An 86,784-nucleotide genomic window follows, 5' to 3' on the forward strand; every position below is an offset into this window, starting at 1 on the left:
ACTTTACGGGGTCACTTCAGTGTCGACTGGCTTTTCATTATAGGCTTCGCTAATTACTCATTAGGATATTATGAGCTTGGCGCTACTCGTTTATCTTTCAACTGATCAATAACATAGTCAGGAGCTACTTTACCTAGCTCACCTAAGCAATCATCGGTCTTTTCATTTCCGTAGCGCACATAGATATCGCATACCGCGTATAGCTGCTCTGGAGAACCAGAGATCAAATATGCTTTCTCGAACGATTTAGTCGACTTGTCGATATCCAACTCTTCTTGTAATACCCCATTTAGGTACCAGTAGTAGCTGTTATCTTTCGCTAGCTTCGCAGCCACTTCAATCTCTTTGGCTGCCGCAGTTTTGTCTTCAAGGCGAACCAGAGTCAACGATTTCGAATAATGCAGAGCGGCGTTGTTTGGCACGCTCTCCAAACCACGATCTAATACTTCGACTGCTTGCTTATCTTTGTTCTGAGCTCGAAAATTATCTGCGTAGCTCAACCAAACTTGCGCTTCTTTTGGATGCGTACTGATCAGCTCTAGATAAACCGTTTCCGCCTTATCCCAGTCATTGTGCCAACGAAGCACATCAGCAAACAGTAATTGGTACTTTTCAGATTCTTGCGTTTCCAAGAAGCTAATAAGCTCTATGACTGGTGGTTCAATTTGTGCTTTCTGCTCGTCATCCAATGCATTGAAGTCACGGACTAGGTTTGACGTTGCCGTATGGCGAACCATGGTATCGCTGTCTTTTAGCAAGGGGGAAACTAACGCCCAGCGATGTTCAAGTTGGTAAGGTTCAGAACCGATAACCGCCGCTTCACGAACTTCAGGGTTTTGATCTTTTAAGCCTCTTGCCACCGCCACCAGCGCATTTTGGCTTGGATATGAAGCAAGCTCTTGCAGTGCACCAGTACGATTTTCAACAGATTGATTCTGATCTTGTGCCATGTAAGACAACTGTTGAATGCGGGTTTGAGTGTCCGTCATTTCAAGCACTTGATTGATATTTTGTGCTGGCGCGTCAACCGTTTGTTGAACGCTATTCGCAGCCATCGCAGACGTTGAAATTAATGCGGACGTTGAAATCAATAAAGCAACAGCTGTCGCTAAACTCTTCTTCATCATAGTATTACCTTAAACTGGAGAACTTAGCCTGTCCTTAGACTCGTATCTGATTAAATTTTTCTTGGACCTGTTGATCCAAAGAACGAGTTAAAACTTGGTCTCGAACGTAGCTTGTTGCGCCTGTTTTGCTCGATGCGCCATCAATACTGAGTCGCTGAATTTACCATGAGCAACCGGATGCCCCATCGCGCGAGCGATGTACGCCATCGACTTATCGACATGAGAAAAGAACTTATGCCAACCAGCACATAAGTAGTTCAAACCCGGTTCACCTACACGAGTTTTGATAAAGCGGTTCTTAGGGCACTCACCATGACAAGCGAACTTGTAATCACACTGCTGACATTGACTGGTCAGTATACGGGATTTAGCAAAACCAAACTTTTGCTGTGGTGCGCTGTACGCCAAATCATCAAGTTTCTCGTGATGAATATTACCAATCTTGTATTCAGGGTAAACATAATGGTCGCATGAAAATACGTCGCCATTTGGCTCCATTGCCAAGCCCTTTCCGCATATCTCATTCAAGGTACACAGTGGGTTCGGACGCCCAATCCACGTTTCTAAACTTGCTTCGAAATATTGAACGAACACTTTTCCGATATCGTGTTTCGCCCACTCATCAAACACAGCAATCAGGAAGTTACCCCACGCCAGATCTGACACACACCATGATTCCATGATTGAATCTTTATGACCCGGGATCAGGCGCTTGTCACCCTGCTTCAATTGCTCGCTCACTTGAGAGGTTTGCGGTGCAACCGTTCTAAAGGTTTTTTGCTCAACGATAGGGATAAACTGCATTTGTGGCGACTTCACCACATCACGTAAGAATCGGTACACTTCTAGTGCATTTTGACTGGTCAGGTTGTTCACGCAGGTTAACGTCGCGAATTTCACTTGGTGCTTGTGCAACAGCTCCACAGCCGCCATCACTTGTTTGAATGTGCCACGGCCAGCTCTGTTAACACGATAGGCATTGTGCAGCATTTCGGGACCATCAATACTCAAACCGATCAGGAAGTTGTTCTTCACAAGAAACTCCGCCCAATCATCATTCAGCAAGGTACCATTGGTTTGTAAATCGTTTGAAATCAATACACCTTCAGGTTGGTACTTTTTCTGTAGCTCAACCACGCGTTCAAAATACGCCAAACCTAGCATTGTCGGTTCACCGCCCTGCCATGAGAAGATAATTTCTGGCGTGTTTTGACCTTCGATGTATTGTCGGATGTAGGTTTCTAACGTCTCATCATCCATTCTTGGAGAACTGCCTTTCTTGTACTCCAACAAATCTTGCTTACTTAGGTAGTAACAATATTTACAGTCAATGTTGCATGCTGCGCCAATCGGCTTAGCCATGACATGCAAGCGCTTAGACGCTTTACCGTTATATTGTGGACCTTGAGTAATATGCATGATTTACCTACCTATTTTAGTATTCTGGACCCATCATAATTCCTATTCGAACAGGTGACATGTTATACCCTTTATAACCAATAGGAATGACCTTAAACGTTAGAATTAGACCCTATTTCGAACATCTGAGGCACGTGATGAAATTTCTTAATTACAAACAGTTAGCAACAATTAGCAGCGTCACCATGACTATCCTTCTGAGTGGCTGTGCAAGCGTGCCTACACACCCCATCGCCCAACAAATTGACCAAGAGATGGTGTTGGTTGAAGGCGGCACATTCACCATGGGGTCGAACGGTCCAGAAGCGACCAAAGCAGAGCGTCCTGCACGTAATGTAACTGTAGATAGTTTCTATATTGCGAAGTTCGAGGTGACTCAAGAATTGTTCGAATCGGTGATGGGTTCATCTCTCAGTTATTTCCAAAACCCACAAGTTCCGGTCAATAACCTTAGTTGGCAGCAAGCAAACTATTTTGTTGAGCAGTTGAATGAATTAACGGGTGAAGAATACCGTCTGCCTACTGAAGCTGAATGGGAATTTGCAGCCAAAGGTGGCAATAAAAGTAAAGGCTATACTTACAGTGGTTCCAATAACTTAGATGATGTTGCGTGGTACTCAGCAAATTCTAAAAATAGCGCACATCCAGTCGGGCTAAAGAAACCAAATGAACTAGGCTTATATGACATGACAGGAAACGTGGGCGAGTTTGTTATCGATGCCTTCGATGACACCTTCTACCGATTCGGTCCAACAGACAACCCTAACAACGCAAAACACAGCGACGTCGGTTTATCACACAAATCGGTTCGCGGTGGCAGCTTTGCTTATGACGAAAATGAATCTGAAAGTTACCGTCGTGACTTCGCAAGCCAATCGATCACTATGTCAGATATGGGGCTGCGTTTAGTTAAGGATGTGAACTAGCTAACGAAGCGAACTAACTAAAGATGCCGAAGGTTATGGTTCACTAATCGTCACCAACAATACTAAAAATACGATTCGCAATGCACACACGTTACAAATCTGGCCAAACGTTGGAAACCTGACCAAACATTAGAACTCAGCGGCAACAGTGAATAAGGAAACTCTATGCAATACACCAAGCTTTCAGGACTAACCCTCGCGTTACTCTGGGCTCTCCCAGCTTCAGCTGAGGAAAAGCCAAATCTAGTCCTTCAAATCACGGTAGATGGCCTGCGCGCAGATCTAATCGAACGATATAAGCACAACTTCGGTGAAGGCGGTTTCCGGTACTTAATGGATGATGGTACCTACTACACCAACGCAAACTACCAACATGGCAACACGGAAACGATCGTGGGCCATGTGTCTCTTGCAACAGGTGCTCCACCGAGCGTACACGGCATGGTAGGTAACGTTTGGTATGACCGTAGCGAAGAACGTTTGGTGTATAACGTAGAAGACGGTAACTACCAAATGCTGACCTCTGGTGCAGGTGTCGATAAAGCAACAGAGATCGACCCAACGCAGAAGACAGCACAAGGCGATGGCCGCTCCCCAGAGCCAATACTCTCCACCACGTTTGGTGACGAACTGACGATTTCCAATAGTGGCAAATCAAAAGTATTCGGTGTATCAGTGAAAGACCGCGGCGCAATCTCATTGGCAGGACACAGTGGTAAAGCCTTCTGGTTCTCCAAAGCACAATCGGAGTTTGTCACCAGTAACTATTACTATGACGAGTATCCAGATTGGCTATCACGCTGGAACGAGAAAGCGATTGCTGCTCAGTATTCCAAACAGAAATGGGAGCTCTCATTACCGCGTGATAAATACACGTTGCAAGAACACGATACCGAACACAAAGTGAAACTCGGTGACTTCCAACGCACCTTCCCTCATCCTTATGGCCCGGCAAGTTACAAGTACTACAGCACAACGCTAACCGTCAGCCCTGCTGGTGACGAAATCACGGAAAACTTCGCTAGCACCTTGTTGATGCAAGAGAAGCTTGGCCAAGGCGACGTGACCGATTATCTGTCAGTGAGTTTCTCATCAAATGACTACGTGGTGCACCTTTACGGCCCTGAAAGCCTAGAAACAGAAGACAACCTTATCCGACTTGATAAGACTCTCGCTAAGCTTTTCAAAACCGTGGATAACCAAGTCGGGCTAGAAAACACATTGATTGTGCTGTCTGCCGACCACGGCGTTCCTGAATCTTCACCTGCGGCAAATGCGCTTGGTTTCAATCAAGCTCAATACTTCAATAAAGACACACTACTCTCGAGTGGTGTTGAGAAACGATTGAAGGATGAATTTGGTTTAACCAAAGACGCGATTCGCTTGTACGCACAACCTTACATCTATCTGAATCATGATCTGATCGCTGAGAAGAAGCTTGATCTGGCTAAGGTCCAAGAAGCTATTGCGGATGAAATTGCAAAAGTGAAAGGTGTTGCGTTTGCTGTATCAAGTAGTGACATTGCGGCTAACCGAGTACCGGATACGCATGTGATGCAGCTAATTAAAAACAACTACCACCCTGCTCGTTCTGGCGACGTGTACGTAGTATTTGCACCGCGCAGCTACATTAACGACATGGAAGGCCTCCAAATTGCCTCTACACATGGTTCTCCGTGGAAATACGACACTCATGTGCCTGTGATCTTTGCAGGCTACGACGTTGAAGCTAAGAAGGTATCGCGACCAGTGACGCCATATGACATTGCGCCAACGCTTTCGAACAAACTGGGTATCACCCAACCAAGCGGGTCAATCGGAGAAGTGCTGCAAGAGATCACTGAGTAGACTCAATCTCTAAGGTTTCGTGAGCTAGATTTCGAATCCAGCACCCACTCAATAAAAGAGCCGTTTATCTGTTTCTGACTCACTAGGTCGAACCTCTTTTTTAGCCCAACTTTCTGCTCTTAAACCTTATCGACTGTATCCGCCCCATGAACCCACGGGACGATATTGTTAATACGTGAGCGCCGCAATCACACTGTTAGCGCTAAGGAACCTTTGAAACCGTCATCAAAGCTCACTCATAATAAGCTATTATTTACAGTAGATTTCGGTTAATTTTCCAAAGGCCATTATGAAAAACAAACTGAGTTTAGCAATTCAAGCATACTGCAACTGGATTGATTCAAACATTATTGAAATTGCTTATGTCGGTTCCATTCTAGTTGTGATTCTAACGCTCATCATCAATCTTATTTAGGCTTCCATTTCCTAAATATTAGTTTCCTTTACTCATTACCGAGCTTTTCTAAAAGCCTCAGAGTTAAATCAATCACCTCATGGATTTGGAGTTTTACGCCTTCAAATAGCTGCATGATCGGATCTATTTTTGAGGTTGCAGCTTCAACAATGACTGATTTACCTCAACGATAAACTGATAACCTCTCATTCAATGAATCCTATCTTTTTAACCATTGCCTTGTTCGTTTGTAGGGGCCCGTCCTCTATACACGACTATTGGTTACGCTTGAATTAGGATACTATTGAATTAGAATGCCCCTCAAACATATATCGCCTTGTTGATTGAGAAACAAACAGAATGAAACAAACAAATCATATCGAACAATGCCAGCAAGAAATTTTGAGCTTTTCTGACCGATTACATCAATCTGGTTGTGCGCCTTACTCGGTAGCTCAATACACTCAAGCTTATGCAAAACGCCAGAACATTGAAGTCTCTATTGATGTGACCCCGACAAAAGTCATCACTATTTTTGAGCAACCCACGCAAAAAGTCGTGATGGAAAACAAAAAACCACCCTCGGTTAACTTACGTGATTTAGTCGCAACGCTTAAAGGGTTTTCGACTCATTCCCATTACGAAGGTTCAGAAACCTACTCGAATCGTACCTTGTGCTTTGCCAATTTATTGCTTCCGCCATGTTATTTAATGTTAGTTGGCAGTACTTATCTGGCGGTCGGTTTATCCATTATTCTGGGCGCTATAGCCTGGCTAGCACAAATTTTCCTGACTGGGCCAAGAAGCATTCTTGTCGAGTTCTTTGTCGCCTTAGTAGCCAGTTTTTTAACCGGTATGATAGCGGCACAGGTTCCCGGCTTACCAACATTGGCACTGTGCATTTCTTCCATTGTCCTTTTTATTCCTGGGTTAACCGTCACCAACGGCTTAGCCAGTCTTGCTCTCAATGACTTTCGGTCAGGTATCGAACTGCTTGCACAAAGCGCACTCATAGTAATGAAAATATTCATCGGCATTGTTATGGGGTTAGGCTTAGCCAACATAATCAATCAACCATTATCGGTACCGGTATTTATTGATGAAATCCCATTCGTTCTTCATGTCACCGCACTGATCGGGATTTCTGTCGCTATTGGCCTTATTTTCAACGCAAGTATGACAGAAATTCTCTTAGGCCTTCCTGTCGCGGCAATTGGCATGTGGGGGCCACATTGGTTTACTTCCGATTGGGTTGTAGGTACATGGGTAAGCACAATACTCATTACGCTTTACGGGTTGGGGATGGGGAAATTGCGTCACGTTCCACCACTCATATACATTATTCAAGGGATCATCATTCTTGTCCCCGGTAGTCGAATCATTGTCGGAGCAAGTGAGTCCTTCTTTGCGACCTCCATTTTACCCATTCCGAATATTGGTCTGTCCGCCTTGCTGATGTTTGGCGCGATTATGGCGGGACAAATCATGGTTTATTCTATATTTAGTCGTCATTTTGATTCCATCATTGAGCACTAACCATCGAGCTAACAATCGCTGATCAACACGCCCCAATAACCCACGATTGAGTCTTTATCTGCTTTTTGACGTTAACCGATTCTGAGAAGGTACTGATGAACAGAGTCTCGAAAATCGATAAGACTATTGTGTTTCAGATGGCGAGGGGAATGAGCAATATGGATTTGGAAAAACCGAATAGAATCGAAAGTAGCCAATAATTCAATAAGATAAGGATGCTTAGGATGAGTCAATGCAAAGTAGGCAGAGGTAAGCTAGGTATAGGCAAGCGCTAGGTTGATAGGCTTGCCATCTACTCCATTTCCGTTCTAACTACGCCACCAGTGCGTTCAGTTTTTTACGCATACTCTCTTTATCAAGGCCACCTTTAGGTCCAATGAAGACTAACCGTGACGAACGAGATTCATCATCTTCCCATGCATCTCCAACCGTCACATTGGCTCGCTGGCCCGTGCACTGAAATACACAGCGATGATCAGGACGATCGGTTAAATTTAAAATACCTTTCATGCGATAAGCATCAATTGAAAACTGTTGCAGTAGAGGATACAAACTTTGTAGATTAAGTGGTTGATCAGTTTCAAAGCTGAATGTTTCGAAATCATGGTTCACGTGATGACAGTGCTCATCATGACAATCATGGTGCTGGCATTCCCTTTGATCACCCGCTATTTTGTTAGTGACAAAGCGCGTACTTTCAGGGGCATCAAATAAGATAGGTAAATCCACTTCGCCGAATGAAATATCAATCAATTTAGCAAACGGAGCTTGTACTCGGCACCATGCTTTGACTTGCTCTAGTTTATCAGCATCGACTAGGTCAACTTTATTAACCAGAACAATGTCAGCCACTTGAATTTGCTGCTTCGACAACGTCTCCATTGGGCCTTCTAGCCCTAAAATGTTTTCCGCATCGATCGTCGTCACGATTGCATTTAAAGGTGCGTGTGCTTGCAGTTCCGGATCTTCAAATTGAAGTGCCACTTCTTTGGGTTCTGCGATACCTGAAGTTTCAACAATAATATGGTCTGGGCGTTCCTCTAATGCGAGTAAACGCATTACCGAAACGACTAGTCCTTCTGCAAGGTTACAACAGATACAGCCATTCTCTAGGCTGATCATATTTTCACTTTCAGATTTAACTAACTCCGCATCAACATTGATTGATCCAAAATCATTGACGATCACAGCCATGCGCATTCCATTTGCATTGGTTAATATATGGTTTAGTAGGGTCGTTTTCCCTGCTCCTAAAAATCCGGCTAAAATTGTTACTGGAATAGGCTTCTTGCTCATAGCATGCTCTCTTTCGATTTTCGTTGTCTATATTTACTCGGTAAGCAATAAAAAAGGTTGAGCTAATGCCCAACCTTTTAAGTCAGGATAACTTAGCCAGTAACTTTGTTGCGAACCGCTTCACCTGGGTTTGAATCTAACAACATTTCACCAGCTTCAATGATAGGTGTCCCGTTTACAAGTACGTATTTCATGCCTGTAGAAAGGGCATTTGGTTTATCAAATGTTGCAACGGCTTTTACTTCATCAAGTTTGAAAATAGCTAAATCAGCATCTTTACCTACTTGAATACGACCTTTATTTGCCATTTGTGGAACAGCATCCTCAAGAATACGACATGCGTTTAAGCTAGTTCTTTCCATCGCTTCTACTAGTGTTACCGCTTTGTATTCCTCGACATATTTTTCAATAAAACGAGAGAAACAGGCAAGTGAGCGAGGGTGAGCTATTGCGTTGCTTGGAAGTGGCCATACATCACCTTCAATTAATACGCCTTTATCATCCATCCAAGGCATTGCATCTGAAGCGATAGCTGCACCTGGGAATAATACTGAACGGTCCATTTTAGCGCGATCTTCTTTGTTCTCATCGGGTTTTAAGAAGTGCATGACAACCACGGTACCGGGCGCTGATGCTTGTAGTTCAGTGACTTTTTCTTGGTTTAGTGCTTTACCATTCGCTTCCATGTAGCTAGCGCTTGGTACACCCCAACGTTGTAACCAATCGTCACCACGGAAAACTTCTGCGCCAATAACGGAAGAGCCAGCACCATAAGGATAAGCTTCAGTAGTAACGGCTAAACCTTGATCAATGGCGGATTGAACTAAATCGGCACAATCTTCGATATCTTGTACTGACGTGCTGTTGAGGTGACAAATGTGCATGTGTGCACCCGTTGTCGCCGACAGACTAATGAGTTCTTGGTATGCTTCAAAGCTTGATTGTGGCTCTGCGCTGTTTAGGTAACGAACGTGAGTGTAGGTTGGTACTTCATAGCGTTTTGCTAGTTTAGCAAGATCATAGTACTCTTTGTGGCCATAACCTGGTGCGTAACCCGCGTTAATACCAATGCCTAAGCCCCCCTCTTTAAGACCTTGCTCAACCGAGCCCAGAATTTGTTTTAATTCATCTGGGGTTGCTAGGGTATTTTGCCAATTGTTTTTAGAAAAAGCTTTCTGGAACCAAACAATCGTACCATCAGGAGCAGGCATCGTAGGTTCTTTTGCTTGAATACGAGCGTAAGTCCATGCTACAGAAGCGCCGTAATTAATCGGGCGACCTTCAGCAGCAGTAATATCGTAGTACGTTCCGATTGGGAATAGACCAGATTCCATCTCAAGAGCGGTGGTTACGCCATCGAATGCTTGAGCACGGGCAGCAGGAAGTTGTTGTCCGTGAGCGTGCATATCGATAAAGCCAGGTGCAACCACGAGACCTTCAGCATCGATGATTGTTTTGCCTTGCAGCTTTTTGTCTGAGATTGCAGCAATACGCTTACCTTTAATACCGACGTGACGAATTGCGTCGAGTCCAGTTTCAGGATCAACAACACGGCCATTTTCGATAACGATATCAAATGGCCCTTTCTCGTTAGGCATCAATTTGATGTTTTGGCCAACCAGTTTTTCAGGGGCTGCATGTAAAACAGAGGCAAAAGGCAGTGCCGCAGCCCCAACCGCTAACTTAGTCAAAGTCGAACGTTTATCTGTATCGACACCATCAAGTAATACTTGCGTAGCGTCCAATTCATTTGGGTCGTAATTTTTCATATTGATACCTGTTATGTTTGTTGTAAAAGAATATTAGTTCATGATTGCTATGAAAACTATGCTGCATGTAGAAAAATCAATCGATTGACTAACACCCACCTTTCCATCATTAGAATCCACTGCCAACCGTTATATAAAACGCGCTGTCAACGTCACTAAAAGCGAGGTCTACCCCCATGTGTAACCCATATCGGCAAGCTATCTGATAGCGAAATCCAGCACCATACGCATCGACACTTTCATCGTCTGACAGACTGCCCTCTACTGTCGCTTTACCCAGGCCATAAAACGCAGAAACGGTCCAACGATTATCAATCGCATTATCGTATTCCGCGACAACACCCAGCCCAGAGGTCACCGAGCTTTCGCCCATAAAATATTGAATAACGCCATTGATAGCGTTATTCACATCTTCATTACTGGTCTCAAACTCTACCGAGCTCTGGCCAATAATATGTTTCACACCCAGCATCAATGGTGTGTTTGCCACTCGAAACTGGAGCTGCTGAAGCGCAGCGACTCCCGAGTTTTTTGTGCCGAATTGAATCGTTTTGTTGTACGACGCACCTATACTGAACTCTTTGAAAATATCGAGGTTCGCCTTTCCAGCGCCAACGCCACCCGTATATCGAATGGTATCTTTTAGCCACGACGGTATCACCGTTAATATCGGTATCAGAACCTGCGCCATATTCAAAGTCCCCACCATGAATAAAGACATACACGGGTAATGACTCTGAACCATTGATCTCCGAAGGACGCCAAATATTAAGATTCAAGCAATCTTCAGATTGCTCTTGCTGGGTTATTTTAAGCTGTGGGCACACGGCGCCAAATTGTGTCGCATCTATAGCGCTATCAGCATTGTGTTCTAATTGACGGAGTGACTGTGCTGAAAACGTTGTTGATCGGCGTAAGTGATTCCTTTAAACGCTTCAATGGATACGCGTTGCTCGTCACCTGCTAAGGTATTGATCACAACAGACTCTCTATTTGCGAAAAGAGTCGCGTCCCCGATGGATACTGAAACCTGCTCTGTTGGTAATGTCTGAAGCGGTTCTGGCTTAATAGGACGTGAGCTGGTTTCATCACTACCCCACGCAGAAAGAGCAACAGTGATAGCGATAACCATGAGTGAGCGATGCGTTAAATTCATGGTTGTACCCATAAATGTGTTCGGCCATCTGACCTGATATTGGTATCATCAAACCTGAGAATCCCTATGCTCAGCCATGCTCATTTCTGGAGTATTTGAAGTATTTTTTCTTTATGGTGCGATATTAATTCACTCTTTAAATTTGAATAAATCGCTTATGCAGGACGTGATCCTACATATATTCACTACCGTGAGTGGATGTCGCTTTTTATTTATCACAAAGACTTCTTGTTGTACCTTCTTTGGCTGACTATCTAGGGTTGATAAAATTTCAACGGGTTCTTGAAACAGCTCTATAGGGGGTTGCTGTGACTCTCCTTCTGAAGCTTCAAACTCATCAAAGAACCCAAATATGTTATTAGAGTCCGATGGCATAGTTAGCACCAAACGTAAGTTTCGAGGCCAAAGCCAATATTGTTGAGGTCTGTTTTGACTTGACCCGAAGAGGTCCAAGGTAGAAGTGCGTCGATATCAGGCTCTGCTTTCGCGAGCTCTTTCATGCACTTGACCATGTAGTCTTAGAGGATAAGACCGTTGGCTTTTGCAGTCTCGACGATACTGTAAAGCATCGCGCTCGCCTCAGCACCGTTTGGCGTGTTGGAGTATAGCCAATTTTTCCTGCCAATAACCAGCGGTTTAATTGCGCGTTCAGCGCGATTATTATCGATAGATAAGTGACCATCGTCGATATAACGAATGAGTTTAGGCCATTGCCCGAGCTAGTACTTTATTGCTTTGCCTAGTGGGCTAGAGCCTATCACCTTCTGGGTTGTCATCCATTGGTAAAGCTCATCCAGTATCGGCTTGGCATACGCTTAACGCTCTGCTTTTCGCTCTTGGGCAGGCGCACCTTTTAAGCGTGATTCTATCCCGTAGAGCTTTTGGGGTTTAGCCAGCACTTTATCAGCCTTGCCCGATTTACCTTCCCCTTGAAGCTTCTTCGCGTCCATGAACTTGCGTTAAGCACCCCACATTAGTGACGTGATGCAGACCATGATAAGCCGTGTAGCCATCGGTTTGTAGATAACCGTTGTAGTCACCTAAAAAGTCCACGGGGCACACCCTCGCGCGACTGTTTTGATAGTCGTACAAGGCGATTTTTTCACATTCGGCAGTGCCGCTTCGGGCGAGTCAGCGCCTGAGCAGTAAAGCCACATATAACACTGCTTCTCTTCTTTGAGCACATTGAGCGGCGTTTCATCCGCCTGAACCACCACTTGTTGAAGTAGGTGCTCTTTCAAGGCGGCATACAGCGGGGCGAACTTCTCACTGACTTGGATGACCCACCTGGCCATGGTGGTACGTGATAGCTCGATACCCGACTGGGTAAACAGCGATCATCAATCAATGCATTGGGTGCTAACTCTTGTCCTCCACCCGCTAAGCGACCATTACAAAAAGCACCAACAAGGATCTCGCCGGTAAAGCTGCCTTTGTCTATGGGCAACGTGCCACTGTAGGGCTTAAAGCCAAGTGCTTTCACCACACCTGTTAGTGTATACGCACCGCCACCGAGAAAATCTTTAAGCTCGACTGGCGTTTCAGCTGTGACTTCAGCACCAACACCCGCCGCAGCGACATTCATAAAATAGCGGTCATTCGCACGCGCGCTATCCACCGCAAACGCCTTGCCTTCCAGCGCTAGTTCAAAAGCACCCGAAATATCGTTAGGTATTCCCGTTGCGGTCTTTCACTGGCACGGAACAGGTTGAGCGCGTTAACGGCTTCATTCACCGTTCCATCGCCACCGACAACAATCAGACGCTTAACACCATCGCATATTGCCTCGCTTACCAAACGAAACATGTCCGACGATTCCCAAGTCACTCTAACTTGCAGGTCAATATCATTGTCCCTCGCCGCAAAGGTGGCTTGCCTTAATTCCGGGATATTGGCTTTCTTTCCGTTTAAAATCACGCGAATGCTGTCCATGGCTATGTCCTTGTATAGGCTAACTTGATAACTCTTTTGCTGCCGCTTTGATCTTAGCTCGTAACCACTTATGGCTTGGTTCATTAGTACGGCTTGGATGCCAAATCATACACATATCGAGGTCTTCCAACTCGAAGGGCAATGGCAGTGTTTTTACCGCGTACTTTTCAGCAAAACAATGCACTGATGAAATAGGCATTACTCCGATGTACTCAGAGCCTTCGATAACAGGAAGCATCTCTACAACGCCCGCTGCGCGATACACGATTCTACGTTTCTCAAGGTCACTATAGTGCTCAGAGCTTAATAAGCTTTTGCGCGCATGCCACCTAGAGACCACCACATGCTCGAGTGCTAAGAACTGTTCCATATCGATGGTATCGCCAACCGTAGGATGATCACTACTACACACCACCACCAGCTCTTCTGTAGAAATCACCTCGTGCTTAAGCATGGTTCTTCCTTTAGGCGTCATATCAACAATCACGTCGTGTCTTTGCAGCCTTAAATCAGACTCATAGTCTTCGGTAAACAGAGGATGAACCTCTAACGCGATACCTGGTGCGACTTGGCTGATTAACCGCATGACTTTTGGCATCATTTCGTAGCTCGCCGCCGAGACGCAGGCAATGGAAAACACGCGGCCTGAGGTTTTAGGATCGAAGTCTCTTGATGCGGATAAGGTAGAAGTAAAGTTTTTAAGTGCAGCGGCCATTGCAGGATAGATATCAATAGCGAATGTGGTTGGCTCTACGCCTGATGTGGTGCGATGAAACAGTGGCTCATCATAGATATCTCTCAACCTTGCAAGTGCTTTACTCACTGCTGGTTGGCTTATATCCATGCGATTAGCAGCTCTAGATAAGTTCTGCTCTTCATAAATAGCGACAAATATAGGAATTAGATTTAGTTCGGTACTTTTCATACAGTTCCATATTAAAGAAACAGGTTCTCCATAGTAGAGAACCTGTCGATTATGTTCGATGCGAATGACTAAAGTTTGCTACTTAGTTCTATCTTTTAAGTCTGGCAAGGCTTTAGGGATTTTCAAGCGAGCAGCAATTGAACGAGAATTGCTTGAGTTTGATGTGTCACTGGGCAAGTTACGTAACCCTTTCCATAAACGAGTGAATACGTTTTTATCTTCACATCCTTGTTGAAGGGCTTCGCTATCTTCTAGCCAACGCTTTTGTCCATTTGATTTACCATGTTGCGCTTTATCCAGTTGCACTTTATTCAGTTCTAACTGAGAGGTTTGGTTTCGCAATTGACGGTAGATAAAGGTTCTTAATGCAGCCCAATTACCTTGCTTAACTAAACGACGTAGTACCAGCCAACTCGGTGTTGGGCGGTTTGCGTAGTAACGCTTAACCGAAACAATCAACGCAATGCAGACTAACAACACCAAACCAACACTAATAAACACCGACATGTAGGCCTTGATGAAAGATTGGACTGTGTGTTTGGCTTCAAACACTTCGCCTTTTATCACCACGTTTTCAAGGCGTTGATTTTTGCTGTCCCACCACTGAAATGAAAACTCTGGCAGCGTAAACTCACCACCCTGCTGAATCACATATACAGTCTGTTCAACTCGGCTTGAGCGATAATCACCACGTTCTTGAGTGTCATCCAAACGGTTGGGCTGTGGGTAAGCTTGGAACTGCTTAGTGGACTTATTGGTTAGCACATCTGGCAGCAACACAGAAAAGCTGTCTTTTGCCTTAATCGTGATAGTTCGAGTAATAGCATCGCCAACTTTTAGCTCTTCACTTGAGCGTTGCCATTGCTGCTCTATATCTACTTCTGTCGCAGAAAACCAAGGCGTTTCATTATCGAGTAAACCTGAAGGCAACGAAGCTTCAAACTTAATCGGCTGCGTGTAAAGCGTACCGCCCACGTTTGAACCATCAGGAGCAGAAACTTGGATACGAACCGGTACGGTTGGAATAACAAACTCACCGGAAGTCATCGGATAAAGCGTCACTTCCCAACGCTGACGTGACCATGTAGTACCACCGACTCTTTCTGTGTAGTTCATCGCGAGTTGGTTACGCTGCTTAGCGATAACGTTAGGGATTTCGATACTGCCGATTCGAGTGCCGCCCGTTAACCAGCGCGGTGTCGCCACCTCAATGTTCAGAATGACCTGCTCATTTACGCTGACTTTGCCCGGCGTTATTTTGTCGCCTGACTTGGGTTTCTCGCCAATCCAAGCGATAAGCTCAACGTCACCACTTTTTTGCAGATCGAAGATATCGGCAGCAGAAGCAACAGCAGGAAAAAACCAACTCAACATAAGAGTCATCGACAACAACCATGTGCGGGCTGTGAATCGCGCTCGCTTTGATTGAATCGCTTCAAGAGCTAAATCATATCGACTCATTGCGTTTGCTCCTGTTTTGACGCTTGTTCGATGGAAGGCGCAGGATCTCTTAACTGAATTTGGAATTTGGATTTCAAGAAGAACTTAGGATCGGCTTCTACTCGCTTTAACCACTTGTCGGCAAGCTCTTGGCTGCCCAAAATCTCATTCGCGTTAAGTGTTTCCTTAAGCATCAATTCCGCTACCGTTTCTTCTTCAGCGCCATCACCCGTTCGCGGCTGATCGTCTTCGAGTTCTAAAGATTCTTCAGGGCCATCTGTGGTTCCAGACTGGCTTTCACTGGTTCGGTTTACCTCTTCGACAATTCCACTAAGCACAGCAAGATTGTTCTCCACATCCGTTCTTAGTTCTGGTGACAGATCCTCTTTCTCACTTAATGATTTCAAGAGGTCTCGTGCGGCAAGGTATTCACGCTGCCTAGCTAACGCACTCGCTGCATTGTACAAACCAAGGTCAGTTTTGGTTTGCAAAAACGCACTGTGAGCGAGCTTAAAATCACGAGCATAGTAATAAGCCGCGCCCTTTCGCATTGGGTCAGTAAAATATTTGGCAGCTTGAAGGTACTCTTTCTGATTCAACAGGCGTTGACCTTGCTGATCGGGCGTTAACCATAAGTCCCACCACCATTGAGCTGTTTTGTCCCAAGTAGTAACCGACTCCACCACAACTGGTTTCTCAGCGGTTAAGTTGACTGTTTTCGCCAAAGTGTCTGGTGAATACATGCTGCTTGTGATCATCAAACCAACGACACACCACTGCACCAACCACCCTTTTCTGAACCATAGCAACATAATGAAAGCCATTGGAATAAGCAGTCCATAGCCCATGTCTTTCCAAGGCATTGAAGATTCGCCGTTGAGCTGCATGTTTCTTTCAACCGCTCTGTTCAGTTGTTGGATATCCGAATCATCAACGGTCACTTCAATCACTCGTCCACCCGTCTTACTCGCTAAGTTACGCAGTGAATCTAGGTCGACAGGGTTATCGCTCACCACATTACTGTTTCCTGCGGCGAGAATGAGCAACTGATAAGGATTGTCGTTAAAGAAACTCTCGTACGCCCTAATGGTGCTTGGGTTTACACCATCTGATACCAACAGTACAGAAGAGCCTAACTCACCAGACAGTTGCTGATTAATCAGTGGCAGTGCTTCCTCTGCTGACTTACCTGAAACAGGCATGATATCGGGTGTGATAGCCGCTAGAAACGGTTCAAACACCTTGCTGTCTTGCGTGACGGGCATCGCCACATGTGCGCTGCCTGCATAAACCACTAAGCCCGTATTACCGCCTTTGCGAGCTGCCAATAAGTCTCTAATTTTCTGCTTAGATCGTTCCAAGCGACTTGGAGGCAAATCTTTAGCAAGCATAGATTCACTACTATCAAGCACAACCAACATCGACGCTTTGTCTTCACCAAAAGGCGAAGCCTCACGCTGCCATGTTGGGCCAGAACAGATAATGATGGCGATAGTCACAATCACCACCAATAGCTTCAACGGCAGTTGCTTGCGCCAGCCTGTTTCGCCAATCGTCAATGCATCACGTAAGTGTGTAGGTAAAATGTCTTTCCACGTTGGTTTGGTCTCTTCTCTCCAACGAACCCATAACAGGAAGAACATCGGAATAAAGGCCAACAACCACAAAGGTCGGATAAAATGAAACTGGGTAAAGAACTGTTGTATCGTGAGAGAATCAGGCATCACTCTCTCCTTTCAAATTCTTAGCCGAAGAAGCGAGCAGCGATCTTCGGCGTATCGTTGCTAAGCTGAATGCGGTCAAATACATCACTACAACAATCGCCATCAAATAGTGGTGCAGCCCCTGTTTAGGGCGATAAGTGGTACTTTCATATAACTGAGGTTCAAGCTCACCAATCTGAGCATAGGCTTTGGTCAGTTCGTCGCGGTTAAGTGCTTCAAAGGCTTCGCCACCTGACTCTTGAGCGACACGCTTGATGGTTTCCATATCCAGAGCAACCTCTCCAACGGTTTGCGGATCGCCCATCGCAATAACGTGAATTCGAACGCCTTTCGCCTTCGCAACTTTGGCGGCATCAATCGGTTCAACAAAACTTCCTGTATCATTACCGTCTGTTAATACGATCACGACTTTCTCTTTTTCGTTGGTGTCGACGTTTGAATCTTGAACGGCAGCACTTTGCTTTTCACTTTGTTCAAACACCTTGATCGCCAAGCCAATTGCATCGCCCAAGTGCGTACTTTGCCCTGCCATCGCGACATCAGTTTGATTAAGCAGTTCAAGCCATACATCTTGGTCCGCGGTAAATGGCGTTTGTACAAACGCTGCATCACCAAACAAGATCAAACCGAGTCGGTCACCTTTTCTGGTTTTCGCAAAATCAGCCAGCACCTCTTTGGTCGCATCTAAACGAGAGATTTTATCGCCTTGTTTAGAAGTGAAATCTTGCTCCGCCATTGAGCCAGACAAATCGACCACCACCATCACATCACGACCCAATTGTTCGCGAACCTGTGGCTCACCAAGAATGGTTGGTTTCGCTAACGCACACACGACCAATACCCAAGTAATAATGAGCGTGGTTCGTTGCCACCAGCTTGGAGTTAAATGGCTTGCACCTTCTGACGGTGCTTCCCCAATCGCTTCTACCAATTCTCGAAAAAATGGCACCTTAATCGCCATTTGCTTAGTTCGATAAGCTGGCACCGCAAAGTAGACCAACAACGGTAAAGGCAGCGCAATAAACCACAGCGGATGCGCAAATTCAAAACTGGCAGATAAAACATCAAACATTGTCTTGCCCCTCAACCGTTACCTGTACATTCGGCTTGTGAAGTTTTAGCCACATCATCGCGGTTTGAATTACCTCTAAACGCTGTTCAAAGCTCAAACGCACATTAGGGTCAATTAGGCTTTGCATCCATAATTCCGAAACTTCATCGGCAAAGAACGCATTGCTGTTTTCACTCGTGTTGGCGCTAACAGGCAGATAAGCGTTCAAACGGTTCACATAAGCTTGGCCAAACAACTTGGCATTACTGCTGTCTAGGTAACGAAGCACCACTTTGAGGACTTTAAAGGTTCGTTCGGTTGAGTTCTTGTCTCTTGCATCCAGTACCATGAGTTCTTGAAGCGCTTCTTTGCGATAACGGTTATTCCACCACCTTAACGCCAAGCGATAAGCCAGATAGATAGCGACCAATAACAGAATAACGCCAAGGATCTTCCAGCCGATCGTTTGAGGAGCCCAGCTCACACTGTCAGGAATCGCTACATCGTGCAGTTCGCGGAGGATATAGGTACTTGGGGGAGTATGTTCAACAGCCATTTAGCGCCCTCCCACTAGCTTCTGCAGCTGTGATATGTGATTGCCCGACGTGTCTAATTCTATATAAGGGAGGTTTTTCATCGCCATCAATTTAGCAAGGGACTGTTTCTGAAGTGCCGCTTTCTGAGCAAGACTTTCACTCGCGAGGTTTACCTTAGATTGGCTATCCAGATTAAGTTGAAAACGACCATCACCCACCACCCAGTTTGCGCTTGCAAGATCTTGAGGCAATGACTGTTCTAATGGGTCGGTGACCATAATGGCCAAGATATCGTTGTGTTGCTGTAACTGCTTTAGTCGATCGAGATGTTGTTCTCGGCAGTCTCGCCAGTCACTAATGAATATCAAGGTTGATTGCTTGAGTCTCATTCGTTTGATCAGTTCAATCCACTGGCTAAAACCAACATTATCGCCATCACTTACATTGACGCCTAAGCTTTGATTGGCTTTGGTAAGATGTTTTAGCTGAGCCAGTAAATCAGACTGTGAACGCTGCGCTTTGGTATGAAACAGTTTTTGGTGTGAGGCTAAAACGAAGCCGACACGGTCACCATCTTTTAGCACTCGCCACCCACACAGTGCCGCCACTTCGGCAGCCACAACGGATTTCATGGTGTTTTGAGAAGCAAAAAACATCGAACTGCGCTGATCGACACAGATCATCACATTACGGTCTTTCTCTTCGGTGTAACTGCGAACATGCGGCTTCCCCGTTCGCATGGTGACTTTCCAATCGAGATTACGGATATCATCACCCAATTGGTAATGACGTAATTCTTCGAAGTTCAAACCACGACCACGGAACAAAGAGTTATGTCTGCCCGAAAGTACACTGCCCGCTTTTAAATGAGGTAACAGTGAAAATGACTCAGCTTGAGCCTGAATTCGCACTAACCTTGAATAGTCACAGTACAGTCGAGGATCAAGGCCTTGTGGTTTGGGAGCTTGTGTTGGCTTCGCCATAACGCCCCCTAGTTATCCGATCTCAACATTATCAAGCAGTTCTTCAACCACTCTTTGATGGTCAACACCATCGGCCAATGCATCGTAAGACAATGAGAATCGGTGACCTAATACGGTTGGCAACATGGCACGCACATCGTCTAACGTGACGTGGTCACGCCCTTGCAGCCACGCATAAGCGCGAGCACATTTATCCAATGAAATAGATGCACGAGGGCTTGAACCAATTTCAATCCATTTCGATAAGTCTGATTCTGGATAACGCTCAGGTTTACGAGTCGCCATTACCAAAGCCACAATGTAGTTCTCTACTAAATCGGAAACGGCAATGTCTGGAAGTTGGCGGCGCGCTTCAAGCACTAATTCAGGTTCAATATGCTGTGGAGTGACTAATTCCGAACTCGTCTCGCTACCGAGTTCCTCACTGCGCACAAGTCGAATGATGTCGCGTTCAGCTTCATCTTCTGGATAGTCGACCGTGACTTTCATAATGAAACGGTCCATCTGTGCTTCAGGCAGTGGATACGTACCTTCTTGCTCGACTGGGTTTTGCGTAGCGAGCACCATGAATAGATCAGGTAGGATGTGAGTTTGACCACCCACCGTAATCGTCCCTTCCGCCATCGCTTCAAGCAGAGCAGCCTGTACTTTTGCAGGCGCACGGTTCACTTCATCGGCTAATACAATGCTGTTGAAAATAGGACCCGGTTGGAAATGCAACTGAGGCTTTCCATCAAGCTCTTGATACACCTCCGTGCCCGTCACATCAGATGGCAGCAGGTCTGGCGTAAATTGAATTCGACCAAAACTGGTGTTCAGTAGATTCGCCAGCGATTTTACTGAGCGAGTTTTCGCTGTACCGGGAAGTCCCTCTAAAAGCACATGGCCATTAGTCAATAACCCTATCACCAGAGCCCGAACGACGTGGCTCTGACCGATAACACTTTTCTCTGTTTGTTCAATCAGTTGGTTTATTGCTTGTTGCGCATGGTTCATAGGTCTTCCCTTAATTCAATCTGGCTGCGTACATCCTACTCACAAGCTCCATAACTATTAGTTATACACATGATAAACAGTTATAAACGCGATAATTGGTTACAAGCGGAATAAGCAGCAAGCTCGATAGCCAAGCTCACCTCATCGCTTTATTTAAACCTAGCTTTCAATTGGTTAATGGCTTCCGGCGGTGCCACTTTGCTCAATGATGAAATACATTGCTCAAACGCCTTTGGTACGCCCGGTATATGACTGTTTCGCGCCAACACTTCACACTGGGCATACAGGTGCTGTGGGTTGCGGCTAAATTGGTAAGCCTTATGCAGTGATTGACTTGCCGCAAGCACATCCGATTTTTCCAAAGCCAATCCGTACACATACCAATATTGAGGGTCGGTTTGCGCAGTTTCAGCGGCTTGTTTAAGGTAGTCCGTTGCTTGTTCGTAATCTTTCACGCGAAGCAGAGATAACCCTGTGCTGTATGGCAAAACACTCGATTTAGGCTGAGCTTCAATACCTTGCTTCAAGGTCGACAACGCTTTTGCCTCGTTACCTTGCGCTCGATACAAATCCGCTAAATTGGCGTAGCTGTTTTCGAAATAAGGCTCAATCTCGATAGCGCCTAGATAAAACTCAATCGCTTTGTCGTGCTGGCCTAAATCTCGGTAAACGTTGCCTAGGTTAGTACGTCCAAATCCTCTGTCGGCATTAAATTGCTGTATTTCAATGTACTCTTCTAATGCAGGCTTGATTTGGTCTTTCTGCAGAGGGTTCATTTCTCCCCAATAACGCACTAATGCGCCTGCGGTTTCTGAACGAATCGACAATACAGGGTCTTTCAGTAGCGGCTCTAGAATTTGCCAACGGTCAGTGAATGGGAAACCAGACGAGCCTTGTACCACACCCAAACGGATCATTTCATCATCATGTTTCACCGCTCTTGCCAGCGAAATAAGCGTATTCTTACCCGTATTACCGCCCAAACGTTCTAAGCTCGATGCACGAATGATATTGCTTAAGCTAGAGTCCTGAGCCGAGTATGCCAACGCATCCTCTGCACCTCTGTGCCCTATCGAGTCAGCATAAAAGGCAACGGCAAAGTGCTGCTGATTACGATACTTAGAATCTGGGAACCACTCACCGATTTGCTTATCTGCCCACTGGTCGGTTTGATCTTCATGACAGCTAGTACACACGTTCGGCGTCTTGATGTGTTGGCTAATATCAGGGCGTGGGATATGCCAACTGTGGTCACGTCTTGGGTCGACCTCCATGTAAGTCGTCTCTGGCATGTGACAAGTCGTACATTGTGAAGCTTCAGTATTCGCTTCGTGGAATGTGTGCTTCTCAGGCGTGTATTCTGATGCAATGTGACATTGGCTACACACGGCTTCTTCCGCAATTTTTAGTTCAGCAGTATGGGGATCGTGGCAGTTAGTACATGTGACGCCTTTTTCCGCCATCACGGATTGAAGGAAAGATCCGTAAACATAATCTTCATCGTAGATTTGACCATCGTTGTGGTAAAGCTCTGGGGTAATCAAGCTCAAGCGATACTTATCAAAGAAAGACCCGTTAACGTGATCACCCGTTTCATTTAACTGAGTACGACGGCTGTGGCATTGAGCACAGGTTTGAACTTGATTCGTATGGATGATGTCTTTTGGTTGCAGGGTTGAATTACCCTCTTGATAGATCCACTCTTTGACCGACTTCGACAAGTCGCGGTCAAAACCATAATGCGCCGAGACTGGAGCATCCTTTCCACCGTTAGCTTTTGCTGACTGCTCTTTGGTTAATTGAGCTTTTGCTAGCTGGGCCTGCTCAACGTGCTCGCTTGCAGGGCCATGACAGGCTTCACAACCGACATTAATCTCAGACCAAGTAGTGTTATAGGTATTACTCGCGCTGTCGTAGTTCTTTTCTAGGTTCGTTGAATGGCAATCAGCACACATGAAGTTCCAGTTTTGACCGCTATTGGTCCAGTAGAATTCATCAGTGTTGGTGGTATCCGGGTAGAGGTTAAACCAGCGTTGACCGCCTTCGCCCTCAGTGCGAGAGTCCCAAGCGAAAGGAATCAACTGTACACGGCCGTCTTCAAATTCAACCATGTATTGTTGTAGTGGTTCAAAGGCAAAGGTATAGCTGATTTTGTAATCTTTAAAGTGGCCGTATTGCCCTTCAATATTGACCCAGAACTCTTCGCCCTTGCGGAAAAATCGGTTGGGTTTTCCGTCATGAGTGACCGTTTGATCGTTGAAATCACCTAATACAGATTCGTCTGTAGCGTGCTTCATCGCCATATCATGATGAGAGCCCTCCCACGCTTCGACTTCTGCACTATGACAATCAACACACGCTTCCGAACCGACATACGTGGCTTTAGAGCCGATAGGTAAAGCATCAGAGCTAACGTGCGAAGCTACAAAGTTGGCCTTTGAAATATCAGAGTTGATATTAGGGTCTTGCTCGTTGGCATAGGCGTTCAGACTGAACAGCGACAACATCAGTGAAGACAAGATTGCGGATAATACTGCGACTCGCTGGTGTTTCAATCCGTTTACCAGTGAGCACAACCATGCAGACATAACATTCCTTGTTTTTATACATCCTTATGCTTAATAAGGTAGACGCAAAAACAATGAATTTACAATTATTTAGTGGCAATGAGCTCGATAGTTGTGACTCATATTCACGACCGGGATTTACTCATCGGTATGCGCATAAAAAAAGAGCTCCTAAGAGCTCTTCAATCTGTTCAGTTTCACTCAAACAATCACTTACTTGTTATGGTTCTCTTGAAGTTTTTCCATAACCTGATCCAAGCTAAAGCTTGCTGCTTTTTGGCGTGGTGGGTATTCAGCAAATGTTTCTAAGAATTTGCCCACATACGCTTGAGCAGGAACGAACATATAAGCGTGGTCTAACAACCAGTCGTAATATGTGTTCGAGGTAATATCTGCGTTTTCGTATGGGTCCATACGAAGGTTAAACAGCTTAGGAAGGCGTAACGTCACGAACGGTTCAGCCCAGATTTGCATGGTACCCGTTGCTCGTTGCTCCATGAACACCGCTTTCCATTGGTTATAACGAAGTGCTGCTAAATCACCATCATCGGTAAAGTAGAAGATCTCCGAACGACGACCTTTTTCTTCTTCACCCGTTAGATAAGGAAGAAAGTTATAACCATCTAGGTGAAGCTTAAACGTTTTATCACCTGCAGTATGGCCTTTCAGCAGTTTCTCTTTGATTTGATCATCACCTGCGGCTGCTACGAAGGTTGGCATCCAGTCCATGTGATGCATAATTTCGTTAGAGACACTGCCCGGTTCAATCTTACCAGGCCAACGAACCATTGCTGGTACACGGTATGCGCCTTCCCAGTTGGTGTTTTTCTCACCACGGAACGGGGTTGTGCCCGCATCAGGCCAAGAGTTCATGTGTGGACCATTATCCGTTGAGTAGAAAACAATCGTATTGTCTTTAATACCCAATTCGTCAACTTGTTTCAGTAACTGACCAACGTGGCGATCGTGCTCAACCATACCGTCGGCGTAATTGCTGATGCCGGTTACACCTTTGCTGTCTGGTTGCACATGCGTTCTAAAGTGCATGCGCGTTGCGTTCCACCAAACGAAGAATGGCTTGTCGGCTTTCACTGCGCGATCCATAAAATCAAGCGCGGCATCGAGCGTTTCTTCGTCAACGGTTTCCATACGCTTACGTGTTAATGGGCCCGTATCTTCAATCTTGCCGTCAGCAAATGATTTGATAACACCACGCGGGCCAAACTTCTTACGAAACTCTGGGTCGGTTGGGTAATCTTCATTTTCTGGTTCTTCTTCAGCATTTAGGTGATAAAGGTTGCCAAAAAATTCGTCAAACCCGTGCGCTGTTGGAAGAAATTCATCTTTATCGCCAAGGTGGTTTTTACCAAATTGACCTGTCATGTAACCCATAGGTTTAAGCAATTCAGCAATGGTTGCATCTTCTGCTTGAAGGCCAATATCTGCACCTGGCAAGCCTACTTTACTTAAGCCTGTTCTCAGTACACTTTGACCTGTAATGAACGTAGAGCGACCTGCGGTACAAGATTGCTCTGCGTAGTAATCGGTAAACATCATGCCTTCTTTGGCGATGCTATCAATATTCGGGGTTTTGTAACCCATGAGACCGAAGGTGTATGCACTCACATTGGATTGACCAATATCGTCCCCCCAAATGACCAATATATTTGGCTTTTCTGCCGCAAAAGTGGCGCTAGACGCGGCCATCATTGCTGTACCCAAAATCGCTAATCGACGTTTAGCGCCATATTTCGCTGTCATAGAAACCTCTTCGTAAGTTATTTGCATCCTGCCCTACAACGTATAGTCCATTTTTTGAACGATCGCGAGATTCGCTAAACTATTAATCTATTTGTCATTTTTATTGAGATATGGACACCGGAATCATCGATAAGGTTAACGCCAACAAACATGATAAGGATCACACATACAAACTAAGGACTTATTCATTCAACCCACTAAAAATGATATTGATCAATGGGTTAACTGAGCATCATAACGATTGGTTATAAGCACTATAAAAGGACGAAGCGGAATTTTGGGAATAACATTTGTTCATCGATGTGTTGCTCTAACGCATTAATCTTTAAAGTGAATCGGAGTCCTTATGGGTACTAAAATTAATAAACTAGCATTAGGTGTTGGCTTATTAGCAGCTTCTTCAGCGGCAACGGCAGCAGAAAAACCAAACATTCTTGCTATCTGGGGTGATGACATTGGTGTATTCAACATCAGTGCATACAACAACGGTATGATGGGTTACGAAACACCTAACATCGACCGTATAGCTAACGAAGGCGCACTATTTACTGACCACTACGGTCAACAATCGTGTACTGCTGGTCGTGCTGCATTCCTAACGGGTCAAGAACCTTTCCGTACAGGTCTATTAACTATCGGTATGCCAGGCTCTGATCACGGTATCCCAGATTGGGCTCCAACTATCGCAGACCTTCTTAAAGAACAGGGCTACATGACTGCTCAGTTCGGTAAGAACCACATGGGTGACCAAGATAAACACCTTCCAACGAACCACGGTTTTGACCAGTTCTTCGGTAACCTATACCACCTGAATGCAGAAGAAGAGCCAGAAACATACTACTACCCTAAAGATCCTGAGTTCCGTAAGAACTTTGGGCCTCGTGGTGTAATCAAATCAACTTCTGACGGTAAGATTGAAGATACTGGTCCTATGACGCGTAAACGTATGGAGCACGCGGATGAAGAGTTCCTAGAAGAATCTCTAGCCTTCATGGAAAAAGCAGTGAAAGCGGACAAACCATTCTTCATTTGGCACAACACAACACGTATGCACGTGTGGACTCGTCTACAAGAAAAATACCAAGGCGCATCGGGTATCAGCATTTACGCTGACGGCATGTTAGAGCACGATGACCAAGTAGGTATCCTACTAGACAAGCTTGATGAGCTTAAGATCGCAGACAACACCATCGTCATCTACTCTACTGATAACGGTGCAGAAACCGTATCTTGGCCTGATGGCGGTGCGACTTACTTCCACGGTGAGAAAGGTACAACTTACGAAGGCGGTATGCGTGTTCCTCAGCTAGTTCGCTGGCCTGGTACAATCAAGCCGGGAACTAAGATCAACGATATCATGAGTCACCAAGACTGGATTCCGACTCTACTAGCAGCAGCTGGTGATGATAAAGTGGTTGAGAAGCTGGCTTCTGATAAAGGTGCGACTTACAACGGTAAAAACTGGCGTGTACACCTAGATGGTTACAACTTCCTGCCTTACTTCCAAGGTAAAGAAGAGAAAGGCCCTCGTGATAGCATGCTTTACTTCTCTGCTAACGCTGAGTTAAACGCGGTACGTTGGAATGACTTCAAGATTTCGTTCGCTGTAATGGACGGTAACATCACAGATGCAGTACGTTTCCAACCAAACTGGCCTCAAGTCGTTCACCTACGTGCAGACCCATTCGAAAAAGCACCACACGAGTCTGGCATGTACCTGCGTTGGATGGCTGACAACATGTGGCTATTCGTTCCAGTAGGAAATCAGGTTCAAGAGTTTATGACGACGCTACCAGATTACCCTATGCAGAATAGCCAAGTACTGAACCCAGGTAACTTCAACCAGAATGCATACATGCTTCAAGGTAAACTTAAGCAACTAGAAGCGGCAGCAGCGCAAGCTAAATAAGCCTATCTAGGCGATGCAAACTGTATAGATGTGTATTTAACTAAGATTTATAGTAAGTACATAATCGAGTACGAAAGCCGTGATAACTCACTTGAGTTACCACGGCTTTCTTCGTTTAACGCCATTCGGCTTGATTTCATTTGAAAGAGCTTCATTCAATTCTGACTAGACCTCCCTATCAATCCCCGCTAGATAACCGCCTAAGCGATTTAATTTCCTACCACTTGTCTTGCAACATCACATATGCGCAACTAGCTTTATAAATAACACCTATCATTGGAAAGTAAAATGAAGGTGATATCAGAAGGATTCTGAGTTGCCATAATTGTCAAACTAGATGGACTAATGTTATGAAAACGCCATATTTAGCAGGAATAAGCATCATTGTCATTGTCGTTTCAGTCGCTTTGCTAGTTTATGACGCGGCCTCTTCAAAAATGCACACCTCGTTCGAACACAAAAAAAATCACGCCCATGAAAGCAATCATGATGACTCTCACTCTTCAGGGCACTCCGCCCATTCCGAAGAAAAGCACGCACATAAAACCGTCGCTTCAAGCCAACCCATATCTCCGATTCCAAACTCTCCCGAGATAAATCATGAGCTGGCCAAAATTGGTTGGGTGCTATTTAAAGACCCGAACCTTTCTTCTAACCGCAGTGTGAGCTGTGAAAGTTGTCATAGCCTGCAAACCAACGGCGCAGAGGTAATTCCAGTTTCGATTGGCGTAAACGGCGCAGGGATGAGAAATTCACTCACCGTTTTTAACGCAGTCTTTAACTATCGGTTCTTCTGGGATGGTCGAGTAAACAACCTCGGCGATCAAATTGATGGCCCAGTGCACAACGTCGATGAAATGGATTCAAACTGGCAACATATTACGGATTATGTGTCTCAATCGAAAGCTTACATCGACTTATTCCAAGAACAATCAACGCCCATTGACGAAGCTTCAATTAAGGCTGCTCTTATTGAATTTATGCAGGGTTTGACCACACCCAATGCCCCTTTCGACCTGTATTTACAAGGTGACAGCGCAGCACTTTCTGAAACCGCCAAACGAGGTTGGGAAACTTTTCAAGAAGAAGGCTGTATTCGTTGCCACCAAGGTACCAACATTGGTGGAGGCATGGTGATGCGATTTGGTTACTTTGGGTTATCGAAAACAGGAGCCGAGCGAAGTGAAGACCAAGGTCGTTTTATGTTTACCGCTAAACCACAAGATAAGGATTTATTTCGTGTTGCGAGCTTAAGAAACGTGGCGATCACTGCACCCTATTTTCATGACGGGCAAACAGCCACACTCGAAGAAGCGATCAAAATAATGGGGGAAAGCCAACTCGGTAAAACGTTTGAAAAACAGACCATAAACGATATTAAAGTCTTCCTCGAATCCCTAACCGGTAACCGTCCTCAAATGTTAATGGAGTTTGAAAATGAATAAGATCAGACTCATATTTCTACTGTTTGTATCGCTTTTCATCGGCTTAATTAGCTTTATTATGCTGACCTACTCCGAGCATGAAAAGGTCACCGAATATGGAGTGCCTATTCGGCAGTTAGGCCATGAAGTATTAGAAATGCGTGATCATATCACCAATGCAGCGCTTGCGGGTATTTCCAACCCTTATCAAATGTCTGCAGATTTGGTTGCTTTAGAAAGAGAGTTGCAACTACTCAGAGAAAGTTATCAAAGCGAGAATATTCACTCTACGTTCTTTAAACACTTACCGACAGCGCAATTATTGGATCGCTTTTACGATGCTTCAATGTCGAACTTAGATACGCTAGACAACCTAGTAGGACTTAGTGTGGCTCGTCAGTTTATTTTGCAATCTTTGACTCTACAACTCACAGAGAGCAACTCAACTGATGCTGAGATAAACAACGCAAATATCGACATTCAAAGCGCGCTTCTTGCGAGTGTGTTGGTTGGGGGAATCGAAATTAACCATTCAGGTGTTAACTCCGAGCTGGCGAACCTTTATAAAACGTTTGCCGAACTCAACCAACAACAAAGTCAGCTGTTATCTCAAGTACTTTCAGCACACAGCATGGAGTATATTGAACATATTGAGCATGAGTTTACCGATCTGCAAGACCAACTTAGAAGTATCATCGTTAAGCTTATTATCGTTTTGGCGTTGCTGACTTTAGCGTTCTCATTCACCATGTTTATTTTTCGAGTCTTCGAACTCAAAAGAAACAACCTCTCCTATCAAGAAGCCGCAGACAAAGCAGAAAAAGCCAGCGAAGCAAAATCTCTCTTTCTCGCTACCATGAGCCACGAGTTACGCACCCCAATGAATGGCGTATTAGGCATCGCTCAGATAATCAAGGAGGATTCACACAGCGAGAATACTCGTAAACACGCCCAAATCATCATTGACTCTGGTCAGCATCTCGTCACCATATTGAATGACATTCTTGATTTTTCTAAGGTGGAGCAAGGCAAGATGGAGTTGGAATACAGCCCGTTCTCTGTCACCGACGTCGTGACACACCTTGATAAAACATTGACACCTCTTGCAGAAGACAAAGGCCTCGCTTTTATCATTAAAGATAACATTCCTACCAATATTCAGTTGATTGGTGACTCTGCACGTACACGTCAGATCTTATTTAACTTAGCAGGCAACGCAGTCAAGTTTACTGAGTCAGGAAAGGTTGAAGTGGAATTCTTGATTGCACCGACTACCCCACCAAGCGTGAATATTTTAGTGACGGATACGGGTATTGGTATAGCAGAAGACAAGATCGACCATATATTTACCGCCTTTGAACAAGCTGAGCTTTCAACAACCCGTAAGTTTGGTGGCACAGGGTTAGGGCTTTCCATTGTTCAGCAGTTAGTCGAACTGATGGGCGGAACAATTAAGGTTTCCAGCCAGCTTGGTTTGGGCACTCAATTTAAGATCTCTTTGCCGTTAGAAATGCATGAGCTTGAAGAACAAGTCATCGACCAAACGCCAACCAAAACCAATGAGACTCTCGATGACTTCTCAGTATTGTTAGTCGAAGATAACAAGATCAACGCAATGGTGATTAGGAAGTTCTGTGAGTCGATAAACTTAACGGTTGAGAATGCCTACGACGGTTTACAGGCCTTAGATAAGTTGGCGTCAAACCAATATGACCTGATCATAATGGACAACCATATGCCCAACATGAGCGGTATTGAAGCGATTCAAAAAATCCGTGGCGAACTCAAGCTGACTACGGTTGTTTTTGCATGTACCGCCGATGTATTCAAAGAGGCCCACGATGAATTCATCGAATCAGGCGCAGACTTTGTACTCACCAAACCGTTACAGAAAAACAGCTTACAAAACGCCATCAACGAGTTTCACCAACAGTTTGAGGTCAACCGCCATCACTCCGTTAACACACACAATCTTCCAAACAAGGAAAAAAGTAACATCACGATGTTAACGCGTCACCCTAAGAACAAATTGCCACTCACAGAGGAAGAACTGTCGCGTAGCCAATTTTTAACTAACGATGAGCTTAAAACAGACGAGAAACTCAAATGCTTAACTTCTCTCGTTGATGAGCTAGAAAACGAAATCGATGAGTTGATAGAGCTATTTTCGGATGCCAAGCAAGATGATCTATCCAGAACATTAAAGGCGGTTAAAGCGATTGCATCAAGGTATGAAATGAGTGAAGTATTCGAGCTCGCAACCGAAGCTGAGAAGGTAACGGAGAAGCACATCATGCCCGAGGCTGAATTACTTCAGCAACTCATCAATCGCTTGATAGTCAACAGCCATCAAGCAACACGATTAATACACAAACTCCATCAGCAACGACAAACGGGGTAAAAGAAGGTGTCATATGATATGGAATGTAAATTTACCTAGCACTGGCCACATTTATTCTTAGCACTCGGTGCCACAATCATTTTTGTGGTCGACTGTCATGTTCCTTTGGGCATTGCCATGGCCGTGCCCTAAATAACGATAGTCTTGCTCGCAGCCACAACGAAAGATCCACTATCAGCCGTGATGTGGGCTATTGGCTGCACCTTACTTACCTTATTGGGTTACTACTTATCTGGTAGCGGCAGCGAAACCTGGTTTGTAGCCTTCAACCGAATCATTACCATCTATGCCATTTGGGTGGCGGCAATTATTCCTATTTATATCTCTTTACCTTCTCCTCAAGCCTCACTGGACGTCGATGATGACGTGACAGAGGAAAGTTCAAGATCACGCCCTCACTCGCACAGAAACCATACAATCGACACGTTCAAAAACTAGGCTTTGGTTAAGTTTCGGTGAATTTTTCCAAATCGAGACAAGGCAACTTGAAATACTTCTTTATGCATGCGAGTGTAGAACTACTCACCTAAATAACTGTATGACTATGAAAACATTACAATCCATTGCGCTGCTTTCGACAATTATCGCAGCGCCACAAGTGTTAGCTGACGTAACAATTGAAGTTCCTTCTAGCGCAGATGCTTTAGTCGAAGTCTTAGCTGTTAATGAGGCTAAACCTGATCTCGACGGTGGTTTCTTCTCTTCGAGCAAAACGATCACCGTTCCAGATGGCGTAAACCAAATCGTTTTCAAATATCAACTGGCTTTCAGCCAAGGTAACGACCGAGAGTTTGTCGATAGCGATACCATTATTGCTACTTTTGATGCGACAGACACAGCATTGACGTTTGACATGCCTAAGTTCCGTAACACCAACGAAGCGAAAAAAGGCCTTCAAAACTTAGATTGGAAACTGGTTGATAAAAACCAAAATGCAATCAGTGTTAAGCAAGACAAACTTATCAAAGATGGCATGCAGATTGGTCGTAAGTACCCACAAGAAGCGAAGGAGTACAACCAGAAAGGCGGCATCGCTGCACTTACAGTAGGTGCTAGCGCGGGCGTAGCAGCTGCTGTCGCACAACCGGTAACGCTTCCAGCAAAGATTGACGGAAATGCAGCAAATACAGCTGAAGAGATGCTCTATTTCTGGTACGAAAAAGCGGATGCTGAAACCAAGCAGAAATTCAAAGACTACGTGAACAAGTAGCTCAATGAGCTTAATTTAAAAATGAAAGAAGCTGGCAAACTGCCAGCTTCTTTTTTGTCTTCATCTAGATGATTTAGGCTTATAGAGATTAAGCAGACTCAGTCGATAACACTTTACCATCCACTTTAGTTGGCCATCCTAGCGCTTTATACTCAGCTGCTAGTAAATGGGCACAGCGGCTAGAAATTCTGGTCAAAATCAGCTTTAGCTAAGTAACCTTGAACAAGCTCTCGATATTGCTGCTTCAATGGCGCTTCAATAAAGCTCGCGTCTATCGCATTCAAACTAAACAGCGCTAACTCCTGATGCGTCATCTCATGAGCTTTGCTCACCGCATTAAAGTTATCCGACATGTAACCACCAAAATAAGCAGGGTCATCCGAGTTAATCGTTACAGCCACACCCTTTCTGAGCAGTTCGACAATGTTGTGGTCTTCCATCACATCGAATACACGCAATTTAATATTCGACAGTGGGCACACCGTCAGTGGCATTTTGGTTTCAATCAGCTCTTCGATTAGAGCTTCGTCTGTCATGCACTGGACACCATGATCCACTCGACTCACGCTGAGCATTTCAATCGCATCGACAATGTTTTGAGCCGGCCCTTCTTCTCCTGCATGCGCCACCGTCAAGAAGCCCGCTTGTTTTGCTTGTTGGAATACACGCTTGAACTTCTCTGGTGGGTGTCCTAATTCAGAAGAGTCCAGTCCAACCCCGACGATCTTATCTTGATGCTTCAATACCTCTGCGAGCGTTTGAATGGCGCTCTCTTCAGATAAATGGCGCAGAAAACATGCGATGATTTGAGAGGTAATGCCCAACTCTTTATGACCCTGTTCAAGCGCACGATGAATGCCGTTAATAGCGGTGTCGAATGCAATGCTACGATCGGTATGTGTCTGAGGATCAAAGAAAATCTCAGTATGGATAACATTGTCGGCTTTACAGCGTTCTAGATAAGCCCATGTTAAGTCGTAGAAATCCTGTTCTGTGCGCAGTGCATCAGCACCTTGATAATAGATATCCAGAAATGACTGTAAATCATCAAATTCGTATGCGCGTCTTAGTTGCTCTGGGGATGAATAAGGCAGCTCAATGCCATTGCGTTGAGCAAGCTGGAAAAGTAACTCAGGTTCGAGCGAACCTTCAATGTGTAAATGCAACTCTACTTTTGGGAGCCCTTGAATAAATGCGTTCATATTTCACCTACTATGGATTTTAGGTGTGCACTTACTCTGAATAATAGACAGGAGGTTTTCTTGAACGCCATTACAAAGAGTAAGAACACAATTGTGATCTAAACCCTTCGTAATCAGCACTTTGCGGGAGCTGGTAGAGACCCCCAAACCATATCATTGGGGTTATACGAAGCAAACGGTTGCTACTATACAGAGTTTAATGGGAATTTCACTAATCAATTGCTCATTAACCGATTTCTAAAGCAGGAACCTGTTTGGTTCGATCTCAACGGTAATCTGGTCGTATTCTCGACATCAGCAACATATCGATGTACTTACCCGCTTTGAACGTACTGAGTCTTTTTGTGCCTTCTAACTGAAAGCCTACACGTTCATACAAAGCAATAGCGGCGTGGTTATCGGCATGAACCTCTAACTCAAGACGCACGAGATTAAGCCAGTTATCCGCCTGATTGATCGCTTCTTGCATTAACGCCTTACCGACCCCTTTACCATGCATATCTGGGTGAATAGCAATACCAAGACCAGCGCAGTGCCTGTCTCTTAACTTGGTGGTCATGAATAAAGTAATGTGACCCACTACTTTGCCGGAGACTTCCGCAACCAGAGTGAAATGGTCTGAATGACCAAACAGTCGCTCCACTTGTTCAGAACTAAGATAAGGCTTTTGTGAGGTGTTTTCTGAAACTGAAGGGCGGCGATAAATATCGAAAACATCTTGGCTATCCGTTGCTTCTAAATGTCTAATTTGTATTTCCAAAGCGCTTCCTTATCCTATTATTTCTATCCATAAGCTAATTTTCATATTACGGATAGCAACGGGAACCTACAACCTTTAAAGGTGTAAGTGCCCGAAATAATTAAACAAATAGTAAGACTGAACTTAAACTTCTGCTTTGATGAGTATTTTTAAAATAGTGTGAATATCAGAATTTATAATCCACACCCACACTCGCTAATACTTGCTCGGAGTTATAGAAATCGATATTAGAATCTATGCTTCTTAAACCCAGTAAAGTAATGAACGCCCAATCTTTATAGCCCATCAAACCACCAAACTCATAAGCTAAGAATGCACCGAATTCATTCTCTTCACGTACTTGCCCGTAAATTGGATTCGACTCATCATATTCACGATCACTTGCATCTAGGGTGACAACAAAACCATGACGACCGATTCTCTTCGCGTAGTTTAATTCAATACCATAACTATCGAAGCTGAGTGCTCCTCCTTCTGCGTCTGAGTGGAAATACACCATTGAAGGAACAAATAGACCTGCGTGGTTTGGTAAGATAAAGCGGTATCCTGCTTTGGCGTACACATAGGTTCTTTCCCTATCCAGCAGCACAGTATCTTCCGGAGATAAGCCTTGGCTACCAGATAGCTCTTCATCAACATCTGATTGCCCAAATGCGAGATCCGTTCGAAAACCAGTTCCACCGATATTAGTGAGCTGCAGTCGTCCTACATTACCTTTCACATCCGTTTCATTTCGATTAACGCCAACAGCATACGGATCCGTCCAAGCCTTACCCGAGATAAGCGTAGGAATAACAGAAAAATCCAATATGGTGCCACCAGAAAGTTGATATCGATAACCGATCTCAAACGCAATGGTACCTGTTGCAATATCCTCTCGTGTCGTACCCGCATACACTTGGTGAGTCAGCGATTCGCCAAAAGTATATTGAACAGTACCCAAAAAGCCGAGTAGCCCTTGGTTTTCACTCTCCCCTTCCTGGGTGTTGGTGGCTTGATTCGAATCTTGTTCAGTACTCAAATTACTACTGTCAGAGTAGAAACCGGCCAATACACTGAAGTTACCGCTGAAGCCTTCACTTGGAGCAAGGCCGCTGTATGCAGGCATTGAAGCCAATGCAGAAAAGACTACTGGTAAAACAAACCTCATATTCACATCCATTACTTGAATAATCACCAAATAACTATAAGCATCAAATAACTATAAGCATCAAAATGGAATTATAACAAGCATTTAACAATATAAGTTTATTCGCTTGACGCTGTCGATATCGCTAACCATTCACTCAAAGACACAACAAATTGATCTATCACGATTGGGCTTTCGTAATACCTCTCGAAAATAACGGACAAAACTCAAAGGAAGACAATATGTTTAATAAATTAATCAAAACCATGTCAGTGCTAGTTGCGACGCTTCTTTTTACGGCTTTTGCTCACGCTGATCACCACGGAATGAAGAAAGACATCGTTGACGTGGCGGCTGAAAACGGCTCTTTCAACACCTTGTTAGCAGCGGTAAAAGCGGCAGGCTTAGTTGAAACATTGAAAGGTGACGGTCCCTTCACAGTGTTTGCGCCAACGGATGAAGCGTTCGCTGCGCTACCAGAAGGAACGGTTGATATGCTGTTGAAGCCAGAAAACAAAGACAAGCTGATTGCAGTACTGACCTATCATGTGGTGCCAGGGAAAATAATGGCGTCTGAAGTGATGAAACTCGATAGTGCCGTAACAGTGCAAGGCGAAGCGGTAATGGTAGGAATTGATCACGGCAACGTGATGGTCAACAAAGCGCAGGTCGTGATGGCAGATGTTGAAGCAAGTAATGGTGTTATCCATGTGATTGATGCTGTATTACTGCCTAAATAATAAAGATGAACACAAATCAAAGGTTCTTAGAGGGTGTGACAGGCTCACACCCTTTTGACGTTTAAATACCAAGTTAAGATCGGTATCAAACTAGCCGAACCTGCCTTTATATAAGCAAGAACCCGGATTACATAAACAAGCGCCCGAATATCAGAAAGGCCGCCATCGATACCACCTTCGTGAAGACCACTACCCAGATGCAGTCACCAATACTAGAGTGCGTCGCTTTCCCGAGTAGGAACACAAACAGAATCAACCCTAACACCCAACCTACTGTTGGAATCAATGACACCAGAGCAACGATAACAGCAATAGTAAGAAGGGATTTAAAATCTGCGACCACGAAAGACATTTTAGAGGCGATGTACATACAACATGCGGTGATTAATGCGTCCATCACAAACGCTAAAGCTTCAATACCCACTTTACTTCCTTCACTGATATTAGTTGAAGTGAATATTATCTCTAAAGAGATGATTTTTCTTGAATAAGAGAACAAAAAGCAGGTGAAAACTGTGTCAAAAATGAGATTACCGTTCGTCTGAAGGCATAGGTTTATTTGTTCGAGTCTTCTAAGCCTTTGACCAGTGCTTCAGACCGAGTCTGATTTGCTTTTTGATAGGCATCAAAGCCATCTTCGCGTTTACCTCCGAACAAACAAAGAAACGAGTTGATGACAAATGAAAAGAATGAGATGACGACAACAAAGAGAGGAAATAGCCCCGACACCCCAGCATCTAAGGCAAGAACGCCAACAGCGAAGGACAACATCGACACCAATGTATATAGTTTAGATCTACTCACATGACTCATGAACAACACTCCTTGTATTCATTCAATGTTTAGATTAGACAAATTATCTTGCACACAATTTGAACTCATCGACAATATCAATAGATCAGGAAAAGTTATCCTTAAAAAGGTTTTTTAATTTTTCAAACTCGGTTTCTGTATCCCTACGAACACTAGCCCGCCTATTCAACTGACTTTTCTATCTTCAACTACCTTTTCCATCACGTAATTGGTCAGCTTTACACCACGCATTTCGACTTCCTGTTCATTCACCACCTTAAAACCAAGATGCTCATAGAAAGGCCTTGCGGTAATACTTACTTCAGAGAAATATCTCGATATACCACGAACTCGACCCACAGTGAAAACATGTTCCATCAACGCTTTCCCTACCCCCTTCCCTTGATATTCGTGGTGACAGAAAAAGTGATCAATCAAGCCACTTGGTTGCAGGTCAGTATAGCCAACTACGCAACCATCGAGTTCAGCCACAAAGGGTTGTAACCCATTCATACGCTTTTGCCATAACGCAAAGTCAAAGCTACTGGGTGCCCAAGCTTCGACTTGCTGTTGAGAATAATCTCGAACATTCACGTTACGTACCGTATGAAAGAAGATCTCCCACAGTGCTTTGTCATCATTCGCTTGATAGTTTCGAATTCTAATCACAACATACTCCTTTTTGTCTTAAGTCCTTTCTGAGGTGAAAATAAACAGCTGAATCAGCAAGCTTTATAACCTAACAGCCTCAGCTTTAGAGCAAGATATCAACGATAAAACACAGCGAGCCAGATCGTCACCGCATCTTTATCCGTCCTCAGCACCTTGTGTTTTTCACCTGCGGAAATATTGAGATAATCCCCTTTAGACAAGGTAACAATGCGACCATCTTCAAACTCAATCACCCCTTGCCCATCGATCACCATTACCCATTCATTCTCATCTTGATCATACCAACCCTCGTCTGGTGAACTGTGACCATATGAGAGTATTCTCTCGATTCGAATGTTGTCGTTGGCAATCAGGTCATTGAATATTTCATTGGGTATTGATGAAGGAACATCATTGTAAATGTTTGGCATCAAGCTCTCCTAGCTAGCATTGAATTGATTAACAACTTGGGCCTTAGCTGTACTGTAAACCTAAGCAGCGGCACTCTTTTTGAAGTAAAAACGGTAATAGCCCACCAAGTTACTGCAGATAAACAGCGCCTCCATAACAACCGCTGTTGGCGAACCAACTAAATAATTGTGAACCAACCAAAAGCTGGTTCCGATGATCATCAATTCTCTTAATCGACGGTCATCCTTATTGAAGGCTGCAAAGGTCTGAAATACGGAGGCAAAGCAACTCAATATGCTGGTCAGCCCTGAGTAAGTCACTGCGGTTGCGACCACCGACATCGAAGAAAACAAATATTTAAACTTAGACGAGGTAGAAAATACGCTCGTCAAATAGCGAATCGTGGCAATCGTCATTAAGCTCGCCGCTGTCCATTGTTCAAGAAGGATAAAGTGACTCGAAATAAGAACGCCAGCAAAGAACAGACAAGTGACGATTTTCTTCCTTTCCTTGAATTGGAATGACAGAAGATCAAAACAAATGGCTATCGCGACTAATACTTGGGAAAGATAAAAGGCAGACACGGTGATTCCTTCAATAATAACATTCCGCCCTAGCCGCTTCTTTCACGGTGAATAATCGAATAAAACATACTAGGCGGTTACAACAAAACAGAGCAAACAGCGCTCTAAAGCTTCTATAAAAATCTAAAGCTTCAACACACCACTAATCACAGTGGTCGCAGAGCCGATTAACTTTATTCGCCCATTAGCCAATAATTCAGTCGACATATAGCCACCACGACGAGACGCCTGATAAGCACTGAAACTGCTTTTGTTGAGCTTTTCTGCCCAGTGTTGCGTCAATGCGCAATGTGCCGAGCCAGTCACAGGATCTTCATTAACCCCAACCCAAGGTGCAAAGTAGCGAGAAACAAAATCAAGTTCCGTATTTGCTGCCAATGCTGTCACCACTACACCTCGCCCTTGAATACCTTTTAACGCATCAAAGTTTGGTGAAAGCTCCAATAACACTTGTTCGTTGGAAACTTCGATTAACTGCTTAGAGTCAAATTCTCTGAATGAAACTACTTGATGCGGATCTAAACCTAGGTGTTCAAGCAGCGTGAGGTTGGGTTCAGAACGCAATGATAGCTGTGTACTAGGAAAATCAAGCTCGATAGACGATTCACAAACGGCGGCAGATAATTCCCCAGATAAGGTGTTAAACGCGACCTTATCACCTGTCCCAAGCAATCCTTGTTCTTTCATCACATGAACCGTTGCCAGTGTGCCATGTCCACACAGCTTCACTTCGACTTCGGGAGTGAACCATTTAAGCGTCATAGTGTTAAGCGCGAGAAAAGCCGTTTCAGATACCGCCATCTCTTCAGCGATTGAAAACATTAACGACTCATCCAACGGCTCTTTGGAGATACAGACCCCGGCAGGGTTCCCTTTAAACGCTTGAGTTGTAAACGAATCTACTTGATATATCTCTAAATCCACAATGGCTCCTAAATGCACAACATTTCCCAAACCGGCAATCATGGCTCGTTGGGACATAACCTAGATATTGCTGCCCACAATAAGCACAATCACCTTGTGCTACAAGTCTTTAGCAACAACTTTATCGATACTTATTGAGAAACGAAACAAATGATAAACAAAACGTTATAGAAGTGTTTTTAGGGATAAAAGAACATTGAACATAAGAGTAAATCGCGATGGCAAAACAAAGGAATAACGACGATTAATACGAGCGAGAACCCGAAAAAGGTAATCACCGCATCATTATTTAATGATTAATATTTGCATAATAACTTGTAAGAATGGATGTTATGATGAATATTAATTTAAATAATCCATTCACGGACAATAAACTGGAATACGTACTTGTGTTGAATACGATACGACGGAGTCATCCTTGCCTCACACGATAAAGGTTCGGTATCAAGTAGGAGTAGCAAGTTGCTATTTGCATGAAATGCATGAAGTTGAAGTTGAAGTTAAATTAAGTGCCTAAATTTGAATCATGTCGCAAATTTTGGGCTACGATTTAGTTATCACGTACGAAAGGGAATCCGTCAGTGAAAGCGTTTTGCGTATCAATACTTGCGTCAACATCCTTTTTGGCTAGCCCTGTATTTGGCCAGCAGCATGATATTTATCTCTACAATTGGGATGAATTTTTATCTGACAGCGTCGTTACCCAGTTGAGTGATACCTACGGCATCTCACTAAAGCAGCAATATTTTTCTGACGAGTCCATTCGTGATGAAGTGCTATTGAGTGAACGACGAGGTGCGTTTGAATTGGTTGTCATTGAAAGTATGAAACTGAAAGCGCTGGCTAAACAGAACTTATTCCACAACCTGAGCGACTTGCAGCAATCCCTTTCAAGCAACTTTGACTCAAGATGGGTGGATGGGTGTGGCGAATATGGAATCCCCTACGCTTGGGGGACATCCGGCATCTTATACCGAAGCGGAAAAGTTGAGGCTCCCAAGTCTTGGGGCGCTCTTCTAGACCCTGAAACCAAAACCAGCGGCCGAATCAGCATGTATTATGAGCCTACGGATTTGGTGAGTGCTGCGCTTCTGATGAATCAATTTGAGCCGTTTACCAACAACGAACAAGAACTTCGAGTCGCTTACAAAACGCTACAAGCACAGAAGCCTCACCTTGAAAGTAATGAATACGTTGTCGATTATATTCGTCATCCCGAACACTTAGCCAACATCGACCTCGCCTACGGATACTCAGGTGACAGCTATGTGCTTAATGATGCCGAACCTGAGGCATCTTGGGCCTACACAGTGCCTCTAGAAGGAACAACCTTATGGTTAGAGTGTATGGCTGCAATTAATAACGGAGAGCGATCTCCACAGGCAACCACGATTCTCTCCTTCTTATCGCAACCCGAAATCGCCGCTCAAAACGCAATGGATTCATGGTTTGCAACGCCAAGTTCAAAAGCAAAAGCACTCACTTCTCAGGAGTATCAAAACGATCCCGAGCTTTTCCCGAATAAAGAAGTATTAGATCGCAGCTACCTTTATCAGCCGTTAGAACCGAGTAGCATTCAAATTCGCAATCGTATTGTCGACAGTTTGAGATAACTCATGCCAGTATTGAAGAAGCTCTATTTTGTACTTTTACCAACGCTGACATTTGTGCTCCTGATAGCAGGAATCGTGATGTACAACTTCGCATCAAATCATGCTAAGCACATGTATTTGGACAAGGTGCAATCTGATGTGAACACCGCTTTAGTCGCGGCGGAATACGAGCAGCTCGGCTTGTCCTTACTAGTTAAAGATATCGGTTCTTCGTTGCAGTTCCTCCGCTACATTCAAAATCCTGGCGACTACACGACTCTATCGCTATTGGAAAAACGAGTACTCCGAGTATTAAGCCAGAATCACGTCAATCAATTTGGGCAACGCAATGTTTATATCGTGGACCCTAAGTTCAAATTAACGCTTTCGACTCTCAGAGCCGATCCTTTCGAGGGGCTAAAGATCCCTGACAAGATTTACGAAAGAGTCTTCGATATATACACCTCGTTAATCAGCAAGAAGGAACTCTCCTACGAAGGCTTCTCTTATGTCTCGATCAGTGGAGAGCTCAGATACTCGTATGTTGCAGCAATTGACCCTTACCTCCTTCCTCAAGACAAACGTGCAAGTAACAGTTTAAATCGCTACATCTTGATTGCTGACGGACCTCTGATACAACTCTCTAGCTTATTAATCAAATACAATGACGATGACAATATTCAGTTCTTAATCGAGCCATCCTCTGACGCTGCCAACATCGGAAATACCCAATTCGTTATCAAATCAATTGAGCAAACCCAAGATAATATCAATGTGCAGATGACCAGCCGAAATCTCATCGCGCAAGTAAATATTCGAGAACAAAAGTTCAACCATGAGAAAGCCATCATCACTAAACAAACCTTGTTAGGTGGCTTTGGCACTCTCTTTACGATCATGTTGATCGTGCATTTAGTGGTGCGTTACCAACTTGTGCGCCCGCTTAAAGACTTACTTCAAGAGATATCGATCGGCGGGCTCAAACTTAGATACTTCAAACGCTCATCAGGGCAAAGTGAAATTGATGGTTTAAAGAACGCGTACATAGACTCATTAACAGAGTTGAAGTTCGAAGCCGAATTCGACCAACTCACCAAGCTAGCTAACCGACGCTCTTTCATCAGACACCTTGATGTACGACTAAAAAGCTCGATGAGCCCACACTGCTATGTGGTTTGTTGGGACATCATCGATTTTCGTAAAGTTAACGATCTCTACGGGGCAAAAGTTGGTGATAATGTACTGATAAGCTTAGCTAAAGCACTGAAAGAGACACTACAAAACCAACAAGCCTCTTTGGGCTTTAGTTGCAGTGATTACTCTTTAGCCAGACTGGGAGGGAATCAGTTTATCGCGATCTTGGAGATGGGTAAGAACCAAGTGATAAACGAAGAAATTGAGAACATCAACAATACGCTGACCGGCACCACCTTCCTTGACTACTATGGGTTTCGATTATCACTCGCAACAGGTGTTTTACCGCTCGACACGCCAAAGTTCGATGAGATTTGGCACCGATGCATCGATGAAATGTTAGCTAATGCGAAGTCTCATAGTGATGGCGAAAGTCGTATTGTTTATGGCGAAGAGTTGTTACATACCTTGGAACGCCATGACGTTGTAGAGAAAAGACTCTTAGAGTGCTGCGAAAGTGACAACTTTGAACTTCGCTTTATGCCTATTTTTAACGCCAAGACACTTCAGATAGATGGCGCGGAGTGCCTGATTCGTTGCCCAGCCTTATTCGATATCGATGCGGGACCAGAAGAATTTATCCCAGTTGCAGAAAAGAGTAACCTTATTGCCAGGCTCGACATGTGGGTCATTGGCACCGCGATCAAAAGCTATAAAGAGCTTTCAGAACTTCATAAATACAAGGGCACTCTGTCAATTAATATCTCGGCGATGGAGCTCTACAACCGTAATTTTGCCGACAACATCCGTAAAGTACTCGAACGTTATCAAGTGCCACCTGGCAACATTATTATAGAGATTACCGAGACCAGTTACGTGAAAAGTACCAAGCTTACGGTGCAGACTATCGAGAGCCTCAGAAGCTTAGGTTTAAAGGTCTCCCTTGACGATTTTGGTACGGGCTACACAGCGTTTAACCAACTTCTCCACTACCCTGTGGATGAACTCAAAATTGATAAGAGCTTTATCGATAACATGGTAGACGACAAGGCCGACCGCAAGATGGTCGAATCTATGGTTAACTTAGGCCACTCTTGTGACACGCTAGTCGTCGGAGAAGGTGTTGAGTCGATAGAACAGTATCATTACCTCAGAAAAGCCAACTGTAACCTAATACAAGGCTACTTCTTCAGTCAGCCACTCACTTATCTGGAATTCATCGAGTTTGTTCGAAACCATAACCCGCAAGCAATTTTAAACCCGCAGTCTGTTAGCAGTTCGAGATCTAACGAGCGAATCGTTGCACTCACTCAAAAGCAGTAACCTTAAACCTAAACCTCAACCTCAAAGCCTCTCTTCCTATTCAAGCGCGGAAAGCCACTATAGCTATAACTAGTAGTAGAACTATCTTCATCAGAGCAGGAGCTCTCTATTGGCTGCACATTGAATGAGGAGGCAAATAAAGAATGGCAAAAGCCATGATAGTGAAGCGGGAGAATGGTGAGCGTACAGTCAACAAAACCTAATGATCTAACTTATCGCTGATGCGGGGATTAACTCTGCATCGTCGTTAGTAGCTCCATCATATCTTTAGAGCTGATGTTCTTCTTATGCCTGACTACAGCGTCAATCATCAATTCTAAATTCCCCGCAGAGATATAATCCTTAAGCACGTCATTGAATTTTTCCTGTATCTCATCACTTGTGTACAATTGCTCAGGAATGAAGAATAGAAACTGACTGCCACTACTACGAAACGAGATAGTACTTTCCGGTACCTTTGCCGTCAGGGACTTAGCAGCTGAACTCACCACCAAGTCTCCATATTCAAGTCCATACTTTTGGTTTATCTCACTAAGGTTTCTGATTCTTACAAAGTAAAGGTCGAAATTACCGTTTGTTGGATAGCTGTTCTTAACAAACTGCATGAGCGAGACTCGATTGCGAAAGCCAGTAATGAAGTCGGTAGAATGAAGTTTTCGTTTGATTGCAAAGTCGACGTAAAAAATCGCTCCTGTCACAAGCAGTAGCAACACCAGAAATACGCTGCTTATCTGATGCATCATCACCAACTTGTCGACCATTGTGGTGTTTTCTTCAATAACCGGGCTTTGAAGTCGAAACTTTTCGTTAATAAATTCGACCAGCGTGTTGTAACAAATATCAATTTTCTTCTGCAGTGATTCCTTAGGCAAAGCGCCTTGATTCACCAACTTAATTGAGGATTCTAACGACTGAAACTTTTCAAACTCTGCGGTAAAGTACGGTTTAAAGTTTGCTGAGCGAATAAAATTGGACGATTCAGTGCTGTTGATCAGAATATCAAAACGACTCCAAGTAATGTCATATGCCAACCAAAGTTCATCATAATCAATCGTCTTTGCATGGCTAACCATCAAGAAGTTTGCATACTCTTTGACGAGTTGAAAAACAAACCAAGTGGCCTCATTTTGGCGGTTAGAAAAGCTCTTGTTGATGTCATTAATTCGAGTGACACTGTAGATATTGACGGATATAACAACCACGGCCAAAGACAAAACAACGACTTTGATTGCGGCCATAGACAACAGCTTCTTCATAATTAGCCTCTACAGGTGAATATCACGAATCTGCCAAATCATCTTGGCATGGAAATCAGGGGTATTGGTTTCAGGGTTCGCAGAGATTGGGTAAATCAACCAAAACGGGCCTTTCTCTCTCACAGACATAAACTCCCCATTCTTTTTAATCGCAATGATGGGTTCATAGGTATCAAAATCTTCTTTGGGCACCGCAATTTTATAGTCATTCAATGCTACGAAAGTGACTTGTGATGATATCGGTAGATCCATATTTTCAAGCACCGTTTGTAACGTCACACCACTATAAACGGTCAGACCCTCGACCCAAGGCAAGGTGGTAGTAATTTCTTTTTGAGGAAGTGACAGGAGTTGCTCTCTACTAAAACCATGCTTTTGCCCGGAGTGGTCGAAAACCGTTAACTCTGAGGCTGCAAAAATCGAAAACGAGCAAAGCCAAAGCATCAACAAGAATACAGTTCTCATTCTAAACTCCATTTAAAAAGGTCACTAATTTGAGTCTAGTATAAATTGACCATTTAACTTGTACCGATACCACTCAGATTGATTGGTATCGCTTTATCCCTAATGCCCCTACACCTCGCTGTTTTTCAATAACTTCGCCGTTTCTCTGTCTCTTCCATCACCGCTCTCGTTCAGCACTCCCTACCCGCTTGACGTATTCCTTCTCAACCGTCTAGTAACAAAAACTCGTATTTTACTCTGCGTAAGTAAACCAATAAGCCCTATGAATACGTATGAAACAACAAAATTAACAATAAATATGAGTAAGTCAGTAGCGAAAATGCTGGTTGCTGCATAACCTTTAATCGAACGTAAGCAGCTTTAAGAGACTTAATAACGAGTTCCAGTCGTTTCTACTTCACCAGTTGATCTCGTGTATTGATCTTAGAAAGCTTACTCATTTCATAATCAAGGGAATCGAGAATGAGTTTGAATATAAAAAAATTTAACCCCATGGCGACACTTTCTACCCTAGTAATGACGCTGGTCATGTTTCCTGTTTCTGCTGAAGTTAATCAAGAACAATTCGAATTAGGTAAACAAAAAGCTAAAGTGTGTATGACCTGTCATGGCGCTGATGGCATCTCAACACAAGATCCCTACCCGAACCTTCGCGGTCAAAAAGTGGGTTATCTCATCTCTTCATTGAAAGATTACCAGACTCGAGAAAGAACCAGTGGCTTAGCGATTCTCATGCAACAACAAGCCGACACGCTCTCAGACCAAGACATCCGTGACATTTCCTATTTCTATTCTGTGCTCGGCAACGAAGCAGGCTCGCTCAGCGATTCAAATTAAGTCAGCGATTCAAAACCTCTAGGCAAGGAGCCTTGTTATGGAACAAGTGACAACGCAATACAGCATTAAGGTCGTGAAGTACTTCATCATTGCATCCTTAGTGTGGGCGATTGTAGGTATGATCATAGGCGTGATTCTCGCCGCGCAATTATATTGGCCAGTCTTAAACTTTGATTCTCAGTATTTCCAATTTGGTCGACTGCGTCCGCTACATACCTCTGGAGTAATTTACGGCTTCGTCGTGAATATCTTGATGGGGACGTCTTTGTACATTGCCCAGCGAACAGGCCATTGTGACTTGTTCAACAAAAGCCTTTCATGGATGGTATTTTGGGGCTGGCAATTCATCCTGTTACTTGCGGTCATTTCCTTACCCGCAGGCCACACTACCTCAAAAGAGTATGCGGAGCTTGAATGGCCAATCGACTTGATGATTGTGTTGGTTTGGGTGCTGTACGCGGTGTTGTTCTTTGGCACCCTTGCTAAACGAAAGGTCAGCCATATCTTTGTGGCTAACTGGTTCTTTGCTGCATTCATTATCGTCGTTGCAATGATTTTCATCGTGAACAACCTCGCGATGCCTGTGTTGGCGATGAAGTCCTACTCTGTGTTTGCAGGCGCTCAAGATGCGATTGTTCAATGGTGGTGGGGACATAATGCCGTCGGTTTCTTGCTGACCGCTGGTGTGATTGGTATGAACTACTATTTCATACCCAAAGCGGCGGATCGACCTATCTACTCGTACCGTTTGTCTGTGATCCATTTCTGGGGCTTGGTCGGCTTTTACACGTGGGCCGGAACGCACCATTTGGTTTACTCTTCCGTTCCTATCTGGATTCAGAACATCGGCATCGTGATGTCATTGATCCTTTGGCTCCCTTCTTGGGCAGGTGCGTTCAATAGCGCAATGACCCTCCTACAAAACAAAGAAAAGCTGAAGTCCGACTACATTCTTTTATTCTTTTTCTCAGCGATTCTTTACTACTGCTTGGCGACATTCGAAGGCCCGCTACTCGCTATTCGCTGGTTCAACATGGTGGCACACAACACCGAATGGATCATCGGGCACGTACATTCCGCGGCTCTCGGATGGGTTGGGATGTCAGGGATAGCGGTTTTTTACTACTTCATTCCACGCTTATGGGGCCAAACCGATCTATGGTCACGACGACTGATTAAATGGCACTTTTGGCTTGCTCATGCTGGCGTCGCCATCTATGCAATAGCACTTTGGATCGCAGGCATCGGTGAAGGCTATATGTGGCTCGCTCAAAATGAAAATGGCGAACTGATTTACAGTTTTGTAGAAGCTATGGACTTTAAAGCACCTTGGCTATTCATGCGTTTCTTTGGTGGCGCGCTGTTTGTACTTGGATTGTTCTTAATGGCTTTCAACTTGTACAAAACGGTTCGTATGCCCGTAACAAATGATGCTAAACACACTGTTAATGAAGGAGCTTAAATGATGAGTAAAGACTTTACACATTCAATCGTCATTTTAATTTTAACCACTGTTGTCGTGGCCTCCTTCTCTTTATTGGTCTGGGTAGTGCCAAGCATTGTCCGTGGCGATGATATTGCCAAAGGCAGCTTAGCGATGCCTCTCACACCGATTGAGTTAGCAGGCCGAGACATATACATCAGTGAAGGCTGCCATGTTTGTCACACACAAATGGTTCGCCCTCTAGAGCCAGAAGTGAAGCGTAATGGTCGCCCGAACCAAGAAGCAGACGATATCTATGAGTTTCCTAACTTGTGGGGCTCTAAACGTACTGGTCCTGACCTCACTAACCTAGGTAGAAAGTATTCTGACCAATGGCATGCTATTCACTTAATTGACCCTCGAAAAGTCGTACCGACCTCGATCATGCCCTCTTACCCGTGGCTATTTGAGCAGACTCTGACTGGCGATGATATTAGCGCCAAAATGGAAGTGTTACGTACCTTAGGTGTGCCTTATACCGATCAAGAAATTGGTGATGCCCGTTTGCAAGTAAGAGGCAAAACCAAAGGTGAAGCTCTGATTCGCTATTTACAAAGCCTGGGTAAAGATACGTCACAGGAGGTATCACAATGAGCACATTCTGGAATCTATGGGCGGTACTCTTAACCTTAATATTCTTTGTTCTGATGGTGTCTGTTGTCGTTAAATACTGGCGTAGCAATCACAAGGCCGATCACGACCACACCATTGGCACCTTTGATGGTATTGAAGAGAAAGATGCTCCTCCACCTAAGCTATTATTTGTCAGTTATGCAGTGGCATTTCTTTTGTCTGCTGGTTATTTGGTGCTCTACCCCGGGCTCGGCGAATGGGAAGGGTTAGTCGATTGGGAACAAAGCGACGATAAGCTCAGTTCACCATCCACCACTCTCAATGAGCAATTTGCACAAACCAGTGAAACCACGTTAGAAGGACTAGCTGCCGTCCCAGAGATCGTGAACAGCGGTAGGATTCTATTCCAAACTCACTGCGCCGCTTGTCACCGAGATAACGCTCAGGGACAAAAGCACTTTCCTAATCTGATAGACCAAGAGTGGCTTTATGGTGGCAGTGATGAAGCTGTGATTCATTCAATCGCCAAAGGCCGGAACGGTGCTATGCCGGGTTGGAGTGAAATCATGCGCCCAGATGAGGTGGCAAAAGTCTCTTACTATCTAGCCTCCCTCAACCAACGTCATACCGATGTGCCGGAGATTAAAGTCGAGCTCGGTAAAACCTTGTTCGTCCAATACTGTTCGTCTTGTCATGCTGACGGTGCTGTCGCTAACCCAGCGATTGGCGTACCTGATCTTTCCGATGATATCTGGCTTCACGGAGGGAGTATTGAAGAGATTCAGCACACCATCAATTACGGTTTGAACAACCTAATGCCTGCGTTTGATGAGCAGCTCAGTGAGAACGAGATACTCGCGCTTGGGGCTTATATCCGACACGCTGGTGACGTAGAGCAACAACGGCTCGCGAGTTTGAAAGCATCATCTGTTGAGCGCGGAGAATATCTCGCTTATGCCGGTGACTGTGTGGCTTGTCATAGTGCAGAAGGTGGCGAACCCTTTGCTGGCGGCCTACCCTTTGTCACCCCCTTCGGCACCGTGTATTCAACCAACATAACGCCACACACTACCGAAGGTATTGGGACTTATGACTTCGATGATTTCCGAGCGGCGTTAGTCGCAGGTAAAGGCAAGAATGGTTACCTGTACCCTGCAATGCCTTACACCTCCTATCAATACCTCACCGACCAAGACATGGTGGATTTATGGGAATACATGCAGTCAATCACCGCCGTGCCGCGACGCAATGATGACAACAGCATGATGTTTCCATCCAATATTCGCTTAGGTTTGCTTGGCTGGAACATCGTATTCATGGATACCGACCCTATTGATTATGAAGTGCCAGAGGAACTCAAAGGAGAAATTGAGAATGTCGATAAGTGGCAACAAGGCAAATATTGGGTCGCAGGACTTGGTCACTGTTCGGAGTGCCATACACCTCGAAATATTGCCCAAGCACTGATACCAGAACGTATTTTCCAAGGTAACTTGATCGACGGTTGGAACGCGCCTGATATTACAGCCAATGAGCTCTATATCGATGGTTGGGATGAAGCAACACTCACAGACTTTTTACACACAGGACATTCAGACAAAGGCACCGCTTTTGCGGGTATGGCTGATGTAGTGAAAAACAGCCTAAGCTTGATGACGCGTGAAGATATTGAGTCGATGTCCTATTACCTACTCAGTGGGGACATCAACAACACCATTGCCAGTGATGCCGTTCAGTTACAGCCTAAAGGGTTTGATGAAGCTGCGTATGCCAGTGAAATCTACACCACGTATCGTCAAACCTGTGGGGCCTGTCATGGTGACGATGGTAAAGGTCGCGATCCAATCGCCCCTACTCTGTTGAACAACGGTATTATCATGCACAGCGACCCATTCAATACCATTGCGGTAACGGTGCGCGGCTTGCAACCCACCTATCTCGACAAAGACAGAAATTTCATGCCAATGGCAAGTTTTGAGGATGTACTGTCGGATCAACGCTTAGCTGAGTTAATCACGTTTGTGCGTTTAAACCTTGGCGACAGAAATGAACCGGTCACGGCTGAGCATGTTCGAGAGGTAAGAGAAACACTTGAAGCAGCAGGCTATGCAGGTGGATTACACACCACACCTGAAATGTACGAAAATCGAGATAAGAACATTAACATACGATAGGCGCTGTAGCTGTGCGTAGCCGATTGGCTCAATAAACAGCGAACAGCACGTAACTTTTATCTTTGCTAACAAGCCAAAAGGAGACCACTGTGTCTCCTTTTCTTTTGCCCAAACCCAAGTTTTCGATACTTTGCCGTACAACACAATTGTAACTAACTGATTACACAATTAAGCAGAGCTGCACATAATGCGATCAATCTCGCAGAACAAAGATGACACCAAGTGCATAATATGCAAAATTTTCTAAAGATGTACTAAGGACAGTTATGGATACAACTACACTCATCTACGATACGTTGGAAGGCCTGTCGAGCGCAAAGCCTCAGCAACACGCTCAAATCCGCCAAAATCTATATAACCAATTAGATTTATCATTTGAGAAGCAGTTGGCTTTGTATTCATCAGTTCTTGGTCCAGCAAGTGCTGGTAGATTGACCGATTTGGATAGTGCAGTGATATCTGCACGCAAGATTGTTGGCTTAGAAAACAGCTAAGCAATCTTCAACCTATCTCAACTTTAACGCTGCCATTGTGCAGCGTTTTTTTATGGACGCTATTTACGATAAGTAAGGTTGGTTACGATAAATGCTGTTAGTTGCGATAAATACGGTTAGTTGCGATAAACGCGGTTAAGAAGATAAGTGCAGTTGGGTCTGTTTTTCAAGTTACACGCATTCTCATTTGGTTAATCTTATGTTCCATTTTTAACAGGTGTGTAACCACAATAATGGCGCTAATGTTAGTAGCACGTTAACCACACATCGGATGGAAGAATCATGAGAGTACTTATTGAATATACACAAACAGGCAAATACCGTGATCATGCGTGGGAAGCATTAACGATTCGTTCAAAAGGCGAAATTCAAGCTGTAACTCCCTCTTATGCGGCTCAGCTTATCGAACAGAACCGCGCCAGCTTATCGACCACTGAAAATCAAGATATCATCATCCAACCTTAATGGCTTCAAGGGCTACCCCTCCTAGTTCCTTAAATCGAATAGTTCGATGACATAAAAAAACGCTGCATGGGTGCAGCGTTTTCTTGTTTCTGGCGTATCGTATTTCTAACGTAGATAGTTTCTAAAGTAGAAAGCTTCTAACGCATCTTGTTTCTAGTGCAAATAGCTTGATTACTTTGGCAGATTTTCTAACGCTTCAACCATCGTCATCAATTTATCGACAATCCTTTCGCCGTCTACTCGCAAGCCATTGTGTTCATATTCATTGGTGATCCACGCTTTCGAGTTAGGAATGTTCGCCAATGTTTCACGGCTGTAATCCAACTCAACGTACATGTCATCGGCGTAAACGGCACACGCCATTGGCAGTGTATTCTTGCTCAACTGCTCTGCGTTGTACAAAGTGCCCCAGTCCGACTTTTCAGCCAACATGTTCGCGGCTTCACGCAGTGGCTTCAGCGTTTCAAGTTGGTCGAACATCCATGGGTACACCATTTCACCAGTAAACCAGAACTCACTGCCCGATTGGTAGTTGAAGTGTGGGTACTGCTCACGAACACGATGTGCAGACCAGTTAGACGCTGTACCTTGACAGTAAATCGATTCATGCAAGATTGCGTAAATTGGGTTAGTTAAGTAACCCTGCTCTTGCTGCATTTGATTTAGGAAGCTGTAGCTCAGCTGTCTGTTACCGTTCACTTCAACAAACGCACTCTCCAGTGTGAAATACATTGGAAGGTTTGCTTCGCCGCCACCAAGATTAATACCTATTAGCTGGAACTGTTCAACTGTGAACACCTGACCGTTTGGCAGTCTCACATCGTTGTTGAGCAGGTAATCAGAGATCTCGCGACACATAGCTTGTGCTTGTGGGAACTGAGCAAAGAAAGCTCTGTTTTTGTCTTCTACACGCTTGTAAGTCGCACGATAAACATCGTCAGCTTCTCGTTCAATAGAAGGAATGCCGCCCGTCACATAACAACGCTGCAAGCTCTGTGGGAACAGTGACAAATAGCTCAGTGTACAGAAGCCACCAAAGCTTTGACCAATCGTCGACCATTGCTTAATACCAAACTGTTCACGAATCGCTTCAGCGTCACGAACGATGTTATCCGCTCTGAAATGCGTTAAGTATTCGACTTGTTGTTCTGGAGACAAATGCGCCAAAGTTTCATGGCTGATAACCGTGCTGTTGCCAGTACCACGTTGGTCTAGAAGCAGAACACGGTAGTTTTGTAATGCACGCTTTAGCCAACCCGATTGACCACTCACCCGTGGAGAAGGAAAACCTGGGCCGCCTTGAAAGTAGATCAACCACGGCAGCTCTTGCTCATCTTTAGCGAGATCAACCAGCTCACGTGCGAAGACTTGGATCTGTTGTCCATCTTTGGCTTGATAATCAAGTGGCAACTCGAAAGAGTGCTGACGGTACAGGGTGGCTCCATCAATAAAGTTAGCTTGCACGCTTCATTCCTTTTTATCTGATTCTAAAGTCATTGGTACGAATAAAAATGGCACCCTTTGGCACCGTAGTTAGCAAGATACGCATACTAGCTTGTAAATGAAACCGTTTGTTGAACCTGAATGTGAAGGTACTTCATTAAATCGCCAAATTAGCTTTATACGCGTAACAACTTGTGTCAAAACAGAGAGTTTAAGATGTGATCTATTGAGAAGAAGAACAAAAGTGGGACACAAATAAAAAGAGCTTAACGAGGTGAGGATACGTTAAGCTCTTTGGTTTTATCTGTTGTAAATGAGGTTTTTAGGTTGAACAAGCTCAGGCTTTATAGGTTTAGTTTCTATAAGCCAAAGATCTATAAACTGAGCTTCTGTAACTTATAGCTCTATAAAACAAAGCTAAGAAGCCTCGAGCTCACCTGCACCTTGAATTGAACGTTGGCTGTTTTCAACAAGGATAGCCGTCGCCGTTTCTTTCAACGCGCCCCACTCTCCATCGTCAACTTCAATGCCCTCGTTCCACGCCTTCTCTTGAGTTTTAAAAAGCGCTTCCGATTCAATGTGTGTTTGGTAGCCATCTGACAAACGTTCGATATCGAAATCCTGGACGGAAAGCTCGATGGTCATATTGTGGATATGATCGTCCGATGCCAGAGGCAAATCTGATAAAAACAGTTCTGGTGCAACGCAACCACGGTTAAGCACATACAAGGTGCTCTTAGGATTTGAGCCATTATCCCAACGTGCGGTACATGCGATGCCTTTCGCTGCCAGTTTTACAAGCTCACTGTACGCTAACCAACGGTTATGGCAGTTGTTTAGCTCGATTTTCAGCGTCTTTTTACCGACCATTTTTTCAATGGCGTAATCCATCACCACAGGAAGATGACACGCTAAGCTCGCCTTGTGCAGGTCCACTTCAACTGTGTTGTCGCTTGTCACTTGGATGTCTACAGGGCAATCGTCTTCTAGCCCCATAAAGTTGCTCGCATTGTTAAAATGACGAACACCATCCAAGCCAACCATTTGTAAATCTGCCACCATGTTCGCTATCACATCGGCTTCACCACATGTACGACGCATACCCATAAAGGCTTTATTAACGGCCGCTACCAGTTCATTGTGAGAAACGATCATAACGATTTACCTCCATGTTGAGCGTTGATATGTGTAGGAACTTTATTTGAGTCAGCGATCTCCGCTTCACTTGGTAAGATTGGGAACACCCATTCGTCCTGATGAATTTCATCAAGCAACGGTGCACCTTGGAAAAACGTCACTCGTACCCAACGGTCTGAGCGAGGATCAAACTTAGTCGCTCCAAACATCGCTAGCTTACAACGCAGCAAATGCATTGGTGGCGAGTCTTGGTGCAGCACGTTCATTTGAATGTCGCCCATCGCCTTGTTACCTAACGTCCACACACGGCGCGCAATGGCACGATGCTGCGGTTGTTTAACAAGGAATTCAGCCAATGAAAGCTCTGGCGCGAATTGCAATAAAGCATGGTACAGACGGTAAGCTTGACGGCCGATATCCAACGGCAGTTCGCGCTCTTCGCCGAGTTCCTCGCCTCGAACACCGAGCCTTGGCTCTTCTTTGTCCTGAGAGCGATACCAGAACCAGTAGTTATTTTCTGCTTTCGTAAAGCCAGTCGTGATCGCCCAACGGTACTTTTCTTCTAACACAACCAATAGGTCTTGGATCTTTTTGCCACTAGGAAGCGAGAGTGTTTCGCTACAATTCATTTGCTCTTGATGGGCGTCCACTAATTCTGGGTACAATTCCATCAAGCATGAGATAAGGATTTCTTGGGCTTCCATACTCATGTGCTTAGATTGTTCAACTAACTGCGCCCATGTATCGCAATGGTTTACAGAAGCTTCTAGTGACTGTTCTGCGTGTTTCAACTCATCAACAGCGGTTTTGTTCAACTCTTGCTGATTTTCATTGATGGTAACAACTTGTTCTAAATGACAAATCGCTTTTTTAACTAATGTACGTAGGGGCTCAATCAATGCCGTATCCGTGTGATTAGCTAACACGTCAGCTAATGCATGCTCACGGGTTGTCATCCATTGATCGACAATACTTGGGTGGTTAATCAGATATGGCGCCATACCTAAACCTGTGGCATTACCCACACCTAGGCAGCGTTGTAAGCCTCTGTGCAAGGTAATCGCTTGTTCACCGCCTTGTTGCTCCGCTAGGTAATGAACCCAATCTAGGCTGAACTCACGCAGCATATAAACAGCACACATTTGAGCACTGAACGATTGATTAAAATCTGGATTCTTTTCCAAGATTTTAAAGTCAGCAATACCAAACTTACCATTACCATAAACCGCTGTGGTTCGTAGGATGTAGCCAACTTCCGCTAGCTCTTTTGGCGTTGGTTGAACACCTTTAGCCAAGTGACTAACAATATGTTCAAACACTCGTACACTTTTGTTGGCACGCGCTAAAACAAGCACATTGTTAGGGTTACGGCCTGCTTCTTGTAGCGGTACATTCGCACGAAGTCTCTCAAGTAGGGTGACATCAACATCACCAAGAACCAGAGCAAACGTTACGTCCCACTTTTCAGCAATTACACGGTCATTTCGTTCGTCGTCTGCAATCTCATCGCAGAAAACAACCAAATGATAAACATGATTTGGCGTCTCAAGCTTATAGATAACATGACCAAAACCTCGAGCGTCTAGTTGCCACTCATGCTTAGTCACTTTCCATTGCTGTTGCGCCATTTTACGAATCAGAGTTCTTACGAAGCTGATGCGTGTTTGGTGCATAGCACCCAGTCTTTCCGGTGCCATGACGACCGTTGCGTCACGTAGTGCTGATTCAGTGTAGGTAGAACGATGTGCATCCATTTTGCTCACCACCTTATAGTTATAGGATTTTGCTAGCCATTCAGAACCGATCGTTGCTGTCTTTTGAAGCATATATAGCGACAGTATGTTGGTTAGCTTTCACGTTTTTAATCGTTATTGATATTATCGAGGCAAGCGAACTCGCCACTTATTATTTGTCCTGACTAGATCGATTGACCTAAATACGTGCCGCCCGGTGTATCTTCACCAGTACGGTTTTTATCTTCCTTCCGGAATCTTGTATCAGCCTTCTTTCAAAGGCTCACACCTTGTTTATCTTCAGTTTTTAGAGAGCTTTATCTCTACATTTTCTTCTTTATACCGGCATTGATCTTTTATAAGCCTTGATCTTTCGCCATCTTGATTGCGATTTGAGGCGCATTCCAAAGTGATGGCAACAAGATTAAGGACACCGGTACCGCGGTGATAACAATGAAGGATTGCAGCGCTGAAATACCGCCAGAGCCTAGGGAAATCAGAATTAACGCTGTTACCCCCATCATCACACCCCAGAAGGTACGAATAATTGCATTCGGTTCTGTCTCACCACTGATCACCACACTGATGGTGTAAGTCATTGAGTCACCGGTCGTTACGATGAAGATCGTGGTTAAGATCAAGAACAGAATTGAGATAAGCATTGGCATTGGTAGCTGCTGAGTTACCGCCAGTAGCGCACCTGGTAAGTTAAAACCTTCAAACGCCTTACTTACGCTGCCTGGATCTGCGATTTCGAACGCAAGGCCAGAGCCGCCAACAATTGTGAACCAGAAGCAAGTAACAAACGGTGCAATCAAGCTAATGGTTGATACCAATTGGCGAATACTACGACCGCGTGAAATACGTGCGATGAAGATTGCCATCATTGGGCCGTAACCTAAGAACCAACCCCAGAAGAATACTGTCCACCAGCTCAACCACCCCTCGTCACCACGGTATGTCGCCATTGGGATGAAGTTATCGATCATGCTGCCTACACCTTGAATGTAGCCGTTAAAGATAAAGTTTGTAGGGCCAAAGATCAGGATGTAGACCATCAATGCCATTGCCAGAATCACGTTGTAACGGCTTAGCATTTGCATTCCACGGTTAAGGCCACTTAATGCCGACAATGTGTATAGAACGATAGCGAACAGGATGATGATAAGCTGCGTCGTGAAGCCATCAGGAATATCAAACAGTGCGTTCAGTGCGTAGCTCACTTGCAAGCCTAAGAAGCCGATAGGACCAATGGTGCCCGCCGCTACTGCGACAATACAACATGCATCAATCAATGCGCCGGTGTGACCTTTCAATGCTCGCTCGCCTAAAACTGGGTAAAGCAAAATACGAGGTTTAAGCGGTAAGCCTTTGTCGTAGTGAAGGTGCATCACCACAATAGACGTTAAGCTACCGACAATGGCCCATGCTAGAAAACCCCAGTGCATGAAGGATTGCGATAAAGCATTCACCGCGCCTTGCTGTGCGTTTTCTTGTGCGCCGTACAATGGTGGTGGGCTAACGTAGTGAGCAATAGGCTCTGCTGCTGCCCAAAATACACCGCCACCTGCCAGTAGCGTACAGAAGATGATCGCCATCCAACGGAAGCCGTCCATTTCAGGTTTAGCGATGCCGCCTAGGATAACCTTGCCTGTTCGCCCTGCCGCCAGGCCAAGACCAATAAGAAAAGTCAGAAGAAGAAGCATTTGCCAGTAAGGACCGAATACTTTTACAGACCATGCAAAGCCCGTATTTACTAGGCTTGATAACAGCTCGCCATCAAATAGAGCAAGTGCCACGAACAGAGCGATAAAACCGCCGCTGTACCAAAGTGCTGGGTTGGATAGGCCTAATTTGTCTGACGTAGACTCAGACTCGTTTGTGTTGCTTTTTGCATTAATTGTTGTGTGTGCTTGACCCGCATTTAAGCTTGAAGATTTCACGCTATTGGTTAAATCAGACATACTCTGACTCCAGAGGTTTCTTTGCAGCTGTCATTTGAATGATGACTACAAGGGTGTATTTAACACCTGCCCTATTGTTTTTTGTGTTGGGCAGGCTAATCCATGTTTGGGTTACCGCGTTGCGAAATAGACCGTTGTTCCTTTTGAATAGTGAAATTGGTTTAAGCAGCACTTGCTTATTGAACGTTTGTTAGAAGGCTGCTAATTCGATGATGGCTCGCGAGAAACCGTTAACCCTTGGTTTGAGGCTCTAGGCCATCTTTCAAGAAGTTAAACCAGTTTTCTCCCAAGACTTGCCCAGCTTCAGACTCGCTGAAACCATGACGCATCAATCCGTTATATATGTTTTCCATACCCGCACTACCACAGAACCAAGGCAACGCATCTGGCCAACCTGAGTTGTTTGCAGAGCCTTCACCGTAGTCCATTGCCTTCGACCAACGACCATTTCTCATCCATTCAAGAACGGCTTGAGGTTGGTTTAAGCATAGGTCACTGCCAATACCCAGGTGCTCTACGCCGACCATGTCAGCCGTAGTCGCAACCATCTGGCAGAAATCTTCCAAGGTACATTGGCTGCCGTTTGGTAGGTGGAATGGGTACAAGCTGAATCCGATTAAGCCGCCGCGTGCGGTTAGAGCTTTAATTACATCGTTTGATTTATTTCGTAGTGCATCATGAGCAAACGTCGGGTTCGCATGGCTGATACAAATAGGACGAGAAGACAAGTCGATAGCTTCAAGTGTTGAGCGCTCTGCACTGTGAGACATATCTATGATCATGCCCACTCGGTTCATCTCTTCGATGGCTTGTTTACCAAAGCGAGTAATACCTGTGTCGTTCTTCTCGTAGCAACCCGTCGCCAATAAGCTCTGGTTGTTGTACGTCAGTTGCATGATCAAAAGACCTTGCTTACGCATCACTTCGATAAGACCGATCTCATCGTCGATTGGAGAACAGTTTTGAGCACCAAGGAAAATGCCGACTTTGCCAGTCGCTTTTGCAGTCTCGACATCAGCCATTGAGTGAATCGGCATGATAAGGTCTGCGTTCTGCTCGAATCTTAAGTTCCACTCTGCAAAGCGAGATAAGGTTTCACGAGCCGTCTCGTGGTAAACCGCGGTAGCGTGAACTGCTGTAATGCCGCTCGCCTTTAGTGTTTGGAAATATTCTCTGTTCCAATTGCAGTATTGCAATCCATCTATAACAATCCGTTGCTGGTACATAACCACTCCTATTGAAAGCTCAGTGTTCTAGCTCGGTTTTGAAAACACGCTCAAATAACATGTTTTCAAAAATGGGTTAAATCACTTGTCTAAGTTCGTTTGCTGCTTTGGTTTGAATGTTGGCCTGACTCTGTGAATCAGGCCAATTCGATAGCTGGATAGCTAGGAAGTTAATTCAGCTATCCAATTCTTATTTAGAAAGTGGATTAGTAAGGACGTTGGTAAGCCGTCTTAACCACTGTGTAGAACTCTTTCGCGTATTGACCTTGCTCACGAGGACCGAAGCTAGACTCTTTACGACCACCAAACGGTACGTGGTAATCCGTGCCTGCTGTTGGTAGGTTGACCATCACACAACCGGTCTGCGCTTGTTGCTTGAACATTGCGCTAGTACGTAGGCTCTGAGTAATGATGCCGCCTGTTAGACCGAAGCGAGTGTCGTTGGTTGTCGCAATCGCTTCTTCTAGGTCAGCGACACGAATCACACTTGCCATTGGTGCGAACACTTCTTCTTGGTTCACTTCCCAATCGTTCTTAGTGTTCAAGAACAGCGTTGGAGACATGTAGAAACCTTCGTGCTTCATACTCAAGCGTTCGCCACCAAATGCCAGCTCACCGCCGCTTTGACGTGCTTTCTCAACCCAACCTAGGTTTGCTTCAAGTTGGTTGCCATCAACGACAGGGCCCATGAACACACCCTCTTCCAGTGCGTGACCCACTTTCAGCTCGCTCATACGTTTAATCAGTGCTTCAACGTATTGGTCGTGAATGCTATCCATAACCACAAGGCGAGAAGACGCGGTACATTTTTGGCCTGCGCCAGAGAAAGAACCTGCAATCGTTGCATCAACCGCAGTTTGGATATCAGCATCGTCAGCAATAACAAGTGCGTTCTTACTGCCCATTTCTAGTTGGCATCGAACGAAGTTTGGCGCTGTAGCCGCTGCCACTTTACGACCCGTATCAACAGAACCGGTAAAGCTCACACCGTTCACTTCTTTAGAGTTGATCAGTGCATCACCTACTGTTGAACCGCTACCCAGTACAAGGTTAAACGTACCTGCAGGGATACCTTGGCGGTGGATGATCTCTGTAAGCGCGACCGCACTTGCTGGTGTTAGGTTTGCTGGTTTCCAAATAACGCTGTTACCGAAAGCCAATGCTGGAGCAATTTTCCAAGCTGCTGTTGCTGTCGGGAAGTTCCAAGGAGAGATAATGCCGATAACGCCCACCGCTTCGCGAGTCACTTCAACAGAAACACCCGGGCGTACAGAATCTGCGTTGTCACCAATTTGGCGAAGCACTTCAGCCGCAAAGTATTGGAAGAACTGACCTGCACGGTAAATCTCACCGCGACCTTCAGCAAAAGGCTTACCTTCTTCACGAGATAGCAAAGTGCCCAGCTCATCACAACGGGCAATCAGCTCATCACCAATCGCTTGAAGCACCGCTTGCTTGCGTTCAATCGGCGTTTTTTCCCACTCTGGTTGAGCGTGTTTCGCCGCTGAAATCGCTTGTTGAACTTGTTCAGCACTTGCTTGTGCAAAGTTGCCAATATTTTCAGAAATATCTGATGGGTTAATGTTCGCTACGGTGCTTACACCCGCTTGCCATTCGCCGCCAATGTAAAGTGCGTTTTCTGCTTGAACATTCTGTAAGTGAGTCATCATTCTGTCCTTGTAACGTTAGGTTGCGGTTGAGTCTGGCAACCATCGGATTAATTAATAAATTGTTAATTGATATAGAGAATAAGTATTAATTTTGTATCTAGACGTAAAACTATTCGCTTGTATTAGTAAAGATCTGCGTAGACAAACAGCTTTGATTGGCAAATTGCCTCAGTTCACAGTCCATTTATTCAGGTTGAGACGCCGATGCATAAACCACGAACTCAACCAACATCTCTTCTCTAGCTAGCCCTGCAACAACGACTGCTGCACGATTTGGATAAGGTGCGTTGAAGTATTCTCCGTATACGCTGTTTACCGTTTTCAGGTATTCACGGTCAGTCACGTAAATCAGAACCTGCAGCACAGAATCCATCGATTCGCCTGCACACTCCAAGGTATGAACAAGGTTGTTAAAAGTCTGACGCGTTTGCGCTTCAATACCGCCTTCTACTACTGCGCCCGTTTCATCGATTGGAATCTGCGCAGTGTATAGAGTGCCGTTATTAACGATTGCCCACTCTAGTGGTGCTTTTGAAGCAAAAAGAGAGGTTTTTACTGGGTGTTTTTTAGTTTGTGCGTTCACGATTTCATCCAACTTTGTAACAACTATGTTTCAAGATGGTTAAATACTGCACCTTGACGCCTGATAAATCTAACGGTAAATTTTGTGCATTTGATAAATAAAATCTATCACCTTGCAAAAAGTAAGGTATAGCAAGGGCTAGAGAAGGATTCGCGCCATGAGTATCAAGCTACAACAGTTAAAACATTTCGTTTTGGTGGTCGAAGAAGGTGGATTTAGAGCGGCATCTCACCGTGCAAATCGATCGCAAGCGGCACTTTCGACTTCGATAAAAGAGTTGGAAAAAATACTCGGCCAACCTCTGTTTGAAACAGGCAACAAATCGACACTGACGCCTTTTGGAGAAATATGTTTGCCCAAGATCATTCAATTTCTGAACGTTTACAAAGCATTAGACAATGACTTACGCGCAGCGGCAGCAGGACAACAAGGAAGAGTTCGAATAGCGAGCGTGCCTTCGGTGGCCGCAAAACTCATCCCTAGTGTTTTAGGGGCATTTTGTGAGCAGTACCCGAATGTAGAAGTGAGTTTGATTGATGATAATGCGGCAGGGGTAGAAGCAAGATTACTCTCTGGCGAGGTGGATGTTGCCCTCGGTAATAGCTCCCATTTAGAAGAAGAGAGCATCGACTTCACGCCTTTGCTTTCTGATCCTATCGGTGTGGTGTGCCTCAAAGATAACCCTATCGCCTCTCAACAGGAAGGAATCGAATGGCAAACCTTGTTAAAGCAGCCCTTCATTCGTAACGGGACTTGCACCCTACTCGATCCAACACCTGCACGTATGCTCAGCGAACAAGCCCTGTATTCCGTAGAGAACATTACTTCTCTGTTTTCTGTGTTGGAATTAGGCATTGGGGTAACCACGCTGCCTAAACTGGCCTTCCCTACCAATGAAACGCGTTTAGTGTGGATTCCTTTGATCGACCCGCCATTACAGAGACAAATTGGCATATTCCGACTGTCTGACCGTACTATCTCACCCCAAGCGCAAGCTTTTCATGACTTGTGTATTCAATATCTGAGCTATGAAGCTTCATAAACAAGGTTTAGCAAATGGCAGTGCTACACTGCCATTTGTTGCTTCAAAATACGCTTTATCTGGCCGCATCAACCACTATCAACAAGCTCTTAAGTGTAGTTTGAACTTCATAAAAACGGTTTTAACACTCTCAATTCTTCCCCTTACCATCCAATCTAACCGCCCATAAATACCTCGATGAGTAACAAAAATGCGGATAACCATTGATGTGACACAGTTTTTCCACGCTTCATGAGTAATAGATAAAACATATATATTCCCGCGTTAATAAGCGCACGCTGCTCGCTATAAATAACCAAATAGTGATGAATTAACACATCTAGAGTCCGACTCTACCTCTGATGAAAAGTTAATTTAAGTGTCTGAAAAATATAAATTGATTGCCTTCAACACACTTGGCTTGACCCTGATTTATTCGAGCAGTTATCAATACTTAAAGTTATCAGTAAATCATCTGAAATATTCATGAATAAAGTGATAGAACTATTACTTTCATAAATGAAAAACATTCATTTCAAAAATGGAATTATTGATATCAATATTTGTCGTTTTGATCACATAATTTTAGGCGTAGTTTATATTTTGTCGAAACGAGAGCGAACTAGTTTATATCGTTCTATTTCGTCAGGAGATATAAAACCAGCAAGATTATCTCTTTGTTAACAAGCAAAGTTTTATTAACAAGTAAATGCGAGTAGCAAGACATATTCAAACTGTGTTTTATATGAGCTTACACTGTTAAATATAAGGTTTTATTATGAGGCTTAATGGGATAAGTGGTGACATTCTTGTTGCTGCTAAAAGAGTTGTTCTCTGCCAAGTAGTATTAGCCGTCGGTGTAGTTTTATATGAAGTGTTTTATGGTAATAAAGTAGATATGGAATCGTCGGCTTTGGGTATCGGAATTGCGATGCTACCTCCGCTGTTTGGTTTTATATATGCAAGCCTAAAGGTGCGCAAGAATCCTAATTATAGTTTACGTGACTTAATGCAAATGAGTCGTGTCGTGAAAATAACTTATACGTTCTTAATGTTTATCTTGGCGTTCCAGTTTTTCAAATTGGATAACCCAGTAATATTGTACGCATATATTCTCACTATGGTTGGGTACTTCTTAACACCATTTATTACTGCCTCTACAAGATCGGAGTACGTGTAGTATGGATCAAGTAACTACCGCTCACGAATACATAGAGCATCACTTAACCTTCTTAACTACAGGTGATGGTTTCTGGGCGTTCAACATCGACTCGATGTTGGTATCTTGGATTACGGGTTTACTGTTTATTGGAGCTTTTCGATACGTAGTGACTAAGGGCACCAGCGGTGTTCCAGGTCGATTTCAATGTTTTATCGAACTGATATTTGATTTTGTAAACAACCTAGTAAAAGAGATTTTTCAAGCGGAGGATAAATTAATAGGGCCACTGGCATTAACCACTTTTGTTTGGGTGTTGTTAATGAACGCGGTCGATTTATTACCAATAGATTTCATACCAGCATTAAGTCGTGCAATGGGTCTAGAACACTTTAGAGATCTACCAACGGCGGACGTAAATATTCCAATGTCGATGGCACTCGGTGTATTTATCTTACTGTTGACTTATACATTTAAAAATAAAGGATTGAAAGGCTTTATCAAAGAGCTTACTACGCAGCCATTTGATAACCCTCTTTTATACCCTGTTAACTTAGTTCTTGAATTAATAACATTAATTTCAAAACCTATATCACTAGGCTTACGATTATTTGGAAACATGTATGCAGGTGAGATGATATTTATTCTGATCGCATTAATGCCATGGTGGATGCAATGGGCACTGAGTGTTCCTTGGGCACTATTCCACATATTAATCGTATTCTTGCAAGCATTTATATTTATGGTACTGACCGTTGTTTATTTAGGTATGGCAACAGAAGAACACCACTAATTAATAACTAAAAAATTTAACTAAAAAATTATTTATCGGAGATACAAATGGATATCGTAAGCGCAGTTTTATATGTAGCAGGTGCATTACTGATCGGTTTAGGTGCAGCAGGTGCAGCATCTGGTATTGGTAACTTAGCAGGTAAATACCTTGAAGGTGTTGCGCGTCAACCAGACCTTACTCCAATGCTTCGTACTCAATTCTTCATCATGATGGGTCTTGTGGATGCAGTACCGATGATCGGTGTTGGTATCGGTCTATACATCATCTTCGCCGTGGCTTAATCAAACCGCTTTGAAAGATCGATTTATACATAATCAAGATTTAGTGAGGAAGGTATGAACTTAAATGCAAGCATGTTTGGACAAGCAATCTCATTCGTGATTTTTGTTTGGCTCTGCATGAAATATGTATGGCCCCCTCTCACCGCGATGTTAGACGAGCGCCAAAAAGAAATCGCTGATGGTTTACGCCACTCAGAGAACGCTGCGAAAGAGCTAGAACTAGCAAAATCAAATGGCGCGCAACTCATCGAAGATGCAAGAAAAGATGTGACTGAACTGATTGAACAGGGCCGAAAACGCCGCAATGAAATCATCAGCTTAGCGCAACAAGAAGCCGAGCAAGAAAAGGCACGCATCTTAGAACAAGGTAGAGCTGAGCTAGAAGGCGAACGCCAAAAGATACGCCGTGAACTTCAGGCAGATATGGCAGACGCAGTAATTCAAAGTGCACAGAAACTGATTAGCAAAAACCTAGATTCCGCAACGAACCGAGCGCTAGTTGACCAAATGATTAGCGAACTCTAAGGAGAGGCAATATGTCAGATTACACCAATATTGCTCATCCCTACGCCAAAGCATCGTTTGAATTTGCTTTAGGTGAAAACCAGTTACAAGAGTGGCACTCAATGCTGTCCATTCTTGTGGCTGTCGCGGAAGAAGAAACGATCGCTAGTCAGATTTCTTCAGCAGAAGGTGCTTCTACACACCAAACAGAAGAGCTGGCAAACCTCATCATTCATATTTGCCAAGGACTCGTTGATGACCACGTCATTAATCTCATTCGAGTCTTGGCCGAGAACGGCCGCCTTTCTGTTGTAAGAGACCTGTTTGAATTGTACTGCGAGCTAAAGGACGAACATGAACGTGTAGTGCCTGTCACTGTCACCAGTTCAGAAATGCTGACACAAGATCAAGTTACGTCACTAACAGCTGCACTTGAGAAGAAATTAGAGCGTCAGGTTGAAATGAAGCAGGTTATTGATGACACGTTAGTGGGTGGAATGGTCATCAAAGCGGGTGAAACCGTTATCGATGGTTCTTTAAACACATCAATTGACCGATTGGCTCATCAACTTCACGCGAGATAGGTAACAATTATGCAATTAAATTCAAATGAAATCAGCGATCTAATCAAAGAACGCATCTCGAAATTTAATGTGAGCACCGAGGCTCGCAATGAAGGCACTATCGTATCGGTTCGTGATGGCATCATCACAATCAATGGCCTTGCTGATGTTATGCAAGGCGAGATGATTGAGCTACCAGGTGGCAAATACGCACTCGCACTTAACCTCGATACCCACTCAGTAGGTGCGGTGGTTATGGGCCCCTACACTGACCTCTCTGAAGGTATGAAAGTGAAAGGTACAGGTCGTATCTTAGAAGTACCTGTAGGTAACGGACTTCTTGGTCGTGTAGTCAACACATTAGGCGAGCCAATCGATGGCAAAGGCCCAGTGAGTTGTGACCGACTCGACCCTGTAGAAGTGATTGCACCGGGTGTAATCGAACGTAAGTCTGTTGATCAACCTATTCAAACTGGTTATAAAGCGGTTGATACCATGGTGCCAATCGGTCGTGGTCAACGTGAGCTTATCATTGGTGACCGTCAGACGGGTAAAACAGCGTTAGCTATCGATGCGATCATCAATCAGAAAGATTCTGGCATCAAATGTGTGTATGTAGCGATTGGCCAAAAAGCCTCCACTATCGCTAATGTGGTTCGTAAACTCGAAGACCACGATGCGCTAAAAAACACCATCGTAGTCGTGGCATCAGCATCAGAGTCTGCAGCGCTTCAATACCTAGCCCCTTATGCGGGTTGCACCATGGGTGAATACTTCCGTGACCGCGGTGAAGATGCGCTGATCATCTATGATGACCTATCAAAACAAGCCGTTGCTTACCGTCAAATCTCATTGCTATTGAAACGCCCACCGGGTCGTGAAGCCTTCCCTGGCGACGTATTCTACCTTCACTCACGCCTACTAGAACGTGCAGCACGAGTGAATGCAGAGTATGTAGAGAAGTTCACTAACGGTGAAGTGAAAGGCCAAACAGGCTCATTAACGGCGCTTCCTATTATTGAAACTCAGGCGGGTGATGTATCAGCGTTTGTACCAACCAACGTAATCTCAATCACTGATGGTCAGGTTTTCCTTCAAACCCAACTGTTTAACTCAGGCTTACGTCCTGCAGTAGACCCAGGTATCTCGGTATCTCGTGTGGGTGGTGCGGCGCAATGCAAGATCATCAAGAAACTGTCTGGTGGTATCCGTACTTCATTAGCTCAATATCGCGAGCTGGCGGCCTTTGCTCAATTCTCTTCTGACTTAGATGAGATGACGCGCAAACAGCTAGACCATGGTGAGCGTGTTACCGAATTAATGAAGCAAAAACAATACTCTCCAATGTCAGTCGCTGAGCAAGCAACGGTTATCTACGCAGCAGAGAAAGGCTACTTGGCCGGTGTTGAGCTAAACAACATTGCCCGTTTTGAAGAAGAGCTGATTGCTTATGCCAAAGGTCAGAACCCTGCGTTGTTCGAAAAAATCAACGCGACAGGCGATTACAATGACGAAATTGACGGTGCTCTTAAAGAGATCCTAGAAGGTTTTGTTGGGATGAAAGCTTGGTAAGTGCTCCGGTTTGTTAGCTGGAAATCAAAACAAATAGGAGCAGATTATGGCAAGTACTAAAGAAATTCGCACCAAGATAGCCAGTGTTAGTAACACTCAGAAAATCACTAGCGCAATGGAAATGGTTGCAGCAAGTAAGATGCGCAAGGTTCAAGACAACATGACGCTAACTCGGCCCTACGCCGAGAACATGCGCAAAGTTATCTCTCATGTTGCATCGGGTTCCCTGGAGTACCAGCACCCTTACCTGCAACAGCGTGAACCTAAGCGTGTCGCTTACATCATTATCTCGTCCGATCGCGGCTTGTGTGGTGGCTTGAACTCAAACTTGTTCAAGAAAGTGTTAGAAGAAATGGAGCAATGGCGCACCAAGGGAGTCGAGGTAGAAACAACCTTAGTGGGATCTAAGGCTATCTCGTTCTTCCAACGCGGCGGCAACGTTATTGCACAAACGTCAGGTCTTGGCGATACACCTAAGTTAGAAGACATCTTAGGTACGGTGAATGCGATGCTCGGGCATTACGACGAAGGTAAAATCGATAGCTTGTATCTCGTTTACAACCAGTTCGTCAACACCATGGTTCAAGCGCCAACGACCTTGCAGTTGCTCCCCCACCCTTCGGATTCTGAGGAAGGTGGTGAGCCTAAAAAAGCGCGTCGTTGGGACTACATCTATGAGCAAGCACCCAAAGACATACTCTCAGAACTGTTACATCGATACATCGAATCGCAAGTGTATCAAGGCATTGTTGAGAGCATTGCCTGTGAGCAAGCAGCCCGAATGGTCGCTATGAAAGCGGCGACTGATAACGCAGGCCAACTCATTGATGACTTGCAGTTGGTCTACAACAAGGCGCGTCAGGCTGCCATTACCCAAGAGCTGAGTGAAATAGTCTCAGGTGCCCAAGCTGTCTAGGGCTAGAAAAGACTGGGTCAAGAACAGAATTTGAGGATTTAAGAATGAGTGTTGGAAAAATAGTTAAAGTAATCGGCGCGGTGGTTGACGTCGAGTTCAGCGGCGGCAACAGCCCACGCGTTTATGATGCATTGAAAGTGACTAGCGACGAAGCAAGCTCGTTAGTATTGGAAGTACAACAACAACTGGGTAGCAATATCGTTCGTTGTATTGCAATGGGTACGTCAGATGGCTTACGTCGTGGCCTAACGGTTGAAAACACAGGCTCTCCAATCACGGTTCCTGTCGGCGAAGAAACGCTAGGCCGTATCATGAACGTGCTTGGTCAACCTATCGATGAGTGTGGTGAAATCGGTCAGAAAGAAAACTACGAGATTCACCGTGAAGCCCCTTCTTATGAAGAACAAGCAAACAGCACTGAGCTTCTAGAAACAGGCGTTAAGGTTATCGACCTTATCTGTCCATTCGCTAAGGGTGGTAAAATTGGTCTGTTCGGTGGTGCTGGTGTAGGTAAAACCGTCAACATGATGGAGCTTATCAACAACATCGCCAAAGCCCACTCAGGTCTTTCTGTGTTTACCGGTGTAGGTGAACGTACTCGTGAAGGTAACGACTTCTACTACGAGATGAAAGAAGCAGGTGTACTAGACAAAGTAGCCATGGTTTACGGTCAAATGAACGAGCCACCGGGAAACCGTCTACGTGTAGCACTTACAGGCCTAACTATGGCTGAGCGCTTCCGTGATGAAGGTCGTGACGTACTGTTGTTCATTGATAACATTTACCGTTACACGCTTGCGGGAACAGAAGTATCAGCTCTGCTAGGTCGTATGCCTTCAGCAGTAGGTTACCAACCAACACTGGCTGAAGAGATGGGCGTACTTCAAGAGCGTATCACGTCAACAAAACAAGGCTCTATCACCTCTATCCAAGCAGTATACGTACCTGCGGATGACTTGACTGACCCATCGCCAGCAACAACCTTTGCTCACTTAGATGCGACCGTTGTACTGTCTCGTAACATCGCGGCACTGGGTCTATACCCTGCGATTGACCCGTTAGATTCAACGTCACGTCAGTTAGATCCGCTGATCGTAGGCCAAGAGCACTACGACATTGCACAAAAAGTACAAACAACGCTGCAACGCTACAAAGAGCTAAAAGACATCATCGCGATTCTTGGTATGGATGAGCTGTCTACTGAAGACAAACAGACCGTATCTCGCGCTCGTAAGATTGAACGTTTCTTAACGCAGCCTTACCACGTAGCCGAAGTGTTTACCGGTCAGAAAGGTGTCTTTGTACCGCTAAGCGAAACACTAAGAGGCTTTAAAGGTCTATTGAGCGGTGAATATGACGATATCCCAGAGCAAGCGTTCTTGTACTGTGGCTCTATCGACGAAGTGCTTAACAAAGCAAAATCACTCTAAGAGGCAGGTGCACCATGGCTATCGGAATTACAGATAATACATTTCAACTTAATATTGTAAGTGCGGAAGGTACGCTGTTTTCAGGTCCAGCGTATGCCCTAGCCGTTTCTGGCGCTGACGGTGAACTGGGGATCCGCCCCGGTCACTCCCCGCTTCTCAGTAAGATCAAACCGGGCGTAACCGTGTTTGTTACAGACCCTAAATCAGAAGGCCAAGTGCTGTATGTCTCTGGTGGGATGCTGGAAGTTCAGCCGGATGTGGTTACGTTATTAGCCGACACGGCCTTGCATGGTAAAGACATTGACCGCGCTCGCGCAGAAGAAGCGAAATATGCCGCTCTAGAGAACATCAACAAGGGCAACATAGACATTAACTTTGCACAAGCTCAGCTAGAACTAGCGAAAGCCGTTGCTCAGTTACGTGCATCAGAGCTAACTTCTTCTCACACAAGACACTGAGAATAAGCGTTATTGGCCGTTAGCTGTGCTAGCAAACAAATACAAAAAAGGCTCACTAACTAGTGAGCCTTTTGATATCTGCGTAACGTAAAACCTAGGTCTAACGTTGCTTGATGTTCAAACGAATAGTTTTAAAAGATTCGTTTTAGAAAAGCAGTTTAGAGCAGTCGTTTAGAACTGTAGTTTAAAAGAACTCAATCGAATTACGGCCGCTTTTGTCATCACGTGTTGGCTTTGGCGTATCCGCTTTCTTTTTCGGTTTCTTCTCTTTTTTCTCTTTCTTTGGTTCAGCCTTTGCGCTTAGCATTTCTGCTTTGCTTTTCTTAGATTCCTTCTTCTTAGAATCCTTTTTAGACTGACCTTTCTTCGCCTTGCTGTCTTTTTTAGGCGCATCTTTCTTTTTCGGCTTGTCTGATTCTTCCTGTACTGGCTGGTCACACACCACTACATAGTATTCTTGATTGAATTCAAAGAAATCGCCATCGTACATTTTGCGGCGTTTTCGAGTTTCAAGCTCACCATTTACTGCTACGTAGCCTTCAGAGATGATGTGTTTAGCTTCACCGCCACCACTCACTAGGTTAGCTATTTTAAACACTTTGTAGAGCTCGATTGGCTGTGATGAAACATCGATACCAATTGCTTCAATTTCAATCTCTTCGCCTTCTTCGCCCAGCTCTTGGCCTTCGTAGTCAGCGTCTTCGTAATGTTCTTGGTCCATGGTGACCTCTACCTAAATATGTACTTCTGAAATATTGGGCGCAGTGTAATCGTAAAACAACAAAATAACCATGTTGAATTCATCCAGCGCCCACTTGTTCTCGTTACGCCCGACTTGGCTACACACCACCCACATTGGAGAGGCTGACAAGCTGCTTGGTATATTCATGTTGCGGATTACCAAACAAAGTCTCAGTGTCACCCTTCTCAATCACCTCGCCAGCTTTCATGACAATGGTGTAATGACACAAGGATTTCACGACATTCAAATCATGACTGATAAACAAATAGGTCAGGCCATACTTTTCTTGAAGTGACTTCAGCAAATCCAATACTTGAGCTTGAACGGTTCTGTCCAATGACGATGTTGGTTCATCGAGCAGGATAAACTCTGGCTTTAAAATCAAAGCACGAGCAATCGCAATACGCTGCCTTTGACCGCCAGAAAACTCATTTGGGTAACGGTGACGCGTTTCAGGATCGAGGTCAACCTCTTTCATTACGTCACAGATGCGCTGGTCGAGTTCGTGCTCATCCAATTGTTGATGCACTAACAAACCTTCGCCAATCACCTGAGCGACCGACATTCTCGGGTTTAGCGCAGAAAACGGGTCTTGAAAGACTACTTGCATACGGCTTCTAAACGGAAGCATCTGTTTTCGATCTAAACCTTGAAGCTGTTCACTCGAGTAGGTGATTGACCCTTCACTATCTACCAGCTTAAGTATCGCCATACCGGTCGTCGATTTACCAGAACCACTTTCGCCAACCAAACCGATTGAGTGCCCTTTCTTCAAAGTGAACTCCATGTCGGTCACAGCTTTAACATGAGAAATGGTGCGCTTGAATAAACCGCCCGTGATCGGGAACCAAACACGAAGTTGATTTACATCGAGTAGCGGTTTGCTTTCGGGTGACACAGGAACGGGCAAACCTTTCGGATCAGAGTTAATAAGTTTTTGAGTGTAAGGGTGAGCAGGCGCGTTAAACAGGGTATGACAGTCGTTACTTTCAACCAAGCGACCATCTTTCATTACCGCTACTCTGTCGGCAATCTTACGAACGATACTTAAGTCATGAGTGATAAAAAGCATCGCCATACCGAGCTCTTGTTGCAGGTCTTTTAGAAGGTCGAGGATCTGCGCTTGTACCGATACATCCAATGCGGTTGTCGGTTCATCAGCGATAAGCAGCTCTGGTTCATTGATCAGTGCCATCGCGATCATCACGCGCTGGCGTTCTCCACCAGATAGCTCGTGCGGATAGGCTGAAATCTTTTGCTCAGGATAGCGAATGCCAACCTTTGAAAGCCACTCTATCGCCAAGGCTTGTGCTTTGTTGGTTCGCATACCACGATGAATTGCTAAGGTTTCAACAAGCTGTTTTCCAATTCGATGAAGCGGATTTAGGGAAACCATAGGCTCTTGGAAGATCATTCCAATACGACCACCACGAATCCCACGTAGCTGTCTTTCAGAACAACTCAGAATATCGGTGCCAGAGAAATTGATCTTACCGTTTAAGTAATGAGACGAGCCTTTTGGTAACAGCTTTAAAATCGAGTTAGCCGTGACCGATTTTCCGGAACCACTCTCACCCACCAGCGCTAATGTCTCACCTTTGTATATTTCTAAAGAGACATCTCGTGTCACTTGCTCTATCGAGTTTTTTCGCCCGAAACCGACAGACAATTTATCGATGGTCAGAACTGGAGATACATTAGAAGCCTCTGCTGTTGACCCTGAAGTAGGAACTGTATTTGAAGTCATAACCTATCCTTACTTCTGTTGATGCGGGTCGAAAGCATCACGCACCGCTTCACCAACGAAGACCAGTAACGTAAGCATCAGTGAAAGCACGACGAAGGCAGAAATGCCAAGCCAAGGCGCTTGTAAGTTAGCTTTACCTTGCGCCAACAACTCGCCTAACGAAGGCGAACCCGCAGGAAGACCAAAGCCCAAGAAGTCTAACGAAGTCAGTGTGGTCACCGAGCCTGAAAGAATAAACGGCATCATGGTTAACGATGCAACCATCGCGTTAGGTAACATGTGACGAAGCATAATACGTTTGTCATCAACACCCATGGCTTGCGCGGCTCGCACATAATCGAAGTTTCGGCAGCGTAAAAATTCCGCTCGCACGATGCCGACTAAACTCATCCAACTAAACAGCACCATAATCCCCAGCAACCACCAGAAATTCGGCTCGATAAAACTCGACAAAATAATCAGCAAGAACAAGGTCGGCATTCCGGACCACACCTCGATGAAACGTTGCCCAAACAGGTCAACCCAACCGCCGTAATAACCTTGTGTAGCACCAACGACCACACCAATGACACTTGAAACAATCGTCAGAACAAAACCAAAGAGTACCGAGATACGAAAGCCGTAAATAATTCTCGCCAACACATCTCGCCCTTTGTCATCTGTCCCTAACCAGTTAACCGAATCAGGCTCCGATGGTACCGCGCCTGCGATATCAAAGTTGATAGTGTCGTAGCTAAAAGGAATGATTGGCCACACGATATAGCCACTCTCTTCAATGAGGTCGATTACATACGGGTCTTTATAGTCAGCCTCGGTTTCAAACTCCCCCCCGAATTCTGTCTCTGCGTATTCATTAATGACAGGCACAAACCATTGATTGTCATAAGAAACCAATAATGGCTTATCGTTCGCGATGATTTCAGCGAACAGGCTCAAGCCAAACAAGATGGTAAATATCCAAAGGGAGATAAAACCACGCTTATTTGCTTTAAAACGTAACCAACGAGCTTCAGCTAAAGGGTTGTTAAACATTTATTATCAATACCTTGTTATTCGTTCGCCATTAACGCGCTTCAAAATCAATTCGAGGATCAACCCAGGTATAAGTCAGGTCGGAGATAATGCTCAGCACCAAGCCAAGCAAGGTCATGATATAGAGAGAGCTGAACACCACGGGATAGTCACGTTGAATGGTTGATTCAAAGCCAAGCAAGCCAATGCCTTCGAGTGAAAACATCACTTCAATCAACATAGAACCCGTGAAGAAAATACTAATAAATGCGCTTGGGAAACCCGCAATAATGATCAGCATGGCGTTACGGAAAACGTGCTTATAAAGAATACTGCTCTCGTCCAAGCCTTTCGCTCTCGCAGTCACTACATATTGCTTATTGATTTCATCAAGGAAGGAGTTTTTGGTCAGCATGCTGAGCGTGGCGAATCCACCGATAACCATGGCGAAAATGGGCAACGCCAAGTGCCAGAAGTAGTCGCCAATTTGCTGATACCAGTTGAGCTGGTCGAAGTTACTCGACACAAGCCCTCGCAATGGGAACCAACTGAAGTAGTTACCGCTTGCAAACAAGATAATCAGAATAATCGCAAACAAGAAGCCCGGCACCGCGTAGCCGACAATCACCACCGCGCTCGACCAAATATCAAAGCGAGAGCCGTGATGTATCGCCTTCATAATGCCTAAGGGTATCGAAATCACATAGATGATTAACGTACTCCACAACCCTAAGGAAATGGAGACAGGTAAACGCTCGATGATTAAATCAATCACGTTACCACCCTTAAACAGGCTTTCACCAAAGTTAAAGGTCGCGTAGTTTTTCAACATATCGAAGTAGCGAACGTGAATCGGCTTATCAAAACCAAACTGCTTTTTGATCTCTTCAACCACTTCAGGATCAAGCCCGCGTGAGCCTTTATAGCCACTCGCAGATGCTTGGTCACTTTCGCTCAAATCAACTTCTTGTCCACCACCAGAAAAGCGCTCCATAATGCCAGAGTTATGCCCTTCTAATTGAGCAACAGCTTGCTCTACCGGGCCTCCAGGCGCTATCTGGATGATGAAAAAGTTGATGGTGATGATCGCCCACAGCGTGGGGATCACCAACAATAAACGTCGAAATATATACGCGGCCATGCTAACTAACTCCTAGCGACGTTTTTCAGGAAGCAAAGCCGCCTTCTCTTCTGAAATCCACCATGTATCGATACCTAAATCGTATTTAGGCAATACATCTGGACGCTCAAACTTATCCCACATTGCTACGCGGTATTCACCGACGTGCCATTGCGGGATGTTGTAGAAATTCCACTGCAATACACGGTCTAGCGAACGACCAAGCGTAAGAAGTTTTTCAGGATGCTGTTGGTTACGCGCAATTTCTTCTGTTAATGCGTCAACCACTGGATCGATAACACCTGCAGTATTGTAAGTAGAATCAATGTAGTTAGAGTTCCAAACGATCATTAAGTTCGGGCTAGGATAAGGGTTTGCGGAAAATGACGACGAAACCATGTCGAAATCACGATCACGCAAGCGCTTGATGTATTGAGTGGTATCGATGGTACGGATCTTCATCTCAATACCCATGCGCTTAAGGTTCTTTTGAACCGGCGTTGCGATACGTTCCGTGGTTGGGCTGTAAATCAACAACTCAAATGACATCGGCTTGCCAGTCTTTTCGTTGGTCATGACTTTGTCTTTCAGCACCCAACCCGCTTCTTTCAACAATTTGAAAGCGGTACGCATTTGGCTACGAATACGACCGCTACCATCGGTGACGGGTGGTTGGAATTCTTCGGTGAAAACTCGCGGTGGAATCTGATCTTTGTATTGAGACAACAACTCGACTTCAGCTTCGCTTGGTAAGCCTTTCGCTTCGTAGTCGGTATTTTGGAAGTAGCTACGAGTACGCTTGTACTGACCATAGAACATGTTCTTGTTCATCCACTCAAAGTCCATCGCGTAGGTTAACGCTTCACGCACTTTAGGATCAGAGAACACAGGAGATTGAATATTGAAGACAAAACCTTGAGTCGTTTCAGGCTTCTCGTGGTTGATCTCTTCTTTAATGATGTAGCCTTTATCGAAGTTTGCGCCCGTGTAAGAGTTGGCCCAGAACTTAGCCGAGTTCTCGGTTCGAAGATCGAACTCCCCTGCTTTGAAGGCTTCCAGCATTACGGTGTCATCGCGATAGTAATCGTATTGCACTTGCTTGAAGTTATTACGGCCAACGTTGACTGGTAGGTCTGCTGCCCAGTAGTTTTCATCTAGGCCGTAGGTCACACTTTGCCCAGATTTATAGCTAATGATCTTATAGGGACCACTACCGACAGGAGGCTCACTTAGAGGCTCAGACAGTTTTCTGTCTTTCCAAAAATGTTTCGGTAATACACGAGTGCTTTGCGCAAAACTGAACAGTTTTTCGCGGTTTGGACTGTTCATTTCAATACGAACAACCAAATCAGAGACCGCTTTTACTGACTTAATCTCTTTGTAATACACACGATACTGAGGCACGCCCTCGGTTGAGAACTTGTCAAAAGTAAAGGCAACATCATGCGCAGTGATAGGCTCGCCATCTTGGAATTTAGCATTTGGGTTGATGTCGATTTCCATCCAAGTGAAATCACTGGAGTAGCGAACCTTTGAAGCGATCAATGGATAGTACGCATCAATCTCGTCACTCGGAGAAAACATCAAGGTATCGTAAATCTCTCCGGTATAACTTGCAGCAACGCCGCGGGAACCGAATCGATTAAAGCTATCGTACGTACCTATGCTGCCATAGGTCACTTTGCCCTGCTTTGGCGCATCAGGATTAACGTAATCGAAGTGAGTGAAATCGGCTGGATATTTTGCTTCACCAAAACCAACCAGTTGTGTGGTTTCAATAACGGTGACAGCAGGAGTTGATTGAGTTTCAGAAGCGTAAGTAACGGAGGGTTGTAAAGCAATAAGCGGCAACATGATTGCACATGACTTCAATTTAAACCTGAAAAACTGAGTGCGTTGCGAGGCTTTGCGTCGAAAAACTGTTCCCATTTGACTCTCCCTTCAAATGTCATGAATTCTATATTCAAGTTGATTTATCGGCTTTGAATGCATGCCGTTAAATCAAGTATAGGTTCAAATCTAACATCATGTAATAACTAATAAAACCATCAGCACTCTATCTCTGACGGTTTATTTACAATTAACTCGTCACAGCTCGAAGTTATTGGATGCAGTGAGCTTTGATTGCTTAGCCTGAATGACACAAGCCTCCACAGCTTAGATTTCCTTTGATTCGCTTCTAAATTGAAGTTTAGGTTCTAAATAATCAACAAACTATACTTTTACTGGAGTATCCTTGCTGCCTAGGTCTAAATGGAATGACACTTTGAACAAACCAAACCAAATAACATTCGCAACGTTCAACCTTCTGAACTATCTCGAGCCACCGAATGCTTATTATGATTTTGAGAACATCTACAGCTTCGAAGAATGGCAGAAGAAGCAACATTGGATGGCTGAAGCGATTCGCTCATTAGATTGCGATGTGATTGGCTTCCAAGAGATATTTAGCCCGCAATCTTTAGAGCTATTGATGAACGAGCTAGGTTATCCATACTTTGCAGTGGTCGATAGCGCCAACGTTGAAGATGATTACCTATACACCTCACCAGTCGTTGGGATCGCTTCCCGTTACCCGATTGAAAACGTGCAGCCTGTTACGCCAGATTCGAAGTTACTGAAAGCATTCAACCTTGACGACAAATTCTCATTCAACAGAACGCCTGTTCACGCGACGATTACGTTACCCCATTTAGGTTCAACCGACTGTTATGTGGTGCACTTCAAATCACAACGTCCGACAGAGCCAAAAGCAGAATCTGTCGATGCGGACAACACTCAGCAAGGTGCAAAGCCACAAAGTGACACGCTCACTCGCTTCCACCAAGAACAACTTGGCTCTTGGCTTTCGAGTGTCCAACGTGGTCTAGAAGCTCAGATGCTGCATCAATACATCACCCATCAACGTTACCAGACCGATCAACCTGTTGTGTTGATGGGTGATTTTAATAAGCCTCTATTTAATGATGAGGTTAAAGGGCTGTTGAGTTACTCAATCAACCGAGACGAAAACAGCAAGCATTGGCTATCCCACTTTCGATTAAAAGACAGCTGGGATCTTTACCATCAACTGCATGAAGAAGATTTGCTTGAACAGCGTAAGCCAACCCATTACTACGGCGCATCTGGGTCTGTACTGGACTACATTTTGATGTCGAACGAGTTTGATTGTCAGAACTCGTCTAGTTTGATGGAGATCTCTAGCTACACAGTGTTAGACCATCACCTCACCAATCCAAGCTTTGAACACGACCAATTCAGTACGGACCATGCCATCGTGTCTGTTACCGCTCATATTCGTGAAGCCTAGAGTTAAACATAAAAAAGCTGCAGTCAAAAACTGCGGCCTTCCACTTTAGCTAAACGGGTTGAGCCAACCGACGCCCCATTTAGAAACCGATTTACCGTTTAGCAAAGTATGAAACTTAGAATGTGTACATTGCGCCTAAGTAGAAAGAGTCCAGAACAACAGTATCTTCTGTCTTGTGTCCGTTTTCGTAATCTTCGATATCAAAAGCATCGGCTTCGTACGCTAAGCGAAAGCTCAACGAAGACATTGTAGGTGGCGTATATCCAACACCAACACCCATACGGATGCCATCTCCCGAATCATCAAAACCATCTCCTGAAGGGCGAGAGCCATCAGCAAGCTTCATGTCTAGATCAATAGTCGACAGACCGATAGTGCCAAATGGACGAATGCCATTATCAAACGTGTAACCGAGGTTCGCCGTTACCGAAAAGATTTGAGGTGTCCAAGTGAAAACCTTATTACCAGATTTCGTTTTCAGGGCGATATCACCAAAATCTGTGTATTGAGCTTCAACCGAAACAATGCGGTTAAATTTGTAACCAGCAATTAATCGGTAAGTATTGTCTTCGGCTTTAAAAGTAATAGGCTCACTGATCGTGTCAGTTAACCCGCCCACTTCGACCATTAGCACACTTAAATAATTACCCGCTCCAACAGCAGGCCAATTTGCTCAATCTCCACAATTTAGAATAAGACGAACAGAAAACACGATGAACCACACAATAGACTTCAACGGCTTAATCATTGATATCGACGCTCGAACGATTACCAACCAGCAAGGAAACAAAATCACTTTGCGCCCTCGCCTATTAGCAGTGCTCTGCTTGTTATTGGAAAATGTGGGAAGACCGATTTCAAGAGAGCATATTGTTGATGTGTGTTGGGACGGACAACTCTCGTCACCACATGTTCTTGCAAACGTAGTCTATAACCTACGCAATGTGTTCGCGCGATTAAGAGCATCCAACGTCCAGATCATTACCATTAGTAAGTTCGGATATGCGCTATCGATTGAACCCACGTAAAAGGATTTATGCAATCAATGGCGGTGACTAAGATCACCAAAAAACGCCCCATCGAAACGTTTCGATGATCATTATCACACTCTAAAACAATCAAACGTGCAAATGATAAATCAGACACTATTATCACTATCGAAACGTTTCGATGGCTTTTCTTGAGTTGTTCTCAACCCATCAAGCGTTATTTTTCGATAGGTCGTGATATGAAAAAAAGTACTCTAATAAACTCTGAACTCTCTTACCTAGTGGCGACTCTTGGCCACACAGATGAAATCACGATTTGTGACGCGGGCTTACCAATTCCAGACCACGTAACTCGTATTGATCTTGCTTTAACTCACGGTGTCCCAAGCTTTCAGCAAACGGTAAAAACCATGCTGGATGAATCTCAAATCGAAGGTGTTGTGATTGCAGAAGAGTTTGCGAAAGTAAGCCCAGAGCACCACGCTGCGCTGATTGATTTAATCAAGACAGAAGAAGCGCGTTGTGGCAAATCGCTTTCTATTACTTACATCACTCATGAAGAATTCAAACAGCGTACGCATGAAAGCCGCGCGGTAATTCGCACTGGTGAATGCACACCATACGCAAATGTTATTTTCCAAGCTGGCGTAACCTTTTAGCTCAAGCAAAACGCAACGACAGCTCAGTGACATCACTGAACCAAAACAATACATAGACAGAACAATCAAATACAACTGGCCCCGAGTAAAGGAACCGACATGACTCAAGCCATTTTAGAACTTAGCTCAATTGAGAAAGCCTTCCCTGGTGTGAAAGCACTGGATAAGGCAAGCCTCAACGTTTATCCAGGACGCGTAATGGCGTTAATGGGTGAAAACGGTGCGGGTAAATCAACGCTTATGAAAGTGCTGACAGGCATCTACCACTTGGACGGCGGCACTATTGCCTACCAAGGAAAACCTGCTGCATTTAAAGGGCCACGTGATTCTCAACAAGCAGGCATTAGCATCATTCACCAAGAGCTGAATCTAATCCCTGAATTGACCATCGCCGAGAACATCTTCTTAGGTCGTGAAATCACGGGCACCATGGGTCGTATCTTGTGGAACGAGATGTACCAAGAAGCAGACAAGCTACTTAAACGCCTTAACGTGAAACACAGCTCGAAAACACCTTTAGGCCAGTTGAGCCTTGGTGAGCAGCAAATGGTAGAGATCGCGAAAGCCCTATCGTTTGAATCTAAGGTCATCATCATGGATGAACCAACCGATGCGCTAACCGATACCGAAACTGAATCTCTGTTTAAGGTGATTAACGAACTGCGCGATGAAGGCTGTGGCATTGTTTACATCTCTCACCGTTTGAAAGAGATCTTCGAGATTTGTGATGACATCACAGTGCTTCGTGACGGTAAGTTCATTGGTCAGTGTGAAGTAAAAGACACCGACGAAGATGGCCTAATCGAAATGATGGTTGGTCGTAAGCTAGAGGAACAATATCCACGTATCGGCCAGAGCCACGGTGAAACTTGTCTTGAAGTGATTGGCCTGACGGGTTCTGGTGTTCACGATGTTAGCTTTACGCTAAAACGCGGTGAAATCCTGGGTGTATCTGGCCTAATGGGCGCAGGTCGTACCGAACTGATGAAAGTGATTTACGGTGCCCTTCCAAGTGAACGCGGCGTCATCAACCTAGAAAACAAAACCATCAACCCTGTAAGCCCGAAAGACGGCTTGGCCAATGGCATTGCTTACATCTCTGAAGACCGTAAGGGCGATGGCTTAGTTCTAGGGCTTTCTGTTAAAGAAAACATGTCGTTATGTTCGCTTGACCTACTGACAAAGAGCGGTCAAATCCAACATAAAGACGAAGTGATTGCAGTAGATGACTTCATAAAGCTATTCAACATCAAAACCCCGACGCGCGAACAGATTATTGGCAACCTTTCTGGTGGTAACCAACAGAAAGTGGCTATCGCTAAGGGCTTGATGACCAAACCAAAAGTACTGATTCTCGACGAGCCAACGCGCGGTGTCGATGTCGGTGCTAAGAAAGAGATTTACCAACTCATTAATAAATTTAAAGCCGACGGCATGAGCATCATTTTAGTCTCATCTGAAATGCCAGAAGTGTTAGGAATGAGTGACCGCATCATGGTGATGCATGAAGGCCGTGTAAGCGGTGAATTTGATGCTAAAGAAGCAAACCAAGAATTATTACTGGCGTGTGCGGTCGGTAAAAAGATCAACGAGGACGCAGCATGAGTACTAAAACCATGAGCAAAACAACTGAAGCTCCAAAGAAAAAACCGTTAATCAGCAAAGAGTGGCTGATTGAACAAAAGTCATTGATTGCTTTGATCTTCCTGATTGTTGTCGTTTCTTTCTTAAACCCGAACTTCTTTACTGTCGACAACATCCTAAACATTCTGCGCCAAACCTCGGTTAACGCAATTATCGCTGTAGGTATGACGCTGGTTATCTTAACCGCGGGTATCGACTTGAGTGTGGGCTCTGTACTGGCACTTTGTGGTGCATTCGCAGCCAGCATGATTGGCATGGAAATCCCAGTGATGATCGCAGTGCCAACCGCTCTTGTAGCAGGTGCAGCATTAGGTGCAATCAGTGGCGTGATTATCGCTAAGGGTAAGGTTCAAGCCTTCATCGCAACACTTGTGACTATGACTCTATTGCGCGGCGTGACCATGGTTTACACCGACGGTCGTCCTATCTCAACTGGCTTCACAGACACAGCAGACGCATTCGCTTGGTTCGGTACAGGCTACGCAATGGGCATCCCAGTTCCAGTATGGATCATGGTCGTGGTATTCGCAGCGGTATGGTACCTACTTAACCACACTCGCTTTGGTCGCTACGTTTACGCACTGGGTGGCAACGAATCTGCAACTCGCCTATCAGGCATCGACGTAGACAAAGTAAAAATCGGCGTTTACGCAATCTGTGGTCTGTTAGCAGCGGTGGCAGGCATCATCGTGGCATCGCGTTTATCATCAGCTCAACCAACCGCAGGTATGGGTTATGAATTAGACGCCATTGCAGCCGTAGTTCTTGGCGGAACAAGCTTAGCCGGCGGTCGTGGTCGCATCATGGGCACATTGATTGGTGCTCTGATTATCGGCTTCCTAAACAACGCCCTAAACCTATTAGACGTATCCTCTTACTACCAGATGATTGCAAAAGCAGTGGTTATTCTTCTGGCGGTATTGGTCGACAACAAAAACAAATAAAACCTATTCACATCCTAGGTTAATACAAGTAACACCCTGTTTTACCTTAAAATATTAGAATCTATAAATAATGTAACTACGAGCTAGGACTCACCTCTTAGCTCCCCCTACACAAAGGACTTACACCATGAAAAAATTAGCGACTCTTATTTCTGCTGCTCTTCTTTCTACAACGGTATCTGTGTCTGCACAGGCGCAAGATACAATGGCAATCGTTCTGTCTACATTGAACAACCCATTCTTCGTAACCATGAAAGATGGCGCAGAAGCGAAAGCGGAAGAGCTAGGCTACAAGCTTATCGTTCTTGATTCTCAAAACGACCCAAGCAAAGAGCTGTCGAACATTGAAGATCTAACCATTCGTGGTGTTAAGGCAATCCTGATCAACCCAACAGATTCAGACGCCGTGTCTAACGCAATTCGCATGGCTAACCGTTCAAACATCCCAGTACTAACACTAGACCGTGGTGCAAGCCGTGGTGACGTAGTAAGCCACATCGCTTCTGATAACGTAATCGGTGGTGAAATGGCAGGTCACTTCATCATGGAAAAAGTGGGCGAAAAAGCGAAAGTAATCCAACTTGAAGGTATTGCTGGTACTTCTGCAGCTCGTGAACGTGGTGAAGGCTTCATGAATGCAGTAAACGGCAGCGACCTTGAGCTTCTTGCAAGCCAACCTGCTGATTTCGACCGTACTAAAGGTCTGAACGTAATGGAAAACTTGCTTGCTGCTAACCCAGATGTACAAGCAGTATTTGCTCAAAACGATGAAATGGCACTAGGTGCACTTCGCGCAGTTCAAGCGTCAGGTAAAGAAGTGATGATCGTTGGCTTTGATGGCACAGACGACGGCATCGCTGCTGTTAACCGCGGCCTACTAGGCGCTACAGTTGCACAACAACCTGACCTAATCGGTTCTCTAGGTATCGAAATGGCAGACAAAGTACTGAAAGGCGAAACAGTAGACGAATACGTACCAGTACCTCTAAAAATCATCGCTAAGTAATCGTTACTAGGTAACGCGATATAAAGCAGGGAGTTCCCTATCTCCCTGCTTTGATTGGCTCGCTGACTCAAACAAAAGCAAACCCCGACAGTGCATCGCTGTTTCTCATTCCGCTCACAAAAGAGAGCGCACTTAACACCATGAGAAAGACCCATGCATTTTCAAATACGATATATCATAAGGCTCGTATCATGACTCAACTGATTGTTTTAGGTAGCGTTAACGCTGACCACGTACTGCAAGTTCCTTCGTTCCCTCGTCCGGGTGAAACCTTGATTGGCGGTAACTATCAGGTCATCCCTGGCGGTAAAGGCGCAAACCAAGCAGTCGCTGCTGCGCGATTAAACGCAGATATCGGCTTCATCGCCTGTGTCGGTGACGACCCATTCGGCATCAACATTCGTCAAGACTTCGCTAAAGACGGCATCAACATCGACGGTGTTATCGTGGCAGACAACACGCCAACTGGCATCGCGATGATCCAAGTATCCGCAACGGGTGAAAACAGCATCTGTCTTTCTGCAGAAGCTAATGACAAGCTGACTTGCGACCAAATCGAACCACATCTAGAGAAGATTCGCGGAGCCAAATACCTGCTAACTCAACTTGAAACGCCAATTGAAGGTATTGAGTACGCTGCGAAAGTAGCAAAAGAGAGTGGCACGCAAGTCATTCTAAACCCGGCTCCTGCTCGTCCATTATCGGATTCACTGCTTGCTTGTGTTGACGTGATTACACCGAACGAAACTGAAGCAGAAGTGCTGACAGGCATTACCGTGACGGACAACGCGTCTGCTCATCAGGCTGCGTTGGCTCTGCATGCTAAAGGCATAGAAACGGTAATGATCACGCTAGGCGCGAAAGGCGTGTGGGTGAGTCATCGCGGTCAAGGCAATGAAGCCAGCGAAGGTGAATTAATCGCAGGTTTCCGTGTTGAAGCAACAGATACAACTGCCGCAGGTGACACCTTTAACGGCGCGTTGGTGACAGGCTTGCTTGAAGATATGCCACTTGAGCGTGCGATTAAATTTGCTCATGCTGCAGCTGCTATCTCTGTGACACGCTTTGGTGCTCAAACGTCGATTCCAAGCCGTGCTGAAACCGATGCGTTTTTGGCAGAGCTACTGTCTGCTTAGTTTGATACCTATTTGAAGGCCTAACTTCTGAGCTAAACCGTGGTTAACGGATGTTAGCCTTCAAATTCGGTAACAACAAATAACAAGAATAAGCCCCTGTTTTCAGGCAGAATATCGCCCAACGTGGAAGGTTATTCTCACAAGGATTTTTTATGGCAACAATGAAAGACATCGCACGGCTCGCAAAGGTTTCGACTTCTACCGTGAGCCACGTGATCAACAAATCACGCTTTGTCAGTGAAGAGATTGCTGAGCGTGTTAACAGTGCGGCTAAAGAACTCAACTATGCGCCTTCTGCATTGGCTCGCAGCTTGAAAATGAAGCAAACCAAAACCTTGGGAATGCTAGTGACCACATCCACCAACCCATTCTTTGGCGAAGTGGTAAAAGGTGTGGAACGTCGTTGCTACGAAAAAGGCTACAACCTTATCTTGTGTAACACTGAAGGCGATAGCGAACGCATGAAATCCTCTATCGATACCTTGCTGCAAAAGCGAGTCGATGGCCTGATGCTAATGTGTTCTACCCTTGAAGGCGAACATATCGATGTATTCGAGCGCTACCCAGAACTGCCTGTTGTAGTCATGGATTGGGGCCCTATGTTGTTTGCGAGCGATAAGATCCAAGACAACTCGCACCAAGGTGGCTACATGGCAACTAAGCACTTGATAGATAACGGTCATTCTCAAATTGGTTGTATCACTGGCCCACTGCACCGTAATCAAGCTTCGTCTCGTTATCAAGGCTTCAAGCAAGCAATGGAAGAAGCCAATTTAGAGATCAACCCTAAGTGGATTGTTGAATCCAACTTTGAATGTGACGGTGGTTTTGACTCTTATCAGACATTGAAAACTCGTGGCGAAATGCCGTCTGCCTTGTTCGTCAGTAATGACATGATGGCGATGGGCGTGATTCACGCTGCGGCGCAAGATGGCACATCGATTCCGAATGATCTGTCTATCATTGGCTACGATGACATCCACCTGTCGAAGTACATGACACCCGCGTTAAGCACTGTCCACCAGCCAAAACATCGTTTAGGTAAAACCGCAGTGGATACGCTTTTGAGCAGATTACAAACTCCAGATGCTTATCCGCAAGTCGTTGAACTTGAACCTACTCTTGTTGAACGAAGCAGCGTAAAAGCCATTTAAAGCGCCTTCTTAGAGATCTAAACAACAAAGGGCAAGGTTAAAAAACCTTGCCCTTTTCGCTCCTAATGCACTTCACTTATCTTCTTAGCGATTCAACACAGATGCGATTTGCTGTATTTCGTCTAACACATCAATGCCATTGTATTGCGGCGCAATCGAGAGATCTTGAATACTCACGGTTTCTACTGATTGCCTGTCGTTCAACTGAGTCATTAACTCCCCTTTTGGTGAGTAGACTCTGCTTCCACCACAATAAGTCGCGGTAAACGCATTAACCACATCTTGCCCGACGCGATTACAAGTAACCATGTGACACCCTTCCTCCAAGGCTCTCGCTTGAGCAATGGCAAAACTATGATGCCCACCGAAATTGGCAGGGTGAAGAATAACGTCGACCGACTGATACCCTCTCATGATCTCCGGGAACCAAATATCAAAGCAAATCGCGACACCAAACTTTAAGCCTTTGTGCTCAAACGAGAGGCGTTCCTCCCCTCTCGATAAATACTGCTTATCGAATTTGGTTTGACTGATTTTTCTATATTTGTGTCGTAAACCGGAAGCATCCACAACCACGACGCTGTTGTAATATTGGCCGCTATCTTTCTCGGCAATACCAGCAACAATCAAGGTGTCATGCTTCGCTGCAAGCTGCGTTAATGAATCAATAGTACTGCTGTCGGCGAAGTCTTCAGCCAATTCGTGAATTTCTTCAGCCTCGTTAAAAATATACCCAGTCGTGAACAGTTCAGGCAGTAAAGTAATATCACCGACTGACGGCTCCGCTTGCAAAAGATCAGAGACCGAATCTATATTCTTTTGTTTGTTTTTGTATTCAACTTCAAGCTGAATAAGCGTGATACTGACATTATTCAAAATCGATTCCTTACTAGGTAATACTTAAAGCTGTAATGCTTCAAGCTGGAGACTAAGAACTAAGAACGACAGAGTAGGCCAATCCCCTATCGCTTTCTTATTCGCCCGCCAAAGGTTGAAGCAGGTGCACAGTCCTGTACGTATTTTAAACCTGCCTACGGCGCTAATTTAGGCTCTGGTAAAACCGGAGGCGTGCTGTCCATGTAGGTTAAGAAATTCGCCCACACCTCATGCGTGCGCTGCTTGGTTAACCTTGTCTTACAGGAAAGCGCATAACCCCTCGAATAGAACCATCACGCCATTGGATGTAAACAGAATCACAATGTGCTGTCATGTACGCCTGCCAGCTCTCCTGAGCCTTCTTAATTGACGCCACCAGCTCAGCATCATAAGCATTGTGCTCAAAGCTGGCTGCAAGGTATTTATCCAGTTCCGCTTGTGCAGATTCCAACTCAATTTCCGCACAGTGATTGATCTCGATGGTATTCATCGCATTCTCGCAATCAACAACACCTTCGTAGGCCAACGCAGAGAATGAGAAGCACACCGCTATGAGTGCCGATATCAGTTTTGTCATAATCATCCTTTATGCTGCCACCACCAAAACGAATCGTGTCGTGACTTTATTTATTTAAACGTGGCTCAATATTTAGCTCATTCAGCTCATTCAG

General features: G+C 44.8%; 74 protein-coding genes, 5 pseudogenes and 1 riboswitch. Of the genes and pseudogenes, 35 read left to right on the forward strand and 44 right to left on the reverse strand.

Going from position 1 to position 86,784, the window contains the following annotated elements; genetic code table 11:
- Positions 1-68 precede the first annotated feature (68 nt).
- Complete coding sequence (locus AB4375_RS04350; RefSeq protein ID WP_372051082.1) at positions 69-1,127, reverse strand: tetratricopeptide repeat protein; 1,059 nt, start codon at positions 1,125-1,127, stop codon at positions 69-71.
- An 87-nt stretch (positions 1,128-1,214) separates the two neighbouring features.
- Positions 1,215-2,546, reverse strand: coding sequence for an anaerobic sulfatase maturase (locus tag AB4375_RS04355; protein WP_372051083.1), 1,332 nt, complete (start codon positions 2,544-2,546; stop codon positions 1,215-1,217).
- Positions 2,547-2,683: 137 nt separating this feature from the next.
- On the opposite strand from AB4375_RS04355, the gene AB4375_RS04360 reads away from it, so the two are divergent.
- The 3 genes from AB4375_RS04360 to AB4375_RS04370 all read left to right on the forward strand — a co-directional run bounded on the left by AB4375_RS04360 (position 2,684) and on the right by AB4375_RS04370 (position 7,250).
- Positions 2,684-3,472, forward strand: coding sequence for an SUMF1/EgtB/PvdO family nonheme iron enzyme (locus AB4375_RS04360; protein WP_017060470.1), 789 nt, complete (start codon positions 2,684-2,686; stop codon positions 3,470-3,472).
- Positions 3,473-3,637: 165 nt separating this feature from the next.
- Positions 3,638-5,320 (forward strand): alkaline phosphatase family protein, encoded by a 1,683-nt coding sequence (locus AB4375_RS04365; protein WP_372051084.1) that lies wholly within the window; start codon positions 3,638-3,640, stop codon positions 5,318-5,320.
- A gap of 754 nt (positions 5,321-6,074) precedes the next feature.
- Positions 6,075-7,250 carry a threonine/serine exporter family protein gene (locus AB4375_RS04370; protein WP_372051085.1) on the forward strand — a complete coding sequence of 392 codons (1,176 nt, stop codon included), beginning with the start codon at positions 6,075-6,077 and terminating at the stop codon, positions 7,248-7,250.
- A gap of 312 nt (positions 7,251-7,562) precedes the next feature.
- On the opposite strand, the gene AB4375_RS04375 is transcribed toward AB4375_RS04370, so the two are convergent.
- The 16 genes and pseudogenes from AB4375_RS04375 to AB4375_RS04450 all read right to left on the reverse strand — a co-directional run bounded on the left by AB4375_RS04375 (position 7,563) and on the right by AB4375_RS04450 (position 25,386).
- Positions 7,563-8,546 carry a GTP-binding protein gene (locus AB4375_RS04375; protein ID WP_108202790.1) on the reverse strand — a complete coding sequence of 328 codons (984 nt, stop codon included), beginning with the start codon at positions 8,544-8,546 and terminating at the stop codon, positions 7,563-7,565.
- A gap of 92 nt (positions 8,547-8,638) precedes the next feature.
- Positions 8,639-10,315 carry an amidohydrolase family protein gene (locus tag AB4375_RS04380; RefSeq protein WP_017062008.1) on the reverse strand — a complete coding sequence of 559 codons (1,677 nt, stop codon included), beginning with the start codon at positions 10,313-10,315 and terminating at the stop codon, positions 8,639-8,641.
- Positions 10,316-10,424: 109 nt separating this feature from the next.
- Positions 10,425-11,060: a hypothetical protein gene (locus AB4375_RS04385; protein ID WP_017069872.1), complete on the reverse strand. Its 636-nt coding sequence runs from the start codon at positions 11,058-11,060 to the stop codon at positions 10,425-10,427.
- Positions 11,020-11,142: pseudogene (locus AB4375_RS04390) on the reverse strand (carboxylesterase family protein); the annotation flags it as partial. The gene AB4375_RS04385 and the pseudogene AB4375_RS04390, both read right to left, overlap by 41 nt.
- A 44-nt stretch (positions 11,143-11,186) precedes the next feature.
- A complete protein-coding gene (locus AB4375_RS04395) occupies positions 11,187-11,471 on the reverse strand; it encodes a hypothetical protein (RefSeq protein WP_017062010.1) in 285 nt (94 codons plus the stop codon).
- Positions 11,472-11,848: 377 nt separating this feature from the next.
- Positions 11,849-12,808: pseudogene (tnpC, locus tag AB4375_RS04400) on the reverse strand (IS66 family transposase); the annotation flags it as partial.
- Positions 12,808-13,403: pseudogene (locus AB4375_RS04405) on the reverse strand (diacylglycerol kinase family protein); the annotation flags it as partial. The pseudogenes AB4375_RS04405 and tnpC, both read right to left, overlap by 1 nt.
- 19 nt (positions 13,404-13,422) lie before the next feature.
- Complete coding sequence (locus AB4375_RS04410) at positions 13,423-14,328, reverse strand: LysR family transcriptional regulator (protein ID WP_017059228.1); 906 nt, start codon at positions 14,326-14,328, stop codon at positions 13,423-13,425.
- A 78-nt stretch (positions 14,329-14,406) separates the two neighbouring features.
- On the reverse strand, positions 14,407-15,789 hold the full coding sequence (locus AB4375_RS04415) for a BatD family protein (RefSeq protein ID WP_372051086.1): 1,383 nt from the start codon (positions 15,787-15,789) through the stop codon (positions 14,407-14,409).
- Entirely contained in the window at positions 15,786-17,492 is a 1,707-nt protein-coding gene (locus AB4375_RS04420; RefSeq protein WP_372051087.1) for a VWA domain-containing protein, read from the reverse strand. Before AB4375_RS04420 ends, AB4375_RS04415 begins: the two co-directional genes overlap by 4 nt.
- A complete protein-coding gene (locus AB4375_RS04425; RefSeq protein ID WP_372051088.1) occupies positions 17,485-18,564 on the reverse strand; it encodes a VWA domain-containing protein in 1,080 nt (359 codons plus the stop codon). Before AB4375_RS04425 ends, AB4375_RS04420 begins: the two co-directional genes overlap by 8 nt.
- Entirely contained in the window at positions 18,557-19,099 is a 543-nt protein-coding gene (locus AB4375_RS04430; protein ID WP_108208755.1) for a DUF4381 domain-containing protein, read from the reverse strand. The genes AB4375_RS04425 and AB4375_RS04430 overlap by 8 nt, the downstream gene beginning before the upstream one ends.
- Positions 19,100-20,062, reverse strand: a complete 963-nt coding sequence (locus AB4375_RS04435) for a DUF58 domain-containing protein (RefSeq protein WP_372051089.1) — start codon at positions 20,060-20,062, stop codon at positions 19,100-19,102.
- A gap of 12 nt (positions 20,063-20,074) precedes the next feature.
- Complete coding sequence (locus AB4375_RS04440; protein ID WP_004730485.1) at positions 20,075-21,058, reverse strand: MoxR family ATPase; 984 nt, start codon at positions 21,056-21,058, stop codon at positions 20,075-20,077.
- 149 nt (positions 21,059-21,207) lie between these two features.
- Complete coding sequence (locus tag AB4375_RS04445) at positions 21,208-23,646, reverse strand: tetratricopeptide repeat protein (RefSeq protein ID WP_372051090.1); 2,439 nt, start codon at positions 23,644-23,646, stop codon at positions 21,208-21,210.
- A gap of 192 nt (positions 23,647-23,838) precedes the next feature.
- Positions 23,839-25,386: an arylsulfatase gene (locus AB4375_RS04450; RefSeq protein WP_102479208.1), complete on the reverse strand. Its 1,548-nt coding sequence runs from the start codon at positions 25,384-25,386 to the stop codon at positions 23,839-23,841.
- A gap of 346 nt (positions 25,387-25,732) precedes the next feature.
- Here AB4375_RS04450 and AB4375_RS04455 point away from each other — a divergent pair, with 346 nt between their 5' ends.
- The 5 genes and pseudogenes from AB4375_RS04455 (at position 25,733) to AB4375_RS04475 (ending at position 32,330) form a co-directional block, all read left to right on the forward strand.
- Complete coding sequence (locus tag AB4375_RS04455; protein ID WP_017069862.1) at positions 25,733-27,295, forward strand: arylsulfatase; 1,563 nt, start codon at positions 25,733-25,735, stop codon at positions 27,293-27,295.
- Between the two features lie 350 nt (positions 27,296-27,645).
- Positions 27,646-28,740, forward strand: a complete 1,095-nt coding sequence (locus AB4375_RS04460) for a cytochrome-c peroxidase (RefSeq protein ID WP_372051091.1) — start codon at positions 27,646-27,648, stop codon at positions 28,738-28,740.
- On the forward strand, positions 28,733-31,120 hold the full coding sequence (locus AB4375_RS04465) for an ATP-binding protein (protein WP_017069860.1): 2,388 nt from the start codon (positions 28,733-28,735) through the stop codon (positions 31,118-31,120). Before AB4375_RS04460 ends, AB4375_RS04465 begins: the two co-directional genes overlap by 8 nt.
- 13 nt (positions 31,121-31,133) lie before the next feature.
- Positions 31,134-31,558, forward strand: a pseudogene (locus tag AB4375_RS04470) (hypothetical protein).
- Positions 31,559-31,664: 106 nt separating this feature from the next.
- Positions 31,665-32,330: a DUF2057 family protein gene (locus AB4375_RS04475; RefSeq protein ID WP_017060014.1), complete on the forward strand. Its 666-nt coding sequence runs from the start codon at positions 31,665-31,667 to the stop codon at positions 32,328-32,330.
- A gap of 179 nt (positions 32,331-32,509) precedes the next feature.
- Here the strand turns inward: AB4375_RS04475 and AB4375_RS04480 are convergent, their stop codons facing one another.
- From AB4375_RS04480 to AB4375_RS04490, 3 genes are all read right to left on the reverse strand, one after another.
- Positions 32,510-33,532, reverse strand: coding sequence for an adenosine deaminase (locus AB4375_RS04480; protein ID WP_372051092.1), 1,023 nt, complete (start codon positions 33,530-33,532; stop codon positions 32,510-32,512).
- Between the two features lie 90 nt (positions 33,533-33,622).
- Positions 33,623-33,722, reverse strand: a riboswitch (purine riboswitch).
- Positions 33,723-33,797: 75 nt separating this feature from the next.
- Positions 33,798-34,292, reverse strand: a complete 495-nt coding sequence (locus tag AB4375_RS04485; protein ID WP_372051093.1) for a GNAT family N-acetyltransferase — start codon at positions 34,290-34,292, stop codon at positions 33,798-33,800.
- Between the two features lie 166 nt (positions 34,293-34,458).
- A complete protein-coding gene (locus AB4375_RS04490; RefSeq protein WP_102332872.1) occupies positions 34,459-35,442 on the reverse strand; it encodes a DUF2860 family protein in 984 nt (327 codons plus the stop codon).
- A gap of 221 nt (positions 35,443-35,663) precedes the next feature.
- On the opposite strand from AB4375_RS04490, the gene AB4375_RS04495 reads away from it, so the two are divergent.
- Positions 35,664-36,161, forward strand: coding sequence for a fasciclin domain-containing protein (locus AB4375_RS04495; protein WP_372051094.1), 498 nt, complete (start codon positions 35,664-35,666; stop codon positions 36,159-36,161).
- A gap of 127 nt (positions 36,162-36,288) precedes the next feature.
- Here AB4375_RS04495 and AB4375_RS04500 read toward each other — a convergent pair whose 3' ends face one another.
- The 6 genes from AB4375_RS04500 to AB4375_RS04525 form a co-directional block, all read right to left on the reverse strand.
- Positions 36,289-36,585, reverse strand: a complete 297-nt coding sequence (locus tag AB4375_RS04500) for a hypothetical protein (RefSeq protein WP_017064710.1) — start codon at positions 36,583-36,585, stop codon at positions 36,289-36,291.
- A gap of 131 nt (positions 36,586-36,716) precedes the next feature.
- Positions 36,717-36,974 (reverse strand): hypothetical protein, encoded by a 258-nt coding sequence (locus AB4375_RS04505; RefSeq protein WP_017069855.1) that lies wholly within the window; start codon positions 36,972-36,974, stop codon positions 36,717-36,719.
- 165 nt (positions 36,975-37,139) lie between these two features.
- A complete protein-coding gene (locus AB4375_RS04510) occupies positions 37,140-37,622 on the reverse strand; it encodes a GNAT family N-acetyltransferase (RefSeq protein ID WP_017069854.1) in 483 nt (160 codons plus the stop codon).
- Between the two features lie 98 nt (positions 37,623-37,720).
- Positions 37,721-38,035: a cupin domain-containing protein gene (locus tag AB4375_RS04515; protein WP_065584628.1), complete on the reverse strand. Its 315-nt coding sequence runs from the start codon at positions 38,033-38,035 to the stop codon at positions 37,721-37,723.
- Positions 38,036-38,095: 60 nt separating this feature from the next.
- The gene (locus AB4375_RS04520) at positions 38,096-38,599 is read right to left on the reverse strand and encodes a YgjV family protein (protein ID WP_017060023.1); all 504 of its coding nucleotides are present in this window, start codon (positions 38,597-38,599) and stop codon (positions 38,096-38,098) included.
- A 123-nt stretch (positions 38,600-38,722) separates the two neighbouring features.
- A complete protein-coding gene (locus tag AB4375_RS04525) occupies positions 38,723-39,523 on the reverse strand; it encodes a PhzF family phenazine biosynthesis protein (RefSeq protein ID WP_017069851.1) in 801 nt (266 codons plus the stop codon).
- 581 nt (positions 39,524-40,104) lie between these two features.
- On the opposite strand from AB4375_RS04525, the gene AB4375_RS04530 reads away from it, so the two are divergent.
- Together AB4375_RS04530 and AB4375_RS04535 are read left to right on the forward strand one after the other, a co-directional pair.
- Positions 40,105-41,136: a PotD/PotF family extracellular solute-binding protein gene (locus AB4375_RS04530; RefSeq protein WP_017069850.1), complete on the forward strand. Its 1,032-nt coding sequence runs from the start codon at positions 40,105-40,107 to the stop codon at positions 41,134-41,136.
- Between the two features lie 3 nt (positions 41,137-41,139).
- Complete coding sequence (locus AB4375_RS04535) at positions 41,140-43,572, forward strand: bifunctional diguanylate cyclase/phosphodiesterase (RefSeq protein ID WP_029235660.1); 2,433 nt, start codon at positions 41,140-41,142, stop codon at positions 43,570-43,572.
- A 230-nt stretch (positions 43,573-43,802) separates the two neighbouring features.
- Here AB4375_RS04535 and AB4375_RS04540 read toward each other — a convergent pair whose 3' ends face one another.
- Positions 43,803-44,828, reverse strand: coding sequence for a GGDEF domain-containing protein (locus tag AB4375_RS04540; RefSeq protein WP_372051095.1), 1,026 nt, complete (start codon positions 44,826-44,828; stop codon positions 43,803-43,805).
- A gap of 9 nt (positions 44,829-44,837) precedes the next feature.
- Positions 44,838-45,293, reverse strand: coding sequence for a hypothetical protein (locus tag AB4375_RS04545; RefSeq protein WP_017069847.1), 456 nt, complete (start codon positions 45,291-45,293; stop codon positions 44,838-44,840).
- 462 nt (positions 45,294-45,755) lie between these two features.
- On the opposite strand from AB4375_RS04545, the gene AB4375_RS04550 reads away from it, so the two are divergent.
- The 6 genes from AB4375_RS04550 (at position 45,756) to AB4375_RS04575 (ending at position 51,319) form a co-directional block, all read left to right on the forward strand.
- Positions 45,756-46,130 (forward strand): cytochrome c, encoded by a 375-nt coding sequence (locus tag AB4375_RS04550; protein WP_029235248.1) that lies wholly within the window; start codon positions 45,756-45,758, stop codon positions 46,128-46,130.
- A gap of 37 nt (positions 46,131-46,167) precedes the next feature.
- Positions 46,168-47,592 carry a cytochrome-c oxidase, cbb3-type subunit I gene (ccoN, locus tag AB4375_RS04555; RefSeq protein ID WP_017069846.1) on the forward strand — a complete coding sequence of 475 codons (1,425 nt, stop codon included), beginning with the start codon at positions 46,168-46,170 and terminating at the stop codon, positions 47,590-47,592.
- Positions 47,593-48,207, forward strand: coding sequence for a cbb3-type cytochrome c oxidase subunit II (locus AB4375_RS04560; protein WP_017064719.1), 615 nt, complete (start codon positions 47,593-47,595; stop codon positions 48,205-48,207).
- Positions 48,204-50,360 (forward strand): c-type cytochrome, encoded by a 2,157-nt coding sequence (locus AB4375_RS04565; RefSeq protein WP_372051096.1) that lies wholly within the window; start codon positions 48,204-48,206, stop codon positions 50,358-50,360. Before AB4375_RS04560 ends, AB4375_RS04565 begins: the two co-directional genes overlap by 4 nt.
- Before the next feature lie 266 nt (positions 50,361-50,626).
- The gene (locus tag AB4375_RS04570; RefSeq protein WP_050621601.1) at positions 50,627-50,854 is read left to right on the forward strand and encodes a PAS factor family protein; all 228 of its coding nucleotides are present in this window, start codon (positions 50,627-50,629) and stop codon (positions 50,852-50,854) included.
- A gap of 282 nt (positions 50,855-51,136) precedes the next feature.
- A complete protein-coding gene (locus AB4375_RS04575) occupies positions 51,137-51,319 on the forward strand; it encodes a hypothetical protein (RefSeq protein WP_372051097.1) in 183 nt (60 codons plus the stop codon).
- A 171-nt stretch (positions 51,320-51,490) separates the two neighbouring features.
- Here AB4375_RS04575 and AB4375_RS04580 read toward each other — a convergent pair whose 3' ends face one another.
- From AB4375_RS04580 to AB4375_RS04610, 7 genes are all read right to left on the reverse strand, one after another.
- A complete protein-coding gene (locus AB4375_RS04580; protein WP_372051098.1) occupies positions 51,491-52,783 on the reverse strand; it encodes an alpha/beta fold hydrolase in 1,293 nt (430 codons plus the stop codon).
- Positions 52,784-53,179: 396 nt separating this feature from the next.
- Positions 53,180-53,917 carry a DUF3726 domain-containing protein gene (locus AB4375_RS04585; RefSeq protein WP_372051099.1) on the reverse strand — a complete coding sequence of 246 codons (738 nt, stop codon included), beginning with the start codon at positions 53,915-53,917 and terminating at the stop codon, positions 53,180-53,182.
- Positions 53,914-55,725 (reverse strand): hypothetical protein, encoded by a 1,812-nt coding sequence (locus AB4375_RS04590; protein WP_372051100.1) that lies wholly within the window; start codon positions 55,723-55,725, stop codon positions 53,914-53,916. The genes AB4375_RS04585 and AB4375_RS04590 overlap by 4 nt, the downstream gene beginning before the upstream one ends.
- 263 nt (positions 55,726-55,988) lie before the next feature.
- The gene (locus tag AB4375_RS04595; protein WP_372051101.1) at positions 55,989-57,596 is read right to left on the reverse strand and encodes a BCCT family transporter; all 1,608 of its coding nucleotides are present in this window, start codon (positions 57,594-57,596) and stop codon (positions 55,989-55,991) included.
- A gap of 230 nt (positions 57,597-57,826) precedes the next feature.
- Positions 57,827-58,822 carry a membrane dipeptidase gene (locus tag AB4375_RS04600; protein ID WP_017060833.1) on the reverse strand — a complete coding sequence of 332 codons (996 nt, stop codon included), beginning with the start codon at positions 58,820-58,822 and terminating at the stop codon, positions 57,827-57,829.
- A 206-nt stretch (positions 58,823-59,028) separates the two neighbouring features.
- Positions 59,029-60,489, reverse strand: coding sequence for an aldehyde dehydrogenase family protein (locus AB4375_RS04605; RefSeq protein WP_017060834.1), 1,461 nt, complete (start codon positions 60,487-60,489; stop codon positions 59,029-59,031).
- 187 nt (positions 60,490-60,676) lie between these two features.
- Positions 60,677-61,075 (reverse strand): RidA family protein, encoded by a 399-nt coding sequence (locus AB4375_RS04610; RefSeq protein ID WP_017060835.1) that lies wholly within the window; start codon positions 61,073-61,075, stop codon positions 60,677-60,679.
- 157 nt (positions 61,076-61,232) lie between these two features.
- On the opposite strand from AB4375_RS04610, the gene AB4375_RS04615 reads away from it, so the two are divergent.
- From AB4375_RS04615 to AB4375_RS04660, 10 genes are all read left to right on the forward strand, one after another.
- On the forward strand, positions 61,233-62,117 hold the full coding sequence (locus AB4375_RS04615) for a LysR substrate-binding domain-containing protein (protein ID WP_372051102.1): 885 nt from the start codon (positions 61,233-61,235) through the stop codon (positions 62,115-62,117).
- 757 nt (positions 62,118-62,874) lie between these two features.
- Entirely contained in the window at positions 62,875-63,276 is a 402-nt protein-coding gene (locus tag AB4375_RS04620; RefSeq protein WP_372051103.1) for an ATP synthase subunit I, read from the forward strand.
- Between the two features lies 1 nt (position 63,277).
- Positions 63,278-64,048 carry a F0F1 ATP synthase subunit A gene (atpB, locus tag AB4375_RS04625; protein ID WP_017060838.1) on the forward strand — a complete coding sequence of 257 codons (771 nt, stop codon included), beginning with the start codon at positions 63,278-63,280 and terminating at the stop codon, positions 64,046-64,048.
- Positions 64,049-64,095: 47 nt separating this feature from the next.
- Positions 64,096-64,332, forward strand: coding sequence for a F0F1 ATP synthase subunit C (gene atpE, locus AB4375_RS04630; protein ID WP_004730405.1), 237 nt, complete (start codon positions 64,096-64,098; stop codon positions 64,330-64,332).
- 54 nt (positions 64,333-64,386) lie between these two features.
- Positions 64,387-64,857, forward strand: a complete 471-nt coding sequence (locus tag AB4375_RS04635; RefSeq protein ID WP_017068483.1) for a F0F1 ATP synthase subunit B — start codon at positions 64,387-64,389, stop codon at positions 64,855-64,857.
- 11 nt (positions 64,858-64,868) lie between these two features.
- Complete coding sequence (locus AB4375_RS04640) at positions 64,869-65,420, forward strand: F0F1 ATP synthase subunit delta (RefSeq protein ID WP_017060840.1); 552 nt, start codon at positions 64,869-64,871, stop codon at positions 65,418-65,420.
- Positions 65,421-65,429: 9 nt separating this feature from the next.
- Positions 65,430-66,971, forward strand: coding sequence for a F0F1 ATP synthase subunit alpha (gene atpA, locus AB4375_RS04645; RefSeq protein ID WP_104216112.1), 1,542 nt, complete (start codon positions 65,430-65,432; stop codon positions 66,969-66,971).
- A gap of 46 nt (positions 66,972-67,017) precedes the next feature.
- Positions 67,018-67,887, forward strand: a complete 870-nt coding sequence (gene atpG, locus AB4375_RS04650) for a F0F1 ATP synthase subunit gamma (RefSeq protein WP_017064727.1) — start codon at positions 67,018-67,020, stop codon at positions 67,885-67,887.
- Positions 67,888-67,931: 44 nt separating this feature from the next.
- Complete coding sequence (gene atpD, locus AB4375_RS04655) at positions 67,932-69,317, forward strand: F0F1 ATP synthase subunit beta (RefSeq protein WP_017060843.1); 1,386 nt, start codon at positions 67,932-67,934, stop codon at positions 69,315-69,317.
- Positions 69,318-69,331: 14 nt separating this feature from the next.
- Positions 69,332-69,775, forward strand: a complete 444-nt coding sequence (locus tag AB4375_RS04660; RefSeq protein ID WP_017060844.1) for a F0F1 ATP synthase subunit epsilon — start codon at positions 69,332-69,334, stop codon at positions 69,773-69,775.
- 184 nt (positions 69,776-69,959) lie between these two features.
- On the opposite strand, the gene AB4375_RS04665 is transcribed toward AB4375_RS04660, so the two are convergent.
- The 5 genes from AB4375_RS04665 to AB4375_RS04685 form a co-directional block, all read right to left on the reverse strand.
- Entirely contained in the window at positions 69,960-70,496 is a 537-nt protein-coding gene (locus AB4375_RS04665) for an RNA-binding S4 domain-containing protein (RefSeq protein ID WP_372051104.1), read from the reverse strand.
- 118 nt (positions 70,497-70,614) lie between these two features.
- Positions 70,615-72,264: a microcin C ABC transporter ATP-binding protein YejF gene (gene yejF / locus AB4375_RS04670; protein WP_372051105.1), complete on the reverse strand. Its 1,650-nt coding sequence runs from the start codon at positions 72,262-72,264 to the stop codon at positions 70,615-70,617.
- 9 nt (positions 72,265-72,273) lie between these two features.
- Entirely contained in the window at positions 72,274-73,296 is a 1,023-nt protein-coding gene (locus tag AB4375_RS04675; RefSeq protein WP_017068487.1) for an ABC transporter permease, read from the reverse strand.
- A 31-nt stretch (positions 73,297-73,327) separates the two neighbouring features.
- Positions 73,328-74,416 (reverse strand): microcin C ABC transporter permease YejB, encoded by a 1,089-nt coding sequence (locus AB4375_RS04680; protein WP_004730359.1) that lies wholly within the window; start codon positions 74,414-74,416, stop codon positions 73,328-73,330.
- Positions 74,417-74,428: 12 nt separating this feature from the next.
- Positions 74,429-76,324, reverse strand: coding sequence for an extracellular solute-binding protein (locus tag AB4375_RS04685; protein WP_372051106.1), 1,896 nt, complete (start codon positions 76,322-76,324; stop codon positions 74,429-74,431).
- Between the two features lie 337 nt (positions 76,325-76,661).
- On the opposite strand from AB4375_RS04685, the gene AB4375_RS04690 reads away from it, so the two are divergent.
- A complete protein-coding gene (locus AB4375_RS04690; protein WP_372051107.1) occupies positions 76,662-77,705 on the forward strand; it encodes an endonuclease/exonuclease/phosphatase family protein in 1,044 nt (347 codons plus the stop codon).
- A gap of 115 nt (positions 77,706-77,820) precedes the next feature.
- Here the strand turns inward: AB4375_RS04690 and AB4375_RS04695 are convergent, their stop codons facing one another.
- A complete protein-coding gene (locus tag AB4375_RS04695) occupies positions 77,821-78,333 on the reverse strand; it encodes an outer membrane beta-barrel protein (protein WP_240698121.1) in 513 nt (170 codons plus the stop codon).
- Between the two features lie 85 nt (positions 78,334-78,418).
- Between AB4375_RS04695 and AB4375_RS04700 the strand changes: the two genes are divergently transcribed.
- The 7 genes from AB4375_RS04700 (at position 78,419) to AB4375_RS04730 (ending at position 85,237) form a co-directional block, all read left to right on the forward strand.
- Positions 78,419-78,733 carry a winged helix-turn-helix domain-containing protein gene (locus AB4375_RS04700; protein WP_017060852.1) on the forward strand — a complete coding sequence of 105 codons (315 nt, stop codon included), beginning with the start codon at positions 78,419-78,421 and terminating at the stop codon, positions 78,731-78,733.
- Positions 78,734-78,933: 200 nt separating this feature from the next.
- Positions 78,934-79,353 (forward strand): D-ribose pyranase, encoded by a 420-nt coding sequence (gene rbsD / locus AB4375_RS04705; protein ID WP_017060853.1) that lies wholly within the window; start codon positions 78,934-78,936, stop codon positions 79,351-79,353.
- Between the two features lie 99 nt (positions 79,354-79,452).
- Complete coding sequence (rbsA, locus tag AB4375_RS04710) at positions 79,453-80,958, forward strand: ribose ABC transporter ATP-binding protein RbsA (protein WP_017068491.1); 1,506 nt, start codon at positions 79,453-79,455, stop codon at positions 80,956-80,958.
- On the forward strand, positions 80,955-81,941 hold the full coding sequence (gene rbsC / locus AB4375_RS04715) for a ribose ABC transporter permease (protein WP_372051108.1): 987 nt from the start codon (positions 80,955-80,957) through the stop codon (positions 81,939-81,941). The genes rbsA and rbsC overlap by 4 nt, the downstream gene beginning before the upstream one ends.
- Positions 81,942-82,068: 127 nt before the next feature.
- Positions 82,069-82,947, forward strand: coding sequence for a ribose ABC transporter substrate-binding protein RbsB (gene rbsB / locus AB4375_RS04720; protein WP_017060856.1), 879 nt, complete (start codon positions 82,069-82,071; stop codon positions 82,945-82,947).
- A 191-nt stretch (positions 82,948-83,138) separates the two neighbouring features.
- On the forward strand, positions 83,139-84,083 hold the full coding sequence (gene rbsK, locus AB4375_RS04725) for a ribokinase (RefSeq protein ID WP_372051109.1): 945 nt from the start codon (positions 83,139-83,141) through the stop codon (positions 84,081-84,083).
- A 152-nt stretch (positions 84,084-84,235) separates the two neighbouring features.
- Positions 84,236-85,237, forward strand: coding sequence for a substrate-binding domain-containing protein (locus tag AB4375_RS04730; RefSeq protein WP_017067711.1), 1,002 nt, complete (start codon positions 84,236-84,238; stop codon positions 85,235-85,237).
- Positions 85,238-85,321: 84 nt separating this feature from the next.
- Here the strand turns inward: AB4375_RS04730 and AB4375_RS04735 are convergent, their stop codons facing one another.
- Both AB4375_RS04735 and AB4375_RS04740 read right to left on the reverse strand, forming a co-directional pair.
- Positions 85,322-86,113 carry a carbon-nitrogen hydrolase family protein gene (locus tag AB4375_RS04735; protein ID WP_372051110.1) on the reverse strand — a complete coding sequence of 264 codons (792 nt, stop codon included), beginning with the start codon at positions 86,111-86,113 and terminating at the stop codon, positions 85,322-85,324.
- 155 nt (positions 86,114-86,268) lie between these two features.
- Positions 86,269-86,690: pseudogene (locus AB4375_RS04740) on the reverse strand (lysozyme inhibitor LprI family protein).
- Between the last annotated feature and the right edge of the window lie 94 nt (positions 86,691-86,784).

Origin of the sequence: Vibrio sp. 10N.261.51.C6 (assembly GCF_041471785.1) — a bacterium.
Taxonomy (GTDB): domain Bacteria; phylum Pseudomonadota; class Gammaproteobacteria; order Enterobacterales; family Vibrionaceae; genus Vibrio; species Vibrio crassostreae_C.

What these genes read in the sequence shown, in the direction of transcription:
- AB4375_RS04350 (WP_372051082.1), bottom strand. Translation starts at nt 1,127, where the DNA reads ATGATGAAGAAGAGTTTAGCGACAGCTGTTGCTTTATTGATTTCAACG.
- AB4375_RS04355 (WP_372051083.1), bottom strand. Translation starts at nt 2,546, where the DNA reads ATGCATATTACTCAAGGTCCACAATATAACGGTAAAGCGTCTAAGCGC.
- AB4375_RS04360 (WP_017060470.1), top strand. Translation starts at nt 2,684, where the DNA reads ATGAAATTTCTTAATTACAAACAGTTAGCAACAATTAGCAGCGTCACC.
- AB4375_RS04365 (WP_372051084.1), top strand. Translation starts at nt 3,638, where the DNA reads ATGCAATACACCAAGCTTTCAGGACTAACCCTCGCGTTACTCTGGGCT.
- AB4375_RS04370 (WP_372051085.1), top strand. Translation starts at nt 6,075, where the DNA reads ATGAAACAAACAAATCATATCGAACAATGCCAGCAAGAAATTTTGAGC.
- AB4375_RS04375 (WP_108202790.1), bottom strand. Translation starts at nt 8,546, where the DNA reads ATGAGCAAGAAGCCTATTCCAGTAACAATTTTAGCCGGATTTTTAGGA.
- AB4375_RS04380 (WP_017062008.1), bottom strand. Translation starts at nt 10,315, where the DNA reads ATGAAAAATTACGACCCAAATGAATTGGACGCTACGCAAGTATTACTT.
- AB4375_RS04385 (WP_017069872.1), bottom strand. Translation starts at nt 11,060, where the DNA reads ATGGTTCAGAGTCATTACCCGTGTATGTCTTTATTCATGGTGGGGACT.
- AB4375_RS04395 (WP_017062010.1), bottom strand. Translation starts at nt 11,471, where the DNA reads ATGAATTTAACGCATCGCTCACTCATGGTTATCGCTATCACTGTTGCT.
- AB4375_RS04410 (WP_017059228.1), bottom strand. Translation starts at nt 14,328, where the DNA reads ATGAAAAGTACCGAACTAAATCTAATTCCTATATTTGTCGCTATTTAT.
- AB4375_RS04415 (WP_372051086.1), bottom strand. Translation starts at nt 15,789, where the DNA reads ATGAGTCGATATGATTTAGCTCTTGAAGCGATTCAATCAAAGCGAGCG.
- AB4375_RS04420 (WP_372051087.1), bottom strand. Translation starts at nt 17,492, where the DNA reads ATGCCTGATTCTCTCACGATACAACAGTTCTTTACCCAGTTTCATTTT.
- AB4375_RS04425 (WP_372051088.1), bottom strand. Translation starts at nt 18,564, where the DNA reads ATGTTTGATGTTTTATCTGCCAGTTTTGAATTTGCGCATCCGCTGTGG.
- AB4375_RS04430 (WP_108208755.1), bottom strand. Translation starts at nt 19,099, where the DNA reads ATGGCTGTTGAACATACTCCCCCAAGTACCTATATCCTCCGCGAACTG.
- AB4375_RS04435 (WP_372051089.1), bottom strand. Translation starts at nt 20,062, where the DNA reads ATGGCGAAGCCAACACAAGCTCCCAAACCACAAGGCCTTGATCCTCGA.
- AB4375_RS04440 (WP_004730485.1), bottom strand. Translation starts at nt 21,058, where the DNA reads ATGAACCATGCGCAACAAGCAATAAACCAACTGATTGAACAAACAGAG.
- AB4375_RS04445 (WP_372051090.1), bottom strand. Translation starts at nt 23,646, where the DNA reads ATGTCTGCATGGTTGTGCTCACTGGTAAACGGATTGAAACACCAGCGA.
- AB4375_RS04450 (WP_102479208.1), bottom strand. Translation starts at nt 25,386, where the DNA reads ATGACAGCGAAATATGGCGCTAAACGTCGATTAGCGATTTTGGGTACA.
- AB4375_RS04455 (WP_017069862.1), top strand. Translation starts at nt 25,733, where the DNA reads ATGGGTACTAAAATTAATAAACTAGCATTAGGTGTTGGCTTATTAGCA.
- AB4375_RS04460 (WP_372051091.1), top strand. Translation starts at nt 27,646, where the DNA reads ATGAAAACGCCATATTTAGCAGGAATAAGCATCATTGTCATTGTCGTT.
- AB4375_RS04465 (WP_017069860.1), top strand. Translation starts at nt 28,733, where the DNA reads ATGAATAAGATCAGACTCATATTTCTACTGTTTGTATCGCTTTTCATC.
- AB4375_RS04475 (WP_017060014.1), top strand. Translation starts at nt 31,665, where the DNA reads ATGAAAACATTACAATCCATTGCGCTGCTTTCGACAATTATCGCAGCG.
- AB4375_RS04480 (WP_372051092.1), bottom strand. Translation starts at nt 33,532, where the DNA reads ATGAACGCATTTATTCAAGGGCTCCCAAAAGTAGAGTTGCATTTACAC.
- AB4375_RS04490 (WP_102332872.1), bottom strand. Translation starts at nt 35,442, where the DNA reads ATGAGGTTTGTTTTACCAGTAGTCTTTTCTGCATTGGCTTCAATGCCT.
- AB4375_RS04495 (WP_372051094.1), top strand. Translation starts at nt 35,664, where the DNA reads ATGTTTAATAAATTAATCAAAACCATGTCAGTGCTAGTTGCGACGCTT.
- AB4375_RS04505 (WP_017069855.1), bottom strand. Translation starts at nt 36,974, where the DNA reads ATGAGTCATGTGAGTAGATCTAAACTATATACATTGGTGTCGATGTTG.
- AB4375_RS04515 (WP_065584628.1), bottom strand. Translation starts at nt 38,035, where the DNA reads ATGCCAAACATTTACAATGATGTTCCTTCATCAATACCCAATGAAATA.
- AB4375_RS04535 (WP_029235660.1), top strand. Translation starts at nt 41,140, where the DNA reads ATGCCAGTATTGAAGAAGCTCTATTTTGTACTTTTACCAACGCTGACA.
- AB4375_RS04540 (WP_372051095.1), bottom strand. Translation starts at nt 44,828, where the DNA reads ATGAAGAAGCTGTTGTCTATGGCCGCAATCAAAGTCGTTGTTTTGTCT.
- AB4375_RS04545 (WP_017069847.1), bottom strand. Translation starts at nt 45,293, where the DNA reads ATGAGAACTGTATTCTTGTTGATGCTTTGGCTTTGCTCGTTTTCGATT.
- AB4375_RS04550 (WP_029235248.1), top strand. Translation starts at nt 45,756, where the DNA reads ATGAGTTTGAATATAAAAAAATTTAACCCCATGGCGACACTTTCTACC.
- ccoN (WP_017069846.1), top strand. Translation starts at nt 46,168, where the DNA reads ATGGAACAAGTGACAACGCAATACAGCATTAAGGTCGTGAAGTACTTC.
- AB4375_RS04560 (WP_017064719.1), top strand. Translation starts at nt 47,593, where the DNA reads ATGATGAGTAAAGACTTTACACATTCAATCGTCATTTTAATTTTAACC.
- AB4375_RS04565 (WP_372051096.1), top strand. Translation starts at nt 48,204, where the DNA reads ATGAGCACATTCTGGAATCTATGGGCGGTACTCTTAACCTTAATATTC.
- AB4375_RS04570 (WP_050621601.1), top strand. Translation starts at nt 50,627, where the DNA reads ATGGATACAACTACACTCATCTACGATACGTTGGAAGGCCTGTCGAGC.
- AB4375_RS04575 (WP_372051097.1), top strand. Translation starts at nt 51,137, where the DNA reads ATGAGAGTACTTATTGAATATACACAAACAGGCAAATACCGTGATCAT.
- AB4375_RS04585 (WP_372051099.1), bottom strand. Translation starts at nt 53,917, where the DNA reads ATGATCGTTTCTCACAATGAACTGGTAGCGGCCGTTAATAAAGCCTTT.
- AB4375_RS04590 (WP_372051100.1), bottom strand. Translation starts at nt 55,725, where the DNA reads ATGCTTCAAAAGACAGCAACGATCGGTTCTGAATGGCTAGCAAAATCC.
- AB4375_RS04595 (WP_372051101.1), bottom strand. Translation starts at nt 57,596, where the DNA reads ATGTCTGATTTAACCAATAGCGTGAAATCTTCAAGCTTAAATGCGGGT.
- AB4375_RS04600 (WP_017060833.1), bottom strand. Translation starts at nt 58,822, where the DNA reads ATGTACCAGCAACGGATTGTTATAGATGGATTGCAATACTGCAATTGG.
- AB4375_RS04605 (WP_017060834.1), bottom strand. Translation starts at nt 60,489, where the DNA reads ATGACTCACTTACAGAATGTTCAAGCAGAAAACGCACTTTACATTGGC.
- AB4375_RS04615 (WP_372051102.1), top strand. Translation starts at nt 61,233, where the DNA reads ATGAGTATCAAGCTACAACAGTTAAAACATTTCGTTTTGGTGGTCGAA.
- AB4375_RS04620 (WP_372051103.1), top strand. Translation starts at nt 62,875, where the DNA reads ATGAGGCTTAATGGGATAAGTGGTGACATTCTTGTTGCTGCTAAAAGA.
- atpB (WP_017060838.1), top strand. Translation starts at nt 63,278, where the DNA reads ATGGATCAAGTAACTACCGCTCACGAATACATAGAGCATCACTTAACC.
- atpE (WP_004730405.1), top strand. Translation starts at nt 64,096, where the DNA reads ATGGATATCGTAAGCGCAGTTTTATATGTAGCAGGTGCATTACTGATC.
- AB4375_RS04635 (WP_017068483.1), top strand. Translation starts at nt 64,387, where the DNA reads ATGAACTTAAATGCAAGCATGTTTGGACAAGCAATCTCATTCGTGATT.
- AB4375_RS04640 (WP_017060840.1), top strand. Translation starts at nt 64,869, where the DNA reads ATGTCAGATTACACCAATATTGCTCATCCCTACGCCAAAGCATCGTTT.
- atpA (WP_104216112.1), top strand. Translation starts at nt 65,430, where the DNA reads ATGCAATTAAATTCAAATGAAATCAGCGATCTAATCAAAGAACGCATC.
- atpG (WP_017064727.1), top strand. Translation starts at nt 67,018, where the DNA reads ATGGCAAGTACTAAAGAAATTCGCACCAAGATAGCCAGTGTTAGTAAC.
- atpD (WP_017060843.1), top strand. Translation starts at nt 67,932, where the DNA reads ATGAGTGTTGGAAAAATAGTTAAAGTAATCGGCGCGGTGGTTGACGTC.
- AB4375_RS04660 (WP_017060844.1), top strand. Translation starts at nt 69,332, where the DNA reads ATGGCTATCGGAATTACAGATAATACATTTCAACTTAATATTGTAAGT.
- AB4375_RS04665 (WP_372051104.1), bottom strand. Translation starts at nt 70,496, where the DNA reads ATGGACCAAGAACATTACGAAGACGCTGACTACGAAGGCCAAGAGCTG.
- yejF (WP_372051105.1), bottom strand. Translation starts at nt 72,264, where the DNA reads ATGACTTCAAATACAGTTCCTACTTCAGGGTCAACAGCAGAGGCTTCT.
- AB4375_RS04675 (WP_017068487.1), bottom strand. Translation starts at nt 73,296, where the DNA reads ATGTTTAACAACCCTTTAGCTGAAGCTCGTTGGTTACGTTTTAAAGCA.
- AB4375_RS04680 (WP_004730359.1), bottom strand. Translation starts at nt 74,416, where the DNA reads ATGGCCGCGTATATATTTCGACGTTTATTGTTGGTGATCCCCACGCTG.
- AB4375_RS04685 (WP_372051106.1), bottom strand. Translation starts at nt 76,324, where the DNA reads ATGGGAACAGTTTTTCGACGCAAAGCCTCGCAACGCACTCAGTTTTTC.
- AB4375_RS04695 (WP_240698121.1), bottom strand. Translation starts at nt 78,333, where the DNA reads ATGGTCGAAGTGGGCGGGTTAACTGACACGATCAGTGAGCCTATTACT.
- AB4375_RS04700 (WP_017060852.1), top strand. Translation starts at nt 78,419, where the DNA reads ATGAACCACACAATAGACTTCAACGGCTTAATCATTGATATCGACGCT.
- rbsD (WP_017060853.1), top strand. Translation starts at nt 78,934, where the DNA reads ATGAAAAAAAGTACTCTAATAAACTCTGAACTCTCTTACCTAGTGGCG.
- rbsA (WP_017068491.1), top strand. Translation starts at nt 79,453, where the DNA reads ATGACTCAAGCCATTTTAGAACTTAGCTCAATTGAGAAAGCCTTCCCT.
- rbsC (WP_372051108.1), top strand. Translation starts at nt 80,955, where the DNA reads ATGAGTACTAAAACCATGAGCAAAACAACTGAAGCTCCAAAGAAAAAA.
- rbsB (WP_017060856.1), top strand. Translation starts at nt 82,069, where the DNA reads ATGAAAAAATTAGCGACTCTTATTTCTGCTGCTCTTCTTTCTACAACG.
- rbsK (WP_372051109.1), top strand. Translation starts at nt 83,139, where the DNA reads ATGACTCAACTGATTGTTTTAGGTAGCGTTAACGCTGACCACGTACTG.
- AB4375_RS04730 (WP_017067711.1), top strand. Translation starts at nt 84,236, where the DNA reads ATGGCAACAATGAAAGACATCGCACGGCTCGCAAAGGTTTCGACTTCT.